We start from the raw sequence: 115,343 nt of genomic DNA on the forward strand, positions 1-115,343 counted from the left end.
ATGGGGCTTGCGGCCTGTGATAATAGCGATACCAAAGCGCCGGCAGAAGGTGCCGCCGCAGAAAGTCATGCAACCGGACAACCTGTCAGCCTGCTTGATGGCAAACTGAGTTTCTCATTGCCGGCAGATATGACCGATCAGAGCGGTAAGCTGGGCACCCAGGCTAACAATATGCACGTCTATTCCGACGCAACCGGTCAAAAAGCCGTGATTGTTATTGTGGGCGACAATACCAACGAAGATCTGGCCGTACTGGCAAAACGTCTGGAAGATCAGCAGCGCAGCCGTGACCCGCAGTTGCAGGTGGTGACCAACAAAGCCATTGAGCTGAAAGGCCACACGCTGCAACAGCTGGACAGCATTATCTCGGCTAAAGGCCAGACGGCGTACTCTTCCGTGGTTCTGGGTAAAGTCGACAATCAGTTGCTGACTCTGCAAATCACATTACCTGCTGACGATCAGCAGAAAGCGCAGACCGCAGCAGAAAACATTATCAACACGCTGGTTATCCAGTGAGTTAAGACGATGAAACGGTCACTGGTTCTTCAGTCAGTGGCCGTTTTTTTAAGCGCCAGACCAGCAGCATGGCAATTGCCACCAGTCCCGCCGCGGCCAGATAGATAACCGGTACGCCCGCCCGGCTCATAACCAGCCCCGCCAGTGGCCCGGTCATCCCCAGCGACAGATCCATAAACACGGTATACGTTGCCAGCGCAGCCCCCTGATTTTGCTGCGGTACCGCTTTTACCGCTACCACGCCAAGCGCCGGGAAGACCAGCGAGAACCCCATGCCCGCCAGCAGCACGCCGATTTTCGCCATCCACGGCATCACCGCCATGCCCACCATTAATAACCCGACGATCTCCACGCTAAAACAGATCATCGCCACGTTTAAGCCGCCGAACCGATGAATACCATTGGGGAACAGCAGACGCGTACCCACAAACGCGCAGCTGAAAAGCGTCAGCGCAAACGCGGCGCCATCCCAGCCTTTGGCGTCATAAAACAGGGTGATAAAGGTGGCGATAACCCCAAATCCGGCAGACGCGAGCGCCAGCGCCATTCCGTACAGCCAGACGCGCCCAAGCACCGCGCGAAACGGCAGCGGTTTACCTTTACTGGCTTTAACCGCCTGACGAGGGATGGCCAGCAGCACCGCCAGCAACGCGACGCCCATAATAACCAGCGCCAGCCCTTGCAGACCGCCCCAGGCATAAAACAACACCCCGAGCGGCGCCCCCATCGCCATTGCACCGTAGGTGACGATACCATTCCATGAAATCACCCGGCCAATATGCAGCGAGCCCACGACGCCCACCCCCCACAGCGTGGAGCCGGTTCCGGCAAAACTTTGTCCAATCCCCAGAATGACGCGTCCCAGACAGAGCAATAACAGGCTCGCGATCGGCCAGCCGCTGGCGCTGCCTGCCAGAAAATAGCTCGCCCCGCTTAAAAAGCAGCCGCACAGTCCGAAGACGACGATTTTTTTCGGTCCCAGTAAATCGGCAAATCGTCCGGCATGAGGACGACTCAGTAAGGTCGCGAAATATTGCAGGCTGATGACCAGCCCTGCCCAGAAGGCGCTAAAGCCCATCACATCATGAACATAACCCGGCAAAACCGCGAGCGGCAGGCCAATAGTCAGGTAGCTGGCAAAGTTAAACATCACCACAGAGACGATGCGCAGATTGAGACGCAGACCGTTTAGCGCCGGTTCGGCGACGGGTTCGGGCATGGGGATCACCACGTATTTACAACAGTGTTTCATTTCTACCATGTTGCGCGCCGGAAATCAGCAGACAGATTAGGAATATCGGCAACACGCCAGCCGCTACACTTAGAACCTGGCCCATCAGACTATTGCCGGGCTCTTAATAAAAATCACAGTAAAGGAATCACGAATGACAGCTCCTCAGCCCGATAAAACGGGCATGCATATCCTGCTTAAACTGGCATCGCTGGTGGTGATTCTGGCGGGTATCCATGCTGCGGCAGATATCATTGTGCAATTATTGCTGGCGCTTTTTTTCGCCATTGTGCTTAACCCGCTGGTGACCTGGTTTATTCGTCGTGGTATCCGGCGTCCGGTGGCAATTACCATTGTGGTGGTGGTGATGCTTATTGTGCTTACCGCGCTGGTCGGCGTGCTTGCTGCCTCTGTTAATGAATTTGTCGCCATGCTGCCGAACTACAATAAGGAGCTGACGCGCAAAGTCCTGCATTTGCAGGAGATGCTGCCCTTTCTGAATATACACATGTCACCAGAACGGATGCTGCAACGCATTGATTCTGACAAGCTGATGACCTTCACCACCACATTGATGACCGGGCTTTCCGGTGCGATGGCGAGCGTCGTGCTGCTGGTTATGACGGTCGTCTTTATGCTCTTTGAGGTACGCCACGTGCCTTACAAACTGCGTTTTGCACTGAACAATCCGCAAATTCACATTGCAGGATTGCACCGGGCCCTGAAAGGGGTTTCACATTACCTGGCGCTGAAAACGCTACTCAGTCTGTGGACCGGGGTCATTATCTGGCTGGGGCTGACGCTAATGGGGATACAATTTGCGCTGATGTGGGGCGTGCTGGCTTTTCTGCTTAACTATGTCCCCAATATTGGCTCAGTGATTTCCGCTGTCCCGCCGATGATTCAGGCGCTGCTGTTCAACGGTTTTTACGAATGTATGTTGGTTGGGATACTCTTTTTGGTAGTACATATGATCATCGGTAATATTCTGGAACCGCGCATGATGGGACACCGATTGGGCATGTCTACGCTGGTGGTTTTTCTGTCGTTACTGGTCTGGGGATGGTTATTAGGCCCGGTGGGGATGTTGCTGTCCGTTCCCTTAACCAGCGTCTGTAAAATCTGGATGGAAACCACCAAAGGCGGCAGCAAGCTGGCCATATTACTGGGGCCGGGACGCCCTAAGAGCCGATTACCGGGATAATCGCCCCTACCAACCAGGGTAGTTTTTATCTTATCCCTGACCCGTTAAACTGGCGCATATTTAATGTATATGCGCTGATTTAGCTTAAATAAGAAAAAGCAAGCCCAATACTTAACTCGATTAAAATAGATATTTAACTAAAATCGTTTCCGTAAAAAATATATACAATCAATAAATAGTTCAAAAGGTTTCATTCTCGATATGCCACTATGCTCTAAATAATTCGAGTTGCGGGACAAAACGCGTCGTCGTTTTGAACAGCGCTTGCGCTGGCCCCGAAGGGGCGAGGCTCAGGGATGAGCCGAGGAATAAAGCCAACACATCTGCAACCTGAAGTATGACGAGTATATAATGGATGATTATTTTATTGATATATTGTACCGGCCAGCTTATAGTTTGCGTGAAATGTTATCATCGCATATTGAAAACGATAAAACCTGTTATCTGACCGCTATCGCATGAATGAATACCAGTTTTACAAAAAAATAATAAAAACCTTCCTCATGCTGACAGCACTATGCTCTAAATAATTCGAGTTGCGGGACAAAACGCGTCGTCGTTTTGCACAGCGCTTGCGCTGGCCCCGAAGGGGCGAGGCCGAGTAACGCGGCAACGCACCAGCAACCTGAAGTATGACGAGTATAATTCAGAAACTGAGTTGTTCATTTTATCCACAATACTTTGCAGGGAGTCTTCATGAAACAATACATTAAGTGGTTTGCTGCCATTGCCGTCGTTGGTGCGCTGGCGGGCTGTGCACGCACAGCGCCCATTGATCAGGTGCACTCTGGCGTCAGCGCAGGCCATACCCAGGATCAGGTGAAAAACGCGATTCTGAAAGCAGGCGTTCAACGTCAGTGGGTCATGTCTGAGGCCGGTCCGGGCGTCATCAAAGCACGTCAACAAACCCGCGATCACGTAGCTGAAGTGCGAATCACCTATTCCGCTACCCGCTATGACATCACCTACGACAGCAGCCTCAATCTGCAGGCCTCTGGCGGCAAAATTCATAAAAACTATAACCGCTGGGTGCGTAACCTGGATAAAGACATTCAGTTAAACCTGTCTGCCGGCGCCAGTCTGTAATGTTGCCTGAAGTCGGACCGTTTACGGTCCGATATTTCCTTATTGCCCCTTAGAGCCTGATCCATCAGGCGTCATTGGCGCAGGCAGTTTGAACACGGAGTACGTGAGGATGGCGAGCACTGCCCGGAGGTTCAAAATAGCAGGCAAAAAGGCTGATGAGCCAGGCTCTTAACAGGTTGAATGCTATATGTACGAACAGGACTCCCTCAGCGCACTGGATGCGATTGCTGAAGCACAACGTATCGCCTTCGCTCCAATGCTGTTTCAAACTGCACTTTGTCTGCGAAATGCAGATGTGTTGGCTTACCTTGACGATCGGGGAAGACAAGGCGCAACGCTGGAAGAGATAACAGAGAATAGCCGGGTCAATGAATATGCGGTCGGCGTACTGCTGGACATGGGATTAAGCGGACGCATTATCACGTATAAGGCGGGGCGTTATTATCTGGCAAAAGTAGGACATTTCCTTTTGCACGATACCATGACCCGCGTGAATATGGACTTCACGCAGGATGTTTGCTACCAGGGGTTGTTCTTTCTGGAGAACGCTTTGCAGGAAGGGAAACCGTCCGGGTTAAAAGTGTTTGGCGACTGGCCCACCATATATCCGGCGTTATCGCAATTACCCCCGTCCGCACGTGAAAGCTGGTTTGCCTTTGATCACTACTATTCCGATGGCGCTTTTGACGCGGCGCTGCCCTATGTATTCGCAAGTCGCCCTGCAACCCTGTACGATGTCGGCGGAAATACCGGGAAATGGGCATTACGTTGCTGTCAGTACGATGAAAATATCGCGGTAACCCTATTAGATTTACCACAACAAATTGCGCTGGCCCGTGAAAATATCGAAAATGCAGGATTATCTCATCGCATAGATTTCCATGCGGTGGATATGCTTGGCGACGCACCTTTACCCACAGAGGCGGATATCTGGTGGATGAGCCAATTTCTCGACTGTTTTTCTCCGGAACAAATTATCACCATGCTCAGCAACGTTGCCCGCGTGATGAAACCCGGCGCAAAGCTATGCATTATGGAGCTGTTCTGGGATGCGCAGAAATTTGAAGCGGCCTCATTTAGCCTGAATGCCTCTTCGCTTTATTTTACCTGCATGGCTAACGGCAACAGTCGTTTTTACAGCGTAGAGAAGTTTTATCACTATCTGAATCTGGCAGGGTTTCAGGTAGATGAACGCCACGACAGCTTAGGCGTGGGACATACTTTATTGATATGTCAGAAGAAGAAATAACAAAGTGGCGTTGAAACGCCATTGGTATCACCCGATTATCGCGGATACGCGTTGATGAAATTTGCATTAAACATTACCGACTGGCGGGCGATGGCGCCAGGGCTTAGCGAATCAACACAGTGGCATGAATGGTCACGGCTTTCGCACGCCATCGATCCTGCCGCGCCGCAGGCGAAGCTCAGCGAGCTGCCGATGATGACCGCCCGCCGCCTTAGCTCCGGGAGCAAACTTGCCGTGGAGTGTGGGCTGGCAATGCTGCGCCGCCACGATATTGATGCGGTGTTGTACACCAGCCGTCACGGTGAACTTGAGCGTAATTACCGCATCCTGCACGCGCTGGCGACAGAACAGGCGCTTTCGCCCACGGATTTTGCCCTGTCTGTCCACAACTCCGCCGTGGGAAACCTGACTATCGCGGCAAAACAACCGATCGTCTCGTCTTCTCTCTCGGCGGGTCGCGACACCTTCCAGCAAGGACTCTGCGAAGTCATCAGTCTGCTGCACGCGGGCTACCAGCGCGTTTTGATGGTCGATTTTGACGGTTTTCTGCCTGAGTTTTACCATCCACGGCTTCCCGAAAATATGCCAACCTGGCCCTGGGCAGTGGCGCTGGTCTGCGAAGCAGGCAGCGACTGGCAGTGTCAGACTCAGCCAGGTCAGGCTGGCGCGGAGACAGAGCTCCCACAAAGCCTGCTGTTTTTACAGCACTACTTGCAGAATGCCGACGCGTTTACCCTCCCCGGCGAACGTATGCAGTGGCACTGGAGCAGAGCATGAGTGCGTTCTTTTCATTCCTGAACCGGCTATGGCGTATCGTAATGACCGGCTTCTGTTTTGCCCTGTTTGGTACCGGTGGCCTGCTGTTGTCCGTCGTCTGGTTTAACATATTGCTGATTTTCGTCCGGGATCCTGCCCGCCGTCGCCGTATTGCGCGGCGCAGCATTGCAGCCAGCTTCCGTCTTTTTTTAACGGTCACTCGCGTATTGGGCGTGCTGGATTATCACATTGCAGGCCGTGACATTTTGCGCCAGGAACGCGGGTGTCTGGTGGTCGCTAACCATCCAACCCTGATTGATTACGTGCTTCTGGCCTCAGTGATGCCAGAAACAGACTGTCTGGTGAAAAGCGCCCTGCTGAAGAATCCCTTCCTCAGCGGCGTGGTACGAGCCGCAGATTATCTGATCAACAGCCAGGCAGACGCCCTTTTGCCCGCCAGCCGGCAGCGTCTGGCACAGGGCGATACCCTTTTAATATTTCCCGAAGGTACCCGAACAACGCCCGGCGAGACGATGACGCTACAGCGCGGTGCGGCAAATATCGCCGTGCGCTGCAACAGTGATCTACGCATTGTGACGATCCACTGTAGCGAACGCATGCTGGATAAAAAAAGCAAATGGTATCAGGTACCGCCGACGAAACCGCGTTTTACCATCCAGGTGGGTGACCGGGTCAGGATCGGAAAATTTTACGACGCAAATTCACAAGAACCGGCGCTGGCGGCAAGACAGTTGAACCGGCATCTTTTGCTGCAATTACAACCAGGTAATTTACCTTTCTCAGGAATTAATGATGCAAGCGCTTTATCTTGAAATTAAAAATCTCATCATAACAACATTGAATCTGGAGGAGCTGACGCCAGACGATATTGAAACCGAGGCGGCGCTGTTTGGCGATGGTCTGGGGCTGGACTCAATTGATGCCCTGGAACTGGGACTGGCGGTAAAAAATCAGTACGGCGTGGTCCTTTCTGCGGAAAGCGCAGAGATGCGTCAGCACTTCTTCTCCGTTGCCACGCTGGCATCTTTTATTCACGCGCAACGTGCCTGAGGACAGCCTGCTATGACCGAACAAAAAGCCATTTATGCAGAAGTCTCCGCGCTGCTGGTTAAGCTGTTTGAAGTTGACCCGCAGGATATTCAGCCACAGGCGCGCCTGTATGAAGATCTGGAGCTGGACAGCATCGACGCCGTCGACATGATCGTGCATCTGCAAAAGAAAACCGGTAAGAAAATAAAGCCGGAAGAGTTTAAAGCCGTGCGTACCGTGCAGGACGTCGTTGATGCGGTAGAACGTCTGCTAAAAGAAGCGTAACTCGCGATGTCGGGCGTTCGCTCGCTGCCTGCCTTACCGTTGCTGACAGGATTGCTGCTGCTGGCCTGGCCGTTTTTAATCTGGTTTGGTCTGGCGCATAACAGCCTGCACTGGCTGCTGCCGCTGATGGCGCTCCTTCTCTTTTTACGCCTTCACCAGACCCGGAGAAGGGCGGGACCGTTGCGTGTTGTCACCCAGGTGGTGGCCGTTGCAGGCATCACGCTTTGCGTCGCCAGCTACCTGTTAAAAACACATCAACTCCTGCTGTTTTATCCGGTGGTGGTGAACGCGATCATGCTTACGGTTTTTGGCGGGTCGCTGTGGTCGGCGATGCCCATCGTTGAGCGTCTGGCGCGCCTGCGCGATCCGGCGCTTCCGCAGGTGGCAGTGCGATATACCCGGCGGGTGACGCAAGTCTGGTGCGCCTTTTTCATCATCAATGGTGGGATCGCGCTTTTTACCGCCCTGCTCGGCGATATGTCCCTGTGGACCGCCTGGAATGGCATGATTGCCTATCTGCTAATGGGCTTGCTGATGGCCGGTGAATGGCTGGTACGCCGCCGGATAATTAAACGAGATCCACAATGAAGCAGACGCTGACGCTTGCCCGATGGCTCACCGCCCCACGTCCGGCAGAAACGCCGATCGCCTGGCTGGGTGAACAGACCTGGACTCTTGGCCACCTGCGCCACGATGTCGCCCACCTCATGGAATACCTGCAACGGCAGGAAGGCGATCGCTGGGCGCTGTGCTTTGAAAACAGCTACCTGTTTATCGTGGCACTCCTGGCGACGCTGCACACGGGAAAAATACCGGTGATCCCAGGGCATAACCGCGCATCGCTCCTTGATGAGCAACGCGCCTTCTTTGACGGCGTGCTGAGCGATAAGACGCCTGGCTGGCAAGGCCCGCAGTCGGTTGTGCGTTCCACGATGACAGCGACCACGGAAGCCATCGTGTTTCCGGCCATTGCCGACGACGCCAGTGTTGAACTGTTTACCTCCGGCTCGACCGGTCAGCCAAAACGCGTGAACAAACCGGTAAGCCTCCTCGACAGCGAAGCAGAGCTGCTGGCGACTCGTTTTGCCGGACGGCTCGCGGGCTGTCGCGTGGTCGCCTCCGTCACACCCGTGCACCTGTATGGCCTGACCTTTCGTATCGTCCTGCCAATGGCGCTGGGCTTGCCGCTGCATGCGGCAATGCTCTGGTACGCCGAGCAGCTTGCGGCGCTGAATCATGAGCATCACTATGTGTTTATCAGCAGTCCGGCCTTTATCAAGCGCCTTGACCACCAGCTTGCCCCACCGCCAGTGAAGATGATGCTGTCCGCCGGGGGCGTGCTTCCCTGGCAGGATGCCGCACAAACCGCGGCCTGGCTCAGCGTCTGGCCGGATGAAATTTACGGCAGCACCGAAACCGGCGTCCTCGCCTGGCGCTATCGTCAGCAGGACGATGTGGCATGGCTGCCCTTTCCCGGCGTCCGGCTTCAGCCAGAAAACAACGCGTTTCGCGTGTTTTCACCATTGATTGCAGACGTTGAAGGCCTGCTGCTCGACGATAATCTGCAATTCGAAAAAAACGGACGGTTCCACCTGGCAGGGCGGCGGGATCGGGTCGTCAAAATTGAAGAGAAGCGGGTTTCGCTCAGCGAAGTCGAGCAACGCCTGCTGGAGCTTGACGGGATCCGCGAGGCGGCAGCACTGCCCGTCTCACGCGGCGCTCGTCAGGGCGTGGGCGTCCTGCTGGTACTGAATGATGAAGCCCGCCAACGCTGGCAGCAATCGGGCGGCAAAGCGCTGGAACAGGCGTGGCGGCGCTCGCTACAACCGAAGCTGGAGCCGGTCGCCGTTCCCCGTTACTGGCGCGTGATTGACGAGATCCCGGTCAACAGTATGAACAAGCGTGTCTATGCGCAATTACAGGAATTATTTCATGACACCCCGTGAAATTGAGCGCCATCAGGCACAGCCGCACCAGGTTGAGATTGTTTTATATCTCGATCCTTCTCTGTTCTGGTTCAGAGGACACTTTGCCGTTCAGCCGCTGCTGCCCGGCGTGGCGCAGATAGACTGGGTGATGCATTACGCCACCACGCTGCTCGCGCCCGGCTGGCGCTTTCACGGCATTCAGAACGTGAAGTTCCAGGCGCCGCTGTTGCCGGAAAGCACCGTCACGCTGACGCTGAACTGGCAGGAAGCACGCCAGATCCTCACCTTCAGCTATCTGCGTCACGACGGCGCGGCGCGGCATACCGCCAGCAGCGGGAAGGTCCGGTTATGCCGCTAACCTTTTTACCCTGCGTGCTGATCCCCTGCTATAACCACGGCGCGATGATGGCGCGCGTACTGGAGCGGCTTCAGCCGTTTGGCTTGCCCTGCATTGTGGTGGACGATGGCAGCGATGCCGACACGCAACAGGAACTGAATCGACTGGCGGCAGAAACCGCGAACCTGGCCTTAATCCGGCTGACGGAGAACGCGGGGAAAGGCGCGGCGGTGATCTGTGGCTTGCAGGCCGCGGCAGAGGCCGGATTCAGCCATGCGGTACAGGTCGACGCCGACGGTCAGCACGCCATCGAAGATATTCCCAGGCTGCTTGAACTGGCGCAGGCGCATCCGCACGCACTAATTTCAGGACAGCCGATTTACGATGACTCCATCCCCCGTTCCCGCCTGTACGGACGCTGGGTGACCCACGTCTGGGTATGGATTGAAACGCTCTCGCTACAGTTGAAAGACAGCATGTGCGGCTTTCGGGTCTATCCGGTTGCGCCAACGCTGCAACTGGCGCAGCGCGTGGCGCTCGGCAAACGGATGGATTTCGACACGGAAGTGATGGTACGACTCTACTGGCAGGGCAATCCCAGCTATTTTGTTCCGACCCGCGTGACCTATCCCCAGGACGGGCTGTCTCATTTCGATGCCTTCAAAGACAATTGCCGCATCTCACTGATGCACACGCGTCTGTTCTTCGGCATGTTGCCGCGCATTCCTTCGTTGCTGTTTCGCCGCTCATCGCCGCACTGGGCGCGTCAGCAGGAGGTAAAAGGATTATGGGGGATGCGCCTGATGCTGCGGGTATGGCGCCTGTTGGGGCGTAAGGCATTCTCCCTGCTGCTGTACCCGGTGGTCGGTGCGTACTGGCTGACGGCAGCCACGGCGCGTAACGCATCACAACACTGGATAACCCGCGTGCGTGAACAACTCATCGCGCGCCGGATGCCCGTGCCGCCAAAGCTCACCAGCTATCAGCACTTCCTGCGCTTCGGGAATGCGATGCTCGATAAAATCGCCAGCTGGCGTGGAGAGCTGCACTTCGGTCGCGATGTGGTTTTTGCGCCAGGTGCAGAAGAGGCGTTGAACGTCAGCGATCCGCAGGGAAAACTCCTGCTGGCCTCGCATCTGGGCGATGTCGAAGCCTGTCGCGCGCTGGCGCAATTACAGGGCAGTAAAATCATCAATGCGCTGGTGTTCAGCGACAACGCGCAACGCTTTAAGCAAATTATGGCAGAGATGGCGCCACAGGCAGGGCTCAACCTGATGCCGGTGACCGATATCGGCCCGGAGACCGCCATCCTGCTTAAAGAGAAACTGGAGCGCGGCGAATGGATTGCCATTGTCGGCGATCGCATTGCGGTAAACCCGCAGCGCGGCGGTGAATGGCGCGTCTGCTGGAGTCGTTTTATGGGACAGGTCGCCCCGTTCCCTCAGGGGCCGTTTATTCTCGCCGCCATTTTGCGCTGTCCGGTGGCGCTTATTTTTGCCCTGCGTCAGGAAGGGAAGCTGCGCATTCACTGCGAGCCGTTCGCCGATCCGCTGTTATTACCGCGTGCCGAACGTCAGGGCGCGTTGCAGAAAACCATCGATCGCTACGCCAAACGCCTTGAGCACTACGCGCTACAGTCGCCGCTCGACTGGTTTAACTTTTTCGATTTCTGGCGCTTGCCAGATACCAAAAACAAGGAGTAAAGGTGCTTAACGATCCCCGTTTTACGGCTGAAGTCGAGCTGACCATTCCATTTCATGATGTCGATATGATGGGCGTGGCGTGGCACGGAAACTACTTCCGCTACTTCGAGATTGCCCGTGAGGCGCTGCTTAACCAGTTTGACTACGGCTATCGCCAGATGAAAGCGTCCGGCTATTTGTGGCCGGTGGTCGATACCCGCGTGAAGTACCGCAATGCGCTGACCTTCGAGCAACGTATTCGCGTCCGCGCCCGTATTGAGGAGTTCGAAAACCGCCTGCGTATAGGCTACGAAATTTTTGATGCCGAAAGCGGCAAGCGCGCCACCACCGGTTACACCATCCAGGTTGCGGTGGAAGAGAAGAGTCGTGAGATGTGTTTCGTCTGCCCGGATATCCTGTTTGAACGAATGGGGGTAACGCCATGAGATTTCTGCCGCTACTGGCGCTGCTGATCGGCCCGTGGGCCAGCGCCATCACGCTCGACGATCTGCAACAACGCTTTACCGGGCAGCCCGTCGTCCGGGCGCATTATGCCCAAACCCGCACCATTAAGGATCTGCCGCAGCCGCTGCGTTCCCAGGGCAATATGCTGATCGCCCGTGACCAGGGTTTGCTCTGGGATCAAACGTCCCCGTTCCCGATGCAGCTGCTGCTGGATGACAAGCGGATGGTGCAGGCCATCGGCGGCCAGCCGCCACAGACTATCACCGCAGAAAACAACCCGCAGATGTTCCAGTTTAACCATCTGCTGCGGGCGCTGTTCCAGGCCGATCGTCAGGTGCTGGAAGAGAATTTCCGCGTGGCGTTTGCCGACCAGGGCGAAGGCCGCTGGACGCTGCGCCTGACGCCGATCACCACGCCGCTGGATAAAATCTTCGGGAGTATCGATCTCGCCGGAAAGACATACCTGGAGAGCATTCAGCTCAACGATAAACAGGGCGATCGCACCGATATCACGCTTTCCCAACATCAACTGACGCCAGCGCAACTGACCGATGACGAACGCCAACGCTTTGCCGCCCAGTAAACGCCCTGCGCTGTTATGGGGCGTCGTCTGCCTGATCCTGTTGGGTATTCTGCTGATGCAACTGCCTCAGGCCAGACTCAACAGCAGCGTACTGGCGATGCTGCCGAAACAGGCGTTAGGCGCGATTCCTCCGGCGCTGAACGACGGCTTTATGCAACGTCTTGATCGCCAGCTGGTCTGGCTGGTGAGTCCCGGTAACAAGGCCGACCCGCAGGTCGCCCGTGACTGGCTGGAACGCCTGCAAAAATCACACGCGCTGTCGGAGGTGAAGGGCCCCCTGGACGCTGACAGCCAGCAGGCATGGGGCGCATTTTTCTGGCAACACCGCAACGGTCTGCTTGACCACGACACCCGTGCGCGGCTGCAAAACGGCGGCGAGGCGCAGGCGCAATGGATCCTCTCGCAGCTCTATTCGGCGTTCTCCGGCGTCAGCGGTAAAGAGCTGCAAAACGACCCGCTGATGCTGATGCGTGGCTCCCAGCTGGCAATGGCCAAAAACGGGCAACGCCTGCGGCTGATGGACGGCTGGCTGGTTGCCCAGGATGAGCAGGGCAACGACTGGTATCTGCTGCACGGCGAACTGGCAGGTTCGTCATTCGATATGCAGCAGACGCACCGGCTGGTCACCACGCTCAGGGCGCTTGAGGGCGAGCTGAAGGCACGTTATCCGCAGGCGCAACTGTTATCGCGCGGGACCGTGTTCTACAGCGATTACGCCAGTCAGCAGGCGAAGCAGGACATCTCCACCCTCGGTGTCGCAACGGTGTCTGGCGTGATCCTGCTGATTATCGCCGTCTTCCGCTCGCTGCGCCCGCTGCTGCTGTGCCTGATCTCCATCAGTGTTGGTGCGCTGGCGGGAACGGTCGTGACGCTGCTCATTTTTGGCGAACTGCATCTGATGACGCTGGTGATGAGCATGAGCATTATTGGCGTCTCCGCCGACTACACGCTCTATTACCTGACCGAACGGATGGTACATGGCGCGGAGGCGTCGCCGTGGCAAAGCCTGGCCAAAGTGCGTAATGCGCTACTGCTGGCGTTGCTGACAACCGTGGCGGCATACCTGATTATGATGCTTGCCCCCTTCCCCGGCATTCGCCAGATGGCGGTATTCGCGGCGACGGGACTTTGCGCCTCTTGTCTGACGGTGATTTTCTGGCATCCGTGGCTGTGCCGTGGACTGCCCGTGCGCCCGGTTCCGGCAATGGGGCTCATGCTGCGCTGGCTTGCCGCCTGGCGACGCAATAAAAAGCTTTCCGTCGGCCTGCCCGTGGCGCTGGCGCTTTTCTCACTGGCGGGACTCGCGACGCTGCGCGTGGACGACGATATTTCGCAGCTACAGGCGTTGCCACAAGACATTCTGGCCCAGGAAAAAGCGATTACCGCACTCACCGGGCAAAGCGTCGATCAGAAGTGGTTTGTGGTTTACGGAACATCCGCACAACAAACGCTGGAGCGCCTGGACGCTTTTGTCCCGGCGCTGGAACAGGCGAAAAAAGAGGGATGGCTCAGCGGCTATCGCACGATCCCACTGAATTCACTTGCCCGGCAGCAGCAGGATCTCACCTTACTGAAAAACGCCGCCCCTGCCATCACCCACGCCCTGAACAACGCCGGGCTGGCGACGGTCAACCCCGATCTTAACGCCATGCCGGTGACGGTCGATGCCTGGCTTGCCAGTCCGGCCAGCGAAGGCTGGCGCCTGCTATGGCTGACGCTGGCAAATGGCGAAAGCGGCGTGCTGGTTCCGGCTGAGGGTGTGAAAAACAGCGCGGCGCTGAAGGCGCTCAGCGCAAAAAATATCGGCGTCGCCTGGGTGGATCGTAAAAACAGCTTTGATGAACTTTTCGCCCTTTATCGCCATGTACTCACGGGTCTGCTGTGTGTCGCACTGGCGATCATTGCCAGCGGTGCCGTGGCGCGTCTTGGCTGGCGCAAGGGCTTAATCAGCCTGGTGCCATCGGTGCTCTCTTTAGGCTGCGGTCTGGCAGTGCTGTCGCTGAGCGGGCACGCGGTCAACCTGTTCTCGCTGCTGGCACTGGTACTGATACTCGGGATCGGCATTAACTACACGCTATTTTTCAGTAATCCGCGCGGCACTCCGTTGACCTCACTCCTGGCGATTACGCTGGCGATGATGACCACGCTCCTGACACTCGGGATGCTGGTCTTTAGCGCCACCCAGGCTATCAGCAGTTTTGGCATTGTGCTGGTGAGCGGTATTTTCACCGCGTTCCTGCTTTCACCGCTGGCGATGCCCGGTAAAAAAAGAGAAAAAAGAAAATGATAAAACAGACCTTCCGCTTGCTGAGAAACCCCAGGCCGGATAAGCGTAGCGCCATCCGGCAGTGTCTGCTGGTCGCCGCGATGCTGCTGGCCGGATGCAGCCACTCACAGCCGGAACAGGAAGGCCGTCCGCAGGCCTGGCTGGAACCCGGCGTCCGCGTGACGCTGCCCGCGCCGGGCATCACGCCTGCAATCAGCTCACAGCAGTTGCTCACCGGGCGCTTTAATGGCAAAACCCAGTCGCTGCTGGTGATGCTCAACGCCGACGATACGAAAATCACCCTGGCGGGGTTGTCGTCCGTGGGCATCCGCCTGTTCCTCGCAACGTATGATCAAAAAGGGCTGCATACTGAACAGTCGATCGTCGTTCCGCAGCTGCCGCCAGCCAGCCAGGTGCTGGCCGACGTGATGCTCAGCCACTGGCCGATTAGCGCATGGGAGCCACAGTTGCCCAAAGGCTGGACGCTGACGGACACCGGTGACAAGCGCGAACTGCGTAACGCCAGCGGCAAACGGGTGACGGAAATCACCTACCTGAACCGCAACGGGAAGCGTGAGCCGATCGGCATCGAGCAGCTCGTCTTTAAATACCACATCACCATTCAATACCTGGGTGACTGAGATGATCTACATTTCTGCGGTTGGCATGATTAACGCCCTGGGCAACAACACCGATGAAATCGCCGCCAGTCTGACGCGCGGCACTGCGCCCGGTATGCGCCCTCGCCCAGGCTGGCTACAGGGCCATCCGCATACGGTGTTAGCCGGTGTTGACGGTGAACTGCCCGCCATTCCCGATGCGTTCAGCGCCCATCGTTCACGCAATAATCAGCTTTTGCTGGCGGCGCTCGAACAGATCCAGCCGCGAGTGGATAAAGCCATTGCGCAGTACGGGCGGGATCGAATTGCGGTGGTGCTCGGCACCAGCACCTCCGGGCTTGATGAGGGGGATGCGCACGTCAATCTGACGCTTAACGGGAAGGAAAGCACCACCTGGCGATATCCCCAGCAGGAGCTGGGCGACCCGTCGCGCTTTCTCAGCCACTGGCTGTCACTGGATGGCCCGGCGTTTACGCTCTCAACTGCCTGCTCCTCCAGCGCCCGCGCCATCATCAGCGGACGCCGTTTGATTGAATCCGGACTGGCAGACGTCGCCATTGTCGGCGGCGCAGACACCCTGAGCCGGATGCCGGTGAATGGTTTCCACAGCCTGGAATCGCTCTCCCCCACGCTGTGCCAGCCGTTTGGTCGTGACCGCTGCGGCATTACCATCGGCGAAGGCGCGGCGCTGATGCTGCTGACCCGCGAACCACAGCCCATCACGCTGCTGGGCGTGGGGGAATCCAGCGATGCGCACCATATTTCTGCGCCGCACCCGGAAGGTGAAGGCGCTATTCGGGCGATCGGGCAGGCGCTGAACGACGCGAATATCACGCCGGAACAGGTGGGTTATATCAACCTGCACGGCACCGCCACGGTGCTTAACGACCAGATTGAAGCAAAAGTGGTGAACGCGCTGTTTGGCGAGAGCGTCCCGTGCAGTTCGACGAAACATCTTACCGGACACACGTTAGGCGCGGCAGGCATTACCGAAGCGGCGTTGAGTATGCTGATTTTGCAGCGTGACCTGCCGTTGCCGTTTCAGGACTTTAGCCTGTCGCCACTGGATCCCACACTGCCGCGCTGCGGTATTCTCGGGCAGCCGCAGCCGCTTGAGCGCCCGGTTATTCTGTCCAGTTCGTTCGCCTTTGGCGGCAATAACGCCAGTATTCTGCTCGGGAGGATTTCATGAGCCACTATTTACCGCCCGGTGAATACCTGCCGCACGACGCCCCCATGCAGCTGCTTGAAGAAGTGGTCAGTGTGACGGACGCAGCGGCCTGCTGCCGCGTGACGGTATCCCCGGATGGCGTGCTGGCCCCGTTTCTCAACGCAGAGGGCAACCTCCCCGGCTGGTTCGCCCTGGAACTGATGGCGCAGACCGTCGGCGTCTGGTCTGGCTGGCATCGACATCAGCAGGGTCAGGGCAATATCTCACTCGGCATGGTGCTTGGCGCTCGTGAGCTGGTTTGCGCGGCTGGCGACCTGCCGGGCGGACTGACGCTGAATATCACCGTCACACTGCTGATGCAGGATGCGCGCTTCGGCAGCTTCGAGTGCACGATTGACGCCGGTGGAGAGGCGCTGGCCTCCGGTCGGGTCAATACCTTTCAGCCCACGGCAGAAGAACTACATTCTCTATTTCAACAAGGAGCGTCCACATGAGTCGTTCAGTTTTGGTTACCGGTGCCAGCAAGGGCATCGGGAGAGCGATCGCCCGTCAACTGGCGGCGGACGGCTTTATCGTTGGCGTCCACTATCATCGCGATGCGTCGGGAGCGCAAGAGACGCTGGATTCGATTCTCTCCGCGGGCGGCGCAGGCCGTCTGCTTACGTTTGACGTCGCCCACCGCGAACAGTGCCGCGAAGCGCTGGAGCAGGATATTGAGAAGCACGGGGCGTGGTATGGCGTGGTGAGCAACGCCGGAATCACCCGCGACGCGGCGTTCCCGGCATTGAGTGACAACGACTGGGACGCGGTGATCCACACCAATCTCGACAGTTTTTACAACGTCATTCAGCCATGCATCATGCCGATGATCGGCGCTCGCCAGGGCGGTCGCATCATTACGCTCTCCTCGGTATCCGGCCTGATGGGTAACCGTGGTCAGGTCAACTACAGCGCGGCAAAGGCAGGGATTATCGGCGCCACGAAAGCGCTGGCGATTGAACTGGCGAAACGCAAAATTACCGTTAACTGTATAGCGCCTGGGCTTATCGACACCGGGATGATCGAAATGGAAGAAGCCGCACTGAAGGAAGCCATGTCGATGATCCCCATGAAACGGATGGGGCAGGCGGACGAAGTGGCAGGACTTGCCAGCTATTTAATGTCGGATGTGGCGGGATACGTGACCCGTCAGGTAATTTCCATCAATGGAGGGATGCTATGACACGTCGCGTGGTCATTACAGGCATGGGCGGCATCACCGCCTTTGGGGAAAACTGGCAGGATGTTTCCGCCAGGCTGCTGGCGTATGAAAATGCCGTGCGCAAAATGCCGGAGTGGCAGGTTTATGACGGACTGCATACGCTGCTGGGTGCCCCCGTCGACGACTTCACCCTCCCGGAACACTATACCCGTAAGCGCATCCGCGCGATGGGCCGCGTGTCGCTGATGTCCACGCGTGCAACTGAACTGGCGCTGGAGCAGGCCGGACTCATTGGCGATGCGGTGCTGACTAACGGCGAAACCGGGATTGCCTACGGATCGTCAACCGGCAGCACCGGTCCGGTGAGCGAGTTCGCCACCATGCTGACCGAAAAACACACCAATAACATCACCGGCACCACTTACGTACAGATGATGCCGCACACTACCGCCGTCAATACCGGGCTGTTCTTTGGCCTGCGCGGGCGGGTGATCCCAACCTCCAGCGCCTGTACCTCCGGCAGCCAGGCGATAGGTTATGCGTGGGAGGCCATTCGTCACGGTTACCAGACGGTGATGGTGGCGGGCGGCGCGGAAGAGCTGTGTCCCTCTGAAGCGGCGGTATTTGATACCCTGTTCGCGACCAGCCAGCGCAATGACCAGCCCAAAACCACCCCATCGCCTTTCGATGAAAACCGCGATGGTCTGGTGATTGGCGAAGGCGCGGGCACGCTGATTCTGGAGGAGCTGGAACACGCCAAAGCCCGCGGGGCGACTATTTACGGCGAAATTACAGGCTTTGCCACCAACTGCGACGCCGCGCATATCACCCAACCGCAGCGAGACACGATGCAGATTTGCATGGAACAGTCACTGAAAATGGCGCGCTTAAGCGCCCTGGACATCGGCTATATTTCGGCCCACGGCACGGCCACCGATCGCGGGGATATCGCAGAAAGTCAGGCGACGGCCGCAATTTATGGCGACAATGTGCCGATCTCCTCGCTTAAAAGTTATTTTGGGCATACGCTTGGCGCCTGCGGCGCGCTGGAAGCCTGGATGAGTCTGCAAATGATGCGCGAAGGCTGGTTTGCGCCTACGCTAAATTTGAGTCAGCCGGACGCCAACTGTGGCGCGCTGGATTACATTATGGGTGAAGCCCGCAAGATTGATTGTGAGTTCCTGCAGAGCAACAACTTTGCGTTTGGCGGCATCAATACCTCCATTATTATCAAACGTTGGTCCTGATATGTACCGGATCGTACTGGGAAAAGTGTCAACATTAAGCGCGGGCGAATTGCCGGGCGAAATAACCATTCGGGCGCCGGAGGGTGCCCGCCGTGCGCGCTGGCTGGCTGGTCGCGTACTGCTTTCCCGCGCCCTGTCGCCGCTGCCGGAAATTATCTACGGGGAGCAGGGTAAACCCGCCTTCGCCGCGCAAACACCGCTGTGGTTCAACCTCAGCCATAGCGGCGATGATATCGCGCTGCTGTTGAGCGACGAAGGCGAAGTGGGTTGCGATATCGAAGTGGTACGCCCACGCGATAACTGGCGAGCGCTGGCCAATGCGGTCTTCAGCCTCGGCGAACATGCCGAGGTGGAGTCTGAACATCCGGATCAACAGCTGGCCGCCTTCTGGCGGATCTGGACGCGCAAAGAGGCCATCGTCAAACAGCGCGGCGGCAGCGCCTGGCAAATCGTCAGCGTCGACAGCACGCTGAATTCCGCGCTGTCGGTGAGCCACTGCCAGCTCGGTTCTCTGAGTCTGGCCGTCTGCACTCCGACGCCGTTCACGCTAACCGCCGACGCCGTGCAGCGTCTGGAAGTCCTGGCGTAAATTCTCCGGGAAGTTTTCCGGCAACTCGCTCGCCGCACAGGCGATAACGCTGTCGTTGTTCGCGCCGCAGTCACGCACAAAAGTGATGGTCGCGAACTCATCAATCACTTCTGTTGGATACGCCGGACCCGCATCACGATAAGACATCATCAGCGGAATATGATCATTCTGGAAGCAGACCGTTTTTTGCGGATTATCGATCACCCAGCGCGGGAAAAAGATAGTGCCGTGAAAGAGTTTGTCGCCCAGGTTAACAATCAGGCTGACGTCGGTGCCGGTGGGTTCAGTCCACGAAATTTTATAGACGCTCTCGCCGACCCGCACAATGTACGCCTGCTGATCTTTCACCCAACGATTGGCCACGATGCCGCTGTGAATACGGTAATCCAGCGTGGTATCGTTTTTTACGTAAATCTCGTAATTCCAGCCATTATCGTAGGTATAGACCAGATGTTTGCCGACGAAACCGCTCAAATCATGTTTATCAAAAGTGCTCATATTGGTTCTCCTCATACCTGATGTGAGGATCTTAATGCTTTAAAAATTGGATTAATAACGCTATGTTTGCATCATATTCATCCAGTTTTTAGATAGATTATGCATAAGACAACCCTGGAGCAGTGGGCACTGCTGGAGAAAGTGGTGGAACTGGGCAGCTTTGCCAAAGCAGCGGAAGAGACGCACCGCAGCCAGTCTTCGGTGAGCTACAATCTGGCTCTGTTACATGAGCGGCTCGGCGTCACGTTACTGACGCCGGAAGGCCGCAGGGCGGTGTTGACGCCGGCAGGCGAACTGCTGCTCAATCAGGTCAAACCGTTGCTGAAGGCCTTTTTGTGGGTGGAAACCCGGGCGGCCACGTTGCAAAACGGGGCGCGTACGCGACTGGATTTAATGGTGGATAGCATCTTCCCGCGTCGACGCCTGTTCGCCATTCTCAAACAATTTCAGCAGGAATGGCCGCAGACCCAGGTACGCCTGACTGAAGTGCTGGAGAACGCTGACGATCGACAGGCGGCGTATGCTGATGCAGACGTGATGGTTCTGACGCGCCGCCAGGATGTCACCGGACGCGGTGAATGGTTGATGAATATTGACTTCGTTGCCGTTGCCCACCGCGATCACCCGCTCTGCGCGCTCGATGCACCGCTGGATGAAGACGCGTTGCGCGCCTGGCCGCTGATTCGCATTGCCGATCGTGATAATCCGCAGCAACCGGTTCGCGATGCCTGGACCTTCTCGACCATCGATGCCGCGATTGATGCGGTGATGTATCAGGTTGGCTACGGCTGGCTGCCAGAGGAGAGAATTCAGACACAGCTTGCCCAGGGGATTTTGCGTCCGCTGCCGTTAAGCCACGGTGCGCGCCGCGCCACGCCGCTGCATCTGATCGTCAAAGAAACCCTCGCTCCCCTGGACGATCAGGTCAGTACCCTGCTGCGCTTATTGAGTGAGAGTTAACATACGAATTTCGTATACATCCCCTTTCTGACCGCTCAACTATTGATCCAGAACACATCAAAAGTATGATGAATCTTTAGAATCGTCATACTCATTGAGTCGTACCTTTTTACATCATTCGGGGTCACTATTTTGTCCAGACTACGCCGCACACTCTTTGCGCTGCTGACCTGCGCGTCATTCCTCGCACAGGCTGCCGCACCTGACGAAATCACTACCGCATGGCCGGTAAACGTTGGGCCGCTCAACCCACATCTTTATACGCCTAACCAGATGTTTGCCCAGAGTATGGTCTATGAGCCGCTGGTGAAGTATCAGGCAGACGGTTCGGTGAAACCCTGGCTGGCGAAAAGCTGGACCCACTCGGCGGACGGTAAAATCTGGACTTTTACCCTGCGTGATGATGTGACATTCTCCAACGGCGAAACGTTCGATGCCCATGCTGCGGCAGAGAACTTCCGCGTCATTCTCGACAATCGCCAGCGTCACGCCTGGCTGGAGCTGGTCAATCAGATAGTCGGGGTCAAGGCGCTCGACAAAAACCAACTGCAAATCACCCTGAAAAGCGCCTACTACCCGTTCCTGCAAGAGCTGGCGCTACCGCGTCCTTTCCGCTTTATCGCCCCGTCGCAGTTTAAAGACAATGAGACGATGCACGGCATTAAAGCGCCGATTGGCACCGGTCCATGGGTGTTAAAAGAATCAAAGCTCAATCAATACGATGTTCTGGTGCGAAACGACCGCTACTGGGGTGAAAAACCGCAGATTCAAAAGATTACCGTCAAAGTGATCCCAGACCCAACGACCCGCGCCGTGGCCTTTGAGACGGGCGACATCGATCTGCTATACGGCAACGAAGGGCTGTTGCCGCTCGACACCTTCGCACGTTTCAGCCAGAACCCGGCATACCGTACCCAGCTTTCGCAGCCAATAGAGACGGTGATGCTGGCGCTGAACTCCGCAAAGGCGCCGACCAACGAGCTGTTGGTGCGTGAAGCGCTGAACTATGCGGTAAACAAAAAATCGCTGATCGATAATGCCCTGTACGGCACCCAGCAGGTTGCCGATACCCTGTTTGCCCCCACGGTCCCTTACGCCAATATTGGCCTGAAGCCGCGCCAGTACTCGCCGCAAAAGGCGAAAGAATTGCTGGAGAAGGCAGGCTGGATACTGCCAGCAGGTAAAGAGATTCGAGAGAAAAACGGCCAGCCGCTGCGCATAGAGCTGTCTTTCATCGGCACCGACGCGCTAAGCAAATCGATGGCGGAGATTATTCAGGCTGATATGCGTCAGACTGGCGTGGATGTGGCGCTGATCGGCGAGGAAGAGAGCAGTATTTACGCCCGCCAGCGCGACGGTCGCTTTGGCATGATTTTTAATCGCACCTGGGGCGCACCGTACGATCCGCACGCCTTTATGAGCTCAATGCGCGTACCGTCGCACGCAGATTATCAGGCTCAGCAGGGTTTAGCCGACAAGCCGGTTATTGATAAAGAGATTGGCGAAGTGCTGGAAACCACTGATGAAACGCAGCGTCAGGCGTTGTACCGCGACATTCTGACGCGTCTGCACAACGACGCGGTCTACCTGCCCATCAGCTATGTCTCAATGATGGTGGTTGCCAAACCGGAGCTGGGCGCGATCCCTTATGCGCCAATTGCCTCGGAAATTCCGTTTGAACAGATTAAACCGGTGAAACCCTGATGTTGCGTTACGTGTTGCGGCGCATTGCGCTGCTGATACCAATGATCTTTGCCGCCTCGGTGATTATCTTCCTGATGCTGCGCCTGGGGACCGGCGATCCGGCGCTCGACTATTTGCGTTTGTCGAGCCTCCCGCCAACGCCGGAGATGGTGGCCTCCACTCGCGTGATGCTGGGGTTGGATCAGCCGCTTGTCGTGCAGTACGGCACCTGGCTGTGGAAGGCGCTGCATCTGGACTTTGGCATCTCGTTCGCAACCCAGCGCCCGGTGCTGGATGATATGCTGAACTTCCTGCCCGCCACGCTACAGCTGGCGGGAGTCGCGCTGGTACTGATCCTGCTCACCTCTGTACCGCTTGGCATCTGGGCGGCGCGCCATCGCGATCGTCTGCCCGATTTTGCCGTGCGTTTTATCGCCTTCCTCGGCGTGTCGATGCCTAACTTCTGGCTCGCCTTCCTGCTGGTGATGTTCTTCTCGGTTTACCTGCAATGGCTGCCTGCTATGGGCTATGGCGGCTGGCAACACATTATTCTGCCTGCGGTGTCGATCGCTTTTATGTCACTGGCGATTAACGCCCGTCTGCTGCGCGCCAGCATGCTGGAGGTCGCCGGGCAGCGTCATGTTACCTGGGCGCGGCTGCGCGGCCTGAACGAGAAGCAAACCGAACGCCGTCATATTCTGCGTAACGCCTCGCTGCCGATGATCACCGCCGTGGGGATGCATATCGGCGAACTGATTGGTGGAACAATGATCATCGAGAACATCTTTGCCTGGCCCGGCGTGGGTCGCTATGCCGTCTCGGCGATATTTAACCGCGACTATCCGGTGATTCAGTGCTTTACGCTAATGATGGTGATTGTTTTTGTGGTGTGTAACCTGATTGTTGACCTGTTGAACGCCGCGCTGGATCCGCGAATTCGTCGCCATGAAGGAGCGCACTCGTGAACTTTTTCCTCTCTTCACGCTGGTCTGTCCGCATCTCTTTAATCATCATCGTCCTGCTGGCGGTGATTGCGCTCACCAGCCAGTGGTGGCTCCCTTACAATCCGCAAGCCATTGATTTACCCTCGCGCCTGCTGGCGCCCGACGGTCAGCACTGGCTGGGCACCGACCATCTGGGCCGCGATATCTTCTCGCGTCTGCTGGCGGCGACCCGCGTCTCGCTCGGTTCGGTCATGGCCTGCCTGTTGCTGGTGCTCACCCTGGGACTCATCGTCGGCGGCAGCGCGGGGCTTATCGGCGGTCGCGTCGATCAGGCCACCATGCGCGTCGCGGATATGTTTATGACCTTCCCGACCTCGATCCTCTCTTTCTTTATGGTTGGCGTGCTGGGGACCGGGCTGACCAACGTGATCATCGCCATCGCCCTGTCACACTGGGCGTGGTATGCGCGGATGGTGAGAAGCCTCGTGATTTCCCTGCGCCAGCGCGAGTTTGTACTCGCCTCCCGGCTTTCCGGCGCGGGTCATATCCGGGTGTTTATTGACCACCTGGCCGGCGCGGTGATCCCGTCGCTGCTGGTGCTGGCGACGCTGGATATTGGTCACATGATGCTGCACGTCGCCGGAATGTCGTTCCTCGGCCTCGGTGTTACCGCGCCAACTGCGGAATGGGGCGTAATGATTAACGACGCGCGCCAGTATATCTGGACCCAGCCGCTGCAAATGTTCTGGCCGGGGCTGGCGTTATTTATCACCGTGATGGCTTTCAACATGGTGGGTGACGCGCTGCGCGACCACCTGGATCCCCATCTGGTCACGGAGCATGCCCACTGATGCCGCAACAAATTGAACTGCAAAACATTGCGTTACAGGCCGATCGCCCGCTGGTGCACGGTGTCTCTTTGTCGCTCAAACGCGGACGCGTGCTGGCCCTGGTGGGTGGCAGCGGAAGCGGTAAATCACTGACCTGCGCGGCAGCCCTGGGCATTCTGCCTGCGGGCGTGCGGCAAACGGCTGGGACAGTCCTCGCGGATGGCAAACCTGTTTCGCCCTGTGAACTGCGTGGCATCAAGGTCGCCACCATCATGCAGAACCCGCGCAGCGCCTTTAATCCGCTGCATACGATGGCGGCCCATGCGCGAGAAACCTGTCAGGCATCAGGCAAACCCGCCGACGACGCGACGCTCATCGCGGCGCTGGAGGCGGTTGGCCTGGAACATGCAGAACGCGTCCTGAAGCTTTACCCGTTCGAGATGAGCGGCGGCATGTTACAACGCATGATGATTGCAATGGCGCTACTGTGCGATGCGCCGTTTATCGTGGCCGATGAACCCACCACCGATCTGGACGTGGTGGCCCAGGCACGCATTCTTGATCTGCTGGCAAGCATTATGCAAAACCGTGCCCCTGGTATGTTGCTGGTGACGCACGATATGGGCGTGGTTGCGCGACTGGCGGATGAAGTGGCCGTGATGGATAACGGTAATATTGTGGAGCAGGGCGATGTCGAAACCCTGTTTCGCACGCCACAGCACACCGTCACCCGCAATCTGGTTGCGGCACATCTCGCCCTGTACGGTATGGAGCTGGCATCATGACATTACTCAGCGTATCTGCCCTTTCTCATCAGTATTCACATGCAGGCTTTCACGGTAAACATCAGCATCAGGCGGTGCTGAAAGCGGTCTCTTTAGAACTGAACAGCGGCGAAACCGTTGCCCTGTTGGGGCGCAGCGGCTGCGGGAAAAGCACGCTGGCGCGCCTGCTCGTCGGTCTGGAATCCCCAACGGAAGGAAGCGTCAGCTGGCAGGGTGAGCCGCTCTCCCGGCTGAACCGCGCTAAAAAAAAGGCGTTTCGCCGGGATATTCAGATGGTATTTCAGGACTCCATCAGCGCGGTAAACCCGCGTAAAACCGTGCGAGAAATTTTACGTGAACCCATGCGCCATCTGCTGTCGCTGACGAAATCAGAGCAAATGGCGCGGGCCAGCGAAATGCTCAAAGCCGTGGATCTCGACGACAGCGTACTCGACAAGCGCCCACCGCAGCTGAGCGGCGGGCAACTCCAGCGCGTCTGCCTGGCACGCGCGCTGTCAGTAGAACCGAAACTTCTGATCCTGGATGAAGCGGTGTCGAACCTCGATTTGGTCCTGCAGGCGGGCGTGATCCGTCTGCTCAAAAAACTGCAACAGCAGTTTGGCACCGCCTGTCTGTTTATCACCCACGATTTACGCCTGGTCGAGCGTTTTTGCCACCGGGTGATGGTGATGGATGAAGGACAAATTGTTGAGACTCAAACCGTGGGTGAGACATTAACTTTTTCCTCTGACGCCGGACGTGTGTTACAAAATGCGGTACTTCCCGCATTCCCTGTGCGCCGTCGCGCCATATCGTAAGGTTTAAATCAGATGCAACGTGTCACTATCACTCTCGATGACGATTTACTGGAAACGCTCGACAGCCTGAGCCAGCGTCGTGGCTACAATAACCGTTCTGAAGCGATTCGTGACATTTTGCGCGGTGCGCTGTCCCAGGAAACCATGCAGGAACATGGCACCCAGGGCTTTGCGGTGCTCTCATACGTGTATGAACATGAGAAACGGGATTTAGCCAGCCGGATAGTCTCCACCCAGCATCACCATCACGATTTGTCTGTCGCCACGTTGCACGTACATATCAACCATGACGACTGCCTGGAAATCGCCGTGCTGAAAGGCGACATGGGCGACGTTCAGCATTTTGCGGATGATGTTATCTCCCAGCGTGGCGTGCGCCACGGTCATTTGCAGTGCTTACCGAAAGAAGAGTGAGATATCCTGACGCTGCCGGGCGCGCTTTGCCAGCCCGGCCAGAAAACAAACCGGCATTCATCCCCTTTCCTGCTTGACCAGAAACACGACGCAAATCACATTTTTTTGATCACGATTCGGTCGCTCAAATTGTGAGACGCTTCGACCCCCTTCTTTCACGGTTCCCCTATTATACATTTGAAGTTGTCCATGATTGTCCATAGACAACTCTAAATGATCAGGTGCGCACCATGAAATCATTGAGTAAATCATCACAAATACCGCTTTATCAGCAGGTGGTTGAATGGATAAGAGAGAGTATTTATACCGGCGAGTTGGTTGAAGACGATCGTATTCCGTCTGAGTTCCAGATAATGGATATGCTGGAAGTCAGTCGGGGTACCGTCAAAAAAGCGGTTGCCCAACTGGTCAAAGAAGGTGTTCTGATTCAGGTTCAGGGCAAAGGAACATTTGTTAAAAAAGAGAATATTGCGTATCCATTGGGCGAGGGGTTGCTGTCGTTTGCAGAATCGCTGGAAAGCCAAAAAATAAACTTTACGACGCAGGTCATTACTTCACGTATTGAACCCGCCAATCGTTATGTGGCAGAAAAACTGCGTATTACACCAGGCCAGGACATTCTTTACCTGGAACGTTTACGCTCAATTGGCGAAGAGAAAGTGATGTTGATTGAGAACCGTATCAACATTGAGTTATGTCCGGGAATTATCGATGTCGACTTTAATCAGAATAATTTATTCCCGACGATTGAACGATTGTCTCAAAATAAAATTCGTTACTCAGAAAGTCGCTATGCCGCCAGATTAATCGGTAATGAACGCGGACATTTTCTGGACATCAGTGAAGAAGCGCCGGTGCTCCATCTTGAGCAGCTGGTCTTTTTTTCCCGAGAGCTGCCGGTTGAGTTTGGCAATGTCTGGTTGAAAGGGAACAAATATTATCTTGGAACCGTACTCCAGCGTCGGGAAGTGAGTTAATCACCGATAAATTATGACCATGAAATAACAAGGGGATTATATGCAGGGAGTTGATTTTAAAAAGGAATATATCCAACAACTGCCAGCAGGATTGGGTATTGATGAGATCATCCGCCAGCTTGCGCAGCCGCTGATTAATGACGAGCTGGTGGTTGGGGATTTCGCCGAACATGTACTTAAACGCGAAGAAAATTTCCCGACGGGTCTACCGACCGAACCCATCGGCGTTGCCATCCCGCATACCGATCACAAGCATGTACGCAGGAACGCCATTGCTCTGGGCATTTTACCCGAACCGGTTTTATTTGCAGATATGGGGGGCGAACCAGAGCCTGTGCCAGTTCGCATTATTTTCCTGCTTGCACTGAGTGAAAGTAATAAGCAGCTAAATGCGTTAGGTTGGATCATGGAGATGATTCAGGACAGTACCTTTATGGAGTCATTACTCAATATGAAGACAGCCGATATTTATTCAGCTATCTCGCAAAAAATGACAGAACGAGGTGAAATATGAGTCAGACAATTTTATTCGTATGTGCTACTGGAATTGCAACATCCACGGCGGTGACTGAAAAAGTCATGGAATATTGTAAAGAACAGGGATTACAGGTCAATTATTCACAGACTAATGTCGCCTCCCTACCGGGGAATACTGATGGCATCGCCCTGATTGTATCAACAACCAAAGTACCCTATGAACTGGATGTGCCGGTTGTAAATGGCCTGCCAATTATTACCGGTATTGGTGAGGATAAAGTACTGGCGCAAATTGTCTCAATTCTTAAAAACCAATAAATATTATTAATATCCGACTCACTAAAACAGGCGCTAACGCGAGGAGCGCTGTCGCCTGAAAAAAGAGGTTTATCATGAACGAAATAGCTCATACCCTCTATAATATCGTGCAATATATATTGGGTTTTGGCCCGACGGTAATGCTGCCGCTGGTCCTGTTTATTCTCGCACTCTGTTTTAAAGTCAAACCGGCCAAAGCGCTGCGTTCTTCATTAACTGTCGGGATTGGTTTCGTCGGTATCTATGCCATTTTTGATATTCTGACCAGTAATGTTGGCCCGGCGGCACAGGCAATGGTTGAGCGGACCGGTATTAATTTGCCTGTTGTGGATTTGGGCTGGCCTCCTCTTTCCGCGATAACCTGGGGTTCCCCGATTGCGCCCTTCGTTATCCCTTTAACCATTCTGATTAACGTTGCGCTGCTTGCTTTCAACAAGACACGTACCGTCGATGTTGATATGTGGAACTACTGGCATTTCGCCTTAGCCGGGACGCTGGTGTATTACAGTACGGGCAGCTTATTCTTTGGCCTGCTGGCCGCCGCCATTGCCGCCGTTGTGGTACTCAAACTGGCAGACTGGTCTGCACCTCTGGTGCAGAAATATTTCGGTCTGGAAGGGATCTCTCTGCCCACGCTGTCTTCCGTCGTCTTTTTCCCGGTCGGTTTACTGGTTGATAAAATCATCGATAAAATCCCAGGTCTTAATCGTATTCATATCGACCCAGAAACTGTCCAGAAGAAATTTGGTATCTTCGGTGAACCCATGATGGTGGGGACTATTCTTGGGATCTTACTGGGCGTTATCGCTGGCTATGATTTCAAACAAATTCTGCTGTTAGGCATCAGTATCGGCGGCGTAATGTTTATTCTGCCGCGCATGGTCCGTATTCTGATGGAAGGCTTGCTTCCCTTGTCAGAAGCCATCAAAAAATACCTGAATGCCAAATATCCCGGTCGTGACGATCTCTACATTGGTCTGGATATCGCCGTTGCGGTAGGTAATCCCGCCATTATCTCAACCGCGTTGCTGCTTACTCCCATCTCCGTATTTATCGCCTTTATTCTACCGGGGAATAAAGTGCTGCCGCTGGGCGATCTTGCGAACCTTGCCGTCATGGCTTCAATGATTGCACTGGCAAGCCGCGGCAATATTTTCCGCACCGTGCTGGCAGCAATCCCCGTCATTGTGGCTGACTTATGGATCGCTACCAAAATCGCGCCATTTATCACTGGAATGGCGAAAGATGTGAATTTCAAATTTGCCGAAGGCTCCAGCGGGCAAGTATCCAGCTTCCTGGATGGCGGAAATCCTTTCCGCTACTGGTTAATGGAGATTTTCAACGGCAACCCGATCGCGATTGGCTTAATCCCGATCATAGGCCTGGTGCTGTACGGCATCTTTAAAATGACGAGGAGTACGGTCTATGCCTGACAACAGCGCGGCTATCGTCATTGATATTGGTACCACCAACTGCAAAGTCACCTGTTTTTCCTGCCAGGATGCGACAACGCTTGGGGCTTTAAAATTCGTGACGCCCAAAAACGTTTCACCACAGGGCGCGGTCGATTTCGACATCGAAAGGCTCTGGCAGGAGGTCATCCTTGCGATGACACGTTTAACCACTGCATCACCGCTACCGGTTACGTGCATCAGTATCGCCAGTTTTGGTGAATCAGGCGTTTTCATTGATGAGAAGGGAGAGATCCTGACGCCGATGCTGGCATGGTATGACCGCCGTGGAGAAGAATATCTCAACACATTAAATGAAGAAGCCAGCAATACACTGTATGAAATCACTGGCTTACCGGTACATAGTAACTACTCCGCTTTTAAGATGCGCTGGTTGCTGGAACATCACTTACTGCACGATCGTAACGATATCCGCTGGCTGCATGCTCCGGAAGTCTTGTTATGGCGTCTTACGGGCCAACAGCGAACAGATATTACGTTAGCAAGCCGTACACTCTGTCTGGATGTACGCAAGGGGACATGGTCGCAGGAGGCGGCAGCGTTATTATGTATACCTTTTTCGGTATTCGCGCCGCTGGTTCAGCCGGGTGAGCCTGCAGGCTGGGTGAGCGAAACGCTTCGCCAGCAATTAGGTTTTGCGTCTCCCGTTAGCGTGGCGCTTGCCGGGCATGACCATATGGTCGGTGCCAGGGCATTGCAGATGGTCCCCGGGGATATCCTCAACTCGACAGGCACCACCGAAGGGATTTTACAACTCGATACGCAGCCAACGCTGGATGAACAGGCGCGAAGAGATAAGCTGGCAAATGGTCGTTACTCTTTGAGGGGACAATTCACGCTGTTTGCTTCGCTTCCCGTGGGAGGCTATGCCCTGGAATGGCTCCGCAATACCTTTCGTCTGACAGAAGAAGAGATCGCCACATCGCTCAATCGCGGTTACCACGACTATCTGGCGGGGCGGTGGAATATTGATGAGCTACCGGTGTTTATCCCTCACCTGCGAGGTTCAGGATCACCTTTTAAGAATCGCCATACCCGGGGGTTGTTCTACGGACTTGGTGACCATCTAAACGTAGATACGTTAATCGCCAGCGTTTCTCTTGGCCTGACGATGGAGTTCGCAAACTGCTTTTCCTGCTTTAATGTCCCGACGACAAGCGCAATGAAAGTCATCGGTCCGGCAACGGAGAACCCGCTCTGGTTACAGCTAAAAGCCGATATTTTGCAACGTCCGGTAGAGGCGATCGCTTTTCAGGAAGCGGTATCCGTCGGTGCGCTCCTCACAGCCTGCCCAACACTTTCATCACCAGAGATCAACGTCGGACAACGTTATCTCCCCGACAGGGTTCGCTATCACTCATTACAACGTTTTCAACAGAAGTGGAAAACCTGGTACCGCCTTAAATTACAGCAAGAGGGCATAATCCAGACCCACATCCGGGAGGAACACAATGCTGAGTAAAGTTATTGAGGTCAAAAACAGTACGGGCTTGCATGCGCGTCCCGCTGCCAGTCTGGCCAAAGCGGTTAAACGGTTTTCCTGTCGCGTAACGCTGCATTACGAAGGTAATGACATTAATGCCGCCAGCATGATGAATATTATGCGTGCCGGAATTAAAGGCGGCAAGACGGTAGAAATACGCTGTGAAGGAAATGATGAAGCCGATGCAATGCAGACGCTTGTGACTCTTTTTCGCGACCGGTTTGGCGAAGCCGAATAATCAATCACCTGCTTAATGATATGAGGTAAAAATTATGCCATTAGTAAATGGACGGATATTGCTCGACCGTATTCAGGAAAAACGGATATTAGCGGGCGCATTTAATACCACCAATCTGGAAACGACAATTTCCATTTTAAATGCAATCGAGCATTCAGGTTTACCCAATTTTATTCAGATCGCGCCAACCAATGCGCAATTATCGGGATATGATTACATTTATGAAATTGTAAAAAGACACGCGGATAAAATGGATGTCCCGGTGAGCTTACATCTCGACCACGGTAAAACCCAGGACGATGTAAAACAGGCGGTGCGCGCCGGATTTACCTCCGTCATGATCGATGGTGCCGCGTTTTCGTTTGAAGAGAATATCGAATTTACGCGAGAAGCCGTAGATTTCTGTAAATCCTTTGGTGTACCGGTTGAAGCAGAACTCGGGGCTATACTCGGGAAAGAGGACGATCATGTCAGCGAAGCCGACTGTAAAACAGATCCGGAAAAGGTCAGAACATTCGTTGAACGAACCGGATGTGACATGCTGGCTATTTCTATCGGTAATGTACATGGGCTGGATGATATTCCGCGTATTGATATCCCGCTGCTCAAACAAATTGCGGATATCACCCCCGTGCCGTTAGTGATTCATGGTGGCTCCGGGATCGCCCCTGATATTTTACGTAGCTTTGTGGATTATCGGGTTGCCAAGGTCAATATCGCCAGCGATCTGCGTAAGGCATTTATCACTGCCGTCGGCAAAGCGTATGTCAATAATCATAACGAGGCGAATCTGGCCAGGGTCATGGCTTCGGCAAAATATGCGGTAGAGGAAGATGTTTACAGCAAGATTATGATGATGAATGAAGGGCACCCGCTTCTCAGGCAGGCATCATAACTTAAAAAAAGAGCCAGCCTTTATGGGTTCAGTCCATTTACGCTGGCTCTTTAAACGTGAATGATGTTTACGCCATCGTGCCTATCGTCTTTCTGAAGCGCAGCAGTGCAATCAGGAAAAAGGCGCTGCCGATTGCCAGTAGCGTCAGGAACTGCGGCCAGACAATAGCAAATCCGGCGCCGCGATAGAGTATCGCCTGCGCAAGGCTGACAAAATGGGTGGTCGGCATCGTCTGCATGATGTCCTGCACCATCTGCGGCATACTTTCACGGGGCGTGGAGCCACCGGAGAGCATCTGTAGTGGCAGCAGCACCAGAATCATCAGCAGCCCCAGTTGCGGCATTGAGCGCGCCAGCGTACCCATAAAAATGCCGATTGACGTCGTGGCAAACAGGCTCAGCGCCACGCCCAGCATAAACAGCGGGATGGAGCCTTCAATCGGCACGCCAAGAACCCCTTTTACCATCAACATCAGCGACAACCCGGATACCACCAGTACCACCAGCCCCATCGACCAGATTTTCGCCATCATGATTTCAAACGGCGTAATCGGCATCACCAGCAGATGTTCGATCGTGCCATGTTCCCGCTCGCGGATCAGCGCCGATCCGGTCAACACTATCGCCAGCAGAGTGATGTTATTAATAATTGCCATCACGCCGCCGAACCATGCGGGATCCAGATTCGGGTTGAAGCGCATCCGGGTTTCCAGCGAAACCCGCAGCTCGCTATTGTCGCGATAACGCGCCACAAAGCTGTTCACCTCGCCGCTGATGATGTTCTGAATGTAACTGTTGCCGGTAAACGCCTGGCTCATGCGCGTTGCGTCGACGTTGAGCTGAATATCCGGCTGCCGCCCTGCCAGCACATCACGCTGAAAATTCGGCGGAATATTGACGGCAAAGGTGTAGCGACCCGCATCCAGCCCGGCATCCATCTCATCGGCGGTAATCATCTCTGGTGGAAGAAACCACGGACGGTAGAAGCTGTTCACAATACGATTCGACAGCTGCGACTGGTCCATATCGGCAATCGCAATCGGCGCAAGATGCAACGACCCCGGCAGTACCGTCGCGGAGGAGTAAACCGAAACCGTAAAGGCGAAGACAATCAGCGTCAGCATCGCTTTGTCGCCCAGCAGACTGCGCAACTCTTTGATGCCGAGGTTGAAGATATTGCGTAATCGACGCATCACCCCTCCTGTTTTTTCAGCAGCAGTACGCTCAGGCCGATCACCACCGGAGCGGCTATCAGCAGCGGCACAAACAACTGCCAGAGATCCATCAGATCCAGCGCTTTCGAGAACGTCCCGCGGGTAATCGTCAGAAAATGGCTGGTGGGGTAGATCTCACCGATCCAACGTCCCGGTCCCTCCAGCGAGGCCACCGGATCGATCATCCCGGAGAACTGCGTTGCCGGAATAAGCGTAATGATCGATGTCCCGAAAATGGCGGCAATCTGGCTCTTCATAAAGGTTGAGATCAGCAGCCCCACACCGGTCGCAATGGTGACGTAAACCAGCGCCGCCAGGGTGAGCGTCAGGAAACTGCCCTTGTGCGGCACGCCAAACACAAACACCGACAGCGCGCAGAGCAGCAGGAAGTTCAGCATCCCCAGGGCGATATAAGGTAGCTGTTTGCCAAGCAAAAATTCGGTGCGGGTGGTGGGTGTGACGTACAGGTTAATGATCGATCCCAGCTCTTTTTCCCGGACCACGCTCAGGGCGCTGAGCATGGAAGGAATCATCATCAATAGCAGCGGGATCACCGCCGGAACAATCGCTGGCAGACTTTTCACGTCCGGGTTATAGCGATAGCGGGTTTCGATGTTCATTAACCCGCCCTGTCCGGCGGGCGTCGACTGGCGGCTCGCCACGTCCTGTAGCCAGGTCTGGTGCATTGCCTGCACGTACCCCTTCACCGTCTCACCGCGGCTGGGCATTGCCCCATCCACCCAGGCACCTATCTGCACCGGCGTGCCACGCGCTATATCACGACCGAAATTTGGCGGAATTTCAATCGCCACTGTCACGTCACCCGATCGCATTCGTCGGTCAAGATCGTCATAACTGGTCAACGGCGGCTGTTCGATAAAGTAGCGGGAGCCCGCCAGATTCAGCGTCCAGGCCTGGCTGCTGACCGTCCGATCGCGGTCAAGGACGGCAAAGCGCAGATTCTCCACGTCCATGCTGATACCGTAACCCATAATCAACATCAGTATTACCGTACCCAGCAGCGCCAGCGTTGAGCGGATCGGATCGCGCCGCAGTTCAAGCGCTTCCCGTCGGCTGTAGCTGAACAGGCGTTGCAGACTAAAGCCCTGACGCGGCGCGTTAACCTCTTGATGCACCACTGGGGCATCCACTTCCGGCACCGGGGCGTCTGGCGCAGTCCCTGCCGCTTCCGCCAGCCAGGAGATAAACGCCTCTTCCAGGTTGGCTGCGCCCCGCCGTTCCACCAGCTCCTGCGGCGTACCGCTGGCGAGCACCTTCCCGGCGTGCATTAACGACATACGGTCACAGCGCTCCGCTTCATTCATAAAGTGGGTGGAGATAAAAATCGTCACCTTATCCTGACGTGACAGATCCACCATCAGCTGCCAGAACATATCCCTGGCAACCGGATCCACGCCGGAGGTTGGTTCATCCAGAATCAGCATTTCCGGGCGATGGATCACCGCCACCGCCAACGACAAACGCTGGCGAATACCGAGCGGCAACGACTCCGGTAAGATGTCTTCAACATCGGTCAGCATAAAGCGCTCGCTCATCTGCGCCACCCGCGCCGGGATCTCCGTCTCCGGTATGTGAAACAGACGGGCATGCAGCTCCAGGTTTTGCCGAACGGTCAGCTCACTGTAAAGTGAGAACGCTTGCGACATATAGCCTACCCGGCGGCGGGTTTCGATATCCTTCGGATCCACCGGCTGTCCGAACAGCCTCGCCTCACCCTCGCTGGCGGGCAGCAGGCCCGTGAGCATCTTCATCGTGGTGGATTTACCGCAGCCGTTAGAGCCGAGAAAACCAAAGATTTCCCCGCGAGGTATGCGGAAGTTGACGTGATCGACGGCGACGAAATTGCCGAAGCGCATCGTCAGATCTTTCGCCTCAATGGCGATCTCTTCCTGCGTGGTATCGTAAGGTGGAATGACCACCGGCTTGTGTGCCTGGCGCTGCGCTTCCGGCAACAGGGCGATAAACGCCTGCTCCAGCGTGTCGCTGTGGGTTTTATCACGCAACGCTTCCGCACTGCCGGTCGCCAGCACCTCACCCGCATTCATCGCCACCAGCCAGTCGAAACGCTCGGCCTCTTCCATATACGCGGTGGCAACCAGTACGCTCATGTTGGTCTGGCGCTGACGAATGCTGTCAATCAGTTCCCAGAACTGCGCACGGGAGAGCGGATCGACACCGGTAGTCGGTTCATCAAGAATTAACAGCTCCGGGTCGTGGATCAGCGCACAGCACAGCCCCAGCTTCTGCTTCATCCCGCCGGAAAGCTTCCCGGCAGGCCGATCGCGAAACGGTGCCAGCCCGGTGCTGTTCAGCAGTTCAGTAATACGCATCTCGCGCTCGGCTTTGTGATGACCAAACAGGCGCGCAAAGAAGTCGACGTTCTCATACACTGACAGCGTGTGGTACAGGTTTTTACCCAATCCCTGCGGCATCCAGGCAATGCGCGGGCAGACGTTCCGGCGATGTTTCGGATCGCGCATGTCTCCTCCCAGCACCATCACATTCCCCTGCTCGATCGCACGCGCGCCAGAGATGAGCGACAGCAGGCTCGATTTACCCACACCGTCCGGGCCAATCAGTCCCACCATACAGCGGGCGGGGATATCCAGCGTGATATTGTTCAGCGCCACCGTTGTCCCGTAATGCTGACTCACGCCATCAAGGTGCGCCACGGGAGAAACGGAAACCTGCGCCAGGGACATCATTGCGGCAACCTCACCACCAGCTCATCTGGCCAGGAGCGTTGGTTATCCAGCCGCACCCACGCCATGCCCGGCAGTCCGGTTTTGACATATTCCAGATGCTGCTGTAGCAGCTCCGGCGGGATACGCGCCTTCACGCGGAACATCAGCTTCAGCCGTTCATCGCTGGTTTCAACCGTTTTCGGCGTGAACTGCGCCACGCTGGCGACAAAGCTGATGGTGGCCGGAATACGCAGATCCGGCGCGGCATCCAGCACCAGACGCGCTTCCCCCCCGATTTGCAGCAAACCAGCCTGCCCGGTGGGCAGGAAGAAAGTCATATAGACATCGCTGAGGTCGACCATATTCAGTACCCGGCCACCGGCTGCCAGCACTTCGCCCGGCTCGGCAACGCGGTACTGCACGCGACCGTCCCGCGGCGCTTTTAATTCGCTGTCGTCAATGTCGGCCACAATACGCCGTTCGGTTGCCTGAGCAGCCTCCACGCGGGTTTGCGCCTGAATAATACTGGTGCGCGCCGCTTCAATCGCCGCTTTCGTCGCTGACACCTGCGCTTTTGCCGATTCCAGCGCGGCGCGCGCGCTTTCTGCCGCGGCGCGATCGTCATCCAGCTGCTGCGCTGAGACGGCGCCACGCTGTGACAGTGAACGGGAACGGACGTGACGTTTAGAAACCGAATCCAGTTCGGCCTCGCGCTGTTTTACCACCGATTCGGCAGCGCGGGTTTCGCTCTGCCGCTGTTCAAGCAGCGCGTGTGCGGCGGCAACGGCGCTCCCGGCCTCTTTGATCTGCGCAATGGCTTCCAGGCGTTGCTCCTGCAACACGCGGGTATCCATCTTTGCCAGCACCTCGCCCTGACGGACAAACTGCCCCTCTTTCACCAGAATAGTATCGATCCGGCCTGCTATTTTGGTGGCGATGTCGACTTCCGTCGCCTCGATTCTGCCATTACTGACGGCAAAACCCTCCGGTACGCCAGCGGGTCGCAACATCCACCACGCCAGGGCGGCGACCACAACCACTGCGCCTGCAATCCACCACGTCAGATGACGCTTAATTTTGTCCATAATCGACCCGCCATAATCCCTGTTACCAGACGATGCGTGTCACAAAGCTCCCCTGAACGGGTGTTCAGCGGTATCTTCTATCAGGGAAAAGAAGGAAATAAAGCGTACGACCAGACAGCGTGCAAACGTCAGAAGGACGCTCGCCGTTGAGGAAAGTGAATGACGGTAAAGCTTTGAAAACGGGTAGTAATGTTGTCATCATCAGCGTTCCTGGCCGTAAATGAAACACGCATACTCATAGCTAATATCAATTAAATACTAACATTTATATTCATCATGTCTATTTGATTATCGCTGACAGTTGCGCTGTGTCATCCCTGCGGCAGAAAGCGGATGACCCGGTTTCGTCAATCAAACGGTTGAGGATGCCGGGTGACATCCCCTGGATGATTAGCGGGACGGCGCTGCCATCACGCTATAACACGTTATTCAGCCGGGACTAAATCCTGCGCGCACGCCCAGGCGCTTGACCACGCCCACTGGAAGTTATAACCGCCCAGCCAGCCGGTGACATCCATCACTTCACCAATGAAGTAAAGCCCCGGAACTTTGCGCGCTTCCATCGTCCGCGACGACAGTTCGTTGGTATCCACGCCGCCGAGGGTCACTTCCGCCGTGCGGTAACCCTCCGTGCCGTTGGGCTGCACGCGCCATTCGGTCAGTGTTCCAATTAGCGTTTGCTGCTCGCGCACGTTGAGCTGCTTCAGCGTCACATCCGGAATCTGTCCGGACTGTTGCAGACACTCCACCAGACGCTTCGGCAGCTGCATCGCCAGCGTGTTCTTCAGGCTCTGATTAGGATGGGCATTACGTTGTTCATTGAGGAAATCGTCCAGATCAACATCCGGCAACAAATTTATGCTGACAAATTCACCAGGCTGCCAAAAGCTGGAAATTTGTAAAACCACAGGCCCCGAAAGCCCACGATGCGTAAAGAGCAGATTTTCACGAAATACGGTGCCGTCCTGCGCGGTAACCACCGTAGGGACAGAAACGCCGGAGAGTACCTGAAGCTGCTCCAGCAGCGGCTTATGTAACGTGAAAGGCACCAGGCCTGCGCGCGTGGGCAGAACGTTAAGACCAAATTGTTCGGCAATTTTATAGCCAAACGGCGACGCCCCAAGCCCCGGCATAGAAAGACCGCCAGAGGCAATCACCAGTTTTTTGGCCCCGACGGTCATGCCGTTAAGTTCCAGCGTGAAACCTTCATTGTCCCGTGCTACGCTCAGAACTTCGCTGCGTAACCGCATCGTGACGCGGCCTTTTTCGCATTCGGCCACCAGCATATCGACAATTTGCTGGGCAGAGTCGTCGCAGAATAGCTGACCCAGCGTTTTTTCATGCCAGGCAATGCCGTGCTTACCGACCAGGTCGATGAAGTCCCACTGGGTGTAACGCGCCAACGCTGATTTGCAAAAATGTGGATTCTGGCTCAAATAGGCCGCGGGTTCGACATAAAGATTAGTAAAGTTGCAGCGGCCCCCGCCAGACATAAGAATTTTACGTCCCGGCTTTTTACCGTTATCGATCAGCAGCACGCGGCTGCCTGCCTGTCCCGCCAGTGCGGCACAGAACATACCTGCCGCACCTGCGCCTATAATAACGGTATCAAACCTTTCCACTTTGCATTCCTCTCCAATAACCGGGGAGGAATTGTAAAGATTCCTCAGTGGTCGCACCAGCGACAAAATTACCGCTTATGGGTATTTATCTGAATTCTTTAAGATAATTCCTTAGAAGCAGTTAACAAAGCAGGATATATATCAAAAAAAGTCTATATTTCACTTTGCCCGCGCCGCCAAAGTCACTGATAATGCGCCGCGTTCATGTCCTCAAAATGGCGTAACGTCCTATGCTACATTTGTTTGCTGGCCTGGATTTACATACCGGGCTTTTACTATTGCTTGCTCTGGCTTTTGTGCTGTTCTACGAAGCAATTAACGGCTTCCATGATACAGCCAATGCAGTGGCGACCGTCATCTATACCCGCGCGATGCGTTCGCAACTTGCGGTAATTATGGCTGCGGTCTTCAATTTCCTTGGTGTTTTACTGGGCGGTCTTAGCGTTGCTTATGCCATCGTGCATATGTTGCCAACGGATCTGCTGCTTAACATGGGTTCCGCTCATGGCCTCGCCATGGTGTTCTCCATGCTGCTTGCGGCAATCATCTGGAACCTCGGTACCTGGTACTTTGGTCTGCCTGCCTCCAGCTCCCACACATTGATTGGCGCAATTATCGGCATCGGTTTAACCAATGCGATGATGACCGGCACATCCGTGGTGGATGCACTGAATATCCCGAAAGTGATTAATATTTTCGGTTCTTTGATCGTTTCCCCTATTGTCGGCCTGGTGTTTGCTGGCGGTCTGATTTTCTTGCTGCGTCGCTACTGGAGCGGCACCAAGAAACGCGCCCGAATTCACCTGACCCCAGCCGAGCGTGAAAAGAAAGACGGTAAGAAAAAGCCGCCGTTCTGGACGCGTATCGCACTGATCCTTTCTGCTATCGGCGTGGCATTTTCTCACGGTGCGAACGACGGTCAGAAAGGCATTGGCCTGGTTATGCTGGTTTTGATTGGCGTGGCGCCCGCAGGTTTCGTGGTGAACATGAATGCTTCCGGTTATGAAATCACCCGTACCCGTGACGCCATCAACAACGTTGAAGTCTACTTCCAGCAGCACCCGGAACTTCTGAAGCAGGTCACGGGTGTCGATCAGCTGATCCCGTCGCCAGAACCCAGCGAAGCGCAGTCAACAGAATTCCACTGTCACCCGGCAAACACGCTGAACGCGCTCGATCGTGCGAAAGCGATGCTGGCAAATAATGTGGAAAGCTACGACAAATTAAGCGTTGAGCAGCGTGGTCAGCTGCGTCGTATTATGCTTTGCATCTCCGACACCACCGATAAAGTGGTGAAACTGCCTGGCGTCAGCAATGATGATCAACGTCTGCTGAAGAAACTGAAAAGCGATATGCTCAGCACCATTGAGTATGCGCCAGTCTGGATCATCATGGCCGTCGCGCTTGCTCTGGGTATTGGTACCATGATCGGCTGGCGCCGCGTGGCAACCACCATCGGCGAGAAGATCGGTAAAAAAGGCATGACCTATGCCCAGGGGATGTCGGCGCAAATGACCGCCGCCGTCTCTATCGGTCTGGCGAGTTACACCGGTATGCCGGTTTCCACCACCCACGTACTCTCCTCCTCCGTTGCGGGGACGATGGTTGTTGACGGTGGCGGGTTGCAGCGTAAAACGGTCACCAGCATTCTGATGGCATGGGTCTTTACCCTGCCTGCGGCGATTATTCTTTCCGGGACGCTGTACTGGCTCTCGCTGAAGCTTATCTAAACGAACGAATGTTGTAATGAGCGGGTCAGGAAACTGGCCCGCTTTTTTTTGCTCAGTGCCAAATCATCAAGGCAATCAAACTCACCACGACCAGTCCGCACAGCGCGCTGGTCAGAATGAACTGACGTCGCACACGTTCACAGCGACGGATAAACTCATCATCATGATGATCCCGATAGCGCTGGGCGTAGATATACCACACCAGACGCATCTGCTTATTGGGTTGACCATGCGAGGTAAAAAAGCCCCCTCCATCCACATACTGGTAGAGCAATGGATCGCAACCACGAAGTACCACTAACAGCGCACGTAGCGAAGAGAAATAGCGCGCCATGTTAACAATGCAAACGACACATAAGGCCCAGAATAATGCGACGGTGCTAATCATACCTCCTCCCCGGCGACCCGCCCACGGAACTTCACTCCGGGACTACCGCTCCCCGATAACCTGCCAGACAGTTAGAAAGAGAACTACCGAAGCCGCGCTTATGATTGCTTAACATCCGAGCGGCCTTAACACTTCATCGTTCAAGCTGCCTCTGTGCTGGCTTACGCCAGCCACATGCACCTGGAGCCTTGCTCGCTGCGTTGATGCAGCTTGAAGGATGCTGTGTATATAAATAGTGTAGGAGATCAGTTAATTTTTTTACCAGAAGGTTAACCGCTGTCAATGCAATTTACTGACAAATTTGTTTAACTATCTGGTAAGCAAGGCGGATTGACGGATTATTCCTGTCACTATACTGTAAGGATAATCTCTACAGGCTCAGTTAGCCCCGCGCAGGACGTTCACAGGACGCGGGTAACGCGACGGCATAAGAAACGCTGGCTGGCTGGTCATCGACAACTTTATGGAAGGAGTAACACTATGGCTTATAAGCACATTCTCATCGCGGTTGATCTTTCTCCGGAAAGCAAAGTTCTGGTAGAAAAAGCGGTCTCTATGGCGCGTCCATACAACGCAAAAGTTTCCCTGATCCACGTTGACGTGAACTACTCTGACCTTTATACCGGCCTGATCGATGTGAATCTGGGCGACATGCAGAAACGCATTTCCGAAGAAACTCACCACGCTCTGACCGAACTCTCCACCAATGCGGGCTACCCGATCACTGAAACCCTGAGCGGCAGCGGCGATCTGGGTCAGGTACTGGTTGATGCCATTAAGAAATACGACATGGATCTGGTCGTCTGCGGTCATCACCAGGACTTCTGGAGCAAGCTGATGTCCTCTGCGCGCCAGTTAATCAACACTGTCCACGTTGATATGCTGATTGTCCCGCTGCGCGACGAAGAAGAGTAAACCCACGATAACCGGGTAATCCGGTCACTAATGAACGCCCGCAACTGCGGGCGTTTTTATTTTCGCTTAATTCCTGAAACAATTCAGTACATCATTCCATCGTTAAAATCATAATTAGTGTGATCGACTAATTAGATCGAATACCATCTATATAATAATCTATTCATACGGTTAATGACCGAAGTCTATAACAGAGTCAGACTTTTTCGGCGCGTTTAAGCATACGCGTTCATACTTTTCGGGATGGTATACAAAGGCGAAGTCATATGAATACAACTGCACCTACGGGTTTGCTGCAGCAACCTCGTCCGTTCTTCATGATCTTTTTTGTCGAGTTATGGGAACGATTTGGCTATTACGGCGTTCAGGGCATTCTGGCCGTTTTCTTTGTGAAACAGCTTGGATTCTCGCAGGAACAGGCTTTTATCACTTTTGGCGCATTCGCGGCGCTGGTTTACGGCCTGATCTCTATTGGCGGCTATGTCGGCGACCATCTGCTGGGAACCCGGCGAACACTGGTTCTGGGCGCGATTGTCCTGGCGATTGGCTACTTTATGACCGGCATGTCATTACTAAAACCCAACCTGATTTTTATCGCGCTGGGGACCATTGCCGTCGGAAACGGGCTGTTTAAAGCGAATCCGGCAAGCCTGCTCTCTAAATGCTATCCACCAAAAGACCCCCGTCTGGATGGCGCATTCACCCTGTTTTACATGTCGATTAATATCGGCTCGCTGCTGTCGCTGTCTCTCGCGCCCGTCATTGCCGACAAGTTCGGTTATGCCGTGACCTACAATCTGTGTGGTGCCGGTTTGATTGTCGCGCTGCTGGTCTACATCGCCTGTCGTGGAATGGTGAAAGATATTGGTTCAGAGCCAGACCATCTGCCATTGAACTTCCGTAATCTGCTTTATGTCCTTATCGGCACCGTGGTGATGATCTTCCTCTGCGCCTGGCTAATGCACAACGTGATGATTGCCAACCTGGTGCTGATTGCTCTGTCGATCGTCGTGACCATCATCTTCTTCCGTCAGGCATTCAGGCTGGATAAAACCGGACGCAACAAGATGTTTGTGGCCTTTATCCTGATGATTGAAGCGGTGCTGTTTTATATTCTGTACGCACAGATGCCCACATCGCTGAACTTCTTTGCCATCAACAACGTGCACCATGAAATCCTTGGCTTTGCCATTAACCCGGTGAGTTTCCAGGCGCTCAACCCGTTCTGGGTGGTGGTTGCCAGTCCGGTTCTGGCGGCGATTTATACCCGCCTGGGCAGCAAAGGCAAAGATCTGACCATGCCGATGAAATTTACGCTCGGGATGTTCTTATGTTCGCTGGGTTTTCTGACCGCCGCGGCGGCAGGCATGTGGTTTGCCGACGCGCAGGGGCTAACCTCGCCGTGGTTTATCGTTCTGGTCTATCTGTTCCAGAGTCTGGGCGAGCTGCTGATCAGCGCCCTGGGGCTGGCGATGGTTGCCGCGCTGGTGCCGCAGCATCTGATGGGTTTTATTCTGGGGATGTGGTTCCTGACGCAGGCCGCTGCCTTCCTGCTGGGCGGCTATGTCGCCACCTTCACCGCCGTGCCTGAAAACATCACCGATCCGCTACAGACGCTGCCCATCTATACCGGCGTGTTCAGCAAAATTGGTCTGGTCACGCTGGTCGTCACGGTGGTAATGGCCATGATGGTGCCGTGGCTTAACCGGATGATTAATACGCCGGATAACGACAAGTAATCTTCATTTTCACACTTAACCGCGAGTCGCTTCGCGGTTTTTTAATACCCTGAGAGACTATTTTATTTTGAACCATTAGAATGCATAAGATAAATTAACCATAATTTAAACAGGGAGATATGAATGAATGGCTATCCCCGCGTATTTATGGCTTAAAGATGATGGCGGTGTTCCTCAATGAAACAGCAGAGAGCATTAGCGCATCATTCTGGCGTACCGGCATAAATGTCAAACCGATGCCCTTTGGTGACAATGGCGTTTGGCGTGGCGACACCGGCAAGCGGCGGCGCATAGTCCGGGCGTTTCACCACCACCCGTTTGGTCGCCAGGTGACGCGCAGGATCCAGCAATCCGTCAGCGTCAGCGTCCGGCCCCACCAGCGACTGGAACACCCGCATCTCCTTCTTCACCAACGCGCTTTTCTGCTTATGCGGAAACATCGGGTCGAGATAAACCACCTGCGGGCGCGGGGTGATATCGGTCAGCGCCGTCAGGCTGGAGGCATGGATCAGTTGCAAACGCGTCTGCAACCACGGGCCGATTTCCGCATCGGCGTAGCCGCGCGCCAGACCATCGTCGAGCAATGCCGCGACAACCGGGTTACGCTCCAGCATCCGCACGCGACAGCCAACGGAGGCCAGCACGAAAGCATCACGACCTAAACCCGCCGTAGCATCGACCACGTCCGGCAGATAATCGCCCTTGACGCCGACCGCCTTCGCCACCGCTTCACCGCGCCCCCCGCCAAATTTGCGCCGATGAGCCATTGCCCCGTCGACGAAATCAACGAAAATACCGCCAAGCTTCGGCTCATCGCGCTTACGCAGCTCCAGATGTTCCGCCGTCAGCGCCAACGCCATCGGGTTGTCATCATCATGCTCCAGCCCCCACCGGGCGGCCAGAACAGATAATGCGCCGTCCCCGACGCCCGTTTCATCAATTAAGCAGATCTTCAATTCCGCTTTACCCTAAATAATTTGAGTTGCATCGAGACAACAAGTGAAGGAGTTCCTGGTCACGTACAAATAGTACGTGACCAGGGTGAGTGAGCGCAGTTGCCGAAGAGGCAACTTGAAGTATGACGGATCAATCAGCCTTTAATTCCGTAATGCTCCAGCATCGCATCCAGCTGCGGCTCACGGCCACGGAAGCGCCTGAACAGCGCCATCGGCTCTTCTGAACCCCCGCGAGTCAGGATGTTATCGAGGAACGACTGCCCGGTTTCACGGTTGAAAATCCCCTCTTCCTCAAAGCGTGAGAAGGCATCTGCCGCCAGCACATCGGCCCACAGGTAGCTGTAGTAACCCGCCGCATAACCACCGGCAAAAATATGGCTGAAGGCATGTGGGAAGCGTCCCCAGGATGGCCCCGGCACCACGGCGACCTGCTTTTTGATCTCAGAGAGCGTCTCGAGAATTTTCGCCCCCTGCTGCGGGTCAAACTCCGCATGCAAACGGAAATCAAACAGGCCAAACTCCAGCTGACGCAGGATGAACAGCGCCGCCTGGTAGTTCTTCGCCGCCAGCATTTTATCCAGCAACGCTTTCGGCAACGGTTCGCCGGTTTCATAGTGACCGGAGATAAACGCCAGCGCCTCCGGCTCCCAGCACCAGTTTTCCATAAACTGGCTTGGCAGTTCCACCGCATCCCACGGCACGCCGCTGATACCGGACACCCCGGCCGTTTCGATACGGGTCAGCATATGGTGCAAACCGTGACCAAACTCATGGAACAGGGTGATCACTTCGTCGTGCGTAAACAGCGCGGGTTTACCATTGACCGGACGGTTGAAGTTACAGGTCAGGTAAGCGACTGGTTTTTGCAGCGTGCCGTCCGCTTTACGCATCTGACCGACGCAGTCATCCATCCACGCCCCGCCGCGCTTGTTTTCGCGCGCATACAGATCGAGATAGAAGCTGCCGCGCAGTTCGTTGTTTTCGTCATACAGTTCGAAGAAACGCACTTCCGGATGCCAGACGTCCACGTCGGTACGCTCTTGCGCCGTGATACCGTAAATGCGTTTCACCACTTCAAACAGGCCGTTCACCGCTCTGTTTTCCGGGAAATACGGACGCAGTTGCTCGTCGCTGATGCTGTACAGATGCTGTTTCTGCTTCTCGCTGTAGTACGCGATATCCCAGGGTTGCAGTTCATCGACGCCAAATTCTGCTTTCGCGAAGGCGCGAAGCTGCGCCAGCTCTTTCTCACCCTGTGGGCGGGCGCGTTTCGCCAGATCGGTTAAAAACTCCAGCACCTGCTGCGGGTTTTCCGCCATTTTGGTAGCCAGCGATTTAAAGGCATAACTTTCAAAGCCCAGCAGCTGGGCCAGCTCATGGCGCAGAGCGAGGATTTCCGCCATCAGCGGGCCGTTATCCCATTTACCGGCATTAGGTCCCTGATCGGAGGCGCGCGTAACGTAGGCGCGATACATCTCTTCACGCAGCGCCTGATTATCGCAATAGGTCATCACCGGCAGATAGCTTGGGATATCCAGCGTCAGCAGGTAACCTTCCTGCTCTTTGCCCTCAGCCTGGGCTTTTGCCGCCGCCAGCGCGCTTTCTGGCATACCGGCCAGTTCCGCTTCGTCGGTGACTAACTTCGTCCAGCCCATGGTGGCATCGAGCACGTTGTTGCTGTACTGATTGCCAAGATCGGACAGTCGGGTGGCAATCTCCCCGTAGCGCTGCTGTTTGTCCTTCGGCAGGCCGATCCCGGAGAGTTCGAAATCACGCAGCGCGTTATCCACTGCTTTTTTCTGTGCGGTATTCAGGGTGGCGTAATGATCGCCATCACGCAGGTCGCGATATGCCTTGTACAGCCCTTCATGCTGTCCAAGCCAGGTGCTGTACTCAGAAAGCAGAGGCAGGGTCTGCTCATAAGCTTCACGCAGTTCCGGGCTATTTTTTACCGAGTTCAGGTGGCTTACCGGAGAAAAGATACGTCCCAGCACATCATCCACTTCCGCAAGCGGCTGACAGAGGTTTTCCCAGGTATACGGCGCGCCCTGCGCCACCACGCGTTCGACGTTTTCGCGACAGTCGTTCAACGCTTTGGTCACCGCAGGAACCACGTGCTCCGGTTGGATACTGGAAAACGGCGGCAGTTCGAAGGGCGTCAGTAATGGATTTGTCATAAGCGCAGTCCTGGTTAAAAAGGAAAAGGAAGCGCTCAACGGGCGCTTTGCATAGTGTGTGTAGCATGGGGTCAAGTGTAGTGAATTTCAATGCTATGCGTTGCGCTTAGAACCCGATCCACCAGGCGTAATGGGCGCAGGCAGTTTGAACGCAGATGAGGATGGCGAGTGCGGCCCTGGTTCAAAATGACAAGCAAAACAGGCCTGATAGCCAGGCTTTTAATCAAAATGGCGGGATTCTCTCACAGTACCAAAAGGCGATGGGTTTAACTCTTGTTTAATATTAAACTCGGACATAAACGCATTCACAGCCTGTTGTCTGACCGCAGATAACTTTACCTGACCACAAGTTTTGTCATAGAACCGCTCTGCAATATCGTTTACGATGGCATTACTTAATAAATTTTTCTTTTCATTCGTTTCGCAATTTTTTTGTAATTTGGCAATCGTTTTCTTGACTGAATGATTGCCTGTAATAACATGCTTAATTGAACTTTGTGCAGAATTAACATCAAGCTCCGCAGACTGCATGGAGCTCACACTGCTAAATATGCTGGCTTTACTTTCTTTCTTAATTGTCCCTCTCAGGTTAATACAGACAGTATCTAATAATTTATTGATTTCAGAAGAAGGCATGGTAATACATTCCTGCCTTACCCACTGATTTTTCAGATCGCTTGTTGGATTTGCTGATGAAATTGCCTTTTCAATCTCTGCAAATACCTTATTAAGCTTAAGCTTTGCTGTTCCTGCCCCGTTGTTCAGATCATATTTTACATATGTATTTGATACGCCTACACATGAGCAGAAAAATGAATTTTTACGAGAAACAGAAATATCAAGATTTACCGTTTCTTTTGCCGAAAAGGCTTTAGAAACGAAAGAATACGACTGATTTGATTGTATGCTAAATTTCATAATATTCATCCATATATGTTTTCATATAACATTTCAATAAATTATCAACTTAGTTTAATCTGATATTTCAAAAAGTGCTCATTACGATTTCAGGGAAATAATATAAATAAACATCTAATAAATAAATGATGGAGGAAATAACCCTTTATGATAGCTACTTTGATAACGAAGTACGGTAATTTGTCACAATCTACGGTACACTATGGCCAATCAGTTTTAATTGTCCGGGAACTACCCTTTTATGCTCAGTTATCGCCACAGCTTTCACGCTGGCAACCACGCCGACGTCCTTAAACATACCGTTCAGAGCCTGATCATCGAGTCGCTCAAAGAGAAAGATAAACCGTTCCTCTATCTGGATACCCACGCGGGTGCGGGCCGTTATCAACTGAGCAGCGAACACGCCGAACGCACCGGTGAGTACATGGAAGGGATTGCCCGTATCTGGCAACAGGAATCCCTGCCTGCCGAACTGGAGCCTTATATCAGCGTCGTTAAACACTTCAACCGCAGCGGACAGCTGCGTTACTATCCGGGTTCCCCGCTTATCGCCCGCCAGCTACTGCGCGAGCAGGACTCTCTGCAACTGACCGAATTGCATCCGAGCGACTTCCCACTGCTGCGCGGCGAGTTTCAAAAAGACAGCCGCGCCCGCGTGGAGCGCGCCGACGGCTATAAGCAGTTGAAATCGAAACTGCCACCGGTTTCCCGTCGCGGTCTGATCCTCATCGATCCGCCATACGAAATTAAGACCGACTATCAGGCGGTGGTCAGCGGGATAGCCGAAGGCTACAAACGTTTTGCCACCGGCACCTACGCGTTGTGGTATCCGGTGGTTTTACGCCAGCAAATCAAGCGTATGGTGCACGCCCTTGAAGAGACCGGCATCCGCAAAATTCTGCAAATTGAGCTGGCGGTTCGCCCGGATAGTGACCAGCGCGGAATGACAGCCTCCGGCATGATTGTGATTAACCCACCGTGGAAGCTGGAGCAGCAGATGAATAACGTACTGCCCTGGCTGCACAGTAAGCTGGTTCCAGCAGGTACAGGCCACACTTCGGTAAGCTGGATCGTGCCGGAGTAATCGCAGCCATCGGTGGAACCTTTTAATTTCAGGTATACAATCGCGGCAATCAGACATAAAGGATAAGACTCATGAGCAAGCATTATGACTACATCGCCATCGGCGGCGGCAGCGGTGGCATCGCTTCAATTAACCGTGCAGCGATGTACGGCCAGAAGTGTGCGCTGATTGAAGCCAAAGAGCTGGGTGGCACCTGTGTGAACGTCGGCTGCGTACCGAAAAAAGTGATGTGGCATGCCGCGCAGATTCGTGAAGCGATCCATATGTACGGCCCGGACTACGGCTTTGACACCACCATCAACAGGTTCAACTGGGACACGTTGATTGCGAGCCGAACTGCCTATATCGACCGTATCCACACCTCGTACGATAACGTACTGGGCAAAAATAACGTGGATGTGATCAAAGGCTTTGCCCGCTTCGTGGATGCAAAAACCATTGAAGTGAACGGTGAAACCCTCACCGCCGACCATATTCTTATTGCGACGGGCGGTCGCCCGAGCCATCCGAACATTCCGGGAGTGGAATTCGGTATCGACTCCAACGGTTTCTTTGAACTTCCAGCGCTGCCTGAACGCGTGGCGGTTGTTGGCGCAGGTTATATCGCGGTGGAGCTGGCCGGTGTCATTAACGGCCTGGGTGCGAAAACCCATCTGTTCGTGCGTAAACATGCGCCATTGCGCAGCTTTGACCCGATGATCACCGAGACGCTGGTTGAAGTAATGAACGCCGAAGGTCCAACCCTGCATACTCACGCCATCCCGAAAGCGGTAGTGAAAAACGCTGACGGCAGCCTGACGCTTGAGCTGGAAGATGGACGCAGTGAAACGGTGGACTGCCTGATTTGGGCGATTGGTCGCGAACCGGCAACCGACAGTTTCAACCTGGCGGCAAGTGGCGTAAAAACCAACGAAAAAGGTTACATCGTCGTCGATAAATTCCAGAACACGAACGTAGAAGGGATTTATGCCGTAGGCGATAATACCGGTGCGGTAGAGCTGACGCCGGTTGCCGTAGCGGCAGGCCGTCGTCTCTCCGAACGCCTGTTTAATAACAAGCCAGAAGAGCATCTGGACTACAGTAATATCCCGACCGTGGTCTTCAGCCACCCGCCAATTGGCACCGTGGGCCTGACCGAGCCGCAGGCGCGCGAGCAGTACGGCGACGACCAGGTGAAAGTGTATAAATCCTCGTTTACCGCGATGTACACAGCAGTCACCTCTCACCGTCAGCCATGCCGCATGAAGCTGGTCTGCGTCGGTGCGGAAGAGAAAATTGTGGGTATTCACGGCATCGGTTTCGGCATGGACGAAATGTTGCAGGGTTTTGCCGTAGCGCTGAAAATGGGTGCCACCAAAAAAGACTTCGACAATACCGTGGCGATCCACCCAACGGCGGCGGAAGAGTTTGTGACCATGCGTTAATGTAGAAAAACCATACCTGCACCTTTTACATCTCTGAAAACTGGCCGCAAAAGGGCCAGTTTTTTATACAATTAAGAATAGATTGGTTACGTTCTTTTCAGCTTTTCATCCGGCAGGATATGCTCAGCAAGACTGCAGATTCCTGGTGCATACGCATGGACATAAATAACATACTGTTCAGGCAGCGTAGCTTGCTTTAAGGCCTTCAGGACATCCTGATTACCTGCGTGGACGATCTGAAGGGCTTCCTGGATGCGTTCGCGGAAACTGACAGGCTACCCGGCAGGCATATCTGCTTCATCCGTTTTTTTACTGTTTTCGTCCCTGAGATTTATCTTCGGTAGCTGCCCAAAGATGAGCTTTTCATTTTTCAGTTCCTTCGCAATCTCTGCCGTAATGTCCACGCTGACGGAAACGGCCAGAGCATGCTCTCTGGGCAGTACGGCATCGACACCATTCTTTTTCTGCCAGAGCCCGACCATTTTCAGCACAGCATCACTGACGATTTTATGTGCGGCCTGCTGTTCGGCACGCCACTGCATATCGAGCACCTGCCTGTCAGAGAGTTCTGCCTGACGACGCGCCGCATCGTCCATCGTGGCATAGCGGGACTGCGCCAGTACCATACCTTCGCGCAGCCTTTCCCCTACGGCCTTTAGATGAATGGCCTCCTGCTCTCCCAGCCCGGACATGAGCAGTACCTGCTGTGTATCCACAAAGCGAACTGAATTTCCCATTTTATTTTTGTCTCCGTTATCACAGCCCGTCAGCAACACAGTGAGCAGCGTCCCGGCTGCCAGACAGACCCATAATCCTGTTGATTTCATTAATTGGTTACCGGGGCCGCTACGGCCCCGCCTCGTTAAGATGTGGTTTTATCTGAAGCTGCGGCTGAAATTCAGACTTATGCCTTTATCCGCGGCACCGTCTTCCTTCCACTGATAGGCATTGACGGCAAAACCGTTGTCACCGCTGTTGTAATTTGCGCTGACCATGGCCTGGTTGTTCAAACCGCCGCCACGTTTACCGTCACTGATAGCGAACTGCTGACCCTGTACACCCTGCAGACTGGCTTTACGCATGCTCTGGCTGAAGCCCAGGTTTGGACCGGCTTCCAGCGTGGCCTGTACATCCCAGCCATCTTTGCCAGCATAGTTCAGACGCATACCGGCCACCGCATCGACACTCGTTTCGCTGTAGCTGTTCGTTTTCAGGTTAAAGTCACCTGCCCCGTGCTCCTGATAGCTATCGGTAATGTGGTGGCGCATTTTGGCTCCAGCAAACGGTGAAACGGTCAGACCTTCAGCCATCTCCATATTTTTGACACCCTCTGAGCGGAACTCCAGATGCTGCTGACGACCACTGGCGCGGGCCACACGACTGGTGCCTTCAAAGCTGATGTTACGGCTGCTTTTCAGGCTGTGCAGGTCATAGCGCAGGCTGTTATCCCAGCGGCTGTCTTCTCCCAGCGCCAGGCTGTGGCCCAGACCGAAGAACTGGCTGTACCCCCCGGTCAGGCCGTTATCCCCGGCACGATTGCCTTTGTTACCACCTTTGCCGCTCAAACGGGCCATCCCGTATGAGGCACTGAACTCACCCGCACTCGTATCGAAGATCTGACGCAGGGCCATCATGTCGTAGGTGACCTTGTTATCCATCTCGGCACGTTTGTCGCCCTTCGCCACCAGATTCATCGACAGACCACCTTCCGTGGTCACAGGAGCGGTCTCAGCCAGCATGTTGAAGCGCTGGCCCAGCACTCGGGCTTCACGGTTCAGGCTCTTCGCCTGAGCGCCTGAGACCTGCTTCAGAGCTTTATCCAGCTCAGAGGCCGAGCTAACGTTCAGGCTGCTGTACAGGCTGTTGCTGGTATAGCCTTTATCCAGAGCGGCCGCGATGCTGCCGACTGACTTATCCGTAGCGACGTCGGCGTAATCGTTCTTCGTCATGGTCACATCAACATTGCCCGAAGCATTCTGCGATGCCTCGGCGTTCCAGACGACACTTGAAGATGCGATGTTTTCTTTCCCGGTTATTTCGCCAGCAGAGCTCAGCACATCCGTGAAAGTCACCTCGCGGTCAGATATGCCGGCGGTGAAACCGGTGTCTATGGCAACATTATTGCCAACGGTGATCTGGTTTGCAGAAAGCTTGCCTGCGCTGCCATCCGCATTGGTGCCGATGACGTAGTCAGTCAGCAGGTTACTGCTGGGTGATGGTGCCGTACCGGGTTTTCCCGTGCTGGTGTAGTCGCCGCCAGAGGTGATAACCAGATTGCTGGATCCATTGATTCGGCAACCGGTATCGCAGAGTAAATTGACGGTGCCGTTATTCACCACTTTCGTTTTACTTGCATCCGTCGTCGCAACAAAGACATACGAATTATCGGCCCAGACGTTAATGACACCGCCTGCGTTGTTATAAACCACATTAGACGACTTGTTAGTACGAACCCCCACCAGTTTCGTGCCGTTAGTACCGTTATTTTTGCCCTCTTCGGTGCCCACGTTGATAACCCCGTCATTCACCACATAGCTTGTATGGGAAGAGGTATTCATCGAGATACCGTTGCTACCGGATCCCGTGAAGGAGATCTCCCCTGCATTGTGGAAACTGTAACCGTTGCCGAGTTTTATCAGGGAGTGACCGCTGGCCAGGTCGGAGCCTGAAATACGCCCGGTCTCCGTGTTATATAGCCATGTCGGATTACTGGTGGAGTTGGAGGCATTGGTCATAGTGACTGCACCATATCCGTTTTTCGCTTCAATATTCCCACTATTGACCAGAAAATTCTGAAGGTAGTTGCTCGAGTAGTTAATCAGGTAGCTGCTGGTTCCTGTTGCCTGAGATGAATTGGTGATGAGCCCGCCTTCCTGGTTATACAGCCCGAAGCGGCTACTTACAGCGGCAGCACCGTTTTTATCCGCAATGATTGTTCCCGTATTCACGATGTTACTAGCCATGTTTCCGGTTACGTTTCCAATGATGGTGCCGGAATTATACAAATTGCCACTGCCTGCTAAAGTAATAGAACTTCCCTGAAGCGTACCACTATTAACCAGGTTCCCCCTGAACTGGGCTTTTGCGTCAAATGTAACCAGCCCTTCTGAAGTCACGCTATTTCCGTAGAAAAAGAGCCCTTTTCCAGTCTCATCCGTATAGGTTTTATTTTCGCCCGATGCCGAAAGGATACTGTCACCCACAGCAGTACCAGAGAATTCATTTACTCCCTCACCCCAACCGGCATCGCCGGAATTAATGTTGCCGCCGTTGAGGTTAACCATCCCGTTGTTGATGACAGTACCGCCATTTTCCGTGTAAAAAGCATTGCCGAGGTCGGTGTTGATATTAATGACGCCGTTCATACCATTGACAGCCATTGCATTGCTACCGACTGCTGCCATAGCAAACATACCATCAGCCAGCTCATCGTCAGCCGTGAGATTGATGGTGCCTTCATTAATTACGGTACCGCCCCGATAGGCGACCATACCAAAGCCAGCGTTATTCACGTTGATGGTGCCGGTATTTATGCCTATACCGCCCTGTTTGATATCATGAGAGCCGTTGAATCCTACGCTGACTGCGCTGCCACGCAGCGTATTTGTTACGTCACTCCAGACGGTTTTGTTGCCCGTCAGGTTGTTGTCAGCGTCAGTTTCCAGACGCATGGCATCAAGATTAATGGTACCGCTGTTTAAAACCGTTCCTTCAAGCGAGGAAATGCCAAAAATGGAGGTACCATTAAGGTTCATCTCACCCTGGTTTTCAGCATAGCCTCTATAGGTATATAGTCCATACTGGGTATTCTCATAATTACCTGCAGTAAGTCTTGCCTCATCTACATATTGAGTTGTTTGTTTCTCAGAAGTAAGCGCTGATGAAATATTGATTACGCCACTTGATGAATTTAATACTGCAGATCCCTCTTTCGCCAGGTCACTCATTACTATATATACATATGTATTGGCTTTTGTGGCATCCGGATTAGCCTCCAGGGTAATAGTTCCATTATTGATTATTGTCCCGCCGTTGGTATGCGAAGAGATAATTCGTGAATTTTCTGAAGCTGTAATTATGCCATCATTTATTAATGTAGCTCTGTTTCCGGTAAGATATATTAATCCGCTGATTGATGTAGTATTGTTAGCCATCGTATCGTCATATCGGACGATGTTTAATCGTGACGACTCATCCAGCCACACGGTATTGTCTGTACCTGAAACAGAAATAACAGACCTAATCATCCCCCCTTTCACATCCACAGTGGATTCACCAGAAATGCTGATGGTATTATTTTTTCCTTGCAGGGCGATCAGATTGGCGTTTTGATGGTGTTGCGTGCTTCCCTGTGAGGTGCCGGGCTCACGGAAATAGCGATAATCCAGACCATCCTTAACTGCAATTGTGTTATTGTCACCATTAACCGCCATTGCGAGAAGATATGTTTGTTCATAATTCCCCGTACCAGGCGCACTGGCCAGACTCCCGTAATACTCCAGACCAAGCGTTCCTTCAATAATGACCGTACCGCCGTTTCCATCAAGCTGGATACCTGTTAACGAAGGTCTGGTTTTGCCAATGTTGTCCTGGGTATCCTTAACCCGAACATCTCCACTGACTAACAGAGAGGTGTTGTCCGAAGTGATGCTCACCCCGGTCGCAGGATTACGCGATTTCCCCGCATCCACCATCAGGTTACCGTCAAGCACAGCCTTAACAGCCTCGCCACTCATCAGCATGCCGGTACCATTGTCCGTGACGTAAATATCGCCGGTGTTTGTGAATGAAGCATTGTTACCAGAGACAGTGATACCCGTGGAATTCTTATCTGCCACGTCAATATTACCGTTATTGGTCATAACGGCATTATTGCCGCTGACCGCCACCCCGGTTGCGCCTTCACGCACGGTCAGGCTGCCGTTGAGGGTTGTGGTGCTGTTGTCACCATTGAGTTCAACCCCTGTCGTTCCATTGCCAGAGGCATTCGTGTCGCCATTACTGGTGAGACTGTTGCCGTCACCATCTACCAGTATACCGGTGCCCCCGCCAGTGGCGTTTACGTTTCCGTCAACATCCACGGCATTACCATCCCCGGTAACATTCAGGCCCAGGGAACCTTCACCGGAAACACTGGTATCCCCTTCGCTGACCACATGATTGTTGTTGCCGTCCACTACAATACCCGTGCCACCCTCATTAACATTAACATTGCCACTGATGGTGACGTCTTTTTCGTCACCGGTTATCGTTTTACCCGGACCGTCTCCTCCCTCCGCGCTGATATCTTCGTCAATCACGACTTCATCACCGCCGCCTGGGGTCTCACCGCCGCCAGGATTCTCACCGCCGCCAGGATTCTCACCACCGCCAGGATTCTCACCGCCGCCAGGATTCTCGCCGCCGCCAGGATTCTCACCACCGCCAGGATTCTCGCCGCCGCCAGGATTCTCGCCACCGCCAGGATTCTCGCCGCCGCCAGGATTCTCACCGCCGCCAGGATTCTCACCGCCGCCAGGATTCTCGCCGCCGTCGCCGTTGCCCTTACCAGAACTGCTGCTGTCTGAATCAGAGATAGTATGTACAGCCCCGGCAATCGCCGCCGCCATCAGGGAGGCGCTGGCAACCAGAGAAGCCAGCTGCTCATCAGGCATATCCTTCTGACAATCACCAGCCAGAAGCTCATCATCAGATAACATTAGACCGGCCTCACAACGTTGCTCGGTTTTAATTTCATCTGCGCGTGTGATTTCATTTTCCGCTGCAAATACGCACGGGGCTACAGCCATGGCAACACATACTGCCAGTACAGTCTTTTTCATAATTTATATCCAGAAATGTAATGTTAAATAATTGCCGGTGTTTCTTAGCCATTTACATATTAAATTGATTTTCAGATAATATGCATGACTGGCAATTGAACTGTACATATATGAAAGGCCCAGCAGAATGCCGAATAACGATAATGTTTTTCTCCACAGACCTAATGCGCAGAAATAAACAATACCAAAGAGGAATGCCAGGAAATTATAGCTATAGCGGGTTCGCTCGGTGAACCCCACGCTGTACAGAGCATTCTGATACTCGGGAGAGGAAGGTGAACCATATTTCTCAAACAACGAGAACCTGTCCAGCCATTTTTGAGGTGCTTGTTTAGTGTCTTTGTTCATGATGATTTTACTTCTCTGCTTTTACAAAATCTGAGTAATAACACTCTGGACTTATTATAATGCCGGTGCTATTAACTAACGACGGATTGACTGCCTCACAAGTTCATTAATCATATACTGTATTGCGTCCGGACAAAATTCTCTCCTGAAATAACAGTGCGTCTGCAGTCGGTTGACCATATTGAGTTTCTTAACCAGTTTGTCGACACGCCGATAAAAAAGTTTAGGCCGGATCCCAATATGTCTGGCCGCACTAATTATCGAATTATTTATTAACAGGCTGTATACCGTCGTCATATCTTTGTGGGAATAACCGGCCATACTTTTATGCCGTTCAAGGCGGCGTTTCACCATTTCATACGTTACTCCCGGACAATGGCGAATAGCTTCATAGTATTTTATGACCGACATTCTATTTTTCAGCGAAACTATAGGGGATAATAACCGGGAGTAAATCCCCTCATCGGCAATGAAAATATATCTGTACGTCATACTATATTTATTGATGCATGTACTGATCGCCCTGAGCGAATGAAATGAGGCGAGGTCGATAATACAGATCTCCGGTTCATTGCGAAGCCTTGGCAGCAGGTTTTCCAGCGCAACACGCAGGTAATTATTCCGGGTTTCAATTCGATACGTCACGTTCTTTTCCGTGTAATAGGAGAGGAGAAGGTTCCGGCCTCGGTGGTCAGGGAATGGGCTTTCCCGGTCTGCACGGTCATGCCGTTGGTCAGCGTGCTGTCGGCCACCTTTTTATCAGACAGGATTGTCCGGGTTTCATCGGCGGAAATATCTGCGGCCAGACTCGTTGATGGCACGGAAATAACAGCCAGCATCATAAAATACAGCGGTTTCAGCTTGAATTCTTTCATAATTCTTCCAGGGTTATTTCGCATTAACGCGAAGTGGTTAAATTAAATGAATGAATAAATGAACTAAATAATGTGATACTCAGGTGGAGGTGTGATTACTATCATTCCAGTAATAGCCCTGAGCAAGATTTGCCCCGGAGCACATGCCTTTATAAAGATCGCTTTCTGACTCCACGCCCTCTATCAGTACCGGAATATCACCGAGCATCTTTTTTACAATATGAATAACGTCGCCGAGATGGGGGGCCCTGATTTCTTTACGGTCAATTTTGACCCCATCAAATTTTCCGTGATAAGCTGGCAGACTGATTAAATCGTCAAGGCAGAAGTCATCCACCCAGATTTTTATGCCGAGAGTTTGCAGGTCCCGGGTGTTTTTAAAAAAGAGGTATTGTTTTTTACTGTTAAGTAATTTCAGTGCTGAAGAGTCGGCAACCTCCAGGCAGATATTCGTAAAGCGCGCAATCTCTTCAATATCGGCTGATGTGAGACACAGAAAGCCATCTACGGATAAATTATAAAAACAGGTATCCGCCACGGATTCGCTGACGCAGCTTATCTGTGCTAACAGCAGGTCAATCTGCTGACGGCCGGAGAGGCGTGCAAACCACTGTTCCACATTCACATCAAACTTCAGCTTGCTTAATACCTCGTAGCCGACAATGCGGTTACGGGATAAATCAATAAGCGGCTCCAGGCGATAGTGTTCGATGCCGTGATGCAGACGGTGTGTCACTGGCGAAATTATCTTTTTCATGTCTGTGTTCATGTCCTGCAACGGTCCGGAGCGACAGGATGCCATCCGGGTTGATAGACCCAGTATTCAGATAAATCCCCACTTAACAATATCATAATCCATTGACATGCTGTTATATGGTTGTTGATATCGTCTTATATGTTAAATATAGATTAATATTCTATATATTGTACTGAGAATCTTCCCGCCATCATCCGCGAACGGAAAGATCTATCATGTACAGATGCTCAGAATAAGGAGACGAGCGATGGTTTACCTGATTGATGGGGTGGTTATTTACGACTCCCTGAATGGCACCTTGCGGCGAACGGGTGAAAAGATGGGGGATGCGGTAACCCTGACTACGATTGCCAATAAGATCTTATTGCACCTCGTGCAACATCATGGTCAACTGGTGACCCGCGATATGCTGTTTGACGAGATTTGGGAAAAAGAAGGAATTGCCTCCTCCTCCAATACGCTGACGCAGTATATCAGCCTGCTGAGAAAAATCTTTGCACATTATCTCGGAAATAAAGAAGTCATTGTCACTGTTCCCCGCTCAGGATATTACTTCAGCAAGGAGAACAGTGTCACCTTGAATACGGTCGTGCATCACTGGTGGTCATATCTGCCGAAAGTTATTGTCGCTTTCGTTGTTCTGTCACTGGTTTTCTTCGGAATGTTTTTATTCTCTACCAGTCCGGCGAAAGTTACTCCGCGTAAAATAGGTGTACTGAAAGGGTGTCCGGTTTATGATATTTCTGGGATCAAAAATGATGTTGCCGATGCGTCAAATTTTGACGTCGCCAGAAAAGCACTGGAAATGAATAATCAGATTTGCACGGAGACCACGGCATTTTATATTTATGCCCAGGAAACGCTGCACCTGCATAAGCGGGCCCGTATTATGTTCAGCCGTTGTATCGAATGGCATGACGACCGCGGTACCTGCCAGAACATTTATTACTACACGTGGATACGCTGATGAAAAAACAGCACCTTTTTTATTCGGTGGCAGGTTGTGTATTACTGGTTATCTTTTTATTATCCGGTTACTGGCTCTCCCTGCATAACCTCAGTTTTACCTGTTCATCGTCGACCGCATCCTTTGCTTCCAATATCAATAATACGGTGGCGCTGAATTTTACCCAGAGCATGACATTCTCATACCGGGGCAAAGCGGTTGTCCATCTGTCGGGTTATTTCACTACCGGCGATACCCGGCATGTGCTGAACCGGACCATTGTGTATGCCTATACCCGTACTGGCACCAGCGACTACAGTCTGCGGGTCGTGAACGCCACCCGCGCCGGCAGCGATACCGTCCCGGAAAACCTGGAGCGAACCTACCTCGGTCCGATACTGCAGGGGGCGTACCGCATTATCGGGATCCGTGAAATGCCGAGCGGCGATATGCTGATTGCCAATAATGCCGGGCCCTATCTGATTTGCGCCGTACATTAGGCTGCCTTCAGGTAAAGGATGTGAACTCAGGGTATTTGATCATGTGCGGCGGCGAGCTTATTGTGTACAGCGTCAGCTGCCGTCTTGATCAGAAAGGTTAGCTCTGTATGAAGGATAATAATGCCCGTCAGATTCAGGATCTGATTGACCGGAAGACATTTAACCGGGAAACGCTATGCCCGGGCGAGAGCGGGATGTGGACAACGCACCGTCCGCAAATGGAAATCCGGCCAGACCCGAATGGAGTTCACCACCTGGTGCTATCTGTGCTGGCTGGCCAGGGCTTAGGTAAGTGTTTATGTGCGTTTCCAGAGTGAAAACATTTCAGAGACAACTGGATAAATATACAGCATTCTTCAGTTACACCGCCAGCCAGATAATAGTATTTAAGTGTTAGATGATGGTGTTCTCACTCCAGCCAGAGCAACCCACCCGGGCTGGGACGTAAAAAAACCGACGCGAAGTCGGTTTTTTTACGTCCGAATCTGGACCTGAGTGAAGGTTATTTGTCCTGCATATACGGCGTATACACTCCGTTCAGGCTTTCGAGGAACGCGACAATATCATCGATATCCTTCTGTGGCAGGTCTTGACCCACCTGATAACGCAGCATCAGTTTAACCGCACCATCCAGCGTCGGGACATCCCCACGGTGGAAGTAAGGCGCGGTGAGCGCGACGTTACGCAGTCCTGGAACCTTTTGACGTAATTTATCGCGAGCTTCATTGGTCACGTTCATACGACCAATATCCGCAGCGGTCACTTCGCCAAAATTAAAGTCCTTTTTCAGCCCCAGCGGTTCAAAGGAACGCCCGCCCAGAATAATACCGCCGTGACAGGTGGCGCACTTATTGTCTTTAAACAGCTGATAACCATGTTTCTGCTGTGCAGTCAGCGCATTCTCATCACCACGCAACCAGTTATCGAATGCGGAATTTGGGGTGATCAGCGTCTTCTCAAACTCAGCAATCGCATCGGTAATATTCTCACCGCTGAAGCCCTGTGGATACACTGCCTGGAACTGCGCTTTCAGCACCGGATCCTTATCAAGTTTGGCAATAATTTCATCCCAGGATTTCGAGGCCATTTCAATTGGGTTCAACGGTGGCCCCCCAGCCTGCGCCTGCAATGTTGCCGCACGACCATCCCAGAATTGTTCAACGTTAAAGACCGAGTTAAACACCGTTGGCGCATTGATCGGCCCTACGGCTCCCCCGACACCAATGGAGGTTTTTCTGCCGTCGACGCCACCGGCATTCAGCGCATGACAATGGGCACAGGAGATAGTGCTGTCACCGGACAGACGCGGGTCGTGATACAGAGTGAATCCAAGCGCCACTTTTTGCGCATCGGTCGGCAGCGAGGTCGGAATAGGCTGTACAGGTTCGTTGCGATGCTGAGTGGCAGTGTCGCTGCTGGCGTAATACTTCTCGCGCTGCTTCGCTATCCAGCCAAGAATCTCCTCTCGCTCCGCGTCGCTAACCTTGCCAGCCCAGTGCAGCGCGGTATAACGCATCGGTGGCATAGTTTCATACTGCATTACCCATTCAATTTTATTGAGATCGCTTTGTGAAACGGATTCATCCGCCACTAATGCAGCACGTACAGCTTCAAGATTGAAGGATTTATAGCCCAGTTGAATATCATAATTCATCAACTGTTTCGCGATGGGAAATGAGGCATAGAAAGGTAATTCTGCTGAAGGCGTGTGACAATAATCGCATCCTTTCTCGCGTAAAAAACCCAGTACTTTATTGTTTTCTTCCAGTTTTGAGGACTGCACAGAGGCTTCTGTACTTCGTTGTTTATCGTGATACCAGACGTAACCGGATAGTCCAAAATAGCAAATCACGATACCAGCTATGGCTATCGCGGTAATACGGGTAATGATTTTCATTATTTTACCCTCACCGTTGTGAGTTATTGTGACCCAGAAAATAAAGAAATTTGCGGATGTCTTTGGAGACCTTGCCATGATAGGAAATAAGAGGGATATCAATTTGATAAGTATCAATCAATTACATGGGCGGTGGCTATCGTTAGAATAGCCTGTCCCTATTATAGGTAGGGTTTTTCTCTCCATTGTTCATCATTCGTTGCCATCGAATATTCTGAAATTGAACTTATTCTGATATAGAGGGTTTTGAGGAATATGGTTTTATTTCATACAGATATAGGGTTACCGTTATTTTTTTTCATCCTGAAAACGTGATCTATCGCACGCTTTGCACCGCACGCATCGAAGCGAATGTCTACGCTTAAAAGACAGCCGGGCAACACCCGTATCATTTACGACGCAATCCGGAGGTTCTTCTCATTATGCTCAACCAGAAACAACAACACGTCCCGTCCGACGAAATCACGATCGATATCGATCTGATGTATGAAACGGATCCGCGCGAGTTAAAGCTGGATGAAATGATCGAGGCAGAACCGGAACCCGAGATGATTGAGGGGCTCCCCGCCTCCGACGCCCTGACCCCTGCCGATCGCTATCTCGAACTGTTCGAACATGTGCAATCCGCAAGAATCTTTCCCGACAGCAAGACCTTTCCGGACTGCGCGCCAAAAATGGATCCGCTGGATATCCTGATTCGCTACCGTAAAGTCAGACGTCACCGTGATTTCAGCCTGCGTGAGTTTGTTGAAAACCACTTCTGGTTACCGGAGACCCGTTTCAGCGAATATGTCTCCGATCCGGAGAACTCACTCAAAGAGCATATCGACAAGCTCTGGCCTGTTCTGACGCGTGAACCACAGGACCATATACCCTGGTCTTCTCTGCTGGCGCTCCCGCAATCCTACATCGTGCCCGGCGGTCGCTTTAGCGAAACCTACTACTGGGACTCTTATTTTACCATGCTGGGGCTGGCGGAAAGCGGTCGCGAAGACCTGCTGAAGTGTATGGCGGATAACTTTGCCTGGATGATTGAGAACTACGGGCATATTCCCAACGGGAACCGCACCTATTACCTGAGCCGCTCGCAGCCGCCAGTGTTTGCCCTGATGGTCGAACTGTTCGAAGAAGATGGCGTTCGCGGCGCGCGGCGTTATCTGGAACATCTGAAGCTGGAGTACGCCTTCTGGATGGATGGCGCAGAATCATTAGTACTCAATCAGGCCTATCGTCACGTGGTGAGAATGCCGGACGGTTCGCTGCTTAACCGCTACTGGGACGATCGCGACACCCCACGCGACGAATCCTGGCTGGAGGATGTCGAAACCGCCAGACATTCTGGCCGACCGCCCAATGAGGTATATCGCGATCTGCGTGCGGGGGCGGCTTCCGGCTGGGATTACTCCTCCCGCTGGCTGCGGGATGCCGGACGCCTGGCCAGTATCCGTACGACTCAGTTTATTCCCGTCGATCTCAACGCTTTTTTATTCAAGCTGGAGAGCGTTATCGCCAACATTTCCGGGCTGAAAGGCGAACGGGAGACTGAAGCGCTGTTTCGCCAGAAGGCCAGCGATCGCCGCGCGGCGGTAAACCGGTATCTGTGGGATGAGGAAAATGGCGGCTATCGCGATTACGACTGGCGACGCGAGCAAATGGCGCTGTTTTCTGCCGCCAGTATTGTTCCTCTGTACGTTGGCATGGCGACCCATGAACAGGCTGACCGCCTGGGCGATACGGTACGCAACCGCCTCCTGACGCCCGGCGGCATTATGGCGACCGAATACGAAACCGGTGAACAGTGGGATAAACCTAATGGCTGGGCGCCATTACAGTGGATGGCCATACAGGGCTTTAAAATGTACGGCGATGATCCCCTTGGTGATGAAATCGCGCATAGCTGGCTGCAAACCGTGAACCAATTTTATCAACAGCATCATAAGCTGATTGAGAAGTACCATATTGCGGGCGGCACGGCGCGTGAAGGCGGCGGCGGGGAATACCCGCTACAGGATGGTTTTGGCTGGACCAACGGCGTGGTCCGTCGTTTGATTGGGTTATACGGGGAGCCATAGCGCCCCCTGCTACCCGTGAATCTCGTCATAAATCTCGGCCTGGATCTTCTGCCATTTCTTGTTGTCCGCGCTGGGTTCGGCGCGGGCGCGCAGTCTTGCCTGTTCAGCATCATACTGTTGGCGCGTGACGACAGCGGGCACCGTGCAAAAACGCTGCAGATACGCTTTATGCTCGGCGGTCAGCTTCGCCCCGTTTAACATGGCATAACCCAGGGTATTGATAAACCGTCGGCAGGGTTTGGGTTCATCCATCTGCGAGGGGTAGCGCAGCAGCAGTTGCAGGACGTCGACATTTCCCAGAGCAAATGCCTGTTCGGTCCACGCCAGCTGCCAGTTCATTCCACCTTGTAAAAACAGTGCTGTCACGCGAGTATCGTTTCTGTCGATTGCCGCACGCAGGCTAAACGTATCCCAGGTAATCCCCATATGCGTCACCGTTTCCCGCGCGGAGGGAGCTTCACGTTTAGGTTCATTCTGTATGATTTCAATACGCTGTGCCGGTGCCGGACCCTGCGTGCTGAATAACCAAAAACCCCCTCCCAGCACCACCAAAACCAGTACGCCAACGGCCCCCCAAAGCGCGCCAGAGATCAGTTGCTCTCGCTCCTCAGCGGTGCGCTGAGGATGCTTACGCGGCGGATCAATGGTTTCCCCAATCTCCAGGGGATCACCGCCCGTCAGGCGATCTTTTTGCCGCACGCTTTCCCAATACTGTTCCAGCTGCTCCTCATCGACAACCATTAGCGAGGCAGGATTCACTCGCGTGCGTCCTCGTTCGAATGCACGCTGTACCGGACGCGTAATGTGCTGATACTGACAGGCCAACAGCGTCAGCTGCGCCTCTGTAAGTCGTTCATTGGCAATCACGACGTTGCGCGCCTGTCGGCAATCATCCAGAAACTGCCGCAGCGTCGTACGCGGCTCGGCGAACAGCGTCAGCACAGAAGCATCATCAAATATCGCGGCATAGTGGCGGGCAAACGTCTTTTTATCGACGACCATCAGCGCCAGTTCACTAAAACGCATTCCGCTCAGCGCATCCTGACCGTTTCCCTGTTTGATCCAGGCTCGCAGACGATCGACGCCAAAATGCTGCTTTAAATAGCCATTCAGCGCTTGTTTATTCGGCCATACCTGTGCCACCAGCCCTTTCAGCACCAGTTCAATCGTCCGAAGCTGGCGCTGGGCACGACGCTGCTGGCTGCTATCGCTCTCTTCTACCTCAGTGTGATAATTCAGCAGGGGCTGATGCTGACGCAGTTCCTCCAGCGCGGTAACAAAACGCAGGGCGGCAATAAGTTGATTTTCACTGACGTCCTGACAGTTATCATATTGCGGTATACATTGCTGTAGATGCCGCAGCCGCAACGTGAACTGACTGAGCTGCGCATCATTCATATGCAGCCGTTTCGCCACGGCATTCCAGCCGCCAAGATTCAGCCGGGCCTGATCCAATTGTTCCAGAAACCAGCGAGGATCTTTTCCCTCAGAGACAGGCACCTTTAACAACAATAGAATTTCTACTGACGCCTGGCGGATGACGCTCAGGCAATGTTCAAATGTCGTGCTCGTCGTCTGTAATACGCTAATCGCCATCACCTTCCCTATCGACAAAACGCCTCACAGGAGGACGTAAAATTTGACTTAAGTATCTGTTTTATAGGTGTTACTTGACTAAAGATATATAAAAATAAAGATATAACAGTGACCGCTACGTAAACATTGAGAAATTTATGCGGAGCGAGGGCTTGCCCCTGCCTGCCGTCGGGACACAGAGAAATCCGGCACGCTGGCAGCGACCAGGCATTTAGAGCGGGTGACTGGCGAAGAGGAATGAATGGCCTGTCAGCGTGAATTCCCTAACGACGCCTGCTGAAAACGTGAATATTCAGCGCGGGTATGAATCATTTTTACGTGCAGGAACATCGCCTGTTATGGCTGTGGATTCTATTTCACAGCCAGAATACATCTGACTGTGAAATAAGGTCAGTTAATGTGCGTCGCTCAGCATCATTGCCGCCTGTGTGCGATTTTTAACATCCAGACGTCGATAAAGTGATTCCAGATGTGCTTTCACCGTACCTGTACTGATATTTAACGCGCGGCCTATCTCTTTATTCGACTCTCCTGCGGCAAGCATCGTTAAAATTTCACGCTGACGCGCGCTTAATGCTTTTATACTGCGAGGTTCCGAATCCGGCGCGCTTAGCCATTGCCCCGGTAAAAACATCATCCCCATTGCCAGACTATTGAGCGCCAGAGCAAAAGTTTCAGCGCTGGAATCACGCGGAACAATTGCCAGAACCCGCAACTGTGTCATTTCCTGCAACCATTTCTTACTACAGTCTGTCGCCGTAATTAAAACTTTTACCTGCGAAAACTGTTGCACTGTTTTTTGCAGTAACCAGCGGCAGAACTCACCGTCCATGTCGCCATCCAGCATCACCAGCGCTTCAGGATTTTCCTCCAGTTTTTGCCACAGTTCATCTGCCTGACTGACACCCCGAATACTGACTCCTGGAATTCGCTGCTGTAAACTGATTTTCATTCCATGAATAAATATTGACTGCCTGTCAAACATTACTATCTGCATTGCTGTTTCTCCACCTGGATACAATAATAGACTGAGGTAGTGGAAGGGTATTACCCGATAGGTAAAATAAGAATTCGCCATTTGGCGGTGGCCATTTTACCTGTCCTGGGGAAGGAAATAAATGAAAGATATGAATGGTTACATCTGGCGCACCGAAATTACATGTCAGTATAATTCATCAGCAATAATTTCAGAATATCCTTATATTTCACACAGAGGGTAAGCTTAATTAATATTATTTCCAAGATTACGCTTTGCGTCAGAAAAAAGAAACATTGCCTCCCCGTAAATTTGTTACTGAATAAAATTCAGCATTAATTGTTAGATCCTGTCGCTCCGGCCATATAGCTTCAGCGGGTATATTCACCCGCTGAACAGAATATCAGAGGAACATTCCGCCGGAAACCTCAATCCGCTGCGCGGTCATCCAGGCTAATTCATCGCTGAGCAGCACGGCAATAGCGTCGCCAATATCATCCGGTAAACCTGCGCGTCCTAACGCCGTTTGCGAAGCAACGTAGGCATTAAGCTCTTTGTTATCACGTAGTCTCCCGCCGCCAAAATCCGTTTCAATCGCACCGGGTGCGATGATATTCACTGAAATCCCCCGCTCCCCCAGCTCTTTCGCCTGGTAGCGTGTCAGCACTTCCATTGCTCCTTTCATTGAGGCATAGGCGGCATAACCCGGCAGCGCAAAACGCGTCAATCCTGATGAGACGTTCAGGATCCTGCCGCCATTTTTAATCAGCGGCAGCAGGCGCTGAGTCAGAAAGAAAGGCCCTTTAAAGTGGATGTTCACTAATTCATCAAACATCTCTTCAGAGGTATCGGCAAAAGCACCGTACAGGCCAATACCCGCATTGTTCACTAAATAATCAAACGTCTCACGATTCCAGACGTTTTTCAGCTGCGTTTTTACCTCACGAGCAAAGGTGTCAAAGCTGGCAGCCTCGCTGACATTCAGCTGTATTGCCGCGGCTTTTCTGCCTTTTTGCTCAATTTCAGCCACAACATCCAGCGCCGCCTGCTGCTGGCTATGGTATGTGAAGATAATGTCCGTTCCTTTGTCAGCCAGCTTAAGCGCGGCACTTTTACCGAGTCCACGGCTGCCGCCGGTCACTAATGCGATACGTTGCGTCATAAGAAACCTCATTTCAGGTGTTGTGAAGATTGAGAAAGAGCTTATTAGGTGATAGAAAAACATTAAATATAGTGAATTACGTATTACTGTTTCATTTTGAACAACAACAGGCCATCAGGATGGATAAAATTCACGCAATGCAGTTGTTCATACGCGTCGCAGAACTGGAGAGTTTCTCTCGCGCTGCCGACACACTCGGCCTTCCTAAAGGTAGCGTATCGCGTCAAATTCAGGCGCTGGAAAACCACCTCGGCATCCAGTTGCTACATCGCACAACGCGCCGGGTACAGTTGACGCAGGACGGAATGGTCTATTACGAAAGGGCAAAAGACCTGTTGAGCAACCTTGATGAACTGGACGGGCTTTTTCAACATGAACCCACCAGCGTCAGCGGAAAACTGCGTGTAGACATGCCGGTTTCCGTGGCGAAAAATCTGGTCATCCCCCGCCTGCCCGCCTTTTTGCAGCAATATCCGGGGATTGAACTGGAACTGAGCAGCAGCGATCGGCTGGTGGATATCATTCGAGAAGGCTTCGACTGCGTGGTCCGCATCGGTACGCTCAAAGACTCCGGGCTTATTGCCCGTCCGCTGGGAAAATTATCCGTCATTAACTGCGCCAGCCCGACATATCTGACGCGGTTCGGCTATCCGGAAAGTCCTGATGACCTCGCCTCGCACGCGGTGGTGCACTATTCTCTGAACCTGGGAACGCGTCCGGAGGGGTTCGAAATCGCCACGCCAGAGGGCATTCAATGGGTGAAAACCGGCGGTATGCTGACGGTAAACAGTACTGAAACCTACCACGCGGCCTGTCTGGCGGGGCTGGGGATTATTCAGGTACCGCGCGTGGGCGTGCGTGACGCATTGCGTGCCGGAGACCTCATTGAAGTCTTACCGCAGTATCGTGCCAGCCCCATGCCGGTTTCTTTACTCTACCCACATCGCCGCAATCTCTCACGGCGGGTGCATCTGTTTATGGAGTGGTTAACGGGAGTAATGAAAAATTATGTGGACTGACACGCTATACTTCAGAGAGCTAACAAAAGAAGGACTATTGACCTGATGACGCAGGAAAATGATGTAAAGCGCCCTGTTCAGGAGCTGAAATATGACCCGATTCAAAAGCCAGAGGCGATCGAACCGACAAGTTCTGCAAGTGGAAAAACAGAGCAGGCGCTGAAAAGCGTCACCACAACGGCACAAAAAGTACAGCGCCAGCCGGCAATTGCCCACCTGATCCGCGCAGCCGAACGCTTTAACGATCGTCTGGGCAACCAGTTCGGCGCGGCAATCACCTACTTTTCGTTTCTGTCGATGATTCCCATCCTGATGGTTTCTTTCGCCGCAGCGGGTTTTATCCTCGCGTCGCATCCCACGCTATTGCAGGATATCTTCAATAAAATTCTGACAAACGTCAGCGATCCAACGCTTGCCACCACGCTGAAAAGCACCATCAATACCGCCGTTCAGCAGAGAACCACCGTCGGCCTGGTCGGGCTGGCGGTGGCGCTTTACTCGGGCATTAACTGGATGGGAAATCTGCGTGAGGCTATCCGCGCACAGTCACGGGACGTCTGGGAGCGTACAGCGCAGGATAAAGAGAAAATCTGGATAAAGTACCTGCGCGATTTTATCTCGTTGATTGGCCTGCTGATTGCGCTGATCGTGACGCTGTCGATAACCTCCATTTCCGGCTCCGCGCAGCAGATGATTATCTCGGCTCTTTATCTCGACAGTATTGAATGGTTGAAGCCCGCCTGGCGGCTGATTGGGCTGGCAATTTCAATTTTCGCCAATTACCTGCTGTTTTTCTGGATCTTCTGGCGACTGCCCCGCCATCGTCCCCGTAAAAAAGCGTTGATTCGCGGCACGCTTATCGCTGCTATCGGCTTTGAGGTGATTAAAATCGTCATGACATACACGCTGCCAACGCTGGTAAAATCCCCCTCCGGCGCGGCATTTGGTTCTGTACTCGGCCTGATGGCATTCTTCTACTTCTTTGCGCGTCTGACGCTGTTCTGCGCGGCCTGGATCGCGACCGCCGAATACAAAGATGACCCGCGTATGCCGGGAAAAACCCACCGCTGATTCATCATTTGATGCCGGATGGCGCTGCGTTTAGATGCTTGCATCCGCCTCCGGCACTTATTTCAGCATATAAATCCAGTTGGTAACTTTAATTTAACCAAAAACCAGTGTTATCCACTAACCTTTAAATTATGTGAAGCATTTCATGGAAGTGAAATTGCAGGCCTAAAAATTATCCCCTTTTTGCCCATTTTTTGCCCACCGCCCCACTTTGTTACACATTGAAATATCACTTTTGCTGTGCGTAATATGGTCGTTCGTTCGCCAAAAATAAGAAATGATTATGCAAGCAACCGCCACCACACTCGACAACGAACAGGAACACGCTCCGGTAAACTCCCGCAATAAAGTCCTCGTCGCCTCGCTCATTGGTACCGCCATTGAGTTTTTCGACTTCTACATTTATGCGACAGCCGCAGTTATCGTGTTTCCACATATTTTCTTCCCGCAAGGTGATCCTGCCGCTGCCACGCTACAGTCGCTCGCCACCTTTGCCATCGCCTTTGTCGCCCGCCCGATTGGCTCCGCGCTATTCGGTCATTTTGGCGATCGCGTGGGACGTAAAGTGACGCTGGTTGCTTCTTTGCTCACAATGGGGATCTCCACGGTCATTATTGGTCTGCTGCCGGGTTACGCCACCATTGGCATCTTCGCCCCCCTGCTGCTGGCGCTGGCACGTTTTGGTCAGGGCCTGGGGCTTGGCGGTGAGTGGGGCGGCGCGGCGCTGCTGGCTACCGAAAATGCGCCACCGCGTAAACGTGCGCTGTATGGTTCATTCCCACAATTGGGCGCGCCGATTGGCTTCTTCTTTGCCAACGGCACGTTTCTGCTGCTCTCCTGGCTGCTGACCGACGAACAGTTCATGACCTGGGGATGGCGCGTGCCATTTATTTTCTCTGCGGTACTGGTGATTATCGGTCTGTACGTGCGTGTCTCTCTGCACGAAACGCCGGTATTCGCCAAAGTTGCCGCCGCGAAAAAGCAGGTGAAAATCCCGCTGGGAACCCTGCTGACAAAACATGTGCGCGTCACGATCCTCGGCACCTTTATCATGCTGGCGACCTACACGCTGTTTTATATCATGACCGTCTACTCAATGACCTTCAGTACCGCAGCCGCCCCCGTCGGGCTGGGTCTGCCGCGTAATGAAGTATTGTGGATGCTGATGATGGCGGTAATTGGTTTCGGTGTGATGGTACCGGTCGCCGGTTTGCTGGCTGATGCTTTCGGTCGTCGCAAAAGCATGGTCATCATCACCATCCTGATTATTCTGTTTGCCCTGTTCGCTTTCAAACCGCTGCTCGGCTCCGGCAATCCGGTGCTGGTATTTGCCTTCCTGCTGCTGGGTCTGAGCCTGATGGGACTGACCTTTGGCCCTATGGGCGCGCTGCTGCCAGAGCTGTTCCCGACGGAAGTACGCTATACGGGCGCCTCATTCTCGTATAACGTTTCGTCAATTCTCGGCGCTTCCGTCGCCCCTTATATTGCCGCCTGGCTACAGGGAAACTACGGTCTGCCTGCGGTAGGGATCTACCTGGCGTCAATGGCAACACTGACGCTGATTGCGCTGTTGTTAACTCACGAAACGCGTCACCAGTCGTTGTGATGCTATTTGCCGGATGGCGGCGCATGGCGCCCTTATCCAGCCTGGGGTATGTCATAACAGGCCGGATAAGCGCAGTTCACAGCCCTGTCCGGCAAAAGCGATCACTTCTTCATCTGCGAGAGAATCGTCCGGCACTGATTAGCGTCACCCTCTGACGGCGAAATCAGCGCCAGCAGCGCGGCGGCGGGCGTGACTAACGTCGCCAGCGCGGCAGCCACTGCCCCACGCGCAATCAGCGGCCCGGCTTTCACACCCGCCTGGGGATTCTTAAACGTCCCACGCACGTACAGCGGCGAGCGCAGGGTGATAATACGGATCCCCCTACTCTCCGGGTCGATCGTTAAATCGAGCCGTTCAGAAGCAAAGCTTGCTGTCCCCGTGACGTTAATCAGCGCGTTTTCGGTATCAAAAGCGAATATTTGTGGACGCGCCACGCCGTTGACGATATCCAGATTCGCGGCGGCACAGTTTACCCGAACCTCATCATCACCAAAGATCTGCCCGACGATGTAATTGCCCACGTTCAGGCCGACAATCTCCATCAGATTACGGCTAACCAGTCCGTCATTCATCAGCAGTTTCAGGTTGCCGTTGCTGCTGCCCAATAGCGCCGCCACCGAATTGCCCGTTCCGCGAAACTCAGCGTCGCCGCTCATTTCACCCAGCGTTTTCTGCATCAGTTCGACATTCGGCATCAGCTCTTTGAGCTTCAGGTGGCGAGCCTGAATATCCGCCCGTCCCTGCATGGGCTTTTTGTTTCCTTCCAGATGGATGTCAGAGACGATGCTGCCCCCTGCCAGACCAAACTTCAGCGGTTGCAGGCGCAAATCAGCATTTTTCAGGGTGATGTGGGTGGAGAGATCGCTGATTGGCAGGCTGCTGCCATGCTCAATCCGGCGGCCTTTGAAGCGCACGTCGGCGTCCATCACGTCCCATTTGCCGGTTTCAAAGCGATCGTAAGGCAATACTTTATCCGCAGGCTGAACGCTCTTCTCGCCTTTCTTCTGTTCAGAACGCTTTGCCTTCTCCGCGCCTTTACCTGAATCCACGCCAATCAGCGGTCCCAAATCCGCCAGCCGCAGCTGTCGCGACTCCACGTCGCCCTCAAGTTTCGGCCGTGGTTTGCCTGTGGTATAGGTCAGAGAACCATGAATATCGCTGTCGCCAATCCGCCCGTTGAATCCGCGGTAATCAAAGACTGACGATTTTTGCGGTTCGATTTTCGCCACCAGCCGACCGTCGGTTTCAAATGGCGGCGTATCCGGCAGCAGTACGCCGGTCAGGTCATACAGTTCGCCCAGCGAATCGCCGGAGAATTTGAGCTGGAGATCGACACCGCCCATTTTCATCGGATCGTTCACGACACCCGCGAACGCCACGCGGGTGTTGCCGGAGCGAAAATCCGCCTGCACCGGGAACGGCGCGCCTTCACTACGCAGCGCCAGCATCCCCCCCATTTTACCAGTACCGGAGAGCGGCTCATCGTTGTAGCGACCTTTTGCCTTCAGACCAAAAACATAGTCTTCAACGTTGGCCTTATCGTCTTTTCCCTTCGATCCCGTGACTTCGCTAAACGGTAGCGGTTTACCCAGCGGATCGACCAGGATCTCAATATCCGCTTTGCTGACCTTGTCATCAATCGCGATTCGCCCCTGATCAAAGAGGATATTATCCAACCGGAACGACCAGTCCGATGGCTTCGCGTTGGGATCTTTGTCCTTCTCGCTCGCAAGATTAAAGGTCCAGTTATTCTTTTTTTCCGACAGTCTAATCAGCCGCGCATCAGGCTTCACCAGCTTGATCCACGGTAACCAGACGGTTTTAGTGAGAAGCGCCAGCGGTGCCAGCGTGGCCTCGACGCGGGGCAGATGGATCATGGTGACGTCAGGGATATCCGGCGGATTGCCGAGGATGATGTCTTCAGCGTGAACGTGCGGCCAGGGAACCCAACTGCGCCAGCCGGTTTCCTGCTTCTGACGCTCCCAGACCACGCCGAGATCCCCACGGATAGCGAACGGCCGGTTAAGCTCAGTTGAGACTTTCTGGTTGATGGTCGGTTTGAGGCGGTTCCAGTCAAATGTCGCAATCAGGACAACCAGTACCACAATCAACAACAAGAAAGTCCCTGAAACAACAGCGGTTATTTTGCCTGCTCTGGTCATACTCTGCATCCTCACGTCTTCCTTTGCCTGTCTTAAAGGATAGTTCAGTCAGACGGAAATACGGTTTTACAGAGTCAAAACCGCTTCTTCGAGGGTTTCAACAGGGAGCGGACGTGACAAAAAATAGCCTTGCGCCGCAAAAGCGGGAGAATTTTGCACATCGCGCCACTCTTCCAGCGTTTCCACACCTTCCACAATGATACCGCGGCAGTAGCGGTTCATTAACTGCAACAGCGTGGTGAAGAGTGTGCGTCCTTCCGGCGTCTGTCGGAGCATCACAAACAGATCGCGCGCCACCTTGATATAGTCATACCGGACTTCGCTGAGCGCCGAAAAGTTGGCCATTCCGGTACCAAAATCATCCAGCCACAGCGGGCCGAATTCACACATCGACGCAAAAGAGGACTCTTTGGGCAGACGAATATGTTCGACCAGTTCAAAACGCAGCCAGGGCAGACGTTCGATCATTTTCAGGAGCGCCGGCTGCTGGCGAATGGCAATCAGCGTCGGAGCATCCACATTCACCGACGCTAACAGATTGTGGTGACAAAAAAACGCCGCTTTCTGTTCCAGCAGTTGCAGTTGCTCTTTTACCACATTCACACGGTGGCGCACCGCGACTTCGGCGAAATAGCGGTCCGGGGCAATGCGTCGGGAAGGGTTATCAGGATGCGTCACCACCGTCAGCAGTTCGACGGCCATTAATCGACCATTTGTCTGGTAAATGGGTTGATGAGTGTAAGCACGCTCACACTGCAACCAAAAGCGTCGCGCCTGCAAGTTCTCAATACTTGCATCGGGATTGCCTGGATGCTGGATAACCGGCTTTATCATCTCAGATGTCCTGTGATTAAGCGCCTGGCCCACCAGGCATAACTGGCGCAGGCAGTACGGACAGCGCGTAGCCACCGGAGCGTACACGTCGTTCGTGAGGATTATTCGCTACGCTCACCCTTCGGGATGCCGCAGACGCCGGGTTTTGTACGGGCACTGCCCGGGTTCATAATGGCAAGCAAAATAGCCTGATGGTCCAGGCTCTGAGAGCGTAGCCGCCCGGACTCGTCAGAGGTTATCGGCGCTGGTGCGGAGAACTTTATATCCGTCCACGCGCAAAATCGTAAACACTGCGGCAAAAATCAGCACAGAACGCGTGCTGGCTCAAAAAATTAATGGAACGATGTTTTAATATAGTTGACCACTAAACACCCACAGCGCACACTAACGCTAATTTTTTTATCTGAGCAGGTTCACGACTATGTCCAAAAAGATTGCCGTGATTGGCGAATGCATGATTGAGCTGTCACAGAAAGGCGCTGACGTTCAGCGCGGATTCGGTGGCGACACACTGAATACTTCCGTTTATATCGCCCGCCAGGTTGATTCTGCGGCGTTATCCGTTCACTACGTCACGGCGCTTGGCACGGACAGTTTCAGCCAGCAGATGCTGGATTCATGGCAGGGCGAAAACGTCGACACCTATCTGATACAGCGTATGGAGAACCGTCTGCCGGGTCTCTATTACATCGAAACCGACAGCACAGGCGAACGTACCTTCTATTACTGGCGTAATGAGGCTGCCGCAAAATTCTGGCTGGAGAGCGAGCAGTCTGCAGCCATTTGCGAAGAACTGGCGACTTTCGATTATCTGTATCTGAGCGGGATCAGCCTGGCGATTTTAAGCCCAACCAGCCGTGAAAAACTGCTGTCTCTGCTGCGCGAATGCAGGGCTAACGGTGGAAAAGTCATTTTCGACAACAACTACCGACCGCGCCTGTGGGCCAGTAAAGAAGAAACTCAGCAGGTGTATCAGCAGATGCTACAGTGCACCGATATCGCTTTCCTGACGCTGGATGATGAAGACGCACTGTGGGGCGAAAAACCGGTTGCGGAAGTCATTGCCCGCACTCATGCGGCAGGCGTGGAGGAAGTGGTGGTGAAACGCGGTTCGGACTCCTGCCTGGTCTCCATTCAGGGCGAAGAACTCATCGACGTACCGGCGGTGAAACTGCCGAAAGAGAAAGTGATCGACACCACCGCAGCGGGTGACTCGTTCAGCGCAGGCTATCTGGCTATTCGCTTAATGAAGGGTAACGCTGCCGATGCCGCCAGACGCGGTCACCTGACAGCCAGCACGGTTATTCAGCATCGCGGGGCCATTATCCCACGCGATGCCATGCCGCACTAATCTGGACAACAGCAGGCCGGATAAGGCGGTGACGCCGCCATCCGGCGAGAATGCCGGGCCTGATGGCGCTACGCTTATCAGGCCTGCATCTACTGTGCTGCCGGGATATCCGTCACTTCCGGATGCACATCATCCGTATCGGTAGTCGTTGCCGCGGCGGTAACCGGCGCCATGATTTGATCCCACGTGGCCTGCAGATCCTTCATGTTAAATTCCGGCTCCCCTTTCGGCTGTAGCAGAATCAGCGCCATGTCGTGCGATAACTGCTGACGCAAATCCTGATTCAGCATCTCAACGGTCAGACTGCTAAGGAAATCCTGACGCAGCTTCTGATACTGCTCCGGCGCAATATCCACAACCTGATTCTGCAACGAGCGTAAACGCTGGCTAATCAGAATATCGGTGTCCGTACGAGCGTAGGTCGCAAACAGCTTCTGCAACTCCAGATCTTTTTGCGCCACCAGCGCGTTAAATTCCTCTTCCGACAGGCCTTTATCGCGGACTTTCGCCAGCTCACGCGCCACCGTACTCAGGTTCGCATTCAGCTTATCGTTAGGTGAATCAATATTGATCGCGCACTGGGCGCGCAGAAACAGCACCCGGCAGTCGAAGCCGAGGCCGATATCTTTGGCGTTATTTTTACTCAGCTCCTGCTGGATATGCCAGAACAGCGCCTCGCGGGCTAAATCCGCTCGCCAGTAGCGTAACAGCGCAGCAGATTCGCGAATCGGCTGCCACGGCGTATCCCACATGATGGAGAGCCGGTCCTGGCGCGCCATGTCGGTCATAATACTCACCGCTTCAGCACGCAGCGGAGAGAGCGTTGGCACCGGCGCAGGCGTTTCACGTTTGCCTTTCAGCTCCCCGAAAGTTTTGTTGATCTGATCGGCGACTGACCGGGCATCAACGTTGCCGACGATAATCAGCGTCATCGCATCCGGGGTGTACCATTTCTGATAGAAATCATGAATTTTCGCCGCATCTACCGGATGTTTCAGCGGTTCAGCGGGATCGTGCCCCAACAGCGCGGAGCCTTTCAGACGATAGCGCCACCAGCCCTCTTTAGTATCCACCGGCAGCGTGGCGACCATATCTTCACTGCCCAACGCGTGGTTGACGGTTTCTGGGGTAATGGTCAGCTTACCCATCGTATTGGCCAGATATGAGAGCGACTCTTTGAGCAGGTCGTTACGGCTGTTTGGCAGGCTGAGATTGTACTGGGTGGAATCATAAGAAACGATAACGGGCGGCATGGGACGTTTTGGGTCGACCCCCTGCTGCCAGAGTGAACGGGCTTGCGGGGCCTCAAGGCCGCCGCTCTGGGTCAGCGCGATGCGTGGGATCGCATGGCTGAAACCGCTCTGTTGCGTGCTCTCGGCGAGCGAACCGGTATTTACCAGCAGGCGGACCTCAATACGGTCGCTGGGACGCTGCGGGGTGGCTAAAACCTGCCACTGTAAACCATTTGCCAGCGTCCCCTGTTGCCATGCCGGGTCAGGCTGGAGCGCATCCGCCTGCACATAGCCAGCGGTGGCCATCATCAGCAAACCGCCCGCTAAGAGTCGAATTTTTGTGCCCTGCATGTGAACCCCTGATCAACAATCCTGGTAATAAAAAGACAACCCTGTGAAAGGCCTGTCTGAATATGACGTTAAAAACACTTCGCGTGATACCCGTCATCCTTCAAGCTGCCTCTTTGCTGGCTGCTGAATGACTCATCTCATCCATGAAACTCGCCCTGACAGGCCGCCGCTCCGATGCATCATGAACGATTTTGTGTATAGACCACAAGAACATGAAAATGTCACGGAGGAAGTGAAATAATCCCGAAGTGATTCGGGTACAGGGGTCAATTATGCGCAGGAGCCCGCAGCCCCACAAGGGACTACGGGCATAAGTGTCGAAATTAAGAGGATATTTCGTTCGTTTTGCCATCCGACGCACGATTATTCAGCACATCGTCGAGCTTTTTGTGGTCCAGTTCTTTAACCCATTTAGCCACAACCACCGTCGCCACGCCGTTACCGACCAGGTTGGTCAGCGCACGGGCCTCAGACATAAAGCGGTCAATACCGAGGATTAACGCCAGACCCGCCACCGGCAGATGTCCCACCGCGGAGATAGTCGCCGCCAGCACGATAAAGCCGCTTCCGGTAACCCCTGCGGCCCCTTTCGAGGAGAGCAGCAGCACCACCAGCAACGTTATCTGATGGAAGATATCCATATGGCTGTTCGTGGCCTGAGCGATAAATACCGCCGCCATCGTCAGATAAATGGAGGTTCCATCAAGGTTGAACGAGTATCCGGTTGGGATCACCAGCCCGACAACCGATTTCCGGCAACCCAGCTTCTCCATTTTGTCGAGCATACGCGGCAGCGCAGACTCGGAAGAGGACGTGCCCAGCACAATCAGCAGTTCTTCACGAATATAGCGAATGAACTTGAAGATGCTAAAGCCGGTGACGCGAGCGATAGAGCCAAGCACCACCACCACAAACACGATACAGGTGATGTAGAAGCAGATAATCAACTGCCCCAGCTGCACCAGCGTCCCCACACCGTATTTACCGATAGTGAACGCCATTGCGCCGAACGCACCGATTGGCGCCAGACGCATGATCATGTTGATGATGCCAAAAATAACCTGAGAGAAGCTCTCGATGACATTAAAGATCAGCTGGCCTTTGCTACCCAGACGATGCAGAGCAAACCCAAACATTACGGCAAACAGCAGAACCTGCAGGATATTACCGCTGGCAAATGCGCCAATGACGCTGCCGGGGATGATATCCATCAGAAAGCCCACGATCCCCTGGTCTTTTGCCTGTTCGGCGTAGATCGCCACCGCTTTTGCATCCAGCGTTGCGGGATCGACGTTCATCCCGGCTCCCGGTTGCACCACGTTAACGATGATGAGACCAATGATCAGCGCAATCGTACTGACAATTTCAAAATAAAGCAGCGCGACCGCACCCGTGCGACCTACCGCTTTCATACTTTCCATGCCTGCAATGCCGGTCACGACAGTACAGAAGATGACAGGGGCGATGACCATCTTAATCAGCTTAACGAACGCGTCGCCAAGCGGTTTCATTTGTGCGCCTAATTCAGGGTAGTAATGGCCAAGGAGAATACCAATGGCAATTGCTGTCAGGACCTGAAAGTAAAGGCTTTTGAACAGAGAGGTTTTCATAGGGTGTCCTTGAAGTAAAAACCACAGGTCTTGTAAGGTTTTATGTAACCTGCGGCCTTAAAATAACACCCAGACAACATGACAGAAATGCACCAGGATCATAATTGAAACAAAAATGTTAAAAAGTTTGAGCTGACTCGCACAAGCGCGCCCTTTTATAACTATTTTAACTGGAGCTTTGCCTTCAGGCGCACATTGTTGCAACCCGTTTGAAAACGGACAGCGCGGAATAACCGGCGCGAATCCGCAAGTATATGAGAATGATTCGCTTCACTTTCCCTTCGGATCGCGCCAAAACATGTGCATAACTTGATACGTTTTATCCGAGCACAACCGGGTTCAAAGTGGCAACCCGGCCAGCCTCAGGTCAGGCCGTGGTCAGATAACATTCCTCAAACATATCGGAGGGTACCGCGCGGCCAAAAAGGAAGCCCTGAGCAATTTCAACCTCAGCGTGCTCCAGCCATTTACGCTGCGCTTCCGTCTCGACCCCTTCAGCAATCATTTGCAAATTAAGGCTGCGCGCCAGCATGACGATGGCTGAAATCATACTGTTGTCTTCCGGCAGACCTTCCACAAACATTTTGTCGATTTTGAGTACGTCCACCGGTAGCGATTTCATATGCTGTAGCTGGCGTAATCCCGAGTAGCCCATACCAAAATCATCCAGCGCAATACGCACGCCAGCGTTACGTAACGGGCGTAAAATCGCCACGGCGGCGTGCGGATCGTCAATCCGTCGGCTTTCGGTGACTTCCAGAATCAACGTTCCAGGCTTAATGCGATAACGGTGTAATAACCCCAGCATGTCCGACACCATACTGGGATGCATCAGCTGGAGCGCAGAGAGGTTCACCGACAGCGGCAGCATAATGCCGCGCTCCTGCCAGGCCGAGAGCTGGCGGCAGGACTCTTCCAGCACCCAATGCCCGACGTTCACCATCAGGCCACAGGATTCAATGCGTTCGATCAGTCCTTCCGGCAGTTCCCAGCTGCCGTCCGGCTGCTGCATACGCAGTAACGCTTCCGCGCTGAGAACTTTCCCACTCACCATATCCACCTGCGGTTGCAGCCAGAGAGCAAAGCGGTGATTGTCCAGGGCAGTGAGGATGTCGCTCTCTTCCGTCAGCCGCCGTTGAGCCGCTTCCATCTGCTCAGGATCAAAGAACTGAATCTGGTTTTTCCCTTTACGACGAGCGGTAAAGGCGGCGGAAACCGCGCGACCGTACAATTGTTCCGCACTGAGATCGCCATAAAACATCGCCACCCCAATGCTACAACTTGGCCGCAGTTGAATCCCCTGAATGGGCAACCGCTCATTAATGAGAGTGAGTACTTGCTGACCTAGCGTAATGGCGTGCCACGGCTCTTTGACTCCGTGAGCAATTATGGCAAAGTCATATCCGCTCACCTGGGTCAGCACCATTCTGGGCGTCAGCGCCGATTTGAGCTTTTCAACCAGCGTCAGCAGCAGGATCTCCCGCTGCGTCTCTTTCAGTATACCTGCGGTATCGCGCAAGGTTTCACAAGTGACGATCATCAGCGCGGTCGTCTTCTGGCGAGCAATCACCTGCTCCAGCAGCCCCATCAGGAACGTTTTATTCGGCAGATCGGAGACGGGGAAGCGCATCGCGTTTTCCGACTGTTCTTCGCTGTAGCGCCGCACCATCTGCTGGTTAAGGTTGTAACTTCGCACCAGCATACCAATCTCATCATCCTGATGAAGACGCGGCAGCACCAGCTGATGACCAATCAGGTCCTGCTGCGGGATAGTATTCAACTCGCGGGCAATTTTACGCAATGGATGCAAAATCAGGCGGTTAACGCACCAGCTGATCGCAACCGTCAGCATCAGCGATAAAAGTAAGTAAATGGTCACTAACGTTGAGAGCGTACTCATCACAAACTTATACATGCGGTATGAGTCTGCCTGTAGCACCAGATACGCCAGCGGCTGCGGGTTTGCGGGACGTTCAAGGGAATAGACCGGTAACGAGATTTGCACCGGCAGTTCAAACAGTCGGGTTACCATCACCGGAACCGGGCGCTCAGGAATAAAGCTCATCCGCAGCGCCTGGAATTGATTGGGCAGCACCACGTCGGCGCGGCTGACCACGCCTGCGGGCTTAATGCTGGCAAGAATGGCCTCTGCGTCGGGGATATCCGCCTTCAGGATTGCCGCCGACAAAGGTTCGCGGACGGATCGGGCGATGCTTTCCAGTTGCGTAGCCGTGTTGTAGCGGTTCTGCTGCACCAGATGAAACAGCAAAACGGTGCAAAAAATAAAAACGAACACCATGACAACAGCCGCAACCATTGCCATCTGCTTAATTGTTAACGAACGACTAACGCGCAAATTGCTTCCCCCGGAAATGCCAGACAGCCGCCAGAGTATACACATTCATCGCGTAATTAAGAGAAGCGCTATCTGAAAACTTACCAGTCGGCATAAGGTACCAGCGGTTGCGGCGGCAGATCCATATCCCCCTGCCATCCGGCGGCGGAATAACGCACGTACAACAGGAGATGACTTGGGGTGTAATCTTTCGCTTCCTGAATATCAACAGAGGTTCCCACAAACCAATTCGACGTCACCCGACGCTCGATCAACGCCCGCGCCGTATAGCCGAAGCCCTGGCTGCTGCCGCCGTCGTTGGTCTGCTCGCTCGCAGCCTCGCGATAATCCGACGGAATGAGATTTAACAATGGATAACGCGGCATCGTCTTTGTCCGCGAATGTGACCAGGAAGCCGATCCGCCCAGTTCCCATGACCAGTTCTCAGTACGCTGACGCCACATCACCGGCACGGCAAACGACAAATATTCCTGAGGGCTATAATAGCCGCCCTGTCCCAGCGAATAACCACTCAGGTCCTTGTCGTAGTGCCAGATCATATTGTTCAGACCTACGGTGACGCGACGGTTATTCTCGTTGATGATCTTGTAGTAGTAACCGGTCATCCAGCGTACACGCCAGTTGTCTTGCACATTCTTACCGGTGAGCCGATCGCCGCTGAGCGACGCCCAGACGCCGTTTGCCTCACCTTGATCATAGCTCAGGCCGATCCCGGCACCGTCTGCCCGCACGCCGCCCCATTTCTTACCGGTGTTGCTCGGCGCGTCTTTCTGACCACCAAAAGCCAGCAAAGAGCTGGAGACAGGCCGACGGTGGGCGTTCAGCGTATAACCCAGCGGACCGATATCATCGCTGTAGCTCACGCCGCCGACCACATCAACCACGTTGAAGCCCATCGGCGTGGTACCAACATCCCAGCTCCAGGTGTCATTTTCCCAGCCAACCGCCACGCTCGCGCCGGTACCAGACTGGCTGCGGTTGCCGCTACAGTCATACAGTGTGCAGGTCCCCCAGTTATTGTCCCATTTGCCGTTCTCGTCGGCGGAGAAACTGCCGACGTTCATATTGACCAGATCGGTACGGAAGAACATTCGGCCATCAGAGTACGGCGCATCCACATGCAGCATGGTGGTGTGCGCTTTCAGATCGGAATATCCACCGGTGCCGCTTGAGCCCCAGTAATCATGTTCCAGGGTGACGTTCAGATCCTGCTGACGGTATAAGTCCGCCGCATCGCTGCGCACACCGCGTTTTAGCCAGTCGTCTGTCTCATCGTTCCGGGTCAGTCGGGTGAACGTATCGTTATCCTGCGGGCGCGTTGGCGTCACGCCGGAGGCGACCATCGCGTCTTTATATGTCTCCAGTGCCTGTTGCGGTTCGCCCGCCTGCGCCTGGAACTTCGCCGCATCGCGCAGCACCATCGCGCTTTCCATTGAAGGCGGTTGTGATTTTGCCTGCGGGATTATGGTGTTAAATGTCTGCTGTGCCGCAGCGGTATCGCCGAGCTGCATTTGCGCCAACGCCACCCGGCGCTGGGTATTGATTGACGGCACTTCTCCCGCCGCCGGGGCGGGCAGTTTTGCCAGCTGCGCACGTGCCGCGGGTTTATCCCCCTGGGCAAGAGAAACTTCGGTTAGCCCCAGCATGGCATCCACATTTGCCGGTTCACGAGCCAGGACGGATTCATACGCGGCACGGGCGGCGGCGTAGTCACGACGCTGCTGTGCCCAGTCTGCCAGCGTTAAGTCAATTCGTGTGGAAGGCGGCTGCTGACGCAGCATCGCTTCTGCGTCACGTTCTTTCCCCCCGTCACGCAGACGGTTAGCCGTTTCCAGTACCTGGTTGCTTTGCAACCGATCCACCAGCTCCTGAATATTGTCGTTCCACTGGCTGCGCGGCAGGCTGTTAATATGCGCCAGCGCCGCCCGGTCCTGATCGTTGCCGGAAAGGTACAGTCCGTAGGCATAAACCTGATCCGGATCGGTCGGTTTTTGCCGCACCAGGTCGCGCATCTGCGCATCTGCCTGGCGGTGTTGCCCGGCCTGCCAGAGATCGCGGGACAGGCGATACGTAATCCAGACGCTGCCCGGATCCAACGCCAGACGACGGCGATGCAGTTCTGCCGCCTGCGCCCAGTTACCCTGGTTTTCCAGCGTCTCTGCCTGCTGTGCCAGACGGTCGTTTTCCAGACTACGTTCGATATCATCGATACTGCGACGCTGGCTGGCAGAAAGCGACGCGATAAACGCAGAGGCTTTCTCCGGTGACTGCTGACGATAAATATTTGCCAGACCGCGTACGGCGTTGCTGTTGTCACGATCCATCCGTAGCGCTTGCTGATAGAAGCGTTCAGCCGCAGGATAATCCTGACGCGCCATCGCCACATCACCCAACCCCAGCACGGCATAGCTATCGGTGTTATCGATATTTCTCGCCTGTTTATAGAAGCGTTCAGCCTGGTCAGGACGGTTCGTTTCCAGCGCCGCGTCACCCTGCTGAATAGCCAGCCAGTAGCTGTTCATCGTCAACAGACTTTGCCATTTATCGCTGCTGCTGCTTTGCGGATCCATTGCCAGCGCTTTTTTAAACTGCGCCACGGCGCTGGCACGATCGCCCCGCTGGGAATACGCCTGCCCCAGCGCGCCAACGGCTTCGCTGTCGCTGTGGTTTACGCTCACGGCCTGCTGAAGTTCACGAACGGCCTGATTACCCTGACCGGCGTCCACCGCAGCCAGAGCCTGCGCCCGGGCGCGTAATACCGGATCGGCGAGCTGTTGCTGCTGCTCGTTTAACTTACCGCGCGCTGCGGTGACGTTATCGCCATCGCTGAAGAGGGTCAGGTACTTTTGCAGCGCCTTCACGCTGGCATCGCTGACCGGCAGATCTTTTATCTGGGAATACCAGATGTCCGAAGCGGTATTACGCCCGGAACTGGATTTCGCCATCTGTTCCAGGACCGCAAAACCTTCATCGCGTCGGTCGCTGCTAAACAGCAGCTGCGCCAGATTATTTTGCAGCGCGGTATTGCCAGGATTGCTGGCATTGAGTTTTTTAAGCTGGGTAATCGCTTCGTTACGCCGGGCGGGAACTTTTGCTACCGTGTTCCAGTATTCCAGCGCCATGTCACCATTCGGCGGATTGCCTTTAAACAACTTATCGTAAGCAGCAACGGCTTCTTCGGCGTGTCCGGTCGTGGCCTGCAATCGCGCCTGTTGCAGGGCCGCAACCCCTTCAGGCGTCGAGAGCAACATGGTGGTTTGCGATGACTGATACGCGTGGGAACTCGGGGCTAACTGCGACAGTCGGTCGAGCTGTTTCTGCGCTCCGGCATTATCCCCCTGACGCAGCAGATAGCGAAAACGGGCGGCAACGACATCCGGGTTATTCGGATCCATCAGCTCCAGACGGTAAAGCGACTGCTGCACTAAATCTTCGCGGTGCGTCGCTTCCCCCAACCGTACCTGTTCCAGCAGTTGCTGTTGCGCGGAGGGGGCGGCCTCAGCAAACGGCATGACAGTAATGCCAAGAGATAAACTGAGTAAACTTAGTGTGAACTTGCGCATTCCTGGCCCCAGTCAGGTAGTAACTCACCTTTGACGGTGAAGCGAAAACGATGCTCATCCCAGCCTTGTCCAAAGAGGGTTAGCATGTAGTTGTAATAGGCATCGCTGCCAGGAAAGTTATCCATCACGCGCTGTCGCTGCACCGCGGTAGCATCACGATTTTGCAGAAACGGCAGTAAGGCCGCTGAAAAGCCCGGCGGGCCATCGCCCTGAGCTTTTCCGCTGGCGACGTCCACTTTCTCCGGTGGAATACCATTTTTTGTTGTCAGGGCGGCCATCGGTTTGAGTCGTCCAAGTAATCGCGCTTTCTGCGGGTCGCCGTCATGCATCATTCCCGCCCACAGGTAGACACGAATCGCATCGTAGCTACCGATCAGCGTTTTTTCCGGCTTCAGCTGCCAGCCTTTGTTTTTTTCATAACGCACCCAGTCAGGCGAAAATCCTTTCGGGGCCGTTTCCATCAGCAGGCGTTGGTTGGTTTCGCGCAACGTCGTCCAGGGCGCGCCGAAACGGGTGAAATACTGTGCCAGCTGTGGAGGGAGATAGCTGGGGTTGAAGCGCCAGCTGTTTTCTTCGACAAAGCCCACTTTGCCCGGCAGCAACATCGAACCCAGACCAGGCACCGTCACGACCTCTTCACGGGCGATGCGTTTAAGGAGCGCTGTACCAATGTCGGTGTAACGGGGCTCTTTCCACAGCCTTCCTGCCTCCAGCAGCGACCAGGCCATCCAGATATCGCCATCGGATGCGGAGTTACTGTCCAGCACGCTCCAGGTCGACGGATCTTTTTGTCCCCACAGCCAGGCGGGCAGATGCTCCTTTAAAGAGCCCTGTGCCAGATTGTTTTGCGTCCAGTCGAGGATAGCGTCAAACGCCGCCCGATCGTTCGCGGCAAGGGCAAAGAACATGCCGTAACTCTGCCCTTCCGAAGTGGTGATTTTACGCGAGTCGCTGGGGTCAATAACCCGCCCCTCTTCGCTGATGTAATCCTTTTTAAACCGATCCCACGCCGGCCAGTTACAGGCCGCCTGAACGCTCAGCGCGGTCAGCATTAACACCACCACCATTCCACTTCGTAGCGCATTCATAATCGGTTACTCACGGTCAGGATTAAGACGACGGCGGCTGATAATACGCAGCAGGCGCCACAGTACCCAGGCCAGCAGTACGACGCTGATTGCCGCCAGCACGGCCAGCAGCACCGGATGATTCGACAGGGCATACCACAGACGTTCAAACCACGGTAAATGTCCGACGTAGTAAACATCCCCCACGCGCAGGCTGTTCACACCGGATTCGCGAATGACAGAGACAGAACCAAACATCACCGCGCGTTTGCCGCTGTCATTAATTGCATCATTCAGCAATTCATAACCACGCGGACTGTCAGCCAGCAGCGCAATCACGCTGCGTTGGTCGTTGAACGGTGACTGGAAGCCAACAATGGCGGCCATCGCGCCAGAGGAGCTGATCGTTGACTGCGCATTCGGCGTGCGATCGATTTCGTCCGGCATAATGCTCGGGAAGGCCGCCTGGCGCATGGGCGTTCTCACCCAGCTTTGCGTCGCCTGCACCAGTAAATCGATATGTTTGTCATCCTTCAGCTTGTCCGGAATAGCGCCGATTATCATGATGTCAGCGTCTTTGCCCTGAATCTGACTGCCGTCATCGGCGATGGTCAGATTCAACGCCGGAAAGCCGGTTTGCGCGCCAATGATGCCGGTCATATCCAGCAGGGTTTGCATTTGCGCTTCGTTTGGCGTTTTCGGCATCACGGCGATGGTTTCCGACAGGTCGGCCATCCGGCTGAACGGGAAACCGGCATTCGCGAAGGCGCGCAGATCCGGCATTTCAAGAAAGTGATAATACTTCGAGAAATCAATGGTGGAATCGTCGCCGATCACCACGTGATTCGGCACCGACTGGAAGGTGACACAGTTATCCACCGAACCGCCCGGCATCGGGTTCATGTACTCGAAGTTAAAGCGCAGCTGGTTGGTGGTGCCGAGCTTCAGCGCCGGAATCGACACGTCCGTTTTATCGTCCAGTAGGCCCTGCAACACCGGCAGACGCAGCAACAGGCGATTGCTCTCCTGATTCGAACTCAGGCTAAAGGCTTGCAGAAACTGGTTGTTCAGGCTGATGTCCATCCGCGAACTGTCTTTCGTCGGCGGCGTGGTGTAACGGTAGTTGATATTCATATCAATACCGGTACTGCGCAGAAGATAGAGATCCGGCGGCAGGTTCAGCGAAAGGTTGATTGGCGCAGGTTCCATCCCGGAGGACTGTAACTGCTCCTCATAGGTTTTCAGCTCACCAAAAGTGACCGGACGGTCAGTGCGCACCCAGTTCGGCGCATCGTACGGTTTGCGTGCCACCAACGGTTTGACGTCATCAATGGTGACGCTGCTCCCACGGAACAGAACGTTCCCCTGGGCAATGCCCTTCGCCGCCATCAGCAGATCGTTATCGTCGCGACCAAACACCACCAGCAGTTTTATGTACGGATCTTCCGGGTGCGAGATCATTTCGATCGTCGGCGCTTTTACCGCGGGATGATCGCGCAGGAAGTCAGGACGCTTATCGTTGGTGGCAAAAACAATCGCGTTACGATCCGGCAGTTTGTTATACAGCACGGGGAAGTGCTGTCCGCGCCAGACTGCGCGGGAACCAAACCACGATGAAACGATAGATGCCGCCTGCTGTTGCTCACGATCCGGCGCGCTGGCAAAAACCATCGGCAGGGTCATTGTCCGGGTATCACGCGGATCGAAGAACGGCACCGGGAAGTGTGACAAATCGTTTTGCACTTCCAGCGTCTGGTAGGTGAGATTGAGCACGCTACTGCGCCCCACGTCCAGCCACAGCGTGCTGCTGGCCGGGTTCTCACAAATATGTTGATAGTGTCCGACAAACTCCAGACGAACGCGGTTGAAATCGGTGATAAACAGCGGGTTGATCGGCATCTGCGCCAGCGTCTTTTTCCCTAACTGTTCTTCCGTCACCGGCAGTACGCCCATCAGTTCATCATTGAGATAGACCTTCAGCTGCGACTGCACCGGCAGCAGCGATGGCGATGGGGTGTACTCAAGATTCAGTACCGCCTTTGAAACCACTTCATCGCTACGCATACCAAACTCAATACTGCCGTTCGGATTCACCCCGCGCAGCACCATGCTGCCCGGCGGCGGCGCAATTTGCGCGAAGGTCAGCTGCACGTCGCGGGAAGGCCCATGCTGCGCAACGATCGGCGCATCAGCGCCCGGCACGCCTGGCATGACCTGTCCTACAGGCTGATTTTCATCCACCGGCGCTGCAACGGCGGGTACCCCGGCTGGCTCAGTATTGATCAGCGGTTGGGTCGCAGGCGTTGCATTCGCCACGAAAGCGGGGAGCGCGCTCATCCCCATTGCCACTGCACAAATCCAGGAAAGTTTTCTTTTCATCGCGTTATCATCATTGTTGAGCCATAACCTGTTCCGGCTGCTGCACCGCGTCTTCCCGCTCAGGACGACGCGGCACAAACGACACAATCCAGGAAACCAGGGAAGTCAGAGACTGGAAAATTACTTTGACGAAAGACGGGGCAAACTCCGCCAGATGGCGATAGCCGCGGAAGCCCAGCTTCAGAATGTCCAGCAGACTTTCCAGAGGTTTATCCTCCGGGAAACTGTCCTGCCAGAGCGCCCATGTATCCGCACGGGCAAACGTACACTGCACAAAATCGATATGCTGTTTGGTGGTAAGCGGCATCAGTTGCAGCCCCACTTCGTCACCCCACACTCGCGCCACCTGCGTCGGGAAGACATACTCCTGTTGGCCGCGTTTAAGCAGTAACTTGATTTTCTGCCCTTCCAGTACCCGGGCCTGACCGTTGATCCTGATCCCCAGCCCACCGTCAGAGAAATCATGTACGGTGCACGAGAACAGATGACCATCCTCACGGACAATCGCCGCGGGCATAGACATTTCAACACGGTGTGAACGTCTGACCTGTTTACTTTCCACCGACACCGCCACCGCGCCGCCAAGAATAATCAGGTTGTAGAAGACCCACACCAGGCTGACGGTCACCGTGAACATCTCGTTTTCCGGACCATAGAAATAACGCCAGATACCAACCGCCACGCCGAGCAGATTAAGCAGAACCAGGTAGATATAGGGGCGCGAGATCACCCAGTCGACGTACTCCTCTTCCACCAGTCCGCCTTTCGCGGTGACGTTGAATTTCCCTTTATGCGGGTTAATCAGCGCCACCAGCGTCGGCGGGGCGATGTACCAGGCGAGCACCGTTTCATAGATTTCACTCCAGAAGGAATGTCGATATTTGCCCTGAATCTTCGAGTTGGTCAGGCTGGCGTGAATCATGTGCGGCAAAACAAACAACGCAATCATCAGCGCAGGGGCGTAGATGATATAAGCATGCAGCAACAGAAACGCCAGCGGCGCGGTCAGGAAGATCAGTCTGGGGATCCCGGACAGGAAGTGGAACATGGCGTTGATGTAGCACAGGCGCTGGGCAAACTTCAGCCCTTTCCCCTTAAATGGGTTATCCAGACGGAAAATCTGCACCATTCCCCGCGCCCAGCGAATACGCTGTCCGATATGCGCAGAGAGGCTCTCGGTTGCCAGCCCTGCCGCCTGTGGAATGCGCATATAGGCGGAGGTATAGCCCCGACGATGCAGGCGCAGCGAAGTGTGCGCATCTTCGGTGACGGTTTCTACCGCGATGCCGCCAATTTCATCGAGCGGCTTGCGACGAATCACGGCACAAGAACCACAGAAGAAAGTAGCATCCCACATGTCGTTACCATCCTGCACCAGACCGTAGAACAGCGTGCCTTCGTTCGGCGTTTTACGAAAACGTCCCAGGTTGCGTTCAAAAGGATCCGGTGAGAAGAAGTGGTGCGGGGTCTGCATCATCGCCAGCTGTTTCTCTTTGAGGAACCAGCCCACCGTCATTTGCAGGAATGAGCGCGTGGGGACGTGGTCACAGTCAAAGATGGAGACAAATTCACCTTTGGCGTACTTCAGCGCATTGTTGATGTTACCGGCTTTTGCGTGCTCGTGAGTGGTTCGGGCGATGTAGTGAACCCCGACGTCCCGGGCAAACTGCCTGAACTCTTCACGTCCGCCGTCATCCAGAATCCAGATATTGAGCTTATCTTTCGGCCAGTCGATACCCAGCGAAGCGTAAATGGTGTTTTTCACCACGTTAAGATCTTCGTTATACGTTGGGACGAAGATATCCACCGTCGGCCACAGCGCCATATCCTTCGGCAAAGGGACCGGCTGACGGTTCAGCGGCCAGACCACCTGGAAGTAGCCCAGCACCAGCACAATCCACGCGTAGGTTTCAGCAAACAGCAGAACCAGGCCGCAGACCAGGCTAACCGGATCGTTCCAGTTGAGCGTGGAGGTGTAGCGCCACCAGATATAACGGCATGATACCGTCAGCGACAATACAATCAGCATTAGCGCGGAAAAACGCCCCGGCAGGCGACGAACCACCAGCGCCACGCCCCATAACAGCATCAGGAAGATAAACTGTGACAGTGGATTGAAAGGCTGGGTAATACAAATCAGCGCCAGAATCAGTGAGAAGGTGACGATGATACCGAGGATAAAACGGCGCGCCCCGAGGCTAAGATGACCAAGCTCTTTTTGTTTATCCAGGTGGGTCGTGTTGTGGCTGAAACGCCCTGGCAAATCCTCCATCCACTGATGGTAACGGCCACGTATTCCGTGCAGGCGAGAAAAGCGCTTCCCGCGCGATTCGGTATTTTCTTTACGCGAGGTTGTCGCTATCAGCCACAACGTCTGAATGGCGTAACGTGCCGGATCCAGCGGACGCGGACGGGCGGCGTTAATATGCGGATAGAGGGCTTTACGTTCGGCGCGAATACGCTGCCAGCGGGGATGCTCCAGCGGAATAAAGGTCCACGCCAGAATCACCCACAGACAGCCCAGCGCCGCGCTAAATGGCGATGCGCCATGACGACGATAGTCCTGATAGCGCTCGCTCAGACGGGCGCTAACCGGCGGAACAAGCAACCACCGGGACAGGATATTCATGATGTGCTCCGGACCACGGTTTTATGACCTGAGTAATGAAGCAGGCACCAGTTCGCCAGCGTTAATACCTCTTCTGCCGCCAGTGAATCACTACGGTATTCGCCCAGCGGCTGTTTTGACGCCATGCACTCTGCTACGGATTCGTCACGATGGATGACCATCGGCAACAGGCCTTTCTGGCTCTGAAGCCAGACCTGATAAAGATCGTCCTGTAATTGGCTACCCACACGCAAATCGTTAATCAGGATGTGCGATCCTCCCGGCAGCGCCTGCTGATGAAGACGAACATGGCTGTTCGTATCCACCTTCACTATTGCCAGAGTGTGATCGCACAGATTCACCAGCTGACGCGTAAGCTGCGCTGAGCCATGAGGCAAATCCAGTAAAATCCAGCGATAGCGTTGGCTCTCTTTAAGCGCAGATATCCCCGCGCAAATTTCACCCAGTTTTTCCTGCCATTGTTCAGGATTCATTCTCTCTTCAGCGGTCAACTGGCCAAATGGCAGCAGATCGAGCTGCGAGGTGTAGCGCAGACCGGCATCTTGCCAATCCCGTCCGTCCAGAATAGCTCTGGCCCAGCCATCCCGGTGTACGAAATCCACGTTGAAAAACAGACGCAGCTGATTGTCAGGACTGGTATCGATGACCAGAACGTTTTCCCCGAGCATCTGCAATGACCAGCCCAGCGCCGCAGTGATGGAGGTTGTTCCTACGCCGCCACGTATCCCCTGAAGTCCCAGAATACCCATCCACGACTCCCTTATTGTTGTTGCGCAAATTCAGCCAGCAACGGCCAGCGTTTAATCGCAGAAGCCAGTTGCTCGCGTTGGGAAATATCGGTGTAATCGATTTCTGGCAATGAAAACGCCTGACTTAGCGCCAGAAAGTCATTTTGAAAGGTATAGCCTAATGCTGAATCAGGCAGAGTCGTGGATTCGTTGTCAGACATTTTATTTATCCCTTTTGAAAATACTCGCCCTGCTTCAGATCATTTTTCTGTCAGCATCCAGTCCCTTCCAATCGACAATAGCAACATGGAGGATCGTTCATTTTTCACTTTGCGTTGCGCAACAAATAAGCGCTGAGGCCAATGTCAGGAGGCATCCAGTCCACAAAATTGATTCATATGCTAAATCTGATACGTTTTAATTTCAATGTTAGGTTTATTTCTGTACTTTCGCTAGTAAACTGATAAACAGACAAAATAGCGACCAGAGGAACGCTGTGAACCCCATATTCTCTCTAGGTATCTCATCACTATGGGATGAACTTCGCCATATGCCAGCTGGCGGTGTCTGGTGGATTAATACCGATCGTCATGAAGATGCCATAAGTTTAGTGAATCAAACCATTGCATCTCAAGCAGAAACCGCCAAAGTTGCGGCCATTTGCATGGGCAGCGATCCGAATAAAATAATCAAATCAGAAGATTCTCATGGCCCGGAAAAAGTTTACTTGTTCTCTTTGCCAGATTCCGTGAATGGTCTGCATTTTTTGCCCCGTGATTTAACCTGTTCTGTTGATCCTGATAATTATTTATTCATTCTTATTTGCGCAAACAACGCATGGCAAAATATTCCATCAGAACGGCTTCGCCAGTGGCTGGATAACATGAGTCGTTGGGCGCGGTATCATCAATGTACTCTGCTGGTGATGAATCCAGGCAACAATAATGACAAACAATTCACTTTGTTGATGGAGGAACATCGTTCGCTTTTCGGTCTTGCCAGCCTGCGCTTCCAGGGCGATCTGCATCTGTTCGATGTCGCTTACTGGTGTAATGAAAAAGGGGTTAGCGCACGTCAGCAGCTTACCGTTCGCCATCATGAAGGACAGTGGGCACTGGTACAGCAGAAAGAGGCAGAGCTACAGCCCCGGAACGACGAAAAGCAGATCCTCAGCAATATTGCTGTTCTTGAAGGCGCGCCACCGCTGTCGGAACACTGGAAATTATTCGATAACAACGAAGCCCTGTTCAATGAAGCGCGTACCGCTCAGGCCGCAACGCTCATTTTTTCATTGCAGCAAAACAGCCAGATTGAACCACTGGCACGCAGTATTCATACCCTGCGCCGCCAGCGGGGAAGCGCGCTGAAAATCCTGGTGCGGGAAAATATCGCCAGCCTGCGCGCCACTGACGAACGTTTGCTGCTGGGCTGCGGAGCCAATATGGTTATTCCGTGGAACGCCCCACTCTCTCGTTGTCTGACGCTTATCGAAAGCGTGCAAGGACAGCAATTCAGCCGTTATGTTCCGGAAGATGTCTCTACGCTGCTGTCGATGACCCAGCCCGTGAAGCTGCGTGGTTTCCAGAAGTGGGATGTTTTCTGCGAAGCGGTGAGTAATATGATGAACAACACCCTGCTTCCCGCAGACGGAAAAGGGGTGATGGTGGCGCTACGCCCGGTCCCCGGCATTCGTGTTGAACAGGCGCTGACGTTGTGCCGCCCAAATCGTACTGGCGACATCATGACCATCGGCGGCAACCGACTGGTGCTGTTCTTATCTTTTTGTCGGGTTAACGACCTGGACACGGCGTTAAACCATATCTTCCCGCTGCCAACGGGCGATATTTTCTCCAATCGCATGGTCTGGTTTGAAGATAATTTGATCAGCGCCGAACTGATCCAGATGCGTTTATTGTCACCGGAAATGTGGGGGAAACCACTGCCTTTAACGCAGTCCGCAAAGCCCGTGCTCAATGCCGAACACGATGGTCGGGTCTGGCGTCACATCCCTACCGCTGTGCGATTACTGGATGATGAAGTGGAGCACTCGTCATGATGAACATTAACGATATTCTTCAAATCATTATCGTCTGCGCCCTGATTTTTTTCCCGCTGGGCTACCTGGCTCGCCATTCTCTGCGCCGCATCGGTAACACGATGCGACGTTTATTTGTCAAACCTCGTTATGTTAAACCGGCCGGAACGTTGCGCCGCACCGTGATTTCCAGGGCAACTAAAAAATGACTCAACAAACTCAACATACACCAATGCCTTCTCCACTCTGGCAATACTGGCGCGGTCTTTCCGGCTGGAATTTCTATTTTCTGCTCAAGTTTGGCCTGCTCTGGGCGGGTTATCTCAATTTTCATCCGCTGCTGAACCTGGTGTTTATGGCCTTTTTGTTGATGCCGATACCGCGTTACAAGCTGCACCAGCTCCGTCACTGGGTTGCCATCCCAATCGGTTTCGCGCTGTTCTGGCATGATACCTGGCTTCCTGGCCCGGAAAGCATTATGAGTCAGGGATCGCAGGTTGCCGGTTTTAGCGCCGATTACATGCTCGATCTGGCGACCCGATTTATCAACTGGCAGATGATTGGCGCCGTATTTGTTCTGCTCATTGCCTGGCTGTTTGTGTCGCAGTGGATCCGGGTGACTGTCATTGTGGTTGCTATCCTGGTGTGGCTGAACATCCTGACGCTGACAGGGCCGAGTTTCTCCCTGTGGCCAGCCGGTCAGCCGACAGACACGGTCACGACAACGGGTGGTAATGCGGCAGCGACGGTTGCCACTGCGGCCGGGACGCCGGTCGTTGGCGATATTCCTGCCCAGACCGAACCGCCAACGTCAGCCAATCTGAACGCCTGGCTGAACACCTTCTTTAACGCCGAAGCCAAGCGCAAAACGCCGTTCCCGTCCTCGCTGCCCGCAGACGCACAGCCGTTTGAACTGTTGGTGATCAACATCTGCTCGCTTTCCTGGTCTGATATTGAGGCTGCCGGGCTGATGTCGCACCCGCTATGGTCACATTTCGATATACAGTTTAAGAACTTTAACTCTGCCACGTCCTACAGCGGCCCGGCGGCGATTCGTCTGTTGCGCGCCAGCTGCGGTCAGTCTTCGCACATTAACCTGTACCAGCCGACGGGAAATGACTGTTACCTCTTCGATAACCTGTCGAGACTGGGCTTCACCCAGTATCTGATGATGGGGCATAACGGCGAGTTTGGCGGCTTCCTGAAAGAAGTTCGCGAAAACGGTGGGTTGCAGGCTGAATTGATGGACCAGGAGAAGTTACCGGTAGAGTTATTGGGCTTTGATGGTTCTCCGGTTTACGACGATTCCGCCGTACTGAATCGTTGGCTGGACACCACGGATAAAGATAAGGATTCACGCAGTGCAACGTTCTATAACACCTTGCCGCTGCACGACGGTAACCACTATCCGGGCGTAAGCAAAACGGCAGATTACAAAGTGCGGGCGCAGAAGTTTTTTGATGAGCTGGATGCGTTCTTTACCGAGCTTGAGAAATCGGGCCGTAAAGTGATGGTGGTGGTCGTGCCGGAACACGGCGGGGCGCTGAAAGGCGACAGAATGCAGGTCTCCGGTCTGCGTGATATCCCAAGCCCGTCAATCACCAACGTCCCGGTGGGCATCAAATTCTTCGGCATGAAAGCGCCGCATCAGGGAGCGCCAATCGAAATTACCCAGCCAAGTAGCTATCTGGCAATTTCCGAACTGGTTGTGCGTGCCCTGGACGGGAAGCTGTTTAATGAGGACAACGTAGACTGGACTCAGCTTTCAGGTAACCTGCCACAGACGGCGGCGGTTTCTGAAAACGACAACGCGGTGGTTATTCAATATCAGGACAAACCCTATGTACGCCTGAACGGTGGCAGTTGGGTACCTTATCCGCAGTAATGCGAAAAAAGGCCGCAGAGTCTCCCCTGCGGCCTGGTTCGGGCGCATGTTGCCATCACGGCAGGCAGACGCCCGCAACGCACATGACTTCCTGTTCCGTAGCAAGCTCACGACCAGGCTGACAAGAATGCCAGGCCGCTAAATCGTGCCAGAGACTGCGCGCGCGTCATATAGCCGCATGGTGTCAACGTAAAGCAGAAGTGGCACCTTCACGGTGAGACAGAGATGTCCTTCTTTGTTTCAGAGAATGCGTTTGACCGCCTCACTATAAACTTCCGGGCGCTCTCTTTTCCCCACAGATACGACAAAGACAACAACCTTTTCCTCTATGACCTGGTATACAAGGCGGTAACCTGGGGACTTTAGCTTTATTTTGTAGCTGTCAGGCATCCCACGCAATTTACCGCGCTGCGTAACGCCTCGCATTTTCCCTTTCCCACAGCAATACGCTGGAAAGATTCTTGCCAGCTGGCAACTTTTCTGACGGCCCGTAAAAAGCAATAACATTTAACTAATTGATATTTAAAGACTCCTTTTCTGGCACAGCGATTGCTATTTGAGTGTGAGCTGTTCTGTTCCGAATCAAAGGAGATATCATGTCTGACTGCCGCACTTATGGATTTCATACCCAGATCGTTCACGCGGGGCAACAACCCGATCCTTCTACTGGCGCGCTCAGTACGCCAATCTTCCAGACCTCGACGTTCGTTTTCGATAGCGCCGAACAGGGTGCCGCCCGCTTTGCGCTCGAAGAGTCCGGGTACATTTATACCCGCCTGGGCAATCCCACGACGGATGCACTGGAGAAAAAGCTGGCGGTACTGGAGCGAGGCGAAGCGGCGCTGGCAACCGCATCGGGCATTTCCGCCATCACCACCACGCTGCTGACACTCTGTGAGCAGGGGGATCATATTGTCTCTGCCAGCGCGATCTATGGCTGCACGCACGCCTTCCTGTCGCACAGCATCCCGAAGTTTGGCATTAACGTGAGCTTCGTCGATGCCGCAAAACCCGACGAGATTCGTGAAGCCATCCGTCCGGAAACCAAAGTGGTGTACATCGAAACGCCAGCGAACCCGACGCTCTCCCTGGTCGACATTGAGACAGTCGCCGGGATCGCCCATCAGCAAGGGGCGCTCCTGGTGGTCGATAACACCTTTATGTCGCCGTACTGCCAGCAACCCCTGCTCCAGGGCGCTGATATTGTCGTACACAGCGTCACGAAATACATTAACGGCCACGGGGATGTCATTGGCGGGATGATCGTCGGCAAGCAGGAGTTTATCGATCGGGCACGGTTTGTCGGGTTAAAAGATATTACCGGCGGCTGTATGAGCCCCTTCAACGCATGGCTGACGCTACGCGGCGTGAAGACGCTGGGCATTCGCATGGAGCGTCATTGCGAGAACGCGCTGAAGATCGCCCGCTTCCTGGAAAGCCATCCGAAGATAACCCACGTCTGGTATCCGGGGCTTCCTTCACACCCGCAATATGCGCTTGGCAAACGCCAGATGAGCCTGCCTGGCGGCATTATCAGCTTCGAAATTGCAGGCGGCCTGGAGGCTGGCAGACGCATGATCAATTCGGTAGAATTGTGCCTCCTCGCGGTCAGTCTCGGTGATACCGAAACCCTCATTCAGCACCCTGCGTCTATGACACATTCGCCTGTTGCGCCAGAGGAACGGCTCAAAGCAGGTATTACCGACGGGCTTATCCGTCTTTCGGTCGGTCTTGAAGATCCAGAAGATATTATTAACGACCTTGAACACGCTATCAGAAAGGCGACATTCTGACCCTTGCAGCCGGAGCAGGCCTCCGTCGGCTCCGACTGTAGAGAATCAAGGCACAACGGCCTGGCTATACGCTTCATCCCTCCCCGGAATGAAGCGTATTTTGGGCAGGGGGCTCTATGCAGGACAACACATTACAATTAAGCAGCAACGCGACCACCGCAGCTTTCTCAGGAAAACTACCGTTTACGAAATACGATTTTGGCTGGGTGCTATTGTGCATCGGCATGGCTATCGGCGCCGGAACGGTACTGATGCCGGTGCAAATCGGGCTAAAAGGGATTTGGGTTTTTATTACTGCGTTTATTATCGCTTACCCTGCCACTTATATCGTGCAGGATATTTATTTAAAGACGCTCTCTGAGAGCGAAACCTGTAATGATTACACCGATATTATCAGTCATTACCTGGGGAAAAACTGGGGGGTATTCCTCGGCGTAATCTACTTTTTGATGATTATCCACGGCATTTTTATCTACTCCTTATCCGTGGTTTTCGACAGCGCATCGTACATTAAAACCTTTGGCCTGACCGGGGCCGATCTTTCACAATCTGTCGTCTATAAAGTGGCGATCTTCACCGTACTGGTGGCTATCGCTTCCGGCGGAGAAAAGCTGTTGTTTAAGATCTCCGGCCCGATGGTGGTGGTGAAGGTGGGCATTATCCTGATATTCGGCTTTGCGATGATCCCACACTGGAACTTCGGCAACATCACGGCGTTTCCACAGGCGTCGGTCTTCTTCCGCGATGTGCTGCTCACCGTTCCCTTTTGCTTTTTTTCGGCGGTCTTTATTCAGGTCCTGAACCCGATGAACATCGCCTACCGCAAGCGCGTGGCCGACCGGGTGCTGGCGACGCGAATGGCGATTCGCACCCACCGCATCAGCTACATCACGCTGATAACGGTGATCCTGTTCTTCTCATTCTCGTTTACCTTTTCTATCAGCCACGCAGAGGCCGTCTCTGCCTTTGAACAGAATATTTCTGCGCTGGCGCTGGCCGCCCAGGTCATTCCCGGACAAATCATTCACATTACCTCGACGGTACTGAATATCTTCGCCGTCCTCACCGCCTTCTTCGGTATTTATCTGGGTTTTCATGAGGCGATTAAGGGCATCATTCTCAACGTCCTCAGCCGGGCATTCGACGTGGAGAAGATCAATCCGCTGCTGCTGGCGCTGGGTATCTGTACCTTTATTGTTATCACGCTGGTGATCTGGGTTTCGTTTCGCGTCTCCGTGCTGGTGTTTTTCCAGTTGGGCAGCCCGCTGTATGGCATTGTGTCGTGCATTATCCCCTTTTTCCTGATCTACAAAGTCAGGCAGCTGGAAAAACTGCGCGGCCTGAAAACCTGGCTAATTCTGCTGTATGGGATCCTGCTGTGCCTGTCGCCGCTCCTGAAGCTGATTGAATAACCCCTTCTGCGCCGTCGACCCCGGCGGCGCCTGGCTGACCTCCTCCAGCTGATAGCTGCGTATTTTATTCAGCACCGTCGTGTGCGACACCCCCAGCGCTTTGGCAATATGCCGGGAGGACACGTTCTCCTCTACCATCTGCTCAATCAGCCGCCGTTCGGCGTGCTGCATCTGCTCTTTAAAGGGTCTTGCGGAATGCTTCGGCAGCGTTTGCGACACGTCCGAAATCCCCAGTTCATCACAGGTGATGACATCGCTTTCGGACATCAGCATCAGGCGGATAATGGTGTTTTCCAGTTCACGGACATTACCCGGCCAGCGGTGGTGATGTAGCGCTTCAAAGCAGGCTTTATCCAGTATCAGTCGCCGTTGAAACTCTCTGGCATATTTCTGCACAAAATGGCGAATCAACAAGGTGATATCTGAAGGACGCTCCCGCAACGGCGGGATTGTGAGCGCCAGAACGTTAATGCGATACCAGAGATCGGCACGCAGCAGACGCCGCTCAACCATCTCTTCCAGATTCGCATTGGTGGCGACAATAATACGCGCATTAACCGGGATCACCTGCGCCCCGCCCACACGGCGGATCCCTCCATCCTGTAACACCCGCAGCAGTTTAGCCTGCAAATTCAGCGGCATTTCGCCAAACTCATCAAGGAACAGCGTTCCCTTATCGGCCATTTCAAACAGCCCTTTTTTCCCTTTGCTATCCGCCCCGCTGAATGCCCCTTTTTCATAGCCAAAAAGCTCACTCTCCATGAGCATTTCAGGCAGCGTTGCACAGTTGACGGGAATAAACGGATAGAAGCGTCGCTGCCCGGAATTATGGATAGCACGGGCCAGCAGCTCCTTACCGGTTCCCGTCTCACCACGAATCAGGACGGTATATTTGCTGTCGGCAATTTTTAGCGCTTTTTCAATCAGCGCCTGCATACTCTGGCTACTGCAAATAATGTCAGAAAAATAGCGCGGGGGCGTCACGGGCGATGCCAGTGCTGAAATATCCTCAGAGAGATAAGCCACATTAATAATGTCTGCGTACTGAGTTAAGCAGGTCTGTACGCTGGCAATATCCTGCAGGTGACGACACCAGGATTTTATCAGGATCCTCCCTGGCGTCACCTTCATGGAGATAATATTAATGTCGCGGCAGGAGAATTCCTTGAGGACATCCTCAACCATTGAGAGGCGATCAATTGTTTTAATATCCCAGCGTATCGTGACCACGTTAGCTCCCGATATTTCTGTGACGATCAGGATCCTGCTTACATTCTATATTCTCAATAGTTCAAGTTGCGGGATAAAACGGCGTAGTCGTTTTGAACAGGACTTGCGCTGACCCGAAGGCCGGGTAACAAAGCCAGCGCACCGGCAACGTGAAGTATGACGAGTATAGTCCTAAAAGAATAATGTTCTGCAAATAGACTCACATTGTGTGATCTAAAAGAGAAATATAAAAAACCGGAGCACAAGGCTCCGGTTATGAGGCAATAACCGCAGGTTATTGCTGTGGGTTTTCATCCTGATCGACCGCAAAGCAGGCCACCAGTTGACCACCGTACTCTTTCAGCTGTGGCTGCAACTGCGTGCAGAGGCCAAAGCGACGGCGACAGCGGGCGTTGAATGCACATCCCGGCGGCGGATTCAGCGGGCTTGGCAGCTCGCCGGTCAGCTTGATACGCTCACGGCGATCGTCCGGGTTCAGGCGCGGCGTGGCGGAGAGCAACGCCTGGGTGTACGGATGGCGTGGGTTATTGAAGATTTGATCCTTGGTCCCTTTCTCCACGCAGCGCCCCAGGTACATCACCATCACTTCATCAGCGATGTGCTCCACCACCGACAGATCGTGCGAGATGAAGACGTAAGAAAGCCCCAGCTCCTGTTGCAGGTCCATCATCAGGTTCAGCACCTGTGCGCGAACGGAAACATCGAGCGCCGAGACAGGCTCGTCGGCAATCACCACGTCCGGGTCGAGCATCAGACCACGGGCGATAGCAATACGCTGACGCTGACCACCGGAAAACATATGCGGATAGCGATCGTAGTGCTCCGTTTTCAGTCCCACTTTTGCCATCATCGCCAGCGCTTTTTCCCGGCGCTGCTCTTTGCTCAGACTGGTGTTAATCAGCAGTGGCTCTTCCAGAATCTGCCCCACCTTTTTACGCGGGTTCAGGGAACCATACGGGTTCTGGAACACAATCTGGATTTTCTGCCGACGCAGCTTCTGCGCGTGCGGATCGTGTTTAAGTAAGTCCTGTCCCTGCCAGTACAGCTCGCCACCGGTTGGGGTTTCAATCATCGTCAGCAGGCGGCCCAGCGTGGATTTACCGCAGCCGGATTCCCCCACCACCGCCAGCGTTTTGCCCCTCTCCAGAGTAAACGACACGCCGTCCAGCGCTTTCACCAGCCGTTCAGGAGAAAATATCCCCTTCTTCACCGGGTAATGTTTTTTCAGATCGATGGCCCGCAACAGCGGCTGTTGCAAGGTGGCCTCGTGCGTACTCATAGTGTGGGCCTCCCGGCATCATCAAGTGGATAGTGACATTTCGACTGACGACCGCCATCAAGCAGGTTCAGCGAGGGTTCTTCACTGCGGCATTTGTCTGTGGCATACGGGCAGCGCGGATTCAGCAGACAGCCATTCGGCCGATCGTATTTCCCCGGTACAACGCCCGACAGCGAAGCCAGCCGCGCTTTGTCCTGCGCAAATTCCGGCAACGCGCGCAGCAGCGCCTGAGTGTATGGGTGACGCGGGGCGCGGAAAATATCGTGCGCATCGCCCGTTTCCACCACCTGACCGGCATACATCACGATAATTTTGTGTGCCGCCTCCGCCACCAGTGCCAGGTCATGAGTAATCAGCACCAGCGCCATGTTCTCTTTCTGCTGCAACTCCAGCAGCAGCTCGATGATTTGCGCCTGAATGGTGACATCCAGCGCGGTTGTTGGCTCATCGGCAATCAGCAGCTTAGGCCGACAGGCAATCGCCATGGCGATCATCACGCGCTGGCTCATCCCACCGGAGAGCTGGTGCGGATAAACGTCCAGACGCGACGCCGGATCAGGGATCCCCACCAGATTCAGCAGGTCAATCGCCCGCTGACGGCGGGTTTTCTTGTTGCCGCCCTGATGCACCTTAATGGCTTCCATAATCTGGAAACCCACGGTGTAGCACGGGTTCAGGCTGGTCATTGGGTCCTGGAAAATCATCGCCACTTCGGCGCCCACCAGGTTGCGGCGCTCTTTTTCAGAGATACGTTTCAGATCCTGACCGTTAAAGACCAGATTTTCGGCATTCACGCGGCCCGGATAATCAATCAGCCCCATAATCGCCAGCGAGCTGACCGATTTACCCGAACCAGACTCCCCGACGATCCCGACCACTTCACCCTGATTCACGCTGTAGCTAATACGGTCCACGGCGCGGAATTCGCTGCCTTCGTCGCCGAAGTGCACCGATAATTGATCTACATTTAATAACGCCATCTCGAACCTCTTACTGCTTCAGTTTGGGATCGAGCGCATCACGCAAACCGTCACCCATCAGGTTAAATGCCAGCACCGTCAGCAGGATCGCCAGACCCGGGAAGGTGACGACCCACCAGGCACTTTGCGCGAACTGCAACACGTCGGAGAGCATGGTGCCCCACTCCGGTGTTGGCGGCTGCGCCCCCATGCCAAGGAAGCCAAGAGCGGCCATATCGAGAATGGCGTTAGAGAAGCCAAGCGATGCCTGAACAATCAACGGCGCAAGGCAGTTCGGGAAAATATTGACGAACATCTGACGCATCGCCCCGGCTCCCGCCACGCGGGAAGCGGTCACATAATCGCGGTTCACCTCCACCAGCACCGCGGCGCGGGTGAGACGAACGTAGTGCGGGAGCGCCACGAACGTCAGCGCCAGCGCGGCGTTGCCAATAGAGGGGCCGAAGACGGCCACCAGCACCAACGCAAGCAGCAGGCTCGGCAGCGCCAGCATGATATCGACCACGCGCATGATGATGTTATCGACGATACCGCCGAAATAGCCTGCGATCAGACCAAGCACAACCCCCATCACCAGCGACAGCACCACGACCAGACAGCCGACCAGCAGCGACAGGCGTGCGCCATACATCAGCCGTGACAACACGTCACGGCCCACATCATCGGTACCCAGCAGATGCGCAAGGCTGCCGCCCTCCTGCCACGCCGGTGGCGCCAGCAGCACATCGCGGAACTGATCCGCAGGGTTATATGGCGCGAGGAAATTCGCAAAAACCGCAATCAGGATCATGATGGCGACGTAGACCAGCCCCACCACCGCCCCTTTGTTGCGCTTGAAGTAGTGCCAGAATTCCTGCAGCGGGGTCATCGGAACCGGCGCAGCAATCACTTTATTTTCAGTAATCTGTGACATGACGGCCCCTTACTTCTTATGCCGGATACGCGGGTTCACCACGCCGTATAGCAGGTCGACCAGCAGGTTGACGAGAATAATCATCGTCGCCACCAGCAGCACCCCACCCTGCACCACCGGATAATCACGGCGCTGCAATGCATCAATCAGCCAGCGTCCCAGACCAGGCCACGAGAAGATGGTTTCGGTCAGAATCGCGCCAGCCAGCAGCGTGCCAACCTGCAAACCAATCACCGTTACCACTGGCAGCATCGCATTTCGCAGAGCGTGAATGACGATGACGCGCATCCTTGTGAGTCCTTTGGCGCGCGCGGTACGGATGTAGTCTTCGCCCAGCACTTCCAGCATCGACGAACGGGTCATACGCACAATCACCGCCAGAGGAATGGTGCCGAGCACCATTGCGGGCAGGATCATATGCGCTACGGCATCAATAAAGTTGCCCTCTTCACCCCAGATGGCGGTGTCGATCAGCATAAATCCGGTGAGCGGGTTAGTATCATCAAGGAACACAATGTCGCTTACCCGCCCGGAAACCGGCGTCAGGTTCCAGTGAACGGAAACCAGCATGATCAGCATCATGCCCCACCAGAAGATAGGCATGGAATAACCGGTCAGCGCAAGACCAACGGCAGTGTGATCGAAAACCGAACCGCGCTTGACGGCAGCCAGCACGCCAACGGGAATGCCTACCGCCGTGGCAAAAATCATCGCGCAGACGCCCAGTTCCAGCGTCGCTTTAAAACGCGGTACGAACTCGTCCCACACAGGGATTCGACTTTTTAATGAGATCCCTAAATCGCCATGCATAACCCCCCAGATATAATGGAGGTATTGCTGCCACATTGGCTTATCAAGACCAAGCTCAGCCAGCAGTTGAGCATGGCGCTCAGGGGAGATACCACGTTCACCTGCCATGATCATCACCGGATCGCCGGGGATCATATGGACAAAGGCAAAGGTGAGAAGGGTGATACCGATAAACGTGGGGATGACAAGTCCCAAACGTCGGAGAACGAACTGCAACATAACCCGGATTCTCTCTAATGACGCACGGCCTGGAACAGTGCGTCTGTATTGCTCACAAATCTTATCCCCTCCTTTATGCAAGAAGGGGATAAAGCATTACTGCCAGGTCGCGCCGTGCGGGCCGACTTAACGGAGCACAGCGCTTCCTGGTGTTGCTTTTAATTATTCGACAGAGGCAGTTTCGAAGTGGTGTTTACCTAATGGATCCACCACATAGCCTTTGACCTCTTTACGCACGGGTTCGTACACGGTGGAGTGAGCGATGATCAGCGCAGGCGCCTGGTCATGCATCACAACCTGAGCCTGTTTGTAGAGTTCAACACGCTTGTTGTGGTCGTCGGTCGCGCGCGCCGGTTGAATCAGATCTTCAAACGGCTTGTAGCACCAGCGAGAGTAGTTGGAACCGTCTTTCGCCGCAGCACAGCTGAACAGGGTCGCGAAGAAGTTATCCGGATCCCCGTTGTCGCCGGTCCAGCCCATCATCACACTCTGATGCTCACCCGCTTTAGCACGCTTGAGGTACTCACCCCACTCGTAGGTGACGATGTTGGCTTTTACGCCCACTTTCGCCCAGTCAGCCTGAATCATCTCTGCCATACGGCGAGCGTTCGGGTTGTAGGGACGCTGTACCGGCATCGCCCACAGGTCAATGGTAAAGCCATCCGCATGGCCTGCTTCTTTCAGCAGCGCTTTGGCTTTTTCCGGATCGTAGGTGTAGTCTTTAACGTCGTCGTTATAGCCCCACATGGTTGGCGGGATCAGGTTCTTCGCGGCAACGCCCGCCCCCTGGTAAACCGCCTTGATGATCGCCTCTTTGTTCACCGCGTAGGTCAGCGCCTGACGCACTTTCACGTCATCAAACGGTTTCTTCTCGGTGTTGAAAGAGAGGTAGCCGACGTTCAGACCCGCCTGCTCCAGCAGATTGATATTTTTGTCCTGCTTCATGCGTGCGATGTCTGCCGGGTTCGGGTACGGCATCACCTGGCACTCGTTCTTCTGCAGTTTGGCATAACGCACGGAGGCGTCAGGCGTTATGGAGAAGACCAGACGGTCGATCTGCGGCCTGGTGCCCCAGTAGCCGTCAAACGCTTTGTAGAGGATACGAGAGTCTTTCTGGTACTGCTGTAGCTGGAATGGTCCGGTACCGATTGGGTTCAGATCCACTTTCTCCGGCGTACCGGCCTTCAGCATGTTATCGGCGTACTCTTTAGAAAGAATAGAGGCGAAATCCATTGCCAGGTCGGCGAGGAACGGCGCTTCCGGACGCGTCAGGACGAACTGAACGGTGTTATCGTCCACCTTTTTCACTTCGCTTATCAGGTCTGGCAGGCCCATCCCTTCGAAGTATTCATAGCTGCCGCCGGATACCTTATGGTACGGGTTCTGGGTGTTTTTCTGACGATCGAAAGAGAACACCACGTCATCAGCGTTCAGGTCGCGCGTCGGTTTAAAGTCTTTGTTGTCCTGCCACTTCACGCCCTGGCGCAGGTGGAAGGTGTAAGTTTTACCGTCTTCGCTGACTTCCCACTTCTCAGCGAGGCCCGGGATCACTTCAGTGGTACCGATTTTGAATTCCACCAGGCGGTTATAGATGGGTACAGAACTGGCGTCATAGGTTGTGCCAGAGGTAAACAGCTGTGGGTTGAAGCCCTCAGGAGATCCTTCTGAACAATAAACCAGAGTTTTAGCCTGTACGCTTGCGGCGCAGGTCATAGCCACCAGGCTCAGACCAAGCTTCAGCATCCCTGACTTCTTCAAGGAAATACTCATTCTTCTGCTCCAAATGTGATGTTTGTTGTTTTACCCTTTGCAGTGGGTTTGCACCGCCTGGCCTTTTTTGTTTTTTGCCCGACCGGGTTGGCGTTATGAGGTAGGGATTCCGTTCACATAAACGACTGAGTTGCAGCGCGGATTCTCCATAAAATGCCCCTCATGCCCTACAATCTGTCAACAGAATGTGAAAACGTCAATACAGGCAACCGTGATTTACGTTAACGGTGAGAATTGGCAAACAAAGATTAAAAAAACTTCAGCCCCCTATTTTCAGCAGAGAAATTTATGCTACGCGCTTAACACCAGGATAAACATCTTAATATTTCGCAACATTTGGTGATTAACGTTTGAGCAGATTCTGAAAAATTTCTGAAAAAATGGTGCATATGTGAGCGATTAATATCACGAACGCTAAAACGCACAGCGGAAAATGCTGGTGCCAGTCATAAGTAACGCAAAAAAAAATTTAAGCAAAGATAAAAAAAGACAATGGAATATGTCACAGAATCGTTAAGTAACAGTGAGAAGTGGGGCGCAGTTTGTTGCAAAGAAAAGGAGGGTTCGCCATGTTGCCTGATGGCGATTCGTTGACCAGACCTGGAACGCCCACAAATGCAAATCCTTGGCCCATATGCCGCGCAGATCAACGACATCCGACATCTGACATCTGACATCTGACATCTGACGGGGCGTTTTAATAGTACGTTGACAAACAAGCTGCTGGTATTTGTCGACGAATCCGAAATGACGGAATCTGGATGCGCGGACAGACTGAAAGCCATCATCAGTGAACCAGTCTTTAACCTTGAACGTCAGGGATGGAACCGGAGCCTGTCCCCAACTGCGCACGGATGATCTTCGCCAGTAATCACGAGCAGGTAATCCGGGCCGGATTGTATGAACGCCGTTTTCTGATACTGGAGCCAGGCGCTCGCCGTATTATGGACAAAAATTATTTTGATCGGCTGCATCGCTGGCTGGGCAAAGACGGCATAGCCCAACTGCTTCGCTGGTTACTACATCTGGACCTGACAGGCTTCGATCCCCGCCGCGTTCCCATGACTCAGGCGTTAAGAGAAGATCGCCAGCCTACCGATGGTGCATCAGTTTATGCTGGTTGAACTTGAAACCTCGCGGTCATTCAGCGGCATGGCACGTCTGACGTCCACCGAACTGGTGGAAAGGTTTTTGCTCTGGAGTACAACTCATCTTCTTCAACTGTCTCAGGCTGCTGCCAGAGCAATAAGCGGCAAGCTGATGCAACGGCCAGGCATCCCGGTACAGGGGCGCTCAGGCAGGGGGATCGAACTGCCGGAGGGGGATGTGCTGCGTTAGCGGTTTGCAGCAATGCTGGGGGAAACGATAGATACGATGTTTGGTTAATATATAAACTTAGATTTGACAAAGAATTTTGTGTCAAAAGCAAGCTCTGGTAGGGGTACTCACAACGTTCAGGTATTATAATGTCGCGTGACTGAGCATCAGGCAATAAGTAGAGAACCACGTGTTTTGAACGTAGAATTTCCTAATAAGTGTTAGCAAATAGAGGCTCTATGGAAGATTTAGCATGTAGTTGGTCACCGAATTTGATCGTTGAACTTATAAAAAGCATTGCCTGGCCAGTAGTCGTTCTTCTCATTGGGTTCAGTTTTCGAACTCGAATCGTTGAAGTGGCACGTTCTTTTTTTTCTAAAAATATGGTATCAGAGATATCCGCTACAGTATCAGGTGTATCGGCAAAATTTGTGGCGGCAAAACAATCAATAGAAGTATTGGAAACAGCTAGTTCTAATACAGCGAATTTGCCGAAAAACATGAGCATTGAAGCTATAAAGGAAAGACATGAACAGTACAAAACAGAATTTAGTGAGGAGCTATATCAAGCGATAATTAAACACACATCCTCTTTAAATGTTGACAATGAAGTAAAGATTGAATTGTTGGCGCGTGAAGCATCTCTTTTTCAAAGTGCAATACGATATTTTAGTATAAATAAGGTGTTGTTTCGCTCACAATACAATTTATTCTATATTATAGCTAGTAATGATAGCTATATTCGTGAGGAAGATGCATATCTGCATTTTGAAACAATAAAGAAAAACAATAAAGAAGTATTCGTGGATTGGGACTGGATTAAATATATCGCATATCCAGTTAGCAATGAGCTTATCTATAAAGATGATGATGGTTATAAACTCACTCCGACAGGAAGATCGTATGTAGCTTTTATGTCAAAGAATCCGCAATTGATCGACGAACTTGCAAAGTTATAGCTATAGGTAACGTCCGCTATGCCTCGCTCAAGTCTGGCAATGAGCCACCTTATAACAGGTAAGTGCTGTGAGTTTAACCGGCAATAAAAAAGTGAAATTTCTTAATTGTTTTTTAGTTGTTTTATATCCGAATCAATACCACTATTCTTTTCAGAAGGCTCGATGAAACGTTCATAATAATGATTTATTATTTTATCTTGAAAATTTCTTTCTGGTGCATTTCTTTTAAAAAAAGAAAGGAGAACATCATGAACCTCACACCAGATAAACCTACAGCCAGAGATCTCCTGGACCTCTGCCGTATCCTGACGCATTCCATGCTTGAGATCGATGAACATGGTCCCAACTATGTCCATCTCCTCGCCGCTCAGCTTCATTTACTATACGAAGCATTTAAAGAAGCCGAGGAACGGGAAATGCGGCGTGAAAGGCTACCGGAATAACAACAGATCGGGGTAACGCACTGCCAGCTAAGGTGAACAACGCTGTAAGTTCACCTTAGCTGTATTGTGAGCGGAAGGGAATGGCTTTAAGGGAGAACGGTCCTGCCCGAAAAGGCCAAAAGGCCGCCTGTGCCAGGAGCCTAATGAGAGTAAGACTAAGCGAGCGTATACCCTTGTCTTGGCGAATTAGGCTTGTTAGGAAACGCCTGCTTCAGTTGTTTTGAATCCACCATAGGTTTTAAGTAATTCTGGCGAATACTCTGCGCTTTACGCCCCAACAATATTTCCATTACCGCGACAGACAAGTAGTGTCCATTGCACAACTGGACAAGCAGTTCCTTCATCACCCCGGCTTCCAGCCGACGGTGCTCCCGCGATGGCGCAGCTAACGCTTCAAGTACATCCCGAAATCCATCACTTAATGCGTCAAGATCATCAATAAACGGTTTATCTAGCAAGTGACTGATAAACCGACCGTGTTCATCTCTTCCCTGATGGCTCTCCACTAAGTCAGGATCACTATGCGTTAAGCTGATGTCACTATGCGTTAAGTCCTGTGCGTTATGCGTTAAGTTCGATGTAGAGCTTAACGCATTAGCGAAGACTTCTTCCGGAGACGGCAACTCCATTCCGGGTAAGCTGTATGATTTATCTCGCTTTTCACCACTAGCGACAAGAAAAGCCTTATCCACTAACTTTGGAAATGCCAGGGTGACATCTCGAGAATGTCTGCTTGTTAGCTGACATGCTCTCTCATGGTTTACCCAACCTTCTGTCGCTGCCGTAATAACGATCATTCGTTCGAGATCATCAAGCAGATGAAAACGTTGGCCAAATAAATCATCAAGCCGTTCAGTAACCTCCTGTGATACAAGGCTTACCGTTGACAGCTCAAGCAGCGTTTGTTCGGAGGGCTCCGTTTTCTCATACAACTTTGGTGTACGCCAGTTTGCCCATTTCCAGCCGCTCATAATTTTGGGCACACCAGAGCCTGCACGCTCACCTGCGCCAATCATTAAGAACATCTGGTGCATACGGCGATTACGGCAGTCACTTTCCCCGCCCTTCACTGCGATTTCCGGCGGTATCCTCATCAGCCCAGGATTACGGAAGCCAAAAAGATCCGGCCGTCTGACCACTAAAATGGAGCTTCGCCCCGTGTAATCAGCATGTACCAGGGTGTTAACAAGCGCTTCACGGATAGCTTCATGAACTTTGGTCTCATCCAGCCGAATGCCGTCCTGCAATTCAAAAGGCACCTTAAGGTCAGTAATGAGTTTTCGATATGTCCGGCGGTAAAAATCGAAAATATTGCCTGACCATGAACCATCCGGATAGATGCGGTCGATCCAGCGGGAATCAGGTTGAGTGTCATCCCGCTCACGGTAATCAACGAAATAATTTGGAACCGCGTCCTGAATGGCATTCCAGGTACCAAACATCAGGATACCCGCAAGAGTGATACCTTCTTCCCCGCTCTGACGGTTTTTGCGCCAGCCACCGATGTTCCTGAATAAATCGATGATATCCAGCTCCAGCCAAGGATGCTGAGGCTTCGCAACTGCAAAGAGGTTACGGTAGGCGCGCAAACTGTCCTGATCGATATCGCTGAAATCAAACCCGACCAGGATACGGTCATCACGACTATCCTCGACCTGCTCCGCGAGCATTCTTTTGATTTGTTCTTCAGAACAGTGGCAATCCCCTTCATGGCGACGGATGTATGTTTCCATCATCGGCTGGTTATTGAGATAGACCGGCTTTTGCTCACGTCTTGCTACGGGGATCTCAATGACAATAACCGCTTTATTATCAAGATTGATGATCTGTACCGATTGATCGGTCAGTAAATTGACATTTACTTTTTTCTTGTTGTTTGCAATATCAAACAGTTGCTTCGTAACGGTAGCAATATCGCAGATCCCTTCAACGATAAAGTTCCCTTTCTTTTCCCTGACGCCCAGCACGACATAACCACCACGGGTATTCGCCATCGCGCTGTATGTTCGCCAGAAATCCTCCGGCAGCTTACCTTTACCATCCACTCCCTGCGCCAGCTTAAACTCCAGTTCAACTGATTCAGAAAGCGTTTGTAAGTCCAACAAATCACTGACAGGAAACATAATCGGGTCGGCACCTGTTTAATTTAACAATCCAGGAAGGGAGAAGGACAACCTGAGCGAATAGTTAACCGTATTATCAATACAAACGCCTGCGGTGCATCCAAAATTTCAGTATCAGTCTCAAAACGCATAATACACCATGCTCTCGAATGAGAGATAAAACCATTAATTATCAAAATACTACAATAAATCATTACTTGGACATTGCATCCTGAATGCTATGTTTATACCAACTATTGCAGTGAAAGAGCACTCAGGTGAGGCATGAAAAAAGGCAGTTGCCGAAAAAAATGATCGCGCACACTTGAAGTTTATCCTGTATGTCTGCGCCAAAACGGTGACAGACACCAGTACGTGCGTCAATCGTTACAAAAAGGAGGAATGAACAGTACCGGAGGCGGATCACGACAATCCGGGGGCATCCCTGCTGACGCAGGCGACCTACAAACCGTGCAGTACCGTACCCCGCCATACCTCAACTCTCGCCTTCCAGCGCAACGGTACCGTTCAGCATGGCGCAGCTAAACAGGAGTTGAGCATTTTTATTTTTCATCAAGACACGAAAGTCCAAATCGCCCCGTTGCCACTCGATCCACATAGTTTCCCCACCAGACCATAATTTCCCGTCGCTGCTCAAGGTAATTTGACCGGTTGTAAGCCCGTCGAACTTCGTTGATATCCATGTGCGCCAGAGCCGATTCAATGACATCCGATGGAAAGCCCGACCAACACGGCCACCGGATTAACCACAATCAGTCCCGCATTCATAGCAAAGTCCATCACTTCGTTAATCCGTTGCGTCATCCGCTTTACGGTTTTCAGCTTACCGCCTGCGCGACAGGGTTCCAGCGCTACAATAACCTGCTATGCCGTGAATTCATCAAGTTGACCTCCCCGATGCAAGGAAACACATACCGGTTTAACGAGTTCCAGATACCCTGCAAAGTACGGGGTTTCAGCCCCGCCGCTTTTTTCAGTTCATACCAGTTTGCAGCGACATTTTTAAACGTATTATCCCTGGTGCGGCGGGCTCTCTCCTGGCTGGCACGCTGCTCTTCGAGCGGGTCGATATATTTTGCCAGTAGACTTTTGGCATTGTCTCGCAGGATCAGCCAGCGTCACTGCCGGATAAGAGCCAAAGCTCATCATGCCGCGTTTCCGGCTATGTGGTTTGTAGTAGCGAAAGCGCCACAATTTTGAACCGAAAGGTGTGATTTGTAACTCACGTCATAAAGCACGATAGCTTTATCTACAGCCTTGCCGTTTTTGATTTCAACAGGGCTAAGTGGTCTGATTTGCCTGGACATTGTCGTTCCTCCGCAAGCAGCGATGCGTAGACATAGAGAAAAAACCTGCTAGTTTCGTTATGCCTTGTCGCATGCCTAAAACGGTGAATTTCAATGTAATCACATGGTGGGATATGAGCAATAAAAAACAGCAGATTACAATAACGTGCTGTTTTTATTAGAAATAAAATCATTTTATAATTCTTCATAACTAACATTTTTTGAGAGTTTGGTCGGTGATAGAGGATGACTCGCCACTTCGTGACTCGCCCTGCAGGCCGTTGCTGACGCAACGTTCTCTCGCTCTGCTCGAGTCGAACCTCTTGCCCCCGGAGGTTCTTATCCTCTTTGGGCGCTAAAGCAAAAAGCCCTGCTCGTTGAGCAGGGCTTTGAATTTGGTCGGTGACAGAGGATGACTCGCCACTTCGTGGCTCGCCCTGCGGGCCGTTGCTGAGGCAACGTTCTCTCGCTCTGCTCGAGTCGAACCTCTTGCCCCCGGAGGTTCTTATCCTCTTTGGGCGCTAAAGCAAAAAGCCCTGCTCGTTGAGCAGGGCTTTGAATTTGGTCGGTGATAGAGGATTCGAACCTCCGACCCCTTCGTCCCGAACGAAGTGCGCTACCAGGCTGCGCCAATCACCGAATGCGGGGCGCATCTTACTGCTGAGATGCGCCTTCGTCAATCACTTCGTCGCAAAATGCCTTTCGATCGACGAGAAAGTCGGCAACAAGTTAGTTTGCTACCGTTTTCTTCGGTTCAGGAATATGGCACCAGTTCAAATTCTCGTTAATCCCGCCATCTGACGAGGTATAACCAAGACAACCCATAATCGTGTCATAAAGCTCAACATGACGACGCGGTATCTTCATTTCCGCTTCCTTTTTAAGGTGCGCAAACGCCTGCGCGTTGGCCGGATTCTCCAGATATCTGTCCGACATCCAGACCATCATCGGCACGCGGAACTGCTCCGGCGGCGCCATTTTACGCGGCGTTCCATGAAGATGTTCGCGCTCGTTGATTGACTCACCATGATCAGCCGCGTAGAACACGATCGCCTTCTTATCACGCACCTGGTCAATCACGCTGGTAATAAAATGGTCAACGTAGCTCACTGAGTTATCATAAGAGTTAATCATCTGCGCTTTCGTACAACCGTTGTCCACCCCTACACACTCAGGCGTCCACTGCGCATAGCTGCGCGGGTAACGCTGCGTATAGTTAAAGTGAGACCCTTTGGTATGCAGGATGATCAGATGTTTTCCATTCGGATTACGGTTGAGCGACTGCTGCATCTCTTCGACCAGCAACATATCATCTACAGGCTTACCCCGGTTACGAGGCTCTGCGCCAATCTGCTCACGGTAGGAAATATTATCTGCCATGGTATTGCTGTAGAACCACATCTCACTTTGCATCGCATACAGATCTGAGCTAAAGCCCAGTTGTTTGAGTACAGCAAAAACATTCTGCTCTTTTAGCGTACGCTGGGGATTATCTTCAGCCCCACCTTCACGAACGAACATACAGCGAAGGGAAAGTTTCGTCGCCGTATCACAAGAATACCCACGGAAGGCCGCCAGGTTTTTTTCCCTGGCAAGTTCAGGCGTGGTATTACGCTCATAGCCAAAAATGCCCATGTGATCCCAGCGCGTCGTCTCACCAATAATGAATACGACATAGGTGTCATCAATATCTTTAGGCGCATCATAATTAAATTTCTTTGCCGGGTTGATGAGCGATTTCGTGTCAGAAGACTCATCCACCTGCGCCCACGCATACAGACCCAGCGCAGACAGCCAGTTTGAGGGCAGATAGGAATTTGCCACCACACCGCCGTAACTCGGCAGATCGACCCCAGTGGCGTGTTCAACCCTTTTCTGTTGCACATCAAGCAAGCGAATTGGCGCCCACACCATTAGCCCGGCCAAAACTACCGCAGCCACGCTACGAACGCGCTGCCCTGGCGTGCGCAATTGTCGCAAGAGGGTATAGCGACAACGGTTACTCCAGATAAAGATCAAAGGAAGAATACTGACTGCCACCAGCCATAAAATAAAATGTAGCCCTACCACTTCCTTCGATAAATCAATATCCGTCGTCAGGACGGACGCAATAATGCCGTAGCCAATGACCACATTTAAAAAAGTCATGTAGTAACTGGCACCCGCTGAAAACAGAACAACCAGAGTTGCCAATACACGCCAGATGCGTCGGCCGAACAAGGAGAGGAGTCGGAGTAAGAAGAAAGTCACCAGCACCGTGGCGACGAGTTCAACAACCGCTGAAATTCCTTTCCAGACGGTAAAGTCATGCGCATAGCTGCCGAAACGGCGATAAAAAACAGCGCAATTCATAAACAGACCGATATAGATAGCGAGCAAGAAGCTAAGCTTTTGCTGCGTTATCGACTTAATGTATTTCATGCAAGCAAGCCCTGGAAATCGAGGGGAGAACACCGCCTGCACATAGACCAATCAGGTCCGGCAGGTGAAATGCGGAAGTAGCTTAATGATAAGAAAATCTACAAACGCGGGTAAGTAGACCACAGCAATACGGAAAAGTGTCTACAAAGAGTGTGATCGGAGCACAAATTTACAAAATTGCAAGTTTGAAAGCAGACGGTTTATAAGATGTTCTTATACTACTGACAAATCTCACGCCTGTTTTGCCGGATGGCTCGCCCGGGAGCTATCGCTATCTGAGAAGTACAGTATTTTCAGTACATTATGCGGTTCAGCGTCGGCCCGCCATCGGCGGCTTTCAGGCTTTGCCATCACGCTCAGGCCCGCACAGATGCAGGCCTTTTGCTACAATTTATACACAATTAATTTGAGCGAATCAGGCGTGAGCTTCTTTGTACACTTCACGCTTCGGCTGGCGAATGGTGGTAGAAAGCGCCAGTGAAAGAATCAGCAGTGCAAAGATCACGCAGAAGGTGACATAGAAGCCGCCAAACAGCGAGGCGATAATAGAGCCGCAGATGCTGCCAATACCGAAGCCCAGATAAATGACACCATAGTTTTTCGCCAGATTATTCAGGCCAAAGAACTCACTGACCAGCGACGGGAAGACCGTAATGGTTCCGCCAAAGTTAAAAGCAACACAGGCAATGGCGGCGAAGAAGGTCATCGCATTCAGCGGCGCAAAGAGCAAAGCGGCCATCCCGACCAGCGACACCACCTGACCGATTGTGATCACGCGGATGCGGGCGATTTTGTCCGACAGAATGCCAAGCACTAAACGACCGGACAAGTTCGCGATAGAGATAACCGTCACCGCGTTGGCCGCCGCGGCAACATCCATATGCGCCAGCCCCTGAGCAATATCCTTCGCCACGCCAATCACATATAAACCGCTCATGCACGCCGTCAGGAACATCACCGCCAGCATCCAGTACTGCGGTTTACGCATAGACTGAGCAAGCGTGTAGTCGGTTTCCACGACGCCATTTTGTGTTTCCACATCCTGATCCGGCGCATCTTTCATTAGCGTGGAACCGAAGACAATCATCACCAGCACAATCGCCCCCCAAATCACGAAGGTCTTTTCCAGACCAACGGAGGCCAGAAGGTGGCTGTCGATAAATTTGAAACCCAAACTCCCCAGGCCATAAGAGCCAATCGCAAAGGCAGAGATCAGCCCTTTACGTTCCGGGAACCACTTCACGCAGTTGGAGAGGGTTAAAAGGTAACCAGCCCCGTCAGCCAGACCAACCAGCACGCCGGCGCTCAGCCACAGCATCATCAGATTACTGGCGTGCGCGGTGAGGAAGAAGCCCACGCCCAGCAG

The 115,343-nt window shown here is 53.5% G+C and carries 99 protein-coding genes, 1 tRNA gene, 2 other RNA genes and 2 pseudogenes (2 of these 104 running past the window's edge); 58 read left to right on the plus strand and 46 right to left on the minus strand.

What is annotated here, in order from left to right; genetic code table 11:
* Positions 1-516 carry the 3' portion of a DcrB family lipoprotein gene (locus C3432_RS20700; RefSeq protein WP_103778424.1) on the plus strand. Its footprint begins 42 nt before the window's first position, so only the last 516 of its 558 coding nucleotides appear in the window; its start codon lies beyond the left edge, outside the window; the stop codon is at positions 514-516.
* Between the two features lies 1 nt (position 517).
* Here the strand turns inward: C3432_RS20700 and C3432_RS20705 are convergent, their stop codons facing one another.
* Positions 518-1,768: an MFS transporter gene (locus C3432_RS20705; RefSeq protein WP_146050953.1), complete on the minus strand. Its 1,251-nt coding sequence runs from the start codon at positions 1,766-1,768 to the stop codon at positions 518-520.
* Between the two features lie 133 nt (positions 1,769-1,901).
* Between C3432_RS20705 and C3432_RS20710 the strand changes: the two genes are divergently transcribed.
* The 20 genes from C3432_RS20710 to acpT all read left to right on the plus strand — a co-directional run bounded on the left by C3432_RS20710 (position 1,902) and on the right by acpT (position 19,466).
* The gene (locus tag C3432_RS20710; protein ID WP_103778428.1) at positions 1,902-2,951 is read left to right on the plus strand and encodes an AI-2E family transporter; all 1,050 of its coding nucleotides are present in this window, start codon (positions 1,902-1,904) and stop codon (positions 2,949-2,951) included.
* A gap of 708 nt (positions 2,952-3,659) precedes the next feature.
* On the plus strand, positions 3,660-4,037 hold the full coding sequence (locus tag C3432_RS20715) for a hypothetical protein (RefSeq protein ID WP_146050954.1): 378 nt from the start codon (positions 3,660-3,662) through the stop codon (positions 4,035-4,037).
* A 187-nt stretch (positions 4,038-4,224) separates the two neighbouring features.
* A complete protein-coding gene (locus tag C3432_RS20720; RefSeq protein ID WP_103778432.1) occupies positions 4,225-5,286 on the plus strand; it encodes a methyltransferase in 1,062 nt (353 codons plus the stop codon).
* 54 nt (positions 5,287-5,340) lie between these two features.
* Positions 5,341-6,063 (plus strand): beta-ketoacyl synthase chain length factor, encoded by a 723-nt coding sequence (locus tag C3432_RS20725; RefSeq protein ID WP_103778434.1) that lies wholly within the window; start codon positions 5,341-5,343, stop codon positions 6,061-6,063.
* Positions 6,042-6,875 (plus strand): lysophospholipid acyltransferase family protein, encoded by an 834-nt coding sequence (locus tag C3432_RS20730; RefSeq protein WP_374755480.1) that lies wholly within the window; start codon positions 6,042-6,044, stop codon positions 6,873-6,875. Before C3432_RS20725 ends, C3432_RS20730 begins: the two co-directional genes overlap by 22 nt.
* Entirely contained in the window at positions 6,856-7,113 is a 258-nt protein-coding gene (locus C3432_RS20735; RefSeq protein WP_103778438.1) for a phosphopantetheine-binding protein, read from the plus strand. Before C3432_RS20730 ends, C3432_RS20735 begins: the two co-directional genes overlap by 20 nt.
* A 12-nt stretch (positions 7,114-7,125) precedes the next feature.
* Entirely contained in the window at positions 7,126-7,377 is a 252-nt protein-coding gene (locus C3432_RS20740) for an acyl carrier protein (RefSeq protein WP_103778440.1), read from the plus strand.
* A 6-nt stretch (positions 7,378-7,383) separates the two neighbouring features.
* Positions 7,384-7,965 (plus strand): COG4648 family protein, encoded by a 582-nt coding sequence (locus C3432_RS20745; protein WP_103778442.1) that lies wholly within the window; start codon positions 7,384-7,386, stop codon positions 7,963-7,965.
* Entirely contained in the window at positions 7,962-9,323 is a 1,362-nt protein-coding gene (locus C3432_RS20750; RefSeq protein WP_103778443.1) for an AMP-binding protein, read from the plus strand. The genes C3432_RS20745 and C3432_RS20750 overlap by 4 nt, the downstream gene beginning before the upstream one ends.
* On the plus strand, positions 9,310-9,663 hold the full coding sequence (locus C3432_RS20755; protein WP_103778445.1) for an ApeI family dehydratase: 354 nt from the start codon (positions 9,310-9,312) through the stop codon (positions 9,661-9,663). The genes C3432_RS20750 and C3432_RS20755 overlap by 14 nt, the downstream gene beginning before the upstream one ends.
* Complete coding sequence (locus C3432_RS20760) at positions 9,654-11,345, plus strand: glycosyltransferase family 2 protein (RefSeq protein WP_103778447.1); 1,692 nt, start codon at positions 9,654-9,656, stop codon at positions 11,343-11,345. Before C3432_RS20755 ends, C3432_RS20760 begins: the two co-directional genes overlap by 10 nt.
* 2 nt (positions 11,346-11,347) lie before the next feature.
* Entirely contained in the window at positions 11,348-11,770 is a 423-nt protein-coding gene (locus C3432_RS20765) for an acyl-CoA thioesterase (RefSeq protein ID WP_103778449.1), read from the plus strand.
* On the plus strand, positions 11,767-12,372 hold the full coding sequence (locus C3432_RS20770) for a LolA family protein (protein WP_103778451.1): 606 nt from the start codon (positions 11,767-11,769) through the stop codon (positions 12,370-12,372). The genes C3432_RS20765 and C3432_RS20770 overlap by 4 nt, the downstream gene beginning before the upstream one ends.
* Positions 12,341-14,659 (plus strand): MMPL family transporter, encoded by a 2,319-nt coding sequence (locus tag C3432_RS20775; RefSeq protein WP_103778453.1) that lies wholly within the window; start codon positions 12,341-12,343, stop codon positions 14,657-14,659. Before C3432_RS20770 ends, C3432_RS20775 begins: the two co-directional genes overlap by 32 nt.
* Positions 14,660-14,739: 80 nt before the next feature.
* Positions 14,740-15,279: a DUF3261 domain-containing protein gene (locus tag C3432_RS20780; protein WP_103779100.1), complete on the plus strand. Its 540-nt coding sequence runs from the start codon at positions 14,740-14,742 to the stop codon at positions 15,277-15,279.
* Position 15,280: 1 nt separating this feature from the next.
* Complete coding sequence (locus C3432_RS20785; RefSeq protein WP_103778455.1) at positions 15,281-16,450, plus strand: beta-ketoacyl-[acyl-carrier-protein] synthase family protein; 1,170 nt, start codon at positions 15,281-15,283, stop codon at positions 16,448-16,450.
* Positions 16,447-16,923, plus strand: a complete 477-nt coding sequence (locus tag C3432_RS20790) for an ApeP family dehydratase (RefSeq protein ID WP_103778457.1) — start codon at positions 16,447-16,449, stop codon at positions 16,921-16,923. The genes C3432_RS20785 and C3432_RS20790 overlap by 4 nt, the downstream gene beginning before the upstream one ends.
* Complete coding sequence (locus tag C3432_RS20795) at positions 16,920-17,651, plus strand: 3-ketoacyl-ACP reductase FabG2 (protein ID WP_103778459.1); 732 nt, start codon at positions 16,920-16,922, stop codon at positions 17,649-17,651. Before C3432_RS20790 ends, C3432_RS20795 begins: the two co-directional genes overlap by 4 nt.
* Positions 17,648-18,877, plus strand: coding sequence for a beta-ketoacyl-ACP synthase (locus tag C3432_RS20800; protein ID WP_103778461.1), 1,230 nt, complete (start codon positions 17,648-17,650; stop codon positions 18,875-18,877). Before C3432_RS20795 ends, C3432_RS20800 begins: the two co-directional genes overlap by 4 nt.
* 1 nt (position 18,878) lies before the next feature.
* The gene (gene acpT, locus C3432_RS20805) at positions 18,879-19,466 is read left to right on the plus strand and encodes a 4'-phosphopantetheinyl transferase AcpT (RefSeq protein WP_103778463.1); all 588 of its coding nucleotides are present in this window, start codon (positions 18,879-18,881) and stop codon (positions 19,464-19,466) included.
* On the opposite strand, the gene C3432_RS20810 is transcribed toward acpT, so the two are convergent.
* A complete protein-coding gene (locus tag C3432_RS20810; protein ID WP_103778465.1) occupies positions 19,425-19,964 on the minus strand; it encodes a phenolic acid decarboxylase in 540 nt (179 codons plus the stop codon). The two genes, acpT and C3432_RS20810, sit on opposite strands and share 42 nt — an antisense overlap.
* 99 nt (positions 19,965-20,063) lie before the next feature.
* On the opposite strand from C3432_RS20810, the gene C3432_RS20815 reads away from it, so the two are divergent.
* The 14 genes from C3432_RS20815 (at position 20,064) to C3432_RS20880 (ending at position 32,237) form a co-directional block, all read left to right on the plus strand.
* Entirely contained in the window at positions 20,064-20,924 is an 861-nt protein-coding gene (locus C3432_RS20815) for a LysR family transcriptional regulator (RefSeq protein ID WP_103778467.1), read from the plus strand.
* A 129-nt stretch (positions 20,925-21,053) separates the two neighbouring features.
* Positions 21,054-22,628, plus strand: a complete 1,575-nt coding sequence (nikA, locus tag C3432_RS20820; RefSeq protein ID WP_103778469.1) for a nickel ABC transporter substrate-binding protein — start codon at positions 21,054-21,056, stop codon at positions 22,626-22,628.
* Positions 22,628-23,572 carry a nickel ABC transporter permease subunit NikB gene (gene nikB, locus C3432_RS20825; RefSeq protein ID WP_103778471.1) on the plus strand — a complete coding sequence of 315 codons (945 nt, stop codon included), beginning with the start codon at positions 22,628-22,630 and terminating at the stop codon, positions 23,570-23,572. The genes nikA and nikB overlap by 1 nt, the downstream gene beginning before the upstream one ends.
* A complete protein-coding gene (nikC, locus tag C3432_RS20830; RefSeq protein WP_103778473.1) occupies positions 23,569-24,402 on the plus strand; it encodes a nickel ABC transporter permease subunit NikC in 834 nt (277 codons plus the stop codon). Before nikB ends, nikC begins: the two co-directional genes overlap by 4 nt.
* On the plus strand, positions 24,402-25,166 hold the full coding sequence (gene nikD, locus C3432_RS20835) for a nickel import ATP-binding protein NikD (protein WP_103778475.1): 765 nt from the start codon (positions 24,402-24,404) through the stop codon (positions 25,164-25,166). Before nikC ends, nikD begins: the two co-directional genes overlap by 1 nt.
* Entirely contained in the window at positions 25,163-25,963 is an 801-nt protein-coding gene (nikE, locus tag C3432_RS20840; RefSeq protein ID WP_103778477.1) for a nickel import ATP-binding protein NikE, read from the plus strand. The genes nikD and nikE overlap by 4 nt, the downstream gene beginning before the upstream one ends.
* A 12-nt stretch (positions 25,964-25,975) precedes the next feature.
* On the plus strand, positions 25,976-26,377 hold the full coding sequence (gene nikR / locus C3432_RS20845; protein ID WP_103778479.1) for a nickel-responsive transcriptional regulator NikR: 402 nt from the start codon (positions 25,976-25,978) through the stop codon (positions 26,375-26,377).
* A 230-nt stretch (positions 26,378-26,607) separates the two neighbouring features.
* A complete protein-coding gene (locus C3432_RS20850; RefSeq protein WP_103778481.1) occupies positions 26,608-27,354 on the plus strand; it encodes a GntR family transcriptional regulator in 747 nt (248 codons plus the stop codon).
* A gap of 40 nt (positions 27,355-27,394) precedes the next feature.
* Positions 27,395-27,868, plus strand: a complete 474-nt coding sequence (locus C3432_RS20855) for a PTS sugar transporter subunit IIA (protein ID WP_103778483.1) — start codon at positions 27,395-27,397, stop codon at positions 27,866-27,868.
* Positions 27,865-28,149, plus strand: a complete 285-nt coding sequence (locus tag C3432_RS20860; protein ID WP_103778485.1) for a PTS sugar transporter subunit IIB — start codon at positions 27,865-27,867, stop codon at positions 28,147-28,149. The genes C3432_RS20855 and C3432_RS20860 overlap by 4 nt, the downstream gene beginning before the upstream one ends.
* A gap of 74 nt (positions 28,150-28,223) precedes the next feature.
* Positions 28,224-29,582: a PTS galactitol transporter subunit IIC gene (locus C3432_RS20865; protein ID WP_103778487.1), complete on the plus strand. Its 1,359-nt coding sequence runs from the start codon at positions 28,224-28,226 to the stop codon at positions 29,580-29,582.
* A complete protein-coding gene (locus C3432_RS20870; RefSeq protein ID WP_103778489.1) occupies positions 29,575-31,083 on the plus strand; it encodes an FGGY-family carbohydrate kinase in 1,509 nt (502 codons plus the stop codon). The genes C3432_RS20865 and C3432_RS20870 overlap by 8 nt, the downstream gene beginning before the upstream one ends.
* Positions 31,073-31,342 carry an HPr family phosphocarrier protein gene (locus C3432_RS20875; RefSeq protein WP_103778491.1) on the plus strand — a complete coding sequence of 90 codons (270 nt, stop codon included), beginning with the start codon at positions 31,073-31,075 and terminating at the stop codon, positions 31,340-31,342. The genes C3432_RS20870 and C3432_RS20875 overlap by 11 nt, the downstream gene beginning before the upstream one ends.
* 34 nt (positions 31,343-31,376) lie before the next feature.
* The gene (locus C3432_RS20880; protein WP_103778493.1) at positions 31,377-32,237 is read left to right on the plus strand and encodes a class II aldolase; all 861 of its coding nucleotides are present in this window, start codon (positions 31,377-31,379) and stop codon (positions 32,235-32,237) included.
* Positions 32,238-32,304: 67 nt separating this feature from the next.
* Here the strand turns inward: C3432_RS20880 and C3432_RS20885 are convergent, their stop codons facing one another.
* The 4 genes from C3432_RS20885 to C3432_RS20900 all read right to left on the minus strand — a co-directional run bounded on the left by C3432_RS20885 (position 32,305) and on the right by C3432_RS20900 (position 38,862).
* The gene (locus C3432_RS20885) at positions 32,305-33,429 is read right to left on the minus strand and encodes an ABC transporter permease (protein ID WP_103778495.1); all 1,125 of its coding nucleotides are present in this window, start codon (positions 33,427-33,429) and stop codon (positions 32,305-32,307) included.
* Complete coding sequence (gene rbbA / locus C3432_RS20890) at positions 33,429-36,176, minus strand: ribosome-associated ATPase/putative transporter RbbA (RefSeq protein WP_103778497.1); 2,748 nt, start codon at positions 36,174-36,176, stop codon at positions 33,429-33,431. Before rbbA ends, C3432_RS20885 begins: the two co-directional genes overlap by 1 nt.
* Positions 36,173-37,240 (minus strand): HlyD family secretion protein, encoded by a 1,068-nt coding sequence (locus C3432_RS20895; protein ID WP_103778499.1) that lies wholly within the window; start codon positions 37,238-37,240, stop codon positions 36,173-36,175. Before C3432_RS20895 ends, rbbA begins: the two co-directional genes overlap by 4 nt.
* Before the next feature lie 425 nt (positions 37,241-37,665).
* On the minus strand, positions 37,666-38,862 hold the full coding sequence (locus tag C3432_RS20900; protein WP_103778501.1) for a BaiN/RdsA family NAD(P)/FAD-dependent oxidoreductase: 1,197 nt from the start codon (positions 38,860-38,862) through the stop codon (positions 37,666-37,668).
* Positions 38,863-39,092: 230 nt separating this feature from the next.
* Here C3432_RS20900 and pitA point away from each other — a divergent pair, with 230 nt between their 5' ends.
* A complete protein-coding gene (gene pitA, locus C3432_RS20905) occupies positions 39,093-40,592 on the plus strand; it encodes an inorganic phosphate transporter PitA (RefSeq protein WP_103778503.1) in 1,500 nt (499 codons plus the stop codon).
* 52 nt (positions 40,593-40,644) lie between these two features.
* Here pitA and uspB read toward each other — a convergent pair whose 3' ends face one another.
* Entirely contained in the window at positions 40,645-40,980 is a 336-nt protein-coding gene (gene uspB / locus C3432_RS20910) for a universal stress protein UspB (protein ID WP_103778505.1), read from the minus strand.
* A gap of 480 nt (positions 40,981-41,460) precedes the next feature.
* Here uspB and uspA point away from each other — a divergent pair, with 480 nt between their 5' ends.
* The gene (gene uspA, locus C3432_RS20915) at positions 41,461-41,895 is read left to right on the plus strand and encodes a universal stress protein UspA (protein WP_000323571.1); all 435 of its coding nucleotides are present in this window, start codon (positions 41,461-41,463) and stop codon (positions 41,893-41,895) included.
* A gap of 266 nt (positions 41,896-42,161) precedes the next feature.
* On the plus strand, positions 42,162-43,634 hold the full coding sequence (dtpB, locus tag C3432_RS20920) for a dipeptide/tripeptide permease DtpB (protein WP_103778507.1): 1,473 nt from the start codon (positions 42,162-42,164) through the stop codon (positions 43,632-43,634).
* Between the two features lie 203 nt (positions 43,635-43,837).
* Here the strand turns inward: dtpB and rsmJ are convergent, their stop codons facing one another.
* From rsmJ to C3432_RS20935, 3 genes are all read right to left on the minus strand, one after another.
* On the minus strand, positions 43,838-44,590 hold the full coding sequence (rsmJ, locus tag C3432_RS20925) for a 16S rRNA (guanine(1516)-N(2))-methyltransferase RsmJ (RefSeq protein ID WP_103778509.1): 753 nt from the start codon (positions 44,588-44,590) through the stop codon (positions 43,838-43,840).
* Between the two features lie 134 nt (positions 44,591-44,724).
* Entirely contained in the window at positions 44,725-46,767 is a 2,043-nt protein-coding gene (gene prlC / locus C3432_RS20930; protein WP_103778511.1) for an oligopeptidase A, read from the minus strand.
* A gap of 219 nt (positions 46,768-46,986) precedes the next feature.
* Entirely contained in the window at positions 46,987-47,685 is a 699-nt protein-coding gene (locus C3432_RS20935) for a hypothetical protein (protein WP_103778513.1), read from the minus strand.
* 241 nt (positions 47,686-47,926) lie between these two features.
* Here C3432_RS20935 and C3432_RS20940 point away from each other — a divergent pair, with 241 nt between their 5' ends.
* Positions 47,927-48,769 (plus strand): 23S rRNA (adenine(2030)-N(6))-methyltransferase RlmJ, encoded by an 843-nt coding sequence (locus C3432_RS20940; RefSeq protein ID WP_103778515.1) that lies wholly within the window; start codon positions 47,927-47,929, stop codon positions 48,767-48,769.
* Between the two features lie 71 nt (positions 48,770-48,840).
* Positions 48,841-50,193, plus strand: a complete 1,353-nt coding sequence (gene gorA / locus C3432_RS20945; RefSeq protein ID WP_103778517.1) for a glutathione-disulfide reductase — start codon at positions 48,841-48,843, stop codon at positions 50,191-50,193.
* A gap of 275 nt (positions 50,194-50,468) precedes the next feature.
* On the opposite strand, the gene C3432_RS20950 is transcribed toward gorA, so the two are convergent.
* The 5 genes from C3432_RS20950 to C3432_RS20975 form a co-directional block, all read right to left on the minus strand.
* Positions 50,469-51,020 carry a hypothetical protein gene (locus tag C3432_RS20950; protein ID WP_103778519.1) on the minus strand — a complete coding sequence of 184 codons (552 nt, stop codon included), beginning with the start codon at positions 51,018-51,020 and terminating at the stop codon, positions 50,469-50,471.
* A 48-nt stretch (positions 51,021-51,068) separates the two neighbouring features.
* Entirely contained in the window at positions 51,069-56,015 is a 4,947-nt protein-coding gene (locus tag C3432_RS20955; RefSeq protein WP_103778521.1) for a hypothetical protein, read from the minus strand.
* A gap of 3 nt (positions 56,016-56,018) precedes the next feature.
* Positions 56,019-56,363 carry a DUF2628 domain-containing protein gene (locus C3432_RS20960; RefSeq protein ID WP_103778523.1) on the minus strand — a complete coding sequence of 115 codons (345 nt, stop codon included), beginning with the start codon at positions 56,361-56,363 and terminating at the stop codon, positions 56,019-56,021.
* Positions 56,364-57,004: 641 nt separating this feature from the next.
* Positions 57,005-57,238, minus strand: coding sequence for a hypothetical protein (locus C3432_RS20970; RefSeq protein WP_103778527.1), 234 nt, complete (start codon positions 57,236-57,238; stop codon positions 57,005-57,007).
* A gap of 79 nt (positions 57,239-57,317) precedes the next feature.
* Positions 57,318-57,995 carry an EAL domain-containing protein gene (locus C3432_RS20975; RefSeq protein WP_181012961.1) on the minus strand — a complete coding sequence of 226 codons (678 nt, stop codon included), beginning with the start codon at positions 57,993-57,995 and terminating at the stop codon, positions 57,318-57,320.
* A 247-nt stretch (positions 57,996-58,242) separates the two neighbouring features.
* Here C3432_RS20975 and C3432_RS20980 point away from each other — a divergent pair, with 247 nt between their 5' ends.
* The 3 genes and pseudogenes from C3432_RS20980 to C3432_RS28420 all read left to right on the plus strand — a co-directional run.
* Positions 58,243-58,962 carry a winged helix-turn-helix domain-containing protein gene (locus C3432_RS20980; RefSeq protein WP_181012962.1) on the plus strand — a complete coding sequence of 240 codons (720 nt, stop codon included), beginning with the start codon at positions 58,243-58,245 and terminating at the stop codon, positions 58,960-58,962.
* Positions 58,962-59,441, plus strand: coding sequence for a hypothetical protein (locus tag C3432_RS20985; protein ID WP_103778533.1), 480 nt, complete (start codon positions 58,962-58,964; stop codon positions 59,439-59,441). The genes C3432_RS20980 and C3432_RS20985 overlap by 1 nt, the downstream gene beginning before the upstream one ends.
* A gap of 204 nt (positions 59,442-59,645) precedes the next feature.
* Positions 59,646-59,729 (plus strand): annotated as a pseudogene (locus tag C3432_RS28420) (korC); the annotation flags it as partial.
* Positions 59,730-59,943: 214 nt separating this feature from the next.
* On the opposite strand, the gene C3432_RS20995 reads toward C3432_RS28420, so the two are convergent.
* Complete coding sequence (locus C3432_RS20995) at positions 59,944-61,338, minus strand: cytochrome-c peroxidase (RefSeq protein WP_103778535.1); 1,395 nt, start codon at positions 61,336-61,338, stop codon at positions 59,944-59,946.
* Positions 61,339-61,760: 422 nt separating this feature from the next.
* Between C3432_RS20995 and C3432_RS21000 the strand changes: the two genes are divergently transcribed.
* Positions 61,761-63,410: an alpha,alpha-trehalase gene (locus tag C3432_RS21000; protein ID WP_103778537.1), complete on the plus strand. Its 1,650-nt coding sequence runs from the start codon at positions 61,761-61,763 to the stop codon at positions 63,408-63,410.
* A 9-nt stretch (positions 63,411-63,419) separates the two neighbouring features.
* Here C3432_RS21000 and C3432_RS21005 read toward each other — a convergent pair whose 3' ends face one another.
* From C3432_RS21005 to C3432_RS21015, 3 genes are all read right to left on the minus strand, one after another.
* Positions 63,420-65,006, minus strand: coding sequence for an STY4199 family HEPN domain-containing protein (locus tag C3432_RS21005; RefSeq protein ID WP_103778539.1), 1,587 nt, complete (start codon positions 65,004-65,006; stop codon positions 63,420-63,422).
* Between the two features lie 394 nt (positions 65,007-65,400).
* Complete coding sequence (locus C3432_RS21010) at positions 65,401-66,003, minus strand: helix-turn-helix transcriptional regulator (protein ID WP_103778541.1); 603 nt, start codon at positions 66,001-66,003, stop codon at positions 65,401-65,403.
* Positions 66,004-66,385: 382 nt separating this feature from the next.
* Entirely contained in the window at positions 66,386-67,144 is a 759-nt protein-coding gene (locus C3432_RS21015; RefSeq protein WP_103778543.1) for an SDR family NAD(P)-dependent oxidoreductase, read from the minus strand.
* A 119-nt stretch (positions 67,145-67,263) separates the two neighbouring features.
* On the opposite strand from C3432_RS21015, the gene C3432_RS21020 reads away from it, so the two are divergent.
* The 3 genes from C3432_RS21020 to C3432_RS21030 all read left to right on the plus strand — a co-directional run bounded on the left by C3432_RS21020 (position 67,264) and on the right by C3432_RS21030 (position 70,840).
* Positions 67,264-68,163: a LysR family transcriptional regulator gene (locus C3432_RS21020; RefSeq protein WP_103778545.1), complete on the plus strand. Its 900-nt coding sequence runs from the start codon at positions 67,264-67,266 to the stop codon at positions 68,161-68,163.
* Between the two features lie 45 nt (positions 68,164-68,208).
* Positions 68,209-69,234, plus strand: a complete 1,026-nt coding sequence (gene yhjD / locus C3432_RS21025) for an inner membrane protein YhjD (protein WP_103778547.1) — start codon at positions 68,209-68,211, stop codon at positions 69,232-69,234.
* Between the two features lie 283 nt (positions 69,235-69,517).
* Complete coding sequence (locus tag C3432_RS21030) at positions 69,518-70,840, plus strand: MFS transporter (protein ID WP_103778549.1); 1,323 nt, start codon at positions 69,518-69,520, stop codon at positions 70,838-70,840.
* A 101-nt stretch (positions 70,841-70,941) separates the two neighbouring features.
* On the opposite strand, the gene C3432_RS21035 is transcribed toward C3432_RS21030, so the two are convergent.
* Together C3432_RS21035 and pdeH are read right to left on the minus strand one after the other, a co-directional pair.
* On the minus strand, positions 70,942-73,002 hold the full coding sequence (locus C3432_RS21035) for an AsmA family protein (RefSeq protein WP_103779102.1): 2,061 nt from the start codon (positions 73,000-73,002) through the stop codon (positions 70,942-70,944).
* A 66-nt stretch (positions 73,003-73,068) separates the two neighbouring features.
* Positions 73,069-73,836: a cyclic-guanylate-specific phosphodiesterase gene (pdeH, locus tag C3432_RS21040; RefSeq protein WP_103778551.1), complete on the minus strand. Its 768-nt coding sequence runs from the start codon at positions 73,834-73,836 to the stop codon at positions 73,069-73,071.
* A gap of 421 nt (positions 73,837-74,257) precedes the next feature.
* Between pdeH and C3432_RS21045 the strand changes: the two genes are divergently transcribed.
* On the plus strand, positions 74,258-75,187 hold the full coding sequence (locus tag C3432_RS21045; protein WP_103778553.1) for a sugar kinase: 930 nt from the start codon (positions 74,258-74,260) through the stop codon (positions 75,185-75,187).
* Positions 75,188-75,276: 89 nt separating this feature from the next.
* Here the strand turns inward: C3432_RS21045 and C3432_RS21050 are convergent, their stop codons facing one another.
* The 9 genes from C3432_RS21050 to bcsR form a co-directional block, all read right to left on the minus strand.
* Positions 75,277-76,770, minus strand: a complete 1,494-nt coding sequence (locus C3432_RS21050) for a M16 family metallopeptidase (RefSeq protein ID WP_103778555.1) — start codon at positions 76,768-76,770, stop codon at positions 75,277-75,279.
* A gap of 323 nt (positions 76,771-77,093) precedes the next feature.
* On the minus strand, positions 77,094-78,380 hold the full coding sequence (gene dctA, locus C3432_RS21060) for a C4-dicarboxylate transporter DctC (RefSeq protein ID WP_103778557.1): 1,287 nt from the start codon (positions 78,378-78,380) through the stop codon (positions 77,094-77,096).
* Positions 78,381-78,747: 367 nt separating this feature from the next.
* Positions 78,748-80,736, minus strand: a complete 1,989-nt coding sequence (gene hmsP, locus C3432_RS21070) for a biofilm formation regulator HmsP (RefSeq protein WP_103778559.1) — start codon at positions 80,734-80,736, stop codon at positions 78,748-78,750.
* A gap of 80 nt (positions 80,737-80,816) precedes the next feature.
* Positions 80,817-84,299 carry a cellulose synthase complex outer membrane protein BcsC gene (bcsC, locus tag C3432_RS21075; protein ID WP_103778561.1) on the minus strand — a complete coding sequence of 1,161 codons (3,483 nt, stop codon included), beginning with the start codon at positions 84,297-84,299 and terminating at the stop codon, positions 80,817-80,819.
* Positions 84,281-85,387 (minus strand): cellulose synthase complex periplasmic endoglucanase BcsZ, encoded by a 1,107-nt coding sequence (gene bcsZ, locus C3432_RS21080; protein WP_103778563.1) that lies wholly within the window; start codon positions 85,385-85,387, stop codon positions 84,281-84,283. Before bcsZ ends, bcsC begins: the two co-directional genes overlap by 19 nt.
* Positions 85,388-85,393: 6 nt before the next feature.
* Positions 85,394-87,745, minus strand: a complete 2,352-nt coding sequence (bcsB, locus tag C3432_RS21085) for a cellulose biosynthesis cyclic di-GMP-binding regulatory protein BcsB (protein ID WP_103778565.1) — start codon at positions 87,743-87,745, stop codon at positions 85,394-85,396.
* A 10-nt stretch (positions 87,746-87,755) separates the two neighbouring features.
* Positions 87,756-90,374: a UDP-forming cellulose synthase catalytic subunit gene (gene bcsA, locus C3432_RS21090; RefSeq protein WP_103778567.1), complete on the minus strand. Its 2,619-nt coding sequence runs from the start codon at positions 90,372-90,374 to the stop codon at positions 87,756-87,758.
* A complete protein-coding gene (gene bcsQ / locus C3432_RS21095; RefSeq protein ID WP_103778569.1) occupies positions 90,371-91,123 on the minus strand; it encodes a cellulose biosynthesis protein BcsQ in 753 nt (250 codons plus the stop codon). The genes bcsA and bcsQ overlap by 4 nt, the downstream gene beginning before the upstream one ends.
* Before the next feature lie 11 nt (positions 91,124-91,134).
* Positions 91,135-91,323, minus strand: coding sequence for a cellulose biosynthesis protein BcsR (gene bcsR / locus C3432_RS21100; RefSeq protein ID WP_103778571.1), 189 nt, complete (start codon positions 91,321-91,323; stop codon positions 91,135-91,137).
* Between the two features lie 275 nt (positions 91,324-91,598).
* Here bcsR and bcsE point away from each other — a divergent pair, with 275 nt between their 5' ends.
* Genes bcsE through bcsG form a run of 3 tightly spaced genes read left to right on the plus strand, consistent with a single transcriptional unit; the run spans position 91,599 to position 95,022 of the window.
* Positions 91,599-93,158 (plus strand): cellulose biosynthesis c-di-GMP-binding protein BcsE, encoded by a 1,560-nt coding sequence (gene bcsE / locus C3432_RS21105; protein WP_146050947.1) that lies wholly within the window; start codon positions 91,599-91,601, stop codon positions 93,156-93,158.
* Positions 93,155-93,346: a cellulose biosynthesis protein BcsF gene (gene bcsF, locus C3432_RS21110; RefSeq protein ID WP_103778575.1), complete on the plus strand. Its 192-nt coding sequence runs from the start codon at positions 93,155-93,157 to the stop codon at positions 93,344-93,346. Before bcsE ends, bcsF begins: the two co-directional genes overlap by 4 nt.
* A complete protein-coding gene (bcsG, locus tag C3432_RS21115; RefSeq protein ID WP_103778577.1) occupies positions 93,343-95,022 on the plus strand; it encodes a cellulose biosynthesis protein BcsG in 1,680 nt (559 codons plus the stop codon). The genes bcsF and bcsG overlap by 4 nt, the downstream gene beginning before the upstream one ends.
* Positions 95,023-95,262: 240 nt before the next feature.
* Here bcsG and C3432_RS28085 read toward each other — a convergent pair.
* A pseudogene (locus C3432_RS28085) lies at positions 95,263-95,433 on the minus strand (type II toxin-antitoxin system RelE/ParE family toxin); the annotation flags it as partial.
* Positions 95,434-95,618: 185 nt separating this feature from the next.
* Here C3432_RS28085 and megL point away from each other — a divergent pair.
* Entirely contained in the window at positions 95,619-96,815 is a 1,197-nt protein-coding gene (megL, locus tag C3432_RS21125; protein ID WP_103778581.1) for a methionine gamma-lyase, read from the plus strand.
* A gap of 116 nt (positions 96,816-96,931) precedes the next feature.
* The gene (locus tag C3432_RS21130) at positions 96,932-98,227 is read left to right on the plus strand and encodes an aromatic amino acid transport family protein (RefSeq protein ID WP_103778583.1); all 1,296 of its coding nucleotides are present in this window, start codon (positions 96,932-96,934) and stop codon (positions 98,225-98,227) included.
* Here the strand turns inward: C3432_RS21130 and C3432_RS21135 are convergent.
* The 6 genes from C3432_RS21135 to dppA form a co-directional block, all read right to left on the minus strand.
* A complete protein-coding gene (locus tag C3432_RS21135) occupies positions 98,168-99,457 on the minus strand; it encodes a sigma-54 interaction domain-containing protein (RefSeq protein WP_258041638.1) in 1,290 nt (429 codons plus the stop codon). The genes C3432_RS21130 and C3432_RS21135 overlap by 60 nt on opposite strands.
* A gap of 274 nt (positions 99,458-99,731) precedes the next feature.
* Positions 99,732-100,736, minus strand: a complete 1,005-nt coding sequence (gene dppF / locus C3432_RS21140) for a dipeptide ABC transporter ATP-binding subunit DppF (protein ID WP_103778585.1) — start codon at positions 100,734-100,736, stop codon at positions 99,732-99,734.
* Positions 100,733-101,716, minus strand: a complete 984-nt coding sequence (gene dppD / locus C3432_RS21145; protein ID WP_103778587.1) for a dipeptide ABC transporter ATP-binding protein — start codon at positions 101,714-101,716, stop codon at positions 100,733-100,735. Before dppD ends, dppF begins: the two co-directional genes overlap by 4 nt.
* Before the next feature lie 10 nt (positions 101,717-101,726).
* Positions 101,727-102,629 carry a dipeptide ABC transporter permease DppC gene (dppC, locus tag C3432_RS21150; RefSeq protein ID WP_103778589.1) on the minus strand — a complete coding sequence of 301 codons (903 nt, stop codon included), beginning with the start codon at positions 102,627-102,629 and terminating at the stop codon, positions 101,727-101,729.
* Between the two features lie 9 nt (positions 102,630-102,638).
* The gene (dppB, locus tag C3432_RS21155; protein WP_103778591.1) at positions 102,639-103,658 is read right to left on the minus strand and encodes a dipeptide ABC transporter permease DppB; all 1,020 of its coding nucleotides are present in this window, start codon (positions 103,656-103,658) and stop codon (positions 102,639-102,641) included.
* Between the two features lie 162 nt (positions 103,659-103,820).
* Positions 103,821-105,428, minus strand: coding sequence for a dipeptide ABC transporter periplasmic-binding protein DppA (gene dppA, locus C3432_RS21165; RefSeq protein ID WP_103778595.1), 1,608 nt, complete (start codon positions 105,426-105,428; stop codon positions 103,821-103,823).
* 708 nt (positions 105,429-106,136) lie between these two features.
* On the opposite strand from dppA, the gene C3432_RS28090 reads away from it, so the two are divergent.
* The 5 genes from C3432_RS28090 (at position 106,137) to C3432_RS21185 (ending at position 108,147) form a co-directional block, all read left to right on the plus strand.
* A complete protein-coding gene (locus tag C3432_RS28090) occupies positions 106,137-106,286 on the plus strand; it encodes a hypothetical protein (RefSeq protein ID WP_374755481.1) in 150 nt (49 codons plus the stop codon).
* Positions 106,250-106,552 carry a hypothetical protein gene (locus C3432_RS28095; RefSeq protein ID WP_258041646.1) on the plus strand — a complete coding sequence of 101 codons (303 nt, stop codon included), beginning with the start codon at positions 106,250-106,252 and terminating at the stop codon, positions 106,550-106,552. Before C3432_RS28090 ends, C3432_RS28095 begins: the two co-directional genes overlap by 37 nt.
* The gene (locus C3432_RS28100) at positions 106,542-106,766 is read left to right on the plus strand and encodes a hypothetical protein (protein ID WP_258041640.1); all 225 of its coding nucleotides are present in this window, start codon (positions 106,542-106,544) and stop codon (positions 106,764-106,766) included. The genes C3432_RS28095 and C3432_RS28100 overlap by 11 nt, the downstream gene beginning before the upstream one ends.
* 218 nt (positions 106,767-106,984) lie before the next feature.
* A complete protein-coding gene (locus C3432_RS21180) occupies positions 106,985-107,704 on the plus strand; it encodes a hypothetical protein (RefSeq protein ID WP_103778597.1) in 720 nt (239 codons plus the stop codon).
* Positions 107,705-107,952: 248 nt separating this feature from the next.
* Entirely contained in the window at positions 107,953-108,147 is a 195-nt protein-coding gene (locus C3432_RS21185; RefSeq protein WP_103778599.1) for a hypothetical protein, read from the plus strand.
* Positions 108,148-108,302: 155 nt separating this feature from the next.
* Here C3432_RS21185 and C3432_RS21190 read toward each other — a convergent pair whose 3' ends face one another.
* The 9 genes from C3432_RS21190 to C3432_RS21220 form a co-directional block, all read right to left on the minus strand.
* On the minus strand, positions 108,303-110,270 hold the full coding sequence (locus C3432_RS21190) for an AlbA family DNA-binding domain-containing protein (protein ID WP_103778601.1): 1,968 nt from the start codon (positions 110,268-110,270) through the stop codon (positions 108,303-108,305).
* A 475-nt stretch (positions 110,271-110,745) separates the two neighbouring features.
* Positions 110,746-110,868 carry a hypothetical protein gene (locus C3432_RS28105; protein ID WP_258041647.1) on the minus strand — a complete coding sequence of 41 codons (123 nt, stop codon included), beginning with the start codon at positions 110,866-110,868 and terminating at the stop codon, positions 110,746-110,748.
* Positions 110,869-110,969: 101 nt separating this feature from the next.
* A complete protein-coding gene (locus tag C3432_RS28425) occupies positions 110,970-111,074 on the minus strand; it encodes a hypothetical protein (RefSeq protein WP_374755482.1) in 105 nt (34 codons plus the stop codon).
* A gap of 207 nt (positions 111,075-111,281) precedes the next feature.
* Positions 111,282-111,464, minus strand: a complete 183-nt coding sequence (locus C3432_RS28430; protein WP_374755483.1) for a hypothetical protein — start codon at positions 111,462-111,464, stop codon at positions 111,282-111,284.
* 322 nt (positions 111,465-111,786) lie between these two features.
* Positions 111,787-111,920, minus strand: a non-coding RNA gene (locus C3432_RS21200) — RtT sRNA.
* A gap of 32 nt (positions 111,921-111,952) precedes the next feature.
* A non-coding RNA gene (locus tag C3432_RS21205) (RtT sRNA) lies at positions 111,953-112,086 on the minus strand.
* Between the two features lie 32 nt (positions 112,087-112,118).
* A tRNA-Pro gene (locus C3432_RS21210) sits at positions 112,119-112,195 on the minus strand.
* A gap of 90 nt (positions 112,196-112,285) precedes the next feature.
* Positions 112,286-113,977, minus strand: a complete 1,692-nt coding sequence (gene eptB, locus C3432_RS21215; protein WP_103778603.1) for a kdo(2)-lipid A phosphoethanolamine 7''-transferase — start codon at positions 113,975-113,977, stop codon at positions 112,286-112,288.
* 415 nt (positions 113,978-114,392) lie between these two features.
* On the minus strand, positions 114,393-115,343 hold the 3' portion of the coding sequence (locus tag C3432_RS21220; protein WP_103778605.1) for an L-lactate MFS transporter. It continues 252 nt past the right edge of the window; the window shows 951 of its 1,203 coding nt (coding positions 253-1,203); the start codon falls outside the window, past its right edge; its stop codon occupies positions 114,393-114,395.

This window comes from Citrobacter amalonaticus (assembly GCF_002918555.1).
Taxonomy (GTDB): Bacteria; Pseudomonadota; Gammaproteobacteria; order Enterobacterales; family Enterobacteriaceae; genus Citrobacter_C; species Citrobacter_C amalonaticus_A.

Excerpts from the sequence above, each read along its gene's own strand:
- C3432_RS28095 (WP_258041646.1), top strand. The coding sequence starts at position 106,250 with ATGGAACCGGAGCCTGTCCCCAACTGCGCACGGATGATCTTCGCCAGT.
- pdeH (WP_103778551.1), bottom strand. The coding sequence starts at position 73,836 with ATGATAAAGCCGGTTATCCAGCATCCAGGCAATCCCGATGCAAGTATT.
- C3432_RS21020 (WP_103778545.1), top strand. The coding sequence starts at position 67,264 with ATGGATAAAATTCACGCAATGCAGTTGTTCATACGCGTCGCAGAACTG.
- C3432_RS20895 (WP_103778499.1), bottom strand. The coding sequence starts at position 37,240 with ATGGACAAAATTAAGCGTCATCTGACGTGGTGGATTGCAGGCGCAGTG.
- C3432_RS20975 (WP_181012961.1), bottom strand. The coding sequence starts at position 57,995 with ATGAAAAAGATAATTTCGCCAGTGACACACCGTCTGCATCACGGCATC.
- bcsB (WP_103778565.1), bottom strand. The coding sequence starts at position 87,745 with ATGAAAAGAAAACTTTCCTGGATTTGTGCAGTGGCAATGGGGATGAGC.
- C3432_RS20995 (WP_103778535.1), bottom strand. The coding sequence starts at position 61,338 with ATGAAAATCATTACCCGTATTACCGCGATAGCCATAGCTGGTATCGTG.
- nikR (WP_103778479.1), top strand. The coding sequence starts at position 25,976 with ATGCAACGTGTCACTATCACTCTCGATGACGATTTACTGGAAACGCTC.
- C3432_RS20755 (WP_103778445.1), top strand. The coding sequence starts at position 9,310 with ATGACACCCCGTGAAATTGAGCGCCATCAGGCACAGCCGCACCAGGTT.
- dctA (WP_103778557.1), bottom strand. The coding sequence starts at position 78,380 with ATGAAAACCTCTCTGTTCAAAAGCCTTTACTTTCAGGTCCTGACAGCA.
- C3432_RS20960 (WP_103778523.1), bottom strand. The coding sequence starts at position 56,363 with ATGAACAAAGACACTAAACAAGCACCTCAAAAATGGCTGGACAGGTTC.
- C3432_RS20745 (WP_103778442.1), top strand. The coding sequence starts at position 7,384 with ATGTCGGGCGTTCGCTCGCTGCCTGCCTTACCGTTGCTGACAGGATTG.
- C3432_RS21190 (WP_103778601.1), bottom strand. The coding sequence starts at position 110,270 with ATGTTTCCTGTCAGTGATTTGTTGGACTTACAAACGCTTTCTGAATCA.
- acpT (WP_103778463.1), top strand. The coding sequence starts at position 18,879 with ATGTACCGGATCGTACTGGGAAAAGTGTCAACATTAAGCGCGGGCGAA.
- C3432_RS21015 (WP_103778543.1), bottom strand. The coding sequence starts at position 67,144 with ATGACGCAACGTATCGCATTAGTGACCGGCGGCAGCCGTGGACTCGGT.
- C3432_RS20970 (WP_103778527.1), bottom strand. The coding sequence starts at position 57,238 with ATGAAAGAATTCAAGCTGAAACCGCTGTATTTTATGATGCTGGCTGTT.
- C3432_RS20790 (WP_103778457.1), top strand. The coding sequence starts at position 16,447 with ATGAGCCACTATTTACCGCCCGGTGAATACCTGCCGCACGACGCCCCC.
- C3432_RS20705 (WP_146050953.1), bottom strand. The coding sequence starts at position 1,768 with ATGAAACACTGTTGTAAATACGTGGTGATCCCCATGCCCGAACCCGTC.
- C3432_RS20860 (WP_103778485.1), top strand. The coding sequence starts at position 27,865 with ATGAGTCAGACAATTTTATTCGTATGTGCTACTGGAATTGCAACATCC.
- C3432_RS20725 (WP_103778434.1), top strand. The coding sequence starts at position 5,341 with ATGAAATTTGCATTAAACATTACCGACTGGCGGGCGATGGCGCCAGGG.
- bcsZ (WP_103778563.1), bottom strand. The coding sequence starts at position 85,387 with ATGAATGCGCTACGAAGTGGAATGGTGGTGGTGTTAATGCTGACCGCG.
- C3432_RS20885 (WP_103778495.1), bottom strand. The coding sequence starts at position 33,429 with ATGCGTCGATTACGCAATATCTTCAACCTCGGCATCAAAGAGTTGCGC.
- yhjD (WP_103778547.1), top strand. The coding sequence starts at position 68,209 with ATGACGCAGGAAAATGATGTAAAGCGCCCTGTTCAGGAGCTGAAATAT.
- C3432_RS21050 (WP_103778555.1), bottom strand. The coding sequence starts at position 76,770 with ATGCAGGGCACAAAAATTCGACTCTTAGCGGGCGGTTTGCTGATGATG.
- C3432_RS20760 (WP_103778447.1), top strand. The coding sequence starts at position 9,654 with ATGCCGCTAACCTTTTTACCCTGCGTGCTGATCCCCTGCTATAACCAC.
- C3432_RS28105 (WP_258041647.1), bottom strand. The coding sequence starts at position 110,868 with ATGTGGATCGAGTGGCAACGGGGCGATTTGGACTTTCGTGTCTTGATG.
- megL (WP_103778581.1), top strand. The coding sequence starts at position 95,619 with ATGTCTGACTGCCGCACTTATGGATTTCATACCCAGATCGTTCACGCG.
- C3432_RS20735 (WP_103778438.1), top strand. The coding sequence starts at position 6,856 with ATGCAAGCGCTTTATCTTGAAATTAAAAATCTCATCATAACAACATTG.
- C3432_RS28425 (WP_374755482.1), bottom strand. The coding sequence starts at position 111,074 with ATGACGCAACGGATTAACGAAGTGATGGACTTTGCTATGAATGCGGGA.
- bcsG (WP_103778577.1), top strand. The coding sequence starts at position 93,343 with ATGACTCAACAAACTCAACATACACCAATGCCTTCTCCACTCTGGCAA.
- C3432_RS20775 (WP_103778453.1), top strand. The coding sequence starts at position 12,341 with ATGACGAACGCCAACGCTTTGCCGCCCAGTAAACGCCCTGCGCTGTTA.
- C3432_RS28100 (WP_258041640.1), top strand. The coding sequence starts at position 106,542 with ATGCTGGTTGAACTTGAAACCTCGCGGTCATTCAGCGGCATGGCACGT.
- nikB (WP_103778471.1), top strand. The coding sequence starts at position 22,628 with ATGTTGCGTTACGTGTTGCGGCGCATTGCGCTGCTGATACCAATGATC.
- dppA (WP_103778595.1), bottom strand. The coding sequence starts at position 105,428 with ATGAGTATTTCCTTGAAGAAGTCAGGGATGCTGAAGCTTGGTCTGAGC.
- C3432_RS20800 (WP_103778461.1), top strand. The coding sequence starts at position 17,648 with ATGACACGTCGCGTGGTCATTACAGGCATGGGCGGCATCACCGCCTTT.
- bcsR (WP_103778571.1), bottom strand. The coding sequence starts at position 91,323 with ATGTCTGACAACGAATCCACGACTCTGCCTGATTCAGCATTAGGCTAT.
- C3432_RS20710 (WP_103778428.1), top strand. The coding sequence starts at position 1,902 with ATGACAGCTCCTCAGCCCGATAAAACGGGCATGCATATCCTGCTTAAA.
- C3432_RS21010 (WP_103778541.1), bottom strand. The coding sequence starts at position 66,003 with ATGCAGATAGTAATGTTTGACAGGCAGTCAATATTTATTCATGGAATG.
- C3432_RS21130 (WP_103778583.1), top strand. The coding sequence starts at position 96,932 with ATGCAGGACAACACATTACAATTAAGCAGCAACGCGACCACCGCAGCT.
- C3432_RS20780 (WP_103779100.1), top strand. The coding sequence starts at position 14,740 with ATGCTGCTGGCCGGATGCAGCCACTCACAGCCGGAACAGGAAGGCCGT.
- dppF (WP_103778585.1), bottom strand. The coding sequence starts at position 100,736 with ATGAGTACGCACGAGGCCACCTTGCAACAGCCGCTGTTGCGGGCCATC.
- dppC (WP_103778589.1), bottom strand. The coding sequence starts at position 102,629 with ATGTCACAGATTACTGAAAATAAAGTGATTGCTGCGCCGGTTCCGATG.
- dppD (WP_103778587.1), bottom strand. The coding sequence starts at position 101,716 with ATGGCGTTATTAAATGTAGATCAATTATCGGTGCACTTCGGCGACGAA.
- bcsA (WP_103778567.1), bottom strand. The coding sequence starts at position 90,374 with ATGAATATCCTGTCCCGGTGGTTGCTTGTTCCGCCGGTTAGCGCCCGT.
- C3432_RS20865 (WP_103778487.1), top strand. The coding sequence starts at position 28,224 with ATGAACGAAATAGCTCATACCCTCTATAATATCGTGCAATATATATTG.
- C3432_RS20795 (WP_103778459.1), top strand. The coding sequence starts at position 16,920 with ATGAGTCGTTCAGTTTTGGTTACCGGTGCCAGCAAGGGCATCGGGAGA.
- bcsF (WP_103778575.1), top strand. The coding sequence starts at position 93,155 with ATGATGAACATTAACGATATTCTTCAAATCATTATCGTCTGCGCCCTG.
- C3432_RS20750 (WP_103778443.1), top strand. The coding sequence starts at position 7,962 with ATGAAGCAGACGCTGACGCTTGCCCGATGGCTCACCGCCCCACGTCCG.
- C3432_RS20740 (WP_103778440.1), top strand. The coding sequence starts at position 7,126 with ATGACCGAACAAAAAGCCATTTATGCAGAAGTCTCCGCGCTGCTGGTT.
- uspB (WP_103778505.1), bottom strand. The coding sequence starts at position 40,980 with ATGATTAGCACCGTCGCATTATTCTGGGCCTTATGTGTCGTTTGCATT.
- nikE (WP_103778477.1), top strand. The coding sequence starts at position 25,163 with ATGACATTACTCAGCGTATCTGCCCTTTCTCATCAGTATTCACATGCA.
- C3432_RS21185 (WP_103778599.1), top strand. The coding sequence starts at position 107,953 with ATGAACCTCACACCAGATAAACCTACAGCCAGAGATCTCCTGGACCTC.
- C3432_RS20950 (WP_103778519.1), bottom strand. The coding sequence starts at position 51,020 with ATGAAATCAACAGGATTATGGGTCTGTCTGGCAGCCGGGACGCTGCTC.
- C3432_RS21005 (WP_103778539.1), bottom strand. The coding sequence starts at position 65,006 with ATGGCGATTAGCGTATTACAGACGACGAGCACGACATTTGAACATTGC.
- C3432_RS20785 (WP_103778455.1), top strand. The coding sequence starts at position 15,281 with ATGATCTACATTTCTGCGGTTGGCATGATTAACGCCCTGGGCAACAAC.
- C3432_RS20985 (WP_103778533.1), top strand. The coding sequence starts at position 58,962 with ATGAAAAAACAGCACCTTTTTTATTCGGTGGCAGGTTGTGTATTACTG.
- C3432_RS20855 (WP_103778483.1), top strand. The coding sequence starts at position 27,395 with ATGCAGGGAGTTGATTTTAAAAAGGAATATATCCAACAACTGCCAGCA.
- uspA (WP_000323571.1), top strand. The coding sequence starts at position 41,461 with ATGGCTTATAAGCACATTCTCATCGCGGTTGATCTTTCTCCGGAAAGC.
- C3432_RS20870 (WP_103778489.1), top strand. The coding sequence starts at position 29,575 with ATGCCTGACAACAGCGCGGCTATCGTCATTGATATTGGTACCACCAAC.
- C3432_RS20815 (WP_103778467.1), top strand. The coding sequence starts at position 20,064 with ATGCATAAGACAACCCTGGAGCAGTGGGCACTGCTGGAGAAAGTGGTG.
- eptB (WP_103778603.1), bottom strand. The coding sequence starts at position 113,977 with ATGAAATACATTAAGTCGATAACGCAGCAAAAGCTTAGCTTCTTGCTC.
- bcsQ (WP_103778569.1), bottom strand. The coding sequence starts at position 91,123 with ATGGGTATTCTGGGACTTCAGGGGATACGTGGCGGCGTAGGAACAACC.
- dtpB (WP_103778507.1), top strand. The coding sequence starts at position 42,162 with ATGAATACAACTGCACCTACGGGTTTGCTGCAGCAACCTCGTCCGTTC.
- C3432_RS21035 (WP_103779102.1), bottom strand. The coding sequence starts at position 73,002 with ATGACCAGAGCAGGCAAAATAACCGCTGTTGTTTCAGGGACTTTCTTG.
- gorA (WP_103778517.1), top strand. The coding sequence starts at position 48,841 with ATGAGCAAGCATTATGACTACATCGCCATCGGCGGCGGCAGCGGTGGC.
- C3432_RS20880 (WP_103778493.1), top strand. The coding sequence starts at position 31,377 with ATGCCATTAGTAAATGGACGGATATTGCTCGACCGTATTCAGGAAAAA.
- nikD (WP_103778475.1), top strand. The coding sequence starts at position 24,402 with ATGCCGCAACAAATTGAACTGCAAAACATTGCGTTACAGGCCGATCGC.
- prlC (WP_103778511.1), bottom strand. The coding sequence starts at position 46,767 with ATGACAAATCCATTACTGACGCCCTTCGAACTGCCGCCGTTTTCCAGT.
- C3432_RS20940 (WP_103778515.1), top strand. The coding sequence starts at position 47,927 with ATGCTCAGTTATCGCCACAGCTTTCACGCTGGCAACCACGCCGACGTC.
- C3432_RS20770 (WP_103778451.1), top strand. The coding sequence starts at position 11,767 with ATGAGATTTCTGCCGCTACTGGCGCTGCTGATCGGCCCGTGGGCCAGC.
- C3432_RS20935 (WP_103778513.1), bottom strand. The coding sequence starts at position 47,685 with ATGAAATTTAGCATACAATCAAATCAGTCGTATTCTTTCGTTTCTAAA.
- C3432_RS20720 (WP_103778432.1), top strand. The coding sequence starts at position 4,225 with ATGTACGAACAGGACTCCCTCAGCGCACTGGATGCGATTGCTGAAGCA.
- C3432_RS20875 (WP_103778491.1), top strand. The coding sequence starts at position 31,073 with ATGCTGAGTAAAGTTATTGAGGTCAAAAACAGTACGGGCTTGCATGCG.
- bcsC (WP_103778561.1), bottom strand. The coding sequence starts at position 84,299 with ATGCGCAAGTTCACACTAAGTTTACTCAGTTTATCTCTTGGCATTACT.
- C3432_RS21000 (WP_103778537.1), top strand. The coding sequence starts at position 61,761 with ATGCTCAACCAGAAACAACAACACGTCCCGTCCGACGAAATCACGATC.
- C3432_RS20850 (WP_103778481.1), top strand. The coding sequence starts at position 26,608 with ATGAAATCATTGAGTAAATCATCACAAATACCGCTTTATCAGCAGGTG.
- C3432_RS20955 (WP_103778521.1), bottom strand. The coding sequence starts at position 56,015 with ATGAAAAAGACTGTACTGGCAGTATGTGTTGCCATGGCTGTAGCCCCG.
- C3432_RS21030 (WP_103778549.1), top strand. The coding sequence starts at position 69,518 with ATGCAAGCAACCGCCACCACACTCGACAACGAACAGGAACACGCTCCG.
- rbbA (WP_103778497.1), bottom strand. The coding sequence starts at position 36,176 with ATGATGTCCCTGGCGCAGGTTTCCGTTTCTCCCGTGGCGCACCTTGAT.
- C3432_RS21045 (WP_103778553.1), top strand. The coding sequence starts at position 74,258 with ATGTCCAAAAAGATTGCCGTGATTGGCGAATGCATGATTGAGCTGTCA.
- C3432_RS21180 (WP_103778597.1), top strand. The coding sequence starts at position 106,985 with ATGGAAGATTTAGCATGTAGTTGGTCACCGAATTTGATCGTTGAACTT.
- C3432_RS20980 (WP_181012962.1), top strand. The coding sequence starts at position 58,243 with ATGGTTTACCTGATTGATGGGGTGGTTATTTACGACTCCCTGAATGGC.
- pitA (WP_103778503.1), top strand. The coding sequence starts at position 39,093 with ATGCTACATTTGTTTGCTGGCCTGGATTTACATACCGGGCTTTTACTA.
- C3432_RS20810 (WP_103778465.1), bottom strand. The coding sequence starts at position 19,964 with ATGAGCACTTTTGATAAACATGATTTGAGCGGTTTCGTCGGCAAACAT.
- dppB (WP_103778591.1), bottom strand. The coding sequence starts at position 103,658 with ATGTTGCAGTTCGTTCTCCGACGTTTGGGACTTGTCATCCCCACGTTT.